Origin of the sequence: Methanolobus sediminis (genome assembly GCF_031312595.1) — an archaeon.
GTDB classification, from domain to species: Archaea; Halobacteriota; Methanosarcinia; order Methanosarcinales; family Methanosarcinaceae; genus Methanolobus; species Methanolobus sediminis.
The window spans coordinates 2,652,889-2,768,231 of sequence record NZ_CP133592.1 but is presented as its reverse complement, the minus strand read 5'-3'; the positions used below and the strand labels follow the sequence as shown (position 1 = coordinate 2,768,231).

The following is a 115,343-nucleotide window of genomic DNA, read 5'->3' as shown; positions in this document are numbered from 1 at the left end:
AATTTGGACAGGACAAGTACTGAGAAGCCCAGTGGATTTTCAGGTCTTGTGAATGCTCCATGTGCTGCCCTGTGGAAGTGAATGAAAACGCCCGGGTATCTTCTTCTGAGTGTCTGAACAGCCATCCAGCCTGCTGTAATTCCATCAATGAGGAATGCATAGCTTCCAGGCTCAAAACCTGCATTGACTATCATTTCACACCTTTCGATCATGGTGTCAAAATCAGCAGCTGATACGTTAAATGAATGTACCTTTTTGTGTCCTGTTTCACGAACAGCTTTATCCATTGCTTCCTTCACATGTTTTACCATCTTGTCATATGGACAGAAATCCTGATTGGCCTGTGGTTCATCGTTCTTGACAAAATCACCGCCACCAACCCAGAAATCATAACAGACTTCTGCATACTCAGCAGATGTAAGTCCCATTTTTGGCTTGACTATAGTTCCGAGAATTGGCCTGTCATAGACATCAAGGTACTTCCTCATGTCATCGACCGTATAGCTTGGACCGTCATACTGTTCAAGCATAGATGGAGGGAACCATACATCCAGGAGTTTCAGGGCTGCTACTTCCTTCATTCCGAGGATATTACCTACAATATAGGTGAGAATGTTCTGTACATTTCCTCCCCTGTCAAAAAGTCTCCAGGGATATGCGATCCATATGAGTTCACGTTCCAGATCAAGCTGGTAAACCAGGGCATTCATAACTCTGGAAAATGAAGTCTCTGTATTTACCTTAAAATTAGTACCTGTTGATGATTCAGCTGCAACTTCAGCAGCTGCCTGCAGAATATTGAATTTTCCACCGGGTCTCAGATGGAAAACACCAAGGAGATATTCACCGTTTGTCGGATCAGGCAATTCCAGATTAACATATGCTTCCTGTTTGGAGTTGAGCGATTTGACCAGATCTTCGTGAATTGAACTCATATAATGAAAAGAGCATGCAATGTATTTTAGTTTTTGGCAGGTAACAACACCAGAATACCTGATAATGTTATTCTAAAGAAAAACGAATGGGACAAGGTTATATTAGGATTAATAAAGAATAATAAAGTGAAATTAAAGGGAGTGTGTAATTTGTCACAGGAAAACAATAAACAATTTTATTTAATTCTGGTTCTTGCAATAGCTCTGGCACTGATGGCAGCAGCATTATACGCAGAATCACAGAGAACAGCACAACAAAATACAGAGAATACAATTTTTATGAGTGGATATGCGGAGCAGAAAGTCGTGCCTGATACTGCATCAATTAGTATTGGGGTTGTGACCCAGGCCAAAACGGCAAACGGATCAAGCAACGAAAATGCTGCAATAATGAATGCGGTAGTTAATGAATTAAAGGCTATAGGCTTAGAAGATAAGGAAATGCAAACTTCTTATGTTTCAGTATCACCGATATATAATTACACTGGCGGAAGAACCATAACCGGCTATTCAGCTTATAATAGTGTGGAAATAACCACTCAAAAACTGGACATGATCAACGAGATCATTGACAGGTCTGCTGCAGCCGGAGCTAATCAGATCGGCAGTCTGTCATTCTCCGTATCAGGTGCAATGCAGAAACAACTTCGTGATGAGCTTATTTCAGAAGCTGTAAACGATTCACGCTCAAAAGCAGATACGCTTGCAAGTACTCTGAATGTAAAGATCACAGGCGTGAAAACTTCATCTGTAAATGATAATAGTGGTGTCTCAGCAATTTATAGCATAGCACAAGAAATGCCGGTAGCTGAGGGAACTTCAACACCAATCAGTCCGGGTGAATCAACTGTTTCAATGACTGTACAGGTCACTTATATCATTAAGTAACAGGGAGTTCTTGGGAAAATCCAGGAACAATAAGAAGAAGAACAATTTCAAAAGAATGAATTGAGGCGATGAAGCTTTGATCGTTTCTTCTTCTTCTGTTTTTATATTTCACTTCTATTTATTTCAATTATATGTATACTTATTTACATAACATTTAATAGAATATAAGTTATTTATTAATCATTCATATTTTTTGAAAGAATAGAAGAAAAGTGATCAGATGGAATATGGTAATCTCTTAGGTAATTCATTTAAAGCAGTTTTGAATAATTTTGTCGCCTATGCAATCGCAACAGTAATTATGAGTTTTGGGTCCATACTTTTTGTCACAGCTCCCCCACTGCTCTATGGGTTTGTTATGATGATTGCAAAAGGTGCAAGAAATGAAATGGTTAACGGAATGGATGTTCTGGATGGATTTAGAGACGGAAATTTTGTTCGTAGCTGGAAATACATGCTTTTTGTGATGATAATCGCTGTTTTGCTCTCAATTGTGGCAATGATATTGTTATTTTTTGTCGGAATACTTTCATTTGGCATTATATTTACTCTAGGTTCTTCCAGTTCCTCTATACCTGAATCAGTAACTCTGGCAATAGCAGGCATTCTTTATCTTGCAGTTTTTTTGTATAATTCTGATTCCTGTGTTTTTCATGTTCTATATGCTTCCTCTTTATGTTATCAAAGGATATGATGTGACAGATGCTTTGTCTGAAAGCGCAGGAATTGTAAAGGGAAATATCATAACAAGTGTGATAATAAGTCTGATAGTAGGTTTTGTGGCTCTGGTAGGTGTGCTTCCATATTATGCAGGTTTATTTTTGGGATGGCCCATTGCTTTCAATTTATTGATCTATATAATAGGCGTTTTAATAACAATGCCATTAAGCCAGCAGATTCTTGTAAATACAACCTTTGAATTGGCTTCATTTCCTTACAGTGAAGAGAATGCCAGCGATTAATTGATTTTAAATAGATTTTTTGGCCCATTTTACCAGATAGATGTTCTTCAACACGCAAGTACAAGGGTAACATCGGGCCAAAAGCATAATAAGAGTAATTAGTAAGTTTTTTCCACCATCCTTTTAAATAAGGTATGAATTTCAATTTTCATTGAAATAATCAGTATAATTCTCATATTGTATGGGTATCAACTGTTGTTTTTCTTAAATACTGAACCAACCTGGTATATATCTATTTTTTCAGAATACATTTCATTTAAAACAATGAAGAATCAGTTTTAAATACTTAAAATGATAATAGGGGAGATTTATCAAGTATTTATTTGAAATATTAATTTAAAACTGTTTGTTAGTCTTAATATTCATAAATAATGCTTATTTAGAAACCTAAAAGGAGTAGATATGAGAAAAGTGCAATATGACTTTCCTCTGAGTGATTTCACATCAGAGGCTGACTTTAAGAAGATTAAAGAGTTTTCTAAAGATAAAGAGACTCCGTTTCTTATAGTAGACCTGTCCAAAGTGGAGAAAATGTATGATAAACTTGTCAAAAATATGCCTTATGTAAAAATATACTATGCAGTAAAGGCAAATCCCCTTGATGAAGTCATTTCCTCCCTTCGAGATAAAGGGTCCAATTTCGATGCAGCAACTGTATATGAGATTGACCAGCTTCTGAGACTTGGTGTCCAGCCAGAGAGGATCAGCTATGGTAACACCATTAAGAAGGAAAAAGATATTGCATATGCATATCAAAAAGGCGTCAGGATGTTTGCAACAGATTCAGAGAGTGACCTGCATAAGATCGCAAGAAATGCTCCTGGATCACGCGTCTTCTTCCGTCTGCTCACTGAAAGTGATGGTGCAGACTGGCCGTTATCAAGAAAATTCGGAGCCCACCCTGATGTTATTTATGAATTGATAATTGAAGCACATAATATGGGACTTGAACCATATGGTCTTTCTTTCCATGTCGGTTCGCAGCAGCGTGATATAGGACAATGGGATAATGCCCTTTCAAAATGCAAATACCTCTTTGAGGCAGTAGCCCTCGAGGGTATTAAGCTTAAAATGATAAATCTTGGTGGAGGGTTCCCTGCTAAATATATGTCACCTGCTAATGAACTCGAAACATATGCACACGAGATTCTTCGTTTCATACAGGAAGACTTTGGTGAGGACCATCCGGAGATTATAATAGAGCCTGGCAGGTCATTGGTTGCTGATGCAGGTGTCATTGTGACAGAGGTCATAATGATATCGAAGAAAGCAAAGCTGAACCAGTATCACTGGGTATATCTTGATATAGGAAAGTTCGGTGGACTCATTGAAACACTTGACGAATGCATTAAGTATCCTATCTATTCAGAAAGTGAAGGATACGAAGAAGAAGTGATTCTTGCAGGCCCCACATGTGATAGCATGGATATTCTTTACGAAGATCACAAATATGTGTTCCCTGAAAGCCTGCATGAAAATGAAAGACTTTACATATTCACTACCGGAGCTTATACACAGAGTTACAGTTCCATTGCTTTTAACGGCTTACCGCCTTTGAAAGCATATATTATGAGATAAAAGAAGGAAAAATCCTTCTTTACTTTACTTTTCGTTTTTAACCTACAATTTCAGGCTGTTGCCCAATCACTATAAACGTATTCGGTCTCAGAGTTTGAGCTCCAAGCCCTTATTCCCACACGATAGACTTCTCCATAAGGAACCTTTAGATTGGATATTGTGTAGGTCACGGTTTCATCAACATCCAAATTCTCATGAGTATCAGTTCTGAGATTATCCCATACCATATTTGGGGTTGTGCTTTCAAGGGCTGAATAAATAACTAGATCTTCAGCAACATCTGAACCTACATTAGTCACTTCGACCTCAAGGTCTGCATAGGTTACATAATTATTTCCTCGTGCACTGCCACTGAATCCTATCTGGAGTTGTGGATATGAGCTTAGAACAGGTTGAACTGAAGCTTCAAGACTGGCATATTCATCAGGTATCACACCTACTTCCCATCCAGAATTCGTTGTTTCAAGATAATAGTAGCGGATTCCTGAATAATCAAAATAGCTGCCTTCCAGGCCATCTGCACCTTTAACACCTACACCCATATGTCCTGGGAACTCAACCAGTGCCACACCATATCCCATATCATAAAGCAGAGCTGCAAGTAAAATGGATGAGTCCTCACAGTCCCCTCCTCCATGATAAAGGGTTTCAAAGGGAAAACGTGGATATTCATCGTAACCTGCAGAAGCACTGTCACTTACATAGGGAAGTGACTGCACAAAAGCCATTACAATATAAGGAACCTCATCCCTGTTATAACCATTAGACTCTGCAAGCTCAGCCATCTGTTCTGTTATCATGGATATAAGTTCGTCATCATAAGGGTCATTTACAAAATGACTGAAATCTCGGTTTCGACTCCTTTGTGAATATGCGTCATATGCATCCGTATCATATTCATATTCAACTGAAAAATCCGTATTATCGTATTCCCAGCGATACGACCTTATTATGGTGTTGCTGTTAATTTTCACATCTGTGTGTGTAATTTCACCTTCATATATTTCGGTTTCAAGGAATATTGCAGGATTGATAGTATAGCTCAGTTCAACAGAGAAACTGTTGTCAGATATCCTGACTATCTGGATGTTGTATATGGTATTTTCCCCATTTGTGTCTTTTATACTGTATGTTTTATTCTCAGACAATGTACCAGTAGTATATTCATTCCCATCTTTTCTGAAAGAGATGCGAACATCTCTGCTTTGCTTGCTTATCTCCAGAACTTTCAGAGAGTATCCATTATCTATTTCCAACACTGCTGCTTTTTTGAGTGTCAGGGTGAAACTAACCGGTTCAGAATCAATGGTCTGGTTCATACTGGCATTTTGCTCCATATCTTTATCTTCAGATACTTCCTGTGTTTGTGTATCAGTACAGCCAGAAGAAGTTACAACTAGAAGAGTGATAATTAGAAATACTGCCAAAAACCTGATGTCCCTCTGGATAAAAATCACCTGCTGTTATTGCTGAAGATATTTGAGTTTTCTATGGAATGCCAGAGACTTGAATATTGCAAATAGTATTTGAAATTAAATCGGATGATATCTTTCATGTTTTATTAAATAAAAGCTTTCCTGAACAATAAAAAATAAAATTCAGGTTCAGCAGTTAGATAATTCAATTTCTCAGAACCTGAACTATGTATTCATTCAGATGAGTTTGAAGAGACCTGATCTCTTCATTATCTGGTAGTGTTGCTATCAGTTTATCAATAAATCCACGTTCTTTAACAAGACGAAACGTTTCCCTGAAGTTCAGATCAAAAAGCCATGCCAGTCGGGTGAGGTTCATATCATTGCAGGTTTTTACAAGGTCAACACTTGCTATTTTGTTCTCCATGATTTCCTTCACGATTATCGGAGAGTACTCGGTTTTATCAGGCAATCCCAATTCCAGAGCAGGATTGGGGATTTCATCTTTTTGATAATGGTGTTCAAGCAGCACATTATAGATGTCGAGTTTGTCTGCATCTCTTATGAGTTTTGCATGAAAAAGAGTTCTTTCATCCAGATTGCCTTTTATTTGAAACCTATTATGATTAACAATGGCAAGCAGGATTAAACGCTGTTCGTCTATTGGGAGCTTTGAAAGTACATTCCCGGCTTTCATGACCTTTACACCCAAAACTGCATGGTTCTCGGATTCACTGTCTTTAAAAGTCCTGTATTTGCTTATCTGCTTAAAGCGTCCCACGTCATGGAGAAGTGCAATTGTCTTTGCAAGAAAATAATTGTCATTATCAAGTTTTTCAGAAATAGCTATCAGGGATGCATTTTCACAAACCCTGATACTATGTTCTTCTTTTAGTTTTACATTCTGCTGAATGAAACAATCGTCCGTGTAAAATGAGCTGACATAGTCATAGAACCATGTTTTCAGTTCATTGAATTTCTCTTCATCCATTTGATACTAGAATGGTAATTAACAGCATTATATTTTATGCATTAATTTCAGATTTTCAATACTGCAGTGAAAAGAGCATTCTGTCATCACTGTCTTTCAGGTATAGTTTTAATTGCTCTCCCTCAAGTACCACAGAATCCACATTTCCAAGATATGCAAGATACTTGTTGGTAACAGAACCTTCCCCACATGCCATAAGTGTCATTGGTCCGGGATTTAACGTCATATTGCCGTTATCAAGTACATAGGTTCCACTTCCAGTATTGCAGTCCGCAACAATGTAATATGTGCCATCTTCCATGAATTTGATAGTGTACTTCTTTGAATCAGGAACAACTAACGGTGTTTTTGCATCTACTTCAATTGTACCGGTCCACTCCCACGTTACATTAGAAATGTTTCCTGTATTAGTTACCAACTTATCTGCATCATTTTCCCTGCTCAGATCTTTTTCCATACAGGCAGAAACTAAAATTGCCATTGTGATCATGGCCAGAATCAGTAATGTTTTTGTCACTTTGTCTGTCAGCCTCAACTTTTAACCTCCTGAATTTCACCATAAATGGAAGAAGATTATATATTATCCGGTTAATATCTTTTATGAGCACTAACTCAGGGGATGAAACGTATTCCAGACGGAAAAACACACGATGCTATAAATGCAGCAGTGCTGACAGTAGTACTGGCTGGTTTTTACTATGCGTTCAGGGAAGGAATTGGTCCTGTCATTACTTATCTGGATGGTTATACAATAGTAGCCTTTTCAGTAGCCTATATATTTGCCACATTCTTCCTTAGTCCTGATCTTGACATAAACAGTAAACCCTACAAAAGATGGGGATTTCTCAGGATAATCTGGTGGCCCTACAAAGAATTATTCAAACACCGAGGCCTGTCGCATCATCCTGTTATCGGGCCTTTGTCCATTGTATCAAACCTGCTGGTGATAGTTGCTGCAGTTTTTCTCATAATGGGAATCAATTATGAGGTAATACCTTCTAATCTGATGATATCAACTATTGCAGGAATGGTACTTTCAATAGAGGTGCACATTATTTCTGATAATGTGGTCTCAAAATTCAAGGGTGCTTTCTGATTTCAAAGGAAATTTCCAGACAAAAAGCAGGATTCAGTTGATCCTGTCTTTAAACTCTGTTCAATATTTGTCCCGTCGCAAAAAGGTTTATTTTTAGATTTACCACATCTGCAAAGTGCCATGCAATGACTGGGACCGTCCTTTGATACATTTATACCGTTTTTCTCTCTACACTCATGTTTTTACCTTTTTGCATAGAAAGCTGTTATTATTCCAAAAACCGCAAGCATTGCTCCAAAGCCCGGAGATTGCACTTCTGTTGCTGTTGTTTTTATATTTGATTCGCTGCCAACTTCTGTTGAAATTCCACTATTAACAATTGTGTCTGTTTTATTTGTAATATTAACAGATGCGTTGTCAGGATTGATAGTTCCTGTTTCATAAAGTTCTGCTATTACTGGATAGTCGTCTGAATCGCCTGGAAATGTCAGTGCACTTATTTCTTCAATATTTGTGAACCCATCCCCATCTGAATCAAGCTCTTCTATTGCACTAAAGTTTTTTCCGTTTCCAGCATAAGCCAGGCCATAGCTATCCCGGGGACCTCCGCCATTAGGATTTATATGACACATGTCACATGTTGCAAGTCTTGTGCCAGTTACATCATATTGCTTCATGAATGCCGCCATGTAATCAGGTCTTGCAGTAACAGTTATCACAGAAAAAACCAGTAGGCTTGTTAGTAAAACTAATCCCAGAATGAATTTGTATTTCATACATAAACTCCACTATTGTCTTTATTTTAGTATTTCAGTTACTCATTTTATAATTTTCTGAGATGCAGCACTTTGAAAGTTGGTTTTCTACAGAGCATTATTTCCATAATAAACTTAAATGGAATCTATAGGCATGGTAAAAGTGAAGGTACTTCCCTTCCCAACTTCACTTTCAACCTGCATTTCTCCGGAATGCATCCCTACATAATGTTTAACGATCGCAAGTCCCAATCCAGTGCCTTCATAAGAACGATTATAAAATGAATCTACTTGCTTAAAAGGCTTAAATATGAGTTCTTGTTCCTTTGGAGAAATACCAATGCCAGTATCAGATATGGATACTGAGATATTGTTATTCACAATTTTTGTAGTGACCCATACTTTTCCATTATTGGGTGTGAATTTAACTGCGTTACTGAGAAGATTGAATATAATTTGTTTAAATTTTGTCTTGTCAGCATATACTTCAAGATTTTCCGATTCCATATCGAATTTAAAATCAATAAATTTCGATTTTATCATAGGCTCCATTGTCAAGACAACTTCATTAATCACTTGTTGTAGGTTTATATATTCAGGTTCATAGTTCATGTTACCTGATTCAATTTTAGAAATGTCGAGTATATCATTGATTACTTCCAGCAGATGGGTTCCACTCTTTAGAATGTGATCAACATATTTCATCTGTTTATCATTCAAGTCACCAAAAGTCTTATCCATCAAAATATGAGAAAACCCAAGGACTGAATTAAGCGGTGTGCGTAACTCATGGCTCATATTTGCTAAAAATTCCGATTTAGTACGGTTTGATTCTTCAGCAAGGATTTTGGCTTTAACCAGAGCTATTTCAGTCTCCTTGTGTTCAGTGATATCAACAGCGAAACCATCGATTGTGAATTTGTCTCCTTTTATATCACCGCTAGTTCTCGCATGAATTAACAACCATATATGCTTGCCATCTGCACGTAAAAGCTCACATTCAAAATTATTAACATACCCCTGTTTTTTAAGGATGGTTATTAGTTCTTTACGACGATTGGGACTAATATATCGTTCATCCATATTCCTGAAGTAATTAATTGCTTCCTTTGGGCTATTCATACCTAAAATATGAGCCATTTCAGGATTTGTCTGAAGCATTTTTCCTTCATAATTTGTGCGGTAAATTCCCACCGGGACATTATCTATGAAGTTTTGAAGCTGTGCCTCATTCTCTTTAAGAGCATCTTGAATTCTTTTACGGGATATTTGGTTTTTTAGAAGGTTTCCAAGTAACACGGTTCCAATAGGATAAATCAACATTACTGGAAAACTGATACGACTTAGAACTTCGAAGGCGAAGGGCCAAGGCAGCAGAAGCATACACATAAGCATGACAATATGAACCAGTATTCCCAAAACGTATAGATCAAACATACCGAAGAGATTTTGGAGCCTTTCATGGTATTTTCTCCACAGCAGACCCAATATAACAGAACTTACCGTTGTAGCAACACCAGCAACCATTCCAACACCACCTACATAAAGGCGGTAAGAAATGATGATGAGTGCTCCAACGACTGCAGGAATAAATCCAAAGAAGAGGGCGACTGTGCTTAAAAGAATAGTACGGGTATCGAAGAATATTCCTGGTGAAAGTTCCCATGGATTCAACATCAAGGCAATGCCTATTAGACCAATGATAATCCCTACAGTTACACTTTTCGAGCATGCTTTCATAGTTATATTGTAGAAAAAAACTTCGTATAGGACACCTATAGCAAGAAGCAAAGCTGCATTATTTATGAGGGATATTATCAATTCAGTATTCATACACCACCTTTTTCTCAAAAAAGACCTATGCATTCAAATGATTTTATAGTACATTGGTATTACAGATATTAATAGGTGTTCAAAAAAATTAGGAGGACTGTATATTATTGTTTAATATGTAAAACCTGACTCCCATGAATTGAACTGTATTTCTTATTGGATTAGCAATAACTGTTGCTATCTGGTTTTAATTAATACTTTGATTTCTTTCTAATTGTCATTTAGAAAATTCTTTATAACTTATTATCTCCTCTAATGATCCATGGAATACAATAATGAAGAATTTGAAGAACAAACTTTCAAAGATATTGATCTTGCAGATGAATCATTCAAGAACACTAGATTTATTGATTGCGTTTTTGATAACTGTAAATTATCAAATGTTGATTTGAATAATAGCAGATTACAGGATGTGAAATTTACTAACTGTAAAATTGTAGGTCTGGATTTTTCAAAATGCAATGGCTTCATATTCAGCATCGGTTTTGATAATTGTTACCTTTCCTATTGCATCTTTTCAGACATGGACCTTGAAAATACAGACTTTACAAACTGTCAGGTCTTTGATTGTGATTTTGTAAATACGAGTCTTAAAAATACAAATTTTGAAGGTTCTGATCTTACAAATAGTCTTTTCAGGAATACGAATATGAGCCATACATCATTCAGGAATGCAAGAAATTATTCTATAGACCCTAACAACAATTTCCTCAAAAAAACAAAGTTCTCTGTTCCTGAGGTTATTTCTCTTCTAAACGTGTATGATATTGAGATAGAATAAGCGACATAACAAATGGGCGAAGAACCTTTGCGACTTTTACGAAAAGGATGATACACTGATAACTGAGATTTAAATCGGAATTATTCAATAATTCCGCTCACCAAAAATAGCTGAACCAATGCGAACCGTGGTAGCACCTTCTTCAATGGCAACCCTGTAATCACCAGACATTCCCATGGAAAGTTCTTTTAGATCAATATTGCTATATTTTCCATGTGTTTCTGCTTTTAATTCATCAAAAAGTGCCTTCATTTTCCTGAAATACGGACGTGCCTGCTCTGGAGAAACATAAGGTGGAATACACATCATTCCTGTAACCCTGACATTCTTGAATAATGCGATTTTATCAATTTCCTGCCTGATATCATCAAGGTCAAAACCAGACTTTTGTGGCTCACTGCCAATGTTAATCTGAAGATAGATTTCCTGGATCTTGTTGAAATCCTCTGCTCTATTATCTATTTCCTGAGCCACTTTCAGAGAATCTACTGACTGAATCACATCAAAATACTCAACAGCCTTTTTTACTTTATTAGACTGCAAATGTCCTATCATGTGTTTTTCACATGAAAGAAGTCTGTCAGCTTTTTCCTCGAACTCCTGAACCCTGTTCTCTCCGATTATAGTTGCACCTGCTTTAATTGCTTCATTTATTCTATCAGGGTCAACGGTTTTTGTAACACAGATGAGTTTTGTGTTTCCAAGCTCATTCAGGATCAAAGTTATGTTTTCAGTGACTGACATTTGATTTTTTCCAGATATTTGATTTGATAAGGCAGAATATAGTATAAGACAATCTTTAGTTATTATTGTATTGATAATTCTTCAGGAACCTTAATTTTTCAATGACTTCTTTATAAAGAAACACCTCATAATATACTATCTTCATCTAACATATCTTTAGCAAAATATATCTTTGGTACCATGATATTAATTTGGCAGTCATGAGGAACTTAAAATGAATAGTATTGTTTTTCTACTTTTCAGTTTAGCTAAATTTATCTTTTTATTCCAATCTAGAAAACTGGAACTTTAACTAAATCTATGATTTAATGTGAGTATAAATTTGGTGGTCTTTCTATTCCTTGTTGATAAATTAATAGACATTTGTGAATACTAACCATATTCAGTATTATGCATATTATTATATACTTTAACATCCAAATAAAATTGGACTTATAATATATATCCAGTATATTTTAATTTAAGGAGCGAGCAATGGGGCGATGACAACTCCTTTTGGTTAGCGGAGTCTTTATTTTATTATCAAGGTGATTAAATGATTTTATGTGAATGTGGAGAATTAGTAAAAAATTCAACATTTAAAGACTATGTACCTTCTTCACTAAGTCCTTCTACTAGAGCAATCGGCCACGAAAAATGTGGTATGATATTCAACTTTTTTGATGATAATATCGCTAAAAAATTTTCTTCAAAAAAAGAATTGAAAGTTCTGGCTGGACGCTTTGCAAAACAAAATAATATGACTCAGGAAATGACTGGAAGATTTTTGCTGGAAGTTGATAGGCTAAAGTCTTGTGGAAACATGCCTGATTATAAAGTTATTCTCACAGCATATGAAAACCTATCGAATTAAAATTAAAATTACACATTTAAGAGGATTAATTGATGGGCGATTATACATCAATAGCAGAAGTGGGAGAAACACTAATCGATCTTTTAAGAGACAATTTAGATTCACGTGTTCGTGACTCAATAGTTCTGATATCTCCTGGAGAGATCGAAACAGGTGACAACATACGATTATCTCTTTTCCTCTATCAGATTACTGAAAATACATATTTGAAAAATCAGGAGATGCAAGCAAATGATCCATTTGATCCCACTAGACTTAGGTTGCCACCCCTGAACCTTGATCTGTATTATGTGCTAACATCCTACCCGTCAAATACCATTCAGGACAAGACTGAAAGAGCAAAAGAAGAACACAGCTTGCTGGGCAGAGCCATACAAATCTTAAACGATAATTCCATCCTGAAAGGTTCGGCTTTGAGGGGAAGTCTGGCCGAATGTAATGAGGAGTTGCATTTAAATATAGCTCCTATTAGCCTGGATGATATTACCAGGATATGGAGCACGTTTCAGAATAAACCTTACAGGCCTTCAGTTTGTTATCTGGTGACTCCGGTGAAGGTAGAATCTACTCGGCAGAAAGAAGATAAACGGGTCACTGAAAGAAAACTGGAAAAATCTCTAATCAGGTAAAAAGATGAGCCAAATAATAGAATTATCTTCTGTAGGCTTTACTGAAAAATTTTCGCTGGTTGTTAATCTTATCGATGATTATACCACTGACAAAATTATCGGTAATGTGGAAGTGTCTTTAAAAGGCAAGAGAATTGAACCGGTTAGAAATCCCAGTGGGTATTACATATTCCTGGATATACCGAAAGGTAGCTATACAGTCCAGATACAAGGTGGAGAATACTATTTTGATGAAGAAGAGGATGTAAAACTGACAGATCAGGATAAAAATCCGATTATAAATATTATCCTCAAACCTGCTCCTTCTTATCCATTCTCAACGTCTGCCACTTTAATAAGAGGATGCCTGCAAAGTTCCAAAGGTATGGGAATATTTGAAGCATCGCTGAAGGTTAAAGAAAGGGACATAGAGACAAAAACAACGGAAAAAGGAGAATTTGTCATCTATTTCAAGAATTTGAAAAAAGATGATGTTACAACAATAGACGGTAAGAAGCTTGTGAAAATAAAAGAAAAAAATCCCGTCATTGAGATCCAGTTTCCAGATCACAAGAAAAAAACGAAATCTCTGGAAACAGAGGAAGGAAAAACCACATCATTCACACTCATTTATTCCTGAAATTTCAGGAATGATATTCATCATATAATCAAAGGAGGTTTTAGTGAATGCCGGAATATTTGGCACCAGGAGTATACATTGAAGAAATAGAGATAGGTGCAAAACCAATTGAAGGTGTAAGCACCAGTACAGCAGGATTCCTTGGAAAAACCGAAAGAGGACCAACAGGTCCAAGGCTTGTTACAAACTTCGATGATTTCAAGAACAAATATGGAGGATTCATCGAAAATTCGTATCTTGCCTATGGGGTTGACGGCTTTTTCAGAAACGGAGGACAGCGTTGTATTATAGGTCGTATAACAGGTACAGGTTCAGGTACAGCTAAAGCTACATTGACCAGTAGCGAAGGCGAAAAAGATGTAAGTGTAATAGAAGTAACTGCAGTTGGTCCTGGAGTATGGGGCGGAAATGTAGCAGTTATTGTAGAAAAAGCCACACTTCATCAGGATACAAATCCACTTTTTAAACTGACCGTAAAATACTGGAGAAATATGCTAGAGTCAGAAGGGAAGAATCCAGATGGCGCTGATAAGGTAAATGAACAAAAGAAAAAGAACAATGATCCTGAAATGGTTGAGATCTACGATAATCTCTCCCCTCAGGAAGCAAGCAGCGACTTCTACGAAAAGAAGATCAACGGCATATCAAATCTTATAAATGTTGAGAAAAAAGGAGAAGGAATACCTGATTCTGTAATAGATCTGCTTGTAGGGGGAAATGACAAAGCTCCCAAACTCTCAGACTATCAGGGTATTGCCACAACAGGACAAAGAACCGGTCTGGCTGCCTTTGAAGAGATAGATGAGATCAGTATCATCTGTGTTCCGGATGAGAATTCTGTTGGTATGACAGGCATTATAGTAGATCACTGCGAAAAGATGAAAGATAGATTTGCAGTATTGCAGGCAGATCAGAGTGCTGGCGATGTTTCTGCACTCAGACCTCCGCTGGATTCCAAGTATGCAGCATTTTACTATCCATGGATCAATGTAGTAAATCCCGTAACGAACAATAAAAAACTGGTTCCACCTGGTGGGCACATTGCCGGAATATACGCCCGAAGCGACGTTGAGAGAGGAGTACACAAAGCACCGGCAAATGAAGTTGTCCGGGGAGTTCAGGAAGTACAATTTGCTCTTACCAAAGGAGAGCAGGATATACTGAATCCCAGAGGAGTTAATTGCATTCGCGTATTCCCGGGAAGAGGTATCAGACTATGGGGTGCAAGGACAACATCCAGCGACCCAATGTGGAAATATGTCAATGTACGCCGCCTGTTCTTATACATTGAAGAATCCATTGAAGAGGGAACCCAGTGGGCTGTTTTTGAGCCTAATAACGAAAGGCTCTGGGCAAGGGTAAAACAAACGATCACCCAGTTTTTAACAACAGTATGGAGAGATGGTGCTCTCATGGGTACGACTCCGAATGAGGCGTTTTTTGTCAAGTGTGACAGAACTACCATGACCCAGGACGATATAGATAACGGAAGACTCATTGTCAAGATAGGTATTGCTCCGGTTAAACCGGCTGAATTTGTTATTTTCAGAATTGCACAATGGGCAGGCGGATCCTCAGCGACGGAGTAATTGGAAGTGAATAAATATGCCAGAAAGAAAAGACCCTTATAGAAATTCCAGGTTCCTGCTGGAAATAGATGGAATTATTCAGGCAGGTTTCAGTGAAGTTACGATCCCGGATATCGCCACCGATTCTATCGAATACAGGGAAGGAAATGAAGATACAACTGTCAGAAAGCTTCCGGGGCTAACTAAATACGGAAATCTGACCCTTAAATGGGGAATTACAGATTCTACCGAGCTATTTGAATGGCGAAAGCAGGTAATTCAGGGAAAGACTGCCGAGGCGAGAAAAAATATTGCTGTTCTTCTTCTGGATGAAGGAGGAAATCCGGCAGCTCGCTGGGAGTTCAGGGAAGCATGGCCTGTTAAGTATAATGCTCCTGACCTAAACGCCATGGGAAATGATGTAGCTATTGAAACGATCGAGATCGCTCATGAGGGAATGGACAGGGTACAATGACGTTTCAGACAGAATTTGAGTTCACACTTCCACAAGGGTATGTTGATGAAGATGGCAACCTGCACAAGGATGGGATCATGCGTCTTGCAACTGCAGCAGATGAGATCTTACCTTTAAAGGATCCAAGAGTACAGTCAAATCCGGCTTACTTGAGTGTAATCTTGCTATCCCGTGTAATCACAAAGCTGGGCACTCTGCATTCTATCAATACACGGAATATTGAAAATTTGTTCATAGCCGATATGGCCTATCTGCAGGAACTTTACCAGCGGATCAACGAAAACGGATCAGACGTGATAAAAACAGTTTGTCCCAAATGTGAACACATGTTTGACGTCGAGGTGAATGATCAGGGGAAATGCTAAGCTACCCCCTCAATCAATTGCTTGAGGAGGTAGCATTCCTGGCTTACTATTTCCACTGGGACCATGAAACCATCATGAACATGGAACATAGGGACAGGCAACTCTGGTGTAAAGAGGTCAGTAAGATAAACAAGAATCTCAATTCGAATTCTAATGAAAAGAGTATTCTGGATATGTAAGGACAAAATTAGACCTGGAGGAAACTTTGCCCAAATCAAATTTATTATCTGGAAAAAAGCGAGTCGATCCTTATAGTGCCTATAATTTTATTGTAGAGATCGAAGGACTTACTGCAGCTGGATTTACTGAGGTCTCCGGTCTGGATATCGAAACGGAAGTTGAAACTATAAGAGAAGGGGGAGCTAATGGCATTGAATATAAGCTCCCTAAAGGTACAAAATATTCCAACATAACTCTAAAGCGCGGGATCACTGATCATGATCTGATCTGGAGATGGTATGATGATGCCATAAATGGAAAGGTCAAAAGGAAAGACGGTTTGATCTTTCTTTGTGATCAGGATGGTTCTCCTCTGGTAACATGGAGCTTTGTTGATGCTTATCCGATAAAACTGAATGGCCCATCACTCAATGCTATAACCGGTACCATTGCAACTGAGACTCTGACCCTGGCTCATCACGGACTCAAAAGAATTCCATAACTAATTTTCCACTTAATTGATGTGGTAGCATGAATGAACAATTACATACAGATTGCAGTATATTGCAAAAGAAGCTACCAACAGTGTTGCCTGTAAGTACAATTTCGTCAATGAAAGTTAATGAACCTGATCTTTTTAACCAGATTATCCAGCGATATTCTATTGGCACAAAACAAGGTAATTTTCCGTCGTTAATATTTTTAAGGTTACTGGAAACAGTCGATGGTACAATCAAATTAACAAACATTAATCAAGATATTATTAAAAAAATATTAAGTACCAGCATAATTCAATATCTGAATTTGCATTTAACAAGTTGGCCAGCACAAAATGTAGTTACCCATGAGTCTGAGTTTAAAAATCAATTATCATCTGGAAAAAATGTGTTAGAACAGCAGATGAATATACAAACAGGTTCAGGGGAAGATAAAAAGCACCCTGTAACTCCACGCTTGATGAGATACTTGAAGCTAGTTGACCGGCAAACTCCGAATCTTATTTTTGAGCCTGTATCAGTAAAGACCCAGGAAACAATGGAACTCGTGAGAACACTATCTGAAAAGACACTATCTCAAAGAGAAAAAATGAAAAATCCATTAATTCTTTCAAACAACCTGAGCAAGAAAAGTATCTTTCTCAAAACACAATCAGACAAAATACAGCTCGAAAATACTGGTGATTTGTTAAAATTACAGCATCTAAAGACACCTGATATTTCTTCCTTTGATGAATACACCAAGCAGGTGCTTGCAGGAGTGAAAGTGGATGAAAATACAAAAGCCAAAGACATCATTTTGCATTCCTCCACTCATGCGGATGAGGCTGTTTTAAAAATTGATACCTTAGTGGCACGTGTTCAAAAACGAAATGAACTTGTGTATGAAAAATATGAGAATTTTAGCAGGCGAACAGAAGAACGGTATTTGATGACTGAAAAAAAGAATATTGCAAACAGGTCTGTTTCTAATAAACATATTGCAAGATTGAGGATAGCGGATATGGAGGCTGAGGATGGTGAAGTTCCAACTAGTCCCAACCTGTTATCCAATCAGGGTGATCTCTCTTTACATCATGCAAGGAATGCGCAAACAGATATTAATGTGCCATTTGATCTTTCATCAAGTAACATTTCCAGAATACCTTCTGATCTGGTTCTAAGAAAATCTGCTGTTCAAAATTCAGACGAAGAGCCTGACAATAAGGTAAAATCTGATGCCATCACAACCGGAATAGACAAAACAGATTCAGAAAAGGCAGCTGTTGTTGAGAAAAATGTCAAGTCACTAAACAGTGTTGAGAATATTGATAATATCACTATCATTGCCGATAGGGTCTACAAACTTCTTGAATCTAAACTTTCAATTGAAAAAGAACGGAGAGGTCTCAGGTAATGGAAAAAGCCAAAATATACATCCTGGATGATCAGGGTAAGGGTGTTGTTAAGGACAAGACCATAGAGGTAATGTTCAACCCGACTGATTATACAAGCACCATAAATGCAACATGGGTGGGTGACAGGGGTATGATGCCTGAGTTCACAAAAACAACTTTTGGCACTTTGACACTCAATTTATTTTTTGATACATATGAGATCCGTGCTGATGTAAGAGAAGATAATGAAGTTTCAATTTCCGGTAGGGTCAGAAAAGTTGCCGGAACAAAAAGAATCATGGAACTTGCTGTTCCAACTGCTGAGGGAAAAGAAACAAAAAAGCCGCCTGTATGCTTGTTCAGCTGGGGTAAATTTAATTTTAAAGGAGTTGTGGAATCAGTTTCTCAAAATTTCACAATGTTCATGTCAACTGGAATTCCTGTTCGTGCGAAGTTGACCGTTGTAATGAGGTCGGTTGTGAATGCACAGGATGCGTTAAAGCTCAAAGGTGTTGAAGCATGCAGAAAGGTCAGACAGGTCAAACAGGGAGAAAGGCTTGACATCATAGCAGCAGAAGAACTTAAGGATCCACTATTGTGGCGTAAGATCGCTGAGTTGAATGATATTGACGATCCACTGAATTTCCCGGGTCCTGATGATATTGGCAAAATAATAATAATTCCAGACTAAACCTTATCAGGAGCTTAAATTGCCAGAAAATATAGTTTCCACAGTACCGATATTTAAGATCAAAGTAGATGGCAACGAGCTTTCAGCAAAATCTATGGCATCTGTTGAAAGTGTGATATTCGAAGAAGAACTCAACACAGCATCTATGTTTATTCTTAAGCTGGCAACATCCGATTTCGAAAAAGGGGGCTGGCAACATGTTGACCTTAAAGATTTTCATCTGGGAAGTGAGATCAAATTATACATGGGTATGGATGATCTGGTCCTGATGATTGCAGGTGAGGTCACCTCTCTTAAGCCAACCTTTAGTGAAAGTTTCTCAACAATTGAGATCAGAGGTTATGACAGGTTGCACAGGCTTCGTTTTGGAACAAAAAGGCGCACATTTGTTGATGTAAAGGATAGTGACATTGCATCTTCGATTGCCGGTGAATGGGGGCTTAGCGCAAAGGTGGAAGATACAGGAACTGTTCATCCGCATATTTATCAAAATAACCAAAACGACCTTGAGTTCATATTGCAACGAGCAAAACGCATCAGGTACGAGCTTTTTGTTGATGACAGGACATTACATTTCCGATCACCAAAAGAGAGTGATCCGGCATCCCTGGTCCTTGAATACAGAGTTGACCTGGAAGAGTTTTCTGCAGACTTGAGTGCAAGATATGAAGGTGATGAAATTGTGGTGCAGGGATGGGATTACATTAAGAAAAAACAGGTATCTGCAACATCAAAAAGTGAAAGGTCCATGTCAACGATGAATGTCAAAAATAACGGAACAAACATGACTGAGTCTGCATTTGGTAAATTCTCATCATATATTGTAGATGAGCATCCTGTTGATAATTTTGATGCAGAAAAACTTGCAGTTGCAAGATACAATAAACATCTTGTAGGGTCCGTAACAGGTGATGGAAAATGTACAGGTATTCCAAAATTGAGAGCTGGTAATACCATTGAGATCAAAGGAATTGGCAGGTTCAGCGGAACTTACTATGTCACTTCAACATCTCATGTAATTGATTATAGTGGATACAAAACATCGTTTAAGGTCAGGAGGGGCGGGATATGAGTTTACTGGATCTGGTTGATGATCAGAGCACAGATTCAAGGATTTATGGTGTTGTCATAGGTATTGTGACAAACAACAAGGATCCTGAAGGACTTGGACGGATCAGGGTAAAATTTCCGTGGCTTAGCGATGATGATGAGTCTAACTGGGCGAGAGTCGCATCACTTATGGCTGGAAAAGAGAGAGGAATTTTTATCCTGCCGGAAATCGATGATGAAGTTCTTGTTGTTTTTGAGCAGGGAAATATAAATGTGCCATATATCATCGGATCGCTGTGGAATGGGAAGGATATCCCTCCTGAAACGAATAGTAATGGTAAGAACAATATCAGGATGATGAAGTCCCGTAGTGGTCATGTGATAAAAATAGATGACACAGAGGGCAACGAAAAAATAGAGATCGTAGATAAAACTGAAAAAAATATGATCACGATCGATACAAAAGATAATAAAATATCCATAGTGTCAAACAAGGATATTGAGATGTCTGCACCGAATGGGAAAATTGCTATCGATGCACTAAATATTGAGATTAAAGCATCAGCAGCCACAAAGATCGAAGCATCATCGGATATGAACCTGAAAGCGTCAGGTAAAGTGACTGTTAAAGGAGCTACAATAGATCTCAATTGATCAGATCATTGATCGGGAGTTTAATTATGGGAATGACGGCGGCTAAACAGGGAGATCAGGTCATTGCAACAGATATCCATATCGTTTTGATACAGGCACCTCCTGGTCCTCCAATTCCTGTTCCAGTTCCTCATGCGTTTACAGGCATAATAGATGGCAATCTCAGCGGGAATGTAAAGATTGATGGAATGCCTGCTGCAACAGTTGATTCGACGGCTACGAACACTCCTTATCACGTTCCACAGGGAGGGCCTTTTCAGAAATCTCCCTCAAATAAAGCGACAATAAACATGGGAAGTGCAACTGTGAGAATAAATGGGAAACCGGCAGCAAGGAATGGGGATACGGCAATAACATGTAACGATCCTTCCGACATGCCGATAGGAACAGTGGTTGCAACAGGTAACGTGTTTATAGGGTGAAGAAAATGGATGCGGATTTTCTTGGTGTTGGCGTGAGTTTTCCATTGAAAACTGAAAACGGAAAAATTACCTGGTCTAAGTATGAGGATTCTATCAGGGAATCGATACTATTGATCCTTGGTACATCAATAGGTGAAAGAGTCATGAGACCTGATTTTGGATGCAGGATACATGACCTGGCATTCTCTGTAAATGATACATCCACTGCTTCCTTTGCAATATTTCACGTTGAAGAAGCTTTGAAAAAATGGGAACCCAGAATAGAACTCATCAAGGTTGATGCAAATAATGATGAGCAGGAACTTAACAGGTTGAATATCAGCATTGAGTACAGGATTATTTCATCGAACACAAGGTACAATCTTGTGTATCCATTTTATGTTGGGAGTGAATAAATGGCTGCTAAAACTCCTGTTCTTGACACCAGGACTTCGGAGGATATTTATGAGCAGTCATTAAGGCTTGCAAGACATTACTGTCCGGAATTAGCTATTCCACAAAAAAGAGGTTATTTTGATCCGGATGACCCCGGTCTGGTAATACTCAGGCTTTTTTCAGATATGGCTGAAAATCTCATAACCCAGTTTAACAAAATACCAGACAAGCATCGTCTTGCATTTTTTGATTTTATGGGAGTGAACCTCCTGTCTGCAAAGCCTTCAAAAGTTCCGTTAACATTCTACCTTGCAGAGGGCTCTTCAGGTAGTTTTGTTCCCCGTGGTACTCAGGTAGTATCATCGGAAGACAGTGAAGTGGTATTTGAAACAACACAGGGATTGAGCGTGGTTCCTGCAAAATTGAATGCTGTTTTTTCTTTGAATAGCTGGGAGGATAAATACACTGATCACTCAAAAGTTGTATCAGGTGAAAAAGAAAAGATCTGTATATTTGGAGGAGATGCTGATGAAAAACCTCTTGATCATGTTTTCTATATGGGTGATGACATCCTGCTGCACATGCAAAACCTGCCATCTGAATTGAAGTTCCACTTAGAAGGGAAGAATCTTTTTAAAGAGTATTTTGACCTGTGGTATGATGGCAACAATAATCTGATTGAAAATCCTGAAATCACATCTAGTCAGGATGCAAAAAAACTTGATATCATTTTTAATGATAAAACTCGTGACATTCAAAGTATTCAAAAATTTGAAAGCTCATCAATAGATGGAATAGAAAGCTTCTGGTTACATGTCAAACCGCATGATACTAAAATAGTTGATGGAACAGATCTGCCTGCGATATCGAATATATCCATGGATCTGACAGTTGAAAATATAACACCTGATGCAGCATTTTTCAATGTGGTCCCGCTTGATATGAAAAAAGGATTTTATCCTTTTGGAGAAGTACCTAAAAAAAGGGATACATTGTACATTGGATCAGAAGAGGTATTTTCAAAAAAAGGAGCTACAATAACATTCGATGTTGAACTTGAATATGATGAAGCAAAGAATGAAAATAAAAATTTGGTACTCCAATGGGAATACTGGAATGGAAATGGCTGGGAGCCATTAACTGTTATTGACAATACTGAAGCTTTTACAAGATCCGGTCAGGTATTCATTGAAACCTGTCCTTCCATACCACCTATCGAAATTAACGGGCAGTTGAACAAGTGGATCAGGATGAGGGTCATATCTGAAAAGTTATATGAGACTGATGGAAGAGTCAAATCTGAAGAAGATCATGGTTTTGGATCACTATACACTACATTGAAAAGATCAACACACAAAATAAGGGATAGTCTTGATGAAACTGATCTATTCTCTCAGGATAAGTCAACTGTTTTTAATCCTCCGTTCATACAGTCTATTAATATTTCATATAGCTACGAGGGGGTAGGGATTGGAAAGCTCAGGTCATTCAATAATTTTCAATACAGAGACCTGGCTCCTGAAGAGCCGGGGAAGATATATGAAACATGTCAGGAAAAATTACCAGTTTTTTACCTTGGTTTTGAAGAGGATATTGCAGGACTGCCAGTAACTCTTTTTTGCGCAGTTAAGGATAAGCTCTACGGTGAAGAGCCAGTAAGAATCAAACAATCCGATTATCAGGATAATTTTAACGATAATGACGAAGCGACCGGTCTTGTATGGAAATATTACAATGGCATCTCATGGAAAGAATTCAGTGTGGAAGATGGATCTGATTCTTTCAGAACAGCCGGAATCGTATCTTTTTCCGCTCCTTCAGACATTAAACCCACATCACAGTTCGGAAAGGAACTGTACTGGATCAGGGTGGAGAGCAAAGATGGAAAGTGGCTTTCCTGCTCTGTATTAAATGGTATTTTCCCAAATACGGTTTGGGCTTTGAACAATACAACTTCAAGAAATGAAATACTTGGTTCTGGAAATGGTGAACCTGATCTGACATTTAATTTTTCTAACAGGCCAGTGCTTGAAGGTCAGCTTGTTGAGGTAAAAGAATCAAATATTCCTTCTAAAGGTGAATTAAAGGTCATAGAGTCTGAAGTAGGTTTAGATGGTTTGAGGGTGGTAGAGGAATATGGGGAAATAAAAGAAGTATGGGTCTCATGGGTGGAAGTAAACAACTTCACATTATCCGGTCCCTTAAGCAGGCATTATGTTCTGGATCGGGCAAACGGTAAGATAATTTTTGGTGATGGGAACAGGGGCATGGTACCCCATACAGGTAAGAACAATATTATTGCAAGGCACTATGTTTCCGGAGGCGGTTCAAGAGGCAATGTGTCCTCAGAGACTATTACTTCGCTAAAGAAAACCATTCCGAAAATTGATACGGTAACCAATCATGTTCCATCATCAGGCGGCATGGATATGGAGGATATTGAAAGTGTAATTGACAGATTCCCTCATATCATTAAGAACAGGGACCGTGCGGTCACCAATGAAGATTTTGAATGGCTTGCACATGAGGCTTCACAGTATGTAGCAAGATCAAAGTGTGTATTAAAAAACGATACAATAACCGTCATTATCGTTCCAAAATATGAAGGGCATACACCTCTTCCGGATTCTGGACTTTTAAGATCTGTTGAAATGTATCTAAAGGATCGGGCTTTTTTCCCCATTCTTCACAAAATAAAAACCATAGGTCCTGATTATACACAAATAAATGCATATGTGAAGGTCAGACCAATATCCCTTACGGAAAGTGTTGATGTTTTGAAAAGGGTTGAAAAAACGCTTAAAATATTTTTCCATCCCTTGAAAGGTGGTCCTACGGGGAAGGGGTGGAATTTTGGACAGAACATATCCACCTCACAGGTGGCTGCCGTAATTGAGGATATTGAAGGCGTGGATTATGTCAGTGAAATTAAGTTAACTGAAGGATTGTCGGGTCTAGAAAAAGAAGAGATAGCCGGTGTGGAACATTTGTTGATAGAACCTGATTCCTTGCCCTGTGCCGGACTTATCAGTGTGGAAATTGAGGAATAAAATATGGTAATCCAGCTACCCAATCTTGATACGAAGACTTATGAGGAGATCTCTGAGGAGATGGTTGCATCCATCCCGAAATATACTGATAGATGGACAAACCATAATCCATCAGATCCTGGTATAACGATACTTGAAATGCTTTCCTGGATAGCAGAAGCAACACTTTACAGGATGAATAGAGTACCTAATGAATCCTATGTCAATTTTTTACGACTTGTAGCAGGTGCTTCAGGCATTGATGAAATAGAAAAGTTGCTAAAAGATCCTCACTCAGACAAGTGCCACAGAAATGTCCTTGAATTTTTAAAGGAAATTGAAGAAGGAAATGAAAAACCCATTCCGGATATAAAAAGGGAAGCTTTACTATTTCTCAATTCACGCTACAGGGCAATTACAGAAGATGATTTTTGTCAGCTTGCCGCTGAAGCTACTGATATGTTCGGGGTAGAGGTCAGAAGAGTTATTGTTGAAAAAGCTTTGGATGAAAGTAAAGTTGAGATAATTCTGATACCAGGTGAATGGAAGCAATATGAGGAACTTGCTGAATCTGAAAAGCAGAGCAGGTATAAAGAACTTACCGGGTATGTGATGGATTACCTGAATCCAAGGACACTTATTGGAACAAAGATCAAGGTCAAACAACCTGTTTATTCTGATGTTAGTATAGACCTGGAAATTGTATGTCATCAATATGCAATAGCAGAAAAAATAGAAGCTGATACTAAGAACAGGATCTTACAGCATCTTGATCCTTTTGTTGGAGGGGATGAAAGAACAGGATGGCCATACAGAAGATCCCTTTCCATATATGAGATTGCTCAGGTTGTTGAAGAAACGGAAGGGGTCAAACAAGTTGAATCAATAGTGTTTGATGGTAACAAGAAATTAAAAATCAAACCGATAAACGGACTCATAAAAGTTGATTCATTGAATGTGGAAGTTGGGAAGGAGGAGAAATGAATCAGGTGAGACCAGAAACCAGCTACTTACGTTTTCTCCCGGCAATATTTAGCGAAGGGTCGCAGGATGGGGGAAGTTTATCATTAGAGCGTTATCTCAAGATATTCGAAACTATAATAAGCGGAATTGAAAATGAGGAAATAAATGAAAAAAAAGGGATTTCAGAAACACTTGATATTATTCCTGATATTTTTCATCCCAGATTTTCCTTCCTGTTCGATGATGCAGAAATGTCGTTCTTGCCTCCTTTAAAAGATAATGAAAAAATAACTTTTAAAAAGCATTTCCTACAGGATGATGGTATAGATGAGTTTCTACGCTGGCTGGCTGGCTGGGTAGCTCTTGTTCTGAAAGATGACTGGGAACTTGAGAAAAAGCGGGAAATTATCGCCAGGATCATTCCTATCTACAGGATGCGTGGAACAAAAAGAGGTCTTGAGGAATACCTGAGTATATACGTGGGTAAACGCGTGAACATCATTGGAGAAGCGGAACAGTTCCAGGTAGGAATAACTTCCCGCATAGGGAAAAACTCCAGGGTGGGTGGATTTCCTTCACATTTTTTTATTGTCGAAGTAGATGTGATGTATATGTTCAGATGGGACAATGTCCCTGGGGTTGAAAGTGAGGGACTGTTAAGTTATCTCAAAGATGATTTTGGTATTGACTGGGCAGAAGGTGCAGATCTCCAAAAATCTGATGATGGTAAAACCATCAGCATAAGCAGAGATGATAATTCAGCACAAATAAAGCTTGATGCAGAAAAGGGAAAAGCCGAATTAGTGTTAAGTGGTGGCAAAAGCTGTGAACTGAATGTTAAAATGGAGAATGAGGGAGTCATAATATACAACGGAAAAAATGTTCTTGCTTCTGATATTAAAAAATGGAAGGACAAAAAGAAGGCAATTGAAAGAATTATAGACTCAGAAAAACCGATACACACTGATTACTGGTTGAATATTAAGCAGCCCAGAATAACTTTAGGTGTCAATTCGAATATTGGGGAAAATACATTGCTATAATAATGGAGGAGGAATTCCATGACCGATAAAACATCTCATAAAAGGTTGAATTATTATACAGGGCAGTTATTAAATGCCGATGATTTCAAGGATGAACAGCAGTATCATGTCGATGCGCTCAGGTCCCATAACAGGAATTTACATACATGGGGTATTGCACGGGGTCTTAATGTTGAAAAGATTGGTACAAAAAATGTAACGATCAGTATGGGTATGGCCATTGATGGTCTGGGAAGACAGATCGTACTTGACAAATTAAGAGAGATCGACCTATCCCAATCGACAGCCACGTCCCTTTATCTCACAGTATCGTATAAAGAAGAACAGACCGATTTTAGAGAAGGGGAAGGAGAAAAAGCGTATACCCGTACTAGCGAAGATTGTGTCATCGAATATGATACAAATGAACCTGATGAATTGTCAATGAAGCTTATTCTGGCAAAATTGATATTTGACCGGGAAAAAGATACTCTAAGCTATATCGATCTTGAAGAACGCAGGAATGTAAAAAGTATCAGTGGGGATATAGAGGTTAATAGTATTGATTTTGCTTTATCAACAAAAGATGACCCTGATAAATTCCTCCGAATAAAAAGTGTGGACGGTGTGAGCCCGGGATTGGAGATAATCTCTGAGAACACCATACTGACAGGAAACCTGAATATTTCAGGAACATTAACCGGAAAACTTAGCAAGAACATGGTCGGTACTGACCAGATAGAGCAAGGCTGTGTACCGATTTCCAGGATGAGTACCATACAATCTTCCGGCACTGCCGAAATTGGACCGAAATCCGAAGCAAAAGTGGATTTTACTGAACCCGGTACAAAACACCGTTTTTTTGTGACAAGTGTAATTCCTATCACTCCGAATTCAATTATTGAATGGAGATGGCAGGTGGAAAAAGGTGATGTCAGTTCGGTTCACTTTGATAAAAATATCGATTTTTTAAAGAAAATATCAACCGGATTTGCACAGCAAATAACCAGCTTAAAACAAAAAACAGTCAAACTGATCTCAAAAAAAGGCCGTTCAGGAACAGTTCCTTCTCAGGAAAGTATCAACCAACCAGACACCGAAATGATATCTTCATCTGCTCAAAATCCTCCTCAACAGAAGTTTGTACAGATTCAGGGAGGCGACAAAAACAAATTTTCTTATGTACTGGTTGTTAAAAACGCTTCAAATAAAAAAGTGGAAGTGGAGTTCAGGTATTATGAAGTTCTGGAGTGATGGATGTGAAAATATCTGGGACAATTCTTAATTCAAAGAATAATGAGCCTATAGCGCTTGCAAAGATAAGGCTTAAGGTTGGGGACAAAGAAATAGGAGCTCTTTTTTTCACTGACGAACATGGAAATTATGAATTTCAGTCTGATGAGGATTATATCGGACAGACTCTCAAGTATATCATTGAAAAGGATGGATTTGAAGAGAAAACATTCAGTACCTTTATTGATAAAGATCAAATTGAGAAAAAGTTTTTGTTGAGAGAAAATGAAGCTTTGAAGGAAAAGTTTGCAACATTAAAGGGATTTGTTTATGGAATTATAATTATCAGTGCAATAATTACAATTTTAGCTGCAATTTTAATTGGTAGTGCTCCGGTAGCAAAGTATGACACAAATATTACTACTGTAGGATTAAATGATAAGGTCACTATAGATGTTACTATCGATAAAAAATGGGATTGGATGCCATTTGTAAATCCGAATTGGGAACTCCAGTCTGAAGATCAATGGATACTCTTTGATAAATCAGATGGAAACGAACCTAGCACAAAATTAGATGGGAACAAATCTGAAACTGTTCAAATTACATTACTCACTCCGGATTTCCAGTTTAGCCCTGGAAAAAGAGAAGTAAATTTTTACCTGGTCAATACAAAGTTAGATTTTTTTGATTTTATTGATCTGAAATTCTTTGCAGATGCTATGCCAATAAACCTTGATGTCACAGATGAAAAGAAAAAACCGGATCTGGACATAACAGTTGAGCCTACATCTGAAGATCCACAGAAATTCATAATATCTATTAAAAATGTAGGTGATGGAGCTCCATGGTGGACTTTGAGGTCTGATAAGACTTGGATCGAGATGTGGAGTGACAGTGATGGCACTGAGAAATATGATTCCAACGAACGTCGATCTGATGATGGAGAGGTATATTTCGTAATAAATATGTCCAATATCAAAGAAAAAGACGAGCTTGTGGAAGGAAGGATCACATTGGGATATAACAATGAAGGTAAAGATATGATCCATGTTTTTGTCTGTAAAAAAGAGTCATCGTTTAAGATAAATACAACGATTGAAAGCTGGTACTTGCCAGACTACTATAATAAGACAGTGACAGAACCACAACAACCGGATATCTGTGCAGTTTAAGAATAAAATGTTTCTACTCAACATTTAGTGGGCAAGTGTTCTATATCCACGATGTTAACGAGAAATAGATAATCAGAAAAACCATGCCTCCAACTAAATCACTCAGATCACTATTATTCTTGTGTATATTCCTGATTCTAATTACAAATCCTGATGTGTGGCATATTGTTGGTTTTACACCGGCATTTAGTGATTATGAGTATTTAGTTGATGATGTGAATGTCGACCTGAGTATTGACTTAGGATTTGTGTTTAGATTACTTTGTTTTATTTTGCATATAGGGATATATAGGACAATATTTGGAGGATTTGTAGCTTCAATTGTATTTTTTGCTTATAGAAGTGTAATTTACAAAAATACCTCGGTTGAAAAAATGTGTAGAAATCCCGAGGCTCCTCTTGCATTGAAGAAATGGAAAAATGTTCCAAAAAAAGTAATTCCTCAATATCTTATTATTTTGATCCAATGTATTTTATGGGCTGTTGTTTTTGTTCTTGGGCTGCTGTTTGATGTTTTTCCTTCAGGATATTATATGAAGGGATTTATGCTTGGTTCTGTTATGGCTATAGTAAACATAGTGCCCATTTATTTTAAAATGTGGATAGAGGCAACGTATCCAAACAAATTACTTGCAATCGAAGCTGCCAAAGGAATAATTGGTAACTATATTACAGGATTTACACTTGTCTACATTATCTGGTATTTACCATTTGGTCTTGAAATGACTTTTTGCAACTGTGCCGGAGATATATTTCCTTTTAGTTTGATTTGCTGAACAGTACACAACCATTCCTATGCAAACCATGAGCCATAGCAGTGTTGAATGAATAGTAAAATTAAAGGAAGCAATTAAAGATGCAACCCGAAAAATTCCAGAAGTTAATATTTAGAGTCCTCTTAGTGCTCTGTGTAGTGAGTTTTGTGTTGCTGGTACATCTGATCAGCGAGCAAGAAACCTCTGAGGAACTCGGACTACATGCCACGATCAAAGCAGAAAATCAAGCTGTGGAAGCAGCAGATGATATTGATCAAAGCCTCTCTATCATGATGGAGGTCACCACATCAATTGCAGAAGATTTGAGTTCTGGTGAGATAAAAGAAGATCAGGTTGTGCAAAAGATAAATGAAACATTGGAGGAGCATCCGGAATTTTATGGCATTACTGTTGCATATAATCCCTCTGTTAAACATTTGATGAATGATTCAGGCCTTTATGCTCCCTATGTCATAAGGGAACCGAATGGCCTCCAATTGAAACAGATCGAGGAGAATTACGATTACACACAGCCAGATAATAAAACTGGTATCAGAACCATATGGTATCACCAACCGATGGATAAAGGCCCTGGGTGGGTTGAACCTCATTTCGGAACAACAAGTAAGCAAATATTGGTTGTATATGCCCTTCCTTTTTACAATGCATCTGTACCTGAAACTCCTGCCGGAATTATTACAGGTGACTATTCTCTGGATTGTGTGAGAAATATCGTCGGGTCACTTGACCTATGGAATACCGGATACGGTTTTATCATCACAGAGGATGGAACCATTGTTTCATACCCAATTGAGGAATACCTTGGTCAGAATATATCCGATCTAACAGAGACAGACAAAACTCTAGAGGCTATACATAAAAATATGCTTATTGGAGTGGATAATTTCACTTATTCCAATGATTTTACAGGCCAGGAATTCCATGTATTCTTCAATAATATTCCCTCAACAAACTGGACAATGGGAGTTGCCTTTGTCGAAGAGGAGATCTTGCAAGAGGAAAAGATATTCCAGCAACACACATCGATCAAAATTTCCATGGCTTTTATAGCCTTTGTGTTTTTCCTTTCCGCTCTCATCTTTCATGTAGAAACAGGTAGTTCCAGAAGCCTTTGGGCTGTTGCAATTATTCTGTCTATTCTGTGCTTAGCCGGTATAGGAAACATATGGTATCTCAATATGAGTGATAAGCTCACTGAGGAAAATTACGATGCGAAAGTTTTCGACAGGGCCGGTTTAGAAGTAACTTTGAATAAAGTATCCAATAATACGGCAGCATCCGAAGATACAATAAAAGTTCCTACCGGGATCTTTCTTCAGTCCATAGAATTTTCAAGTTCTAATAACGTGGCTGTAACAGGCTACATCTGGCAAAAAAATAATACTGAGGGAATAATCCCCGGAGTTATTTTCCCGGAATCTGAATCCACAACTATTAGAACAAGCATTGAAAAAGCATATGAAACGGAGGGAGTTATAGGTTGGTATTTCGAGACCACACTGCGCCAGCAATTTGATAATTCCAAATATCCTTTTGATAAAGAAAATATCTGGATCCGGTTATGGGATAAAGGATTTGATGATAACGTTGTTCTTGTACCCGACCTGGATTCCTATGACACACTCTCTCCAGAATTAAAACCGGGCCTTGAGAAGGATTTTGTACTCGGGGGATGGGATATCCAGAAGAGCTATTTCAGTTATAGGGACAACAGCTACAACACTAATTTTGGACTGGAAGATTACAATCATCAAAACAGGCCGGAGCTCTATTTTAATGTGGTTGTGAAAAGGGATTTCATAAATCCATTCGTCTCGTACATGAGCCCATTGATAGTAGTGGCACTTCTTATATTTGCCGATCTGTTGTTAATCTCAAAAAAAGAGGGAGCTGCGAGTTACTACGGTTTCAGTTCTTCAGGTGTATTAGGGCACTGCGCTGCATTGTTATTCGTTCTTATCGTAGCACAGGTATCACTTAGAGATAGTCTTTCAACAGGTGGCATAATCTATCTGGAATATTTCTACTTCGCAATGTATCTGGCAATCCTGGCTGTTGCAGCGGATTCTATCCTGTTTGCATCAAAAAGAAAGATAAAGATAATTGACTATGAGAACAACCTCATAATAAAAGTGCTATACTGGCCCGTATTAACGATTTTGCTGCTAATATTTACACTATATGCCTTTTACTAATGTTCTCTGAAGATCTCTGCCAGATCGATTCTGAACGAGTGAGCTGCCACCGGTTTTAATCGGTGGTTTCTTGCTTATTATTGATTTAAGTATTTTCACCTGCAAATCAGCCAAAAACTATATATTTAGGTAAAGCCTAACTAAATAATCAGATTGAGATATGACAGGGAATAAAGAACATTTATTTTTGATCTTTGAGAATCTTTTCAAAATAAAAAATGAGTGTTCATCTGATATCCTATGTGGATGCGGATTACCGGACATTACCCTGAAACAGATCGGATACCTGAAAATAATAGACAGGTATGGAGAAATAACATTCAGCAAACTGGCTGAAGTTACCAGTAACTCCAAGCCCACAATTTCAGAGATGATCAATAAGTTCATTCAAATGGAATGTGTTTATAAAAAAAGATCTTCTGAAGATGGTAGGGTGTTCCATATTTGTCTGACTGAAAAAGGACAGACAATATGTCGCTGCGAACAGAAAGCTTTGTTCCAGTTAACTGAAAAAATGGCATACTCATTAACCGAAGAGGAGTTAAAAGTGCTTGTAAATATTCTGGAAAAAATAAAATGATTTTTTTTGTAAATCTTTTATTAGGTAAAGACTAACTAACTACAAAGCAGCCAAAAAAGCTGGAAATAGAGACTATTATAATGACAACGCAAAAAAACAACATAGAAAATGAGAGTATAATAATCAGGCTCTCTGAGATAGTAGTCTATCCTGAAAGCCACACAAAATTCCTGGCTGATAAAAATGCCGGAGAGATATTGCTCTCAAAGATGGAGAATGAACAGGAAACAACATACGCAGTAGGCCTGACCCTAAAAGAGGATGCAAAGCTTACTGAAATGAGAGAAGATGATCTCTATAGGGTAGGAAACCTGCTTGAAATCGAATCCGTAACTCCTGCCCGTGAAGGTTACCTGATATCTGCAAAATCTGCCGGAAGAATTAAAGTCGTTTCTTTGTATCAGAAAGATGAAATGTTCTATGCAACATATGAAGAACTTCCTGATATAGAAGATCTCGATGAGGGTATGCATGCATTTGTCCTTCATGATATTAAGCGTACTATAAGCAATATAGGAGAAAATTTCCAGCGCTCAGAACATTTCCTCAAACCCATTAATGATATGGAGTCGATTGACCAGATAATGGGATATGTCACACCTTATATGCCTATAGACCTTGAAGAAAAACAGGCACTGCTGGAAACACTTTCCATTCGTGAACGCTATTTGAAGTTCTTCTACATACTGGTAAAGCAAAAAGAGAACATCCAACTTCAGATGGAACTTGCAAAGAAGGTCGGCGAAAAGATGAACAAGACGCATCGTGAAGCCATGCTGCGTGAACAGATCAAGGTGATCAAGGAAGAACTCAATGAAACCGATGACCCGATATCAGGTGAAGGCGGCTATCAGGAAAGAATAGACAATTCTGGCATGCCTGAAGAGATCCACAAGAAAGCCACTTCAGAACTGAGAAAACTGGAATCAGCAGGTTCCCAGAGTCCTGAAGCCAACATAATCAGAAATTACCTTGACCTTCTGCTTGATCTCCCATGGACAACCGGGGAGAAAAAGGACATTGACATCAACGAAGCACGCAAATTCCTTGAAAACAATCACAATGGCCTTGAGAAAGTAAAGGAGAGAATTATCCAGCACCTTGCTGTAATGAAACTAAAGCATGAGAAGCAGGGTTCAATAATTCTCTTTACGGGTCCTCCCGGTACAGGAAAGACCAGTCTTGGTAAGAGTATCGCAGATGCTCTTGGCAGGGAATATGTACGTGTAAGTCTTGGAGGTGTCAAGGATGAAGCTGAGATCCGCGGACATCGCAGGACGTACATCGGAGCTATGCCTGGAAGGATAATTCAGGGTATCAAGAAGGCAGGAACCAGAAACCCTGTGTTCATACTGGATGAAATTGACAAGCTTTCATCTTCATACTCCGGAGATCCTGCAAGTGCATTGCTTGAAGTCCTTGACCCGGAGCAGAACAATGCTTTCTCTGATCATTACCTGGAAGTCCCATACGACCTGTCCGAGGTATTGTTCATAGCAACTGCCAACTCTCTCTCAACCATTCCAGGTCCATTGCTTGACAGAATGGAGATAATTGAGATATCAGGCTATACAAAGAATGAGAAACTTGCAATTGCAAAGGACCATTTGCTTCCGGATATACTGGAAGATCACGGGCTTGATGAAAATATGCTTCAGATTGATGAGGAAGCATTGGATGGTATCATTGACCATTATACAAGGGAAGCAGGTGTTCGAGGTCTGAAAAAGCAGCTTGCAAGAACTGCAAGATTCGTGTCGGAAAAGATAGTATCAGGAAATGCAGAACTTCCATATGTTGTACATGCTGACATGCTAAAAGAGATACTTGGCAAAGAACTGATACGTCAGGATGAGGCACGTAAGGAGAATGTACCTGGTGTTGTAACCGGACTTGCATGGACCCCTGTTGGAGGAGATATCCTGTTCATAGAGGGTACTTTCATGCCGGGTAAGGGTAAACTAACACTTACAGGCCAGCTTGGTGATGTGATGAAGGAATCAGCACAGATCTCACTGAGTCTTGTAAAGTCAAGGCTTGCAAACACTGCAAACAGCTTTGATTTTACAGAAAGTGATATCCATATCCATGTGCCTTCAGGAGCTACACCAAAGGACGGTCCGTCTGCAGGTGTAACGCTGCTTACTGCACTGACATCCCTGATTACCGGAAAGGCAGTTGATTCAAAACTTGCCATGACAGGTGAAGTTACCCTTAGTGGTGCGGTCTTGCCTGTCGGAGGTATCAAAGAGAAGGTGCTTGCAGCACACAGAGCTGGTATAAAGAAGATCATTCTTCCGCATGAGAATGAAAGGGATCTTGAAGATGTACCTGAGGAAGTAAGAAATGAGCTGAAATTCGTGCCGGTAGATACAATTGAAGATGTCCTCAAGGAAGCTCTGGATATTGACCTGCACAGACCTGTAGTATGCTATTCAGGACGCCATCTGCATCATCATGGAATAAGCGAGATTTAATTTTAAATGGAGGCTTTTTGCTTCCATTTTCATATTTCAGGATCAAATAGATCTTTGGAAAAAGTAAGTTTAATAAAAAAAAGATTAAGCCTTATTCTTCAAGGCTTGCTATGTCTTCTTCTTCAGAGAAAAGGTAATCTTTTAGCTCATGTGCGAAGGCGTCATCATGCTGTCTGATCCACTCAAGTAGCATTGCTGCGTGTTCTTTTTCCTCATCTGCGTTATGGATAAGGATTTTCTTAAGGTTCTCATCAGTGCAAGCATCTACTCTCTGATTGTACCAGTCAATTGCTTCCAGTTCTTCTCTTAAAGAATCAATAGCTCTTTTCAGGTTCAAAGTCTTTTCTGACATTTTGCTTCGGTCTTCGTGCATCATATAAATCATCTGATAATGGGTAATTAACTAGTATATATTTTTTGGAAGGCTGTTTCAAAAAAAATCAAACTGGATTATTTATCATAATAAGCTTTGAGTCGGGGAATAATCCTATGGACGTGTTTCTGGTAATCACGGTATTCATCTCCAAACTGAGCTACTAATCTGCTTTCCCAATGAATTGAACCCATAATTAGGTAAATCGTAGTCAGTATGTAGATAATGAGCAGGTTAGTTGTCATAAAAGGAGTTAACCACATAATGACAAGTCCTGAGAGAAGGAATGGATCTCTTATCCACCTGTAAACACCATGTATGTTAAGATGGATCGAATCCGGTGAATTTGGTGCCGATAACTGGGCCTTTAACTGGAACCTGTGTGGTGCATCCCTCAGTGCTCTTGGGCCAACTATTAAAGCTATCACCTGACCACCAACCATTAACCAACGCCACGGAGATGGTACTATGTACAGGAACTCTCCGGGGTTCTTGTAAAGCAGGTATACCAGTGGAATAATGGTTATCACCGCAATGAGATTGTAGACAGGCATGTACAGTTCATCGGCCCGGGAACCCAGAGAGCGTCTGATGAAACGCTTGAACGGAAGACTGGCCAGTAAACTGTGAATAGCTGCAAATCCCACCAGACAAATAATAAGTATCACTATGGATGAAACCATATCCTGTAACCTCCGTTACTATATTTAATGAATGTTGTATTTAGGGATTATGGGTGTTCACAAATATTATTTGGTGAAATATTTTCCCAGGAGTATTTGTTCTTTGTTTTACTTAGTCCTGGAACTTTGTATATAGTCCCAATGATCAGGTTCTGTGGTCAATCATCTCTTCCGCTCTTTTCCTTTCAGCCTTTATTAGTCTGAAGGATAGCAGGAATACCAGATATATCACTCCACCGGCTATCAGGAATGATACTGCTTTCAGTTGTGTGTATAATAAACCCCCAACAAGCAATCCTATTATACTTGCAAGGCTGCCACCACTCATGGCAAAACCCTGTACGGATCCCTGATAGACATTTCCCGCAAATTTCGATAGCAATGACATAATGGATGGCCACATTATCCCGTTCCCAAAAGCAAAGAACACTCCTGCAAGATAGATCAGGAACAAGTTACCTGTGGCTATCAGTATGAATTGGAGTCCAAGAACAAAACAACCTGTGATCGATAGAATGGACTCTGAATATATTTTTGATAGTCTGCTCAATACCGGACCCTGAATAAATGCCATCATTGCACTGATAATGGAAAAATAGATACCCAGTTGTGCAGGGTTCCATTCAAGGATATCAACGGCAAAAGCCGGAAAGGCTGTATAATAGATATTAAAGCCCAGAAATATCAGGAAATATAATGAAAGGATGAATGGGATGTGATCCAAACGGAATATCTCCCTGAAAGAGATATTCCTGACACCTTCAACCTGATAACACTCCTTAGCTTCCTGTCCAAGTATCTTCTTGATTCCTACCGGTCTTATATATTCTTTCAAGGTGCACATATGTGTTTCCGGTAGCATGTACATAACGATAATAGTGCCTGCAACTGATATGACAAATGCTGCTGATACAGGAATCAGTTCTCTGTATATGGTAATTCCCAGAATACCTGCAAGAGCAGGGCCAGCCACATATCCAAGGTTCGAGGCAACAGACATCCTGCCAAAGTTCTTGTTCCTTTCTTCTTCAGGTGTTACGTCTGCAAGATAAGCATTTGCTACGGAGACATTCCCTCCGGTGATACCATCCAGGGCCCTTGCAAAGAAGAGAACAAGTAAGGGTAAAGTTATGATAAATGTTCCAAGCAGACCGGAATTTACAGATACCAGCGAGGTAACCGGTAGGAAAAGGGCAATAAGGAAGATGAACCAGGCTATCATTGTTCCTATCTGACTGAGCAGTAGTATCTTTTTCCTGCCATAGATATCTGACCACTTCCCGAGTATAGGAGCACCTATCAGCTGAAATGCAGGATATGTTGACACAAGCAATCCGTATACTATTGCATTCCCGCCAAAATCAGCGACAAGAAATATGAGAAATGTAAGAATTATTCCAAAACCCAGAGTACCTATGAAAGTGATCATATACAAAGGAAACAGTACCTTTCCTTCTGTAACTCCTGAAACCGCCGGACTAGGAGTCATCAAGATATTATTCTCTTTTGCATAGTATAAAAAGCTCCCTAAAAGTAAAAGCTCCCTAAAAGTAATGGATTTGCGCTAAATTGTCCTATGACGGACCAGAGCCGAACATTGGAATAAGAAAAGAAAAAAGGAGAGAGTGATCAGCCCTGTTCAGGGAAAACATCTGCAAGGTAGCTTGCAATCACCATATTGACGTTTGTGTCTCTTGAAGGCATTTTGCCACATTCCATGGATTCCATGATATATTTGGGGAACACATAGATCCATCCGCCGGTCTCATCCATAATGGCACGGAGTTTGCTTCCACCTGCCATGAGTGCAAATCTTAGTTGTGCAAGGCTTGTCATCTCTTCAGGGACCATGAGTACAATGTTTCCGCTAAAGAAGTTGTATATCAGGGATTCCTTTATTGTAGAATCATATTCTACTGTAAACTTCTTATTTGCCTTTGTGCTTTCCTGCATGTACTCAAGAAGCTTGTTGTAAGAATCACATTCTCTTGTAAATGGGGGAATGAACTGTACTGATTCTGAATCATCAGTTAATGAGAGAGAATCCGGGTTTGCTGATATTGTCTCTTTGATATCAGATTCTGTGATTCCGAAAACTTCCGCATCCTCAAGGATTTTGCCTACAGCAACCTGGAATGTAAGAGGTTCCTGGTTTATTTTACATGAAGGAAAATCTTCAGTGTATTGTGATATCATTGCTTCTATCAAAGCATGCTTGATTTGTGTAGGCATTTTCATAATAATTACTCCGAACAGATTTTACTTGCTAGTTATTGAATTGATAGTATTCTGATTGTAAACGGAAGTCATTTACTTAGCTAATACTACTTAAAATTAACTGTCACTTGTTTTATGAGATCTATAAAAAAACAGATAAAAAAGAAAAATAGATCTCACTTAAAGAATCGTAGTATTCAGATCCCAAAAAGAGATTTTGCAAAATTAATGATTTTCGCTGTAAAACTTTCAGATTTAATAGTGTCTGCATTATCTGGAGTATCATTGTTTGATCCTATTGAAACTTTGCTTGTATTCTCAATAATAGAAATGTTATTTCCTGTTTGATTTCCAGTACTATTTTCACACATCACGATTACAGAACTTTGATTCAGTTCTTCCATTGTCGACTCTATTTCCATTGTTTGAGATATATTAGAGCTGCTTATGTTTTCATAATCAAAAAACTCGTTACGATTATCCTGCAAAGAATAATAGGTTCTTAGAACTCCTGACTCGTTGGGAATAAAATAGAAATAAGTTGGTCGTGTCCACTGGCTAGAGAATGAATTTGGAAAATCGTCGTATAAAGGAACATTCATAGAACCGTTTACAATTTCAAGCTCATATGTAAGATTAGCCTGTGGTTCATGGATATACAGCATATTTCCTTCTATTTTGTAATTAACCATATGAGGTTGAAATCTAAAAGCTGGTGACGGTGAAAGAATAACCATACCCCATCCGGGATGATTTCTTGCATAATCTATTGAATAATCAAAACACAACCAATTGCTTTTGTCTTCATAAAGCAAATCCCACTTATCTTTGTAAGCATCATAATCTACACCAGTTTCAGCATAGACAATATTAACTGGCGATATCAGCAAAAATAGCAATATTATTAATATTCCTTTTATCACATTCACTTCCATATAATTTTGCAGGCAAATAAACTTTTTTGAATAAAAGGCTTGTGAGACTAGAAATATTGTAATTAAAAAATAAGACCCAAAAGTCATATTCTTGAAAAATATGGAAAATACAGTTATTGAAGGGTGATTACAACATTTCCTTTTTTATGCCCGGTTTCAACATACCTGTAAGCTTCCACAATATCATCCAGTGGATAAGAACGGTCTATTACAGCTTTTAGATGACCTTCTTCAATAAGCTTCTTAAAAAACAGGACATCTTCTTTTTTGTATTTCGGAAGAGGGAACATCACTCTTTTGTTACCAATTTTCGATGTCAGAATATCAAGGAATGGATTTTGGGCCATGAATCCCAGTTCGGTAGAGAAATAGATCCCACCGGATTTTATGATGTTCTTGCAACGTGAAAATGAACTTTTTCCTACCGCATCAAAAACAACCTCGTATTTCCGGGCATCTTTTGTGAAATCATCTTTTGTATAATCTATCACCCGGTCTGCTCCAAGAGCTTTAACCATTTCCACATTGGCGGTACTGCATACTCCGGTTACTTCTGCTCCACAGTATTTTGCAAGCTGGACTGCAGCTGAACCAATGGAACCTGATGCCCCGTTGACGAGGACTTTGTATCCTTTCTGAATATCAGCCCTGCTAAGGTATGTCCATGCCAGCGTTGCACCGTCGCAGACTGAAGCTGCTTCCTCGTAGGTCATATTCTGAGGCTTAAGTACTACAGGGTCATTTTCTGTTAAACATGTATATTCTGCATGTGTCCCAAACTTATCGCCACTGTGACCAAAGACATTATCACCTGTTTGGAATCTATTTATGTCCCTGCCTATTGCTTCAATGACTCCGGAGAACTCTGATCCAAGTACTTTATTCTTCGGACGGATCAAACCAGTGAAGAATCTTGCAATGAAAGGTTCAGCTTTACGAAGTCCACAATCAGTCCTGTTTATAGTGGTCGCATGTATCTTTACAAGAATCTCATTGTCCTTTGGAACAGGTTTGTCTATATCCCTAAATTCAAGGACATCAGGTGAACCATATTTTTCATATACAACAGCTTTCATAATCCCAACCTGATAAGCAATTGAACTTCTTTTTATTTCATAGATTCGTTTTTGCCTTGTTTTCTCTAACTCTGAAAACCACAATTTTTTTGACAATATCAAAAGGTATAGGTTTATCCAGCGGAAACTGGATAGAACCTTTAGAATGTTTATACCCAGAAAGTTCCTCCTCAAATGCAGTAATTCCTGAAGGAGTTGGATAAAATCCAATATGATTTTTGTAGGCAGCAAAATGAACAAGAATACCGTTCAACCTGAATGTCGGCATTTTGTAACTGATAACTTCTTCGGCCTCCGGTGCAGCTTCCAAAATCACTATTCTCAACTCTTCCAGCTTATCCCGTACGTCCTTTGGGAAGAGTGCAATGTATTCATCAATATTATGGAATTCTGTCTTAGAAGTACTTTTTTCCATAATAAGTGGAAGATTCCCGGATATTTAAAGCTTAACTGGAAATCATAATGTCATAAGAAGACGGAAACCCACAGAATATGAACCATAATCCGAATCAAAACTACTTCTATATGATGAACGGCACTTTTCAGAATAACTGACCCATCCTCCACCACGTAGAACTATTCCTATGCTACCTACAAAATCCCATGCACTGCCTTCGGCAAGAGCTTCTTCATAATTTCTGTGGTATCTGTCCTGACACCATTCCCAAACGTTTCCATACATGTCATGCAAACCCCATGGATTTGCTTTTTTTAGTCCAACCGGATGGGTCATGTGTTCTGAATTCTGATAATACCAGGCATATTTGTCAAGTTCCCTGTCAGAATCTCCGAAAAAGTATTTGGTATCAGTTCCGGCCCTGCATGCATACTCCCATTCAAGTTCAGAAGGAAGACGGTATTTATCAGTCTTTTCCAGTTCATTCAGTTTTGCAATGAATTCCCTGACCTCATTCCAGGTAATACATTCTACTGGTCTGTTGTGGCTTTCAAAGCAAGATGGGCATTTTTCCATTACAGCATTCCACTGTTTCTGTGTTACCTGAAATTTTCCAAGATAAAATGGTTCAGGAATTGAAATATCTGATATTACATCATACTTGAACTCAGATGAGTCCAGAGAGAATTCTCCTGAAGGTATGAGTACAAAATCCATACCAATAGAATTTGTAATAGAACCTGGCATTACTATTTCGTCATTCTGCTCAGGATTGTTATTGTTCCTTACATTGTTCCCGGAATTTATATCAATATCATCCATTGTTTGGCAGCCATTCGTTTGATTTTTGATGAATTATTATTCAACAATAAAGATATCTTTAACTTCTGATTTATGATTTATGATTTATGATTTATGATTTATGCAGCAAATAGCTTACCTGGGTGATTTTATGACAACTACACTGCAAAAGTATAATGGTCAGTACAGACCTACCATACCAAAAAATCTGATCGAGTATGAAGGTTTCAAGAAAGGTCAGAAGTTCAATATCATAAAAGTACAAGGTTATTTAGCTCTAGAACCTGTACAGTAGAGTTTTGTTTGACATACTGATGTTTTGTACGTCTGATAGTTTTGATCCTCTGTGAACGGTTGTAGAGAGAACTCGTTTAAGATGCTTACTGAACAAATTGGTTCTAATTTTACCTTTCGCACATTAAAATAGGGATATATACAAGGCGAAAAAAGTGTACGCTATTTTTTAGTGTCAATTTTTAGTGTTTTTTAAAAAGTGTACGGTGTTTTTGCAGGAAACAAAAATATTACTTTTCCAGAGAATCCACAAATATGCAGATTTTAAATAACTCTGGTAAATCTCAATTACATTTAATCAAAGAAAGAACTGATAAATAATAGAATTATTATTGAATATAGAATAAATTGCTCTATCTACAATACTAATTTTATTTCTTCACATACTTCCCAGGTTTATACTCTGCTAAATCCAAAAGCTCAAAAATCCCACCAATGGTTGTGAAGTTACATCCTCCTTCGTTTGCACATTCAGACAAATTTTCATTAAACCAAGTTCTACTGAACTCGCCATTATTAGTTATTTGTTGATATGCAGTCTCAAACTCTGACGCAGTGATACCTTTTTGATAAGGCTTATCTGGATTTTTGTGATTTGGAATGTAATAAATAAGAGCCTTTTCCTCTCTTCTTTTTCCTAACCCTTTAATTTTGAATGCTTCTTTTGCTTCTGGTTTAGGAATAGTAGTACCTTCTTTTAACCGGAGCGTTATTTCATCAAAAATCATAAGAATACCTCATCACTATCTTTAACTTATTTACAAATATAGTTGAATAAACATTTTTTGGTTGCTATACTATTTATCACTAATATTCTTAAATGGTGATATTTATTTTTTTCTCTGCATTATGTAAAGTGTATTTAACTTATATATTTGCAGCATTCTCATTCCACTGAATGAGTGATACCATACTCTTTATGGGTAAAATTAAAAATCCAAAATCAGAACATATACATAACATTATAATGTAAGGAATCTTTTTAGTATGAAATATGTAGAAAATATTTAATAGGTTAATTGATGTCACTTTTTACAAATTTATTAAAGCTGAATCCAAATCAAATTCCTTTAGAAGACTTTTTTACTGAAATTTTTACATATTTGCTAAAATCAGATAGTGATTTGCTTTCAAAATGGATTCAGGATTTCAACATATCTAACATTTGTTTCAATGATTTTTTTGTAAGTACACAAGAATCATTTGGAGCATTAGATACTCATTTTTCAGGAAGTAGACCTGATATTTTTATTGAATTATCAAATGATGTTGAAAATGAACTTATCTTCATAGAATGTAAAATAGGGTCTGAAGAAGGTCAGAATCAATTGCAGAGATATGCAGAACATTTAGATTCTATAAAAAACATTAATAAAAAATCTCTAATTTACATAACAAGAGATTTTGATGTAAAAGACCAAGATCATATTTTCAAGAATTGTAAAGATTGTACTAGCCTAACGTTTAAGCAATTTAGATGGAATCAAATTTATCAGTTTTTATCAGTATTTAATGAAAATATATCTAATATATTAATTACTGAAACATTGGAATTCATGGAGGAGAATGGTTTGTCAGGAAGCAACCGATTTACAAGCATTGATATTTTAACAATAGCAAACTTCCCACGTGTGAGAAGAATGATGGAAGAAACAATGAGTGGAGCAGTTATTGATAAGTTTATAAGCATTGTCGGTGGGAACAAACCACAACATTCTACAGCTTTAAACCAACTGAAAGAACAAGACAGGTATGTTTATTTTCAGATACAAAAAGATAAATTTGACATTGTAATGGGATATTCAATGAATAACTCAAAGATTGACTCCTATCCAGAAGTTAGTTTATCAATAAACGTTTCGCCTAATGCTTTAGAAAGAAACGAAATAATGAAAGTAATGAAACAAATAGTTTCCAATTCTGACAAATGGAGTAGTTTCAACCTTAACGAAACAAGAAACTGGGCGGGGATTTATCAATCAAAAAGTATTGATTATTTCCTCAATCAAGAAGATCACATTGAAGCTATTCAGAATTATTTCTTATACTTATTAGAGGAATTGGAAGAGATTAAAGCCACTTATCCACATTTGAAATGGCTTGTTTAATTTATCAAGCTAAACTTTCCAATACTTTTCTCATCTCCTTCGTATTCAAGTTAAAATCCTCTTCTTGCACCCTTTCCTTCAATTTTTTAAGAGTACTCCTATATTTAATTCCTATTTTCCTAGCTTCAGCAGGAGTAATGTTGAGTACATACTCTCTTATTTTTTCAATATCAGGATAGGTCTCAATAGTATTGCTCTCAAGTTCCTGCATTTCAACCTTATTGGCTTCCTTACCAATATACATGCATCCAGTAGGAGTAAGATGTCTCCTTTGCAGTACTCCTATATCTCCTTCAAACTTAGCTTCAGGATGATCTATGTAATCTAGAAATACATCACTTAGTGGCTTCCAATATTGCCTTCCTTTAAGAATATCGCCTGTACTGTAATCTATGAACTCCTGCTCAATAGCAACCTGTGGATTCTTGTTGTAAGGAACAACAGTTTTGATCATCTCTTCTGAACAAACAATATCTCTTAGAACTGATTAGACATACACTGTAGATTTTATTGAACATTAAACAAAATAAATTATTTTTTAAATCGTCAATCAAATATATATTCACTTCTTAGTGGGATTTAGACTATGTTTTCAGATGTAGAGATCAAATTAAAGAAGAAAAATAAAATATTGTTTTCTCGCGACAGTCAATGCTTACAAGATTTGATTAAATTAATTCAACTACAAAATCACCGAACCATTGTAATGTGGGCATTGGATTGTGCAAAAGCACCTTTGGAGCAGTTTGAAGCAAAGTATCCTGATGAACACAGACCAAGAATCTGTTTAGAACTTTGTGAGGATTGGGCAAGGGGCAAAGTTAAAATGCCTATTGCAAAAAAGGCAATTTTAGATTCACATGCTGTAGCAAAAGAGATCAATGACAGCGAATATGGTGCTTTGTGTCATGCAATTGGTCATGCCGGAGCCACCGTGCATGTAGAAACACATGCTTTGGGTTTGTCCTTTTATGAATTGACAGCAATAGTCTTAAAATACGGAAAAGATGACTTCCCAAAACCTGTCACGGAAAAGATAGATTATTATTATGACCGTTTGTTATATTGGGAAGAAAACACCGATAAACTTGGACTTAATTGGGCAGATTTTTTATTAGATGACACCCGACCCAACAAAGAAAAATTACTCGGTGAAAAGCGAAAGTTAAAATGACACTAAGAGCGTAAATATCATTTCATTTACTCGATATATCGGGATTTTGCTTCCTGAAGTGTATGGACTGCTTCCTCCAGACCTTTCCAGCCAATTATCTTCACATGCTTGTCCTCCAGATTCTTATAAGTCCCGAAAAAATGAGTGATCTCTTTTAACAAATGAGGAGGAACCTGTTCGATCGTTTCAATATAGTTCCACAAAGGATCAGTCTCAGGAACACAGAGTATCTTTTCATCCCTTCCTTTATCGTCCTCCATATCAAACAATGCAACAGGATGAACATCTATCATGCATCCGGGAAACGTGGGTTCCCATGTCATGACCATGGCATCCAGAGGATCACCGTCAAGTGCCAGGGTATCGGGGAAAAAACCATATTCGCAGGGATATACCATTGAAGAATAAAGCATCCTGTCGAATTTTATCATTTTCTTTTCTTTATCATACTCGTATTTGTTACGGCTTCCTTGAGGAATTTCGATTATCACACTTTCAACCTGACGTTCGGTCATATCAATCCTTCCTGATTTTCACTGACGAAATGTATAGCTTAATTTGCTCCCTAACCCTATAAGTGTACCTATTCATGGTTTTCATCCTTCAATATGACTGATTAATTCAAGCTCATTGACATCAAACAATCCCATATCAGTCAAACAGAACCTTTCATTAGTTATGAGACAAGAGAGATTAACAAGGTTCACATTATTTCAAACAACTTAGCAGGACAATTATAGAATATGTCAATCATCCTGAATCAAAGCTTGATGGGGAAACAGGAATACTTGAAAGAAAGCATGTAAGGCTGATTCTGTTGCTTACATTGGCAAAGAAGCCAACAATATTGATGAGCAGGCAGCAGGGTGTAGAAGTGAAAAACTGATATGGAATAAAACTACAAACATCTCATCATTATCATGCGCATTATATAGTAAAGTGCAGATATATTTATATAGTTAAAAAATATAGTATTGTTTGTGGTAAAAACTGCCACGCAGTAAACATCACAAAGAACCATTCTGTGATACGATATAGAACTCATTTGAAATTCCTCCGTAGAAAAACGTAAAGAATTGGGTTGCACGGAAATGCTGCAAGATATCTTCCCTCTGTATCTTAAAAGCAGCATTTTCGGCCTCCGTAAAAAGTAAAAGAGTATGAGTGGAAAGGGAGTGGGGGGTAAAACTCTCTATACGGGTGATGGAGTATGAGATGAGTGGGAGTTATTGTCAATTTTTCGGCTCTGTAGAAACCCATTAAAATCAACATCAGTATGATAAAACAGGGACTTTTCATAACTATAATGTAATATATTCCAAATTATTGTATGTTTAAATCTTCGACCAAATATCGAGGATTTTTACAGAGCAGCTCTTAATAAACAAAATGAAAATATCTACATATTCAAAAAACAGAAAAATAAAATATTTAAAAGAAGATGGCTTATTCAACAGAATATTTCATCTTCAGGAAGTCTGCTTTTTGGAACTGGACTATCTGCAGCATAACCCAGAGTAACTATCAATGTGGGCGTAAGATTTGCTGGCAGATCAAGAACCTTGCTGAGAGCATCTACATCAAATCCTTGTATTATGCATGAGTCAACACCCAGTGACTTAGCTCCAAATATGGCTGCTGCTGCTGCTATATACACATTTTTCTGTGATTCCACAAGTCTCTCTTCATCGGATATACGACCAAACATACCATCAACTGCCATCTGGTAATATTTGATATTCTGTTCCGGAACCTGTGCCTTTCTCATGCCTTCTATATTTGCCTGAATATGGCTGTCCCATTCAATATTTGCACATAAGATTAAAATGTGTGAACAGCTTGGAACCTGAGTCTGTCCTCCAAATACATGCGGTGCAAGTTTTTCTTTTGTTTCGGCATCATCTATTATCTTGATCATCCATGGCTGAACATTAACAGCTGAAGGACTGTTCCTGATCATTTCCTTGATCTGCCCGATTGTCTCTTCATCTATCTTCCTGTCAGTGTATTTTCTGCTGGCATATCTTGCTATAGTCAATTCATTAAAATCCATTTTCAGACCTCTTTAATAAACCCACATTTATTGTAGAATAATTGTAGAATAATTACTTAGTATAAGTAGTATATTTTACACTATAAATAACAACTTAAAATTAAAAGTAGACATGATGGACTCACAAAGAGACTTAACATCTAATTGTGAATCCAGTCATTAATTTATTCAATATTTTGTTAAGATCATCCAATAAACTGGAAGTTCTCAAATTGCCATGGATCAGAATCATGCTCCACTGCTGGATTCTCCTTAAAGAATACCTTACGGTTCTTAAGTGGAGTCCAGTCTGATGGAGTGGATATGAAATTACCAAGATATGGCAGGGCAATATTCAGGACAAAATCATGTGGAAGATCTTCTGGTGTCCTGATTCCTTCTTTTGGATTCTCAAGCATCCAGAGTACGGCAGCTACTACACCAGCAGCCACCTGAAGAGTTGTAGCATTCTGACCTGGTGCAAGAGACCTTGTGTCATCGATACTCAATGCACTTCCGGTCCACCATGAATTATAAGAATGACCCATCAGAAGCGCACCCAATATATCTTCACCGGAAACGATCTCATTTGTCATTATTCTGAGCTTTGACTGGAGCTCATAGTTGCGGCCACGCAACTCAAAGAGAGATGAAAGCGTATCATGACATGGCATGTAAGCGTAATGAATAGTTGGTCTGAATGCAGCTTTATCTTCATCCCATACCGTCAGTAGTTTAGAAAGACCGTATGATTCTCCATGACGGATAACCATACCAACAATCTCTTCACCGGGTATCCATGATCTTACCCAGGTGTTCATACCCATCTGTGGCATGAAAATAACATTTTGTGGGCCAAAGTCCGGAACCTGAGCCAATGGAGGCATCTTATTCTCGTGTGTACCCCAGGCAATTTCTACAGGAGCTGTTCCTTCTTCTCTAAGTCCTTCTATGCTCCATGTACCTACAAACTCATCGACTTCCTTTGCGCGGTTAGCAACCTGAGTGTCGCGTTCACTGCAGTGAATAACCCTGACACCAAGTTTGTGGGCAAGGTGAGCAAAATCTCTTTTCTCAGCAAGTTGTCTGATCTCTTCTTCATCTTCAGGAGATACTTTTTTATCAGCACAGGTGCGTTCTGCAATATCCAGCAGACCCTGCTTAACAAAGTGAGTAATAAGACCTGGATTTGCACCGTGGTCTACAACAGCAGTAGGTGCGTCCTTCCAGTCACGGGAAAGCTCACGTAATTTCATCTGGCGTAAATAAAGGGATTTTTCCAGCAGGCTTCTATTAAGGAAATCCTCAGTAGGGTCCCATACTTCTACAGATGTGTTTACGTATAACACGTTATGTTCATGACACCACGTAATGATGTCTATGGCATCAATATTCCATGAAAGGTCTATTATCAGGCCATCATTATCCATGTGTCTGGATAAGACCTGAGTCAGGTTTTCCGGTGTGATCTTTTCACGGACAAATGTTAATCCCTGATTGGTATATTTCTTCAGGGCTTTTGATTTGTCTTCAAAATCTATTAACGTAATGTTTTCTAACGGAACATCGAGTTTGTCCAGTAAAAGCGGCAGGGTACACTGTGAAACTGAACCATAACCGATGATGAGAACCTTCTTTGAGAATTTGGGTTTCATACCTTTGGTACAGGCATCCCTGACATATAACTTTTTGTCTTTTAGGCCAGTTAAACCAGAGTAAATCAAAAGTTATGAGTAAAAAATGAGACAAACGTCAAAATATATATTCAGACTGCTCAGTTTTGAGTGTTAATTGATTAAAAGATGTTTATTAGGAATCTATATGGTAATAAGCAGGGATTATACAGTTAACTGAGAACACGAAGCTTCCATATCTAATTTAGATCTAAAATGCTTAAATCAAGAAACGGAAAGAAAAAGTATGAATAAGATAAATAAAAACGACTTATTCAGTTTTAATGAATAAATCGCCTTACGTTTTGTGTTTAGTTTTAATCAATGAGCAGTCGGTCTACGACTCCACCTTCTTCTACTGCATCAAGGATCTCCTCGATGTCACCTTCTGTAACCTCGCCATACCAGATCTGCTGTGGGTAGATCATGACTATTGGTCCCTTCTCGCAAAGACCTACACATCCGGTTGCAGTAACCATCACTTCACCTTCAAGGTCTCTGTCCATTACTTCTTCAGCAAACATTCCTACAAGGTTGTGTGACTTTTTGTTCTCACAAGCGCCCTTTACCATTCCATTTAGTCTTGTGCTTGCGCAAACGAATATATGAGTTTCTGGTTTTTGCATGATAATCCTCCTTAATCAAGTTTAGTCTGTGTTTTGAGTTGTATCGTTGACTGATGAGTACTCGGAATGCAGTTACTGATGTTATTCTATATAAAACTTTGTGTTGATGGTTTTTACTTTTTTTATTTAGCAAGTCATGGTTATGTAGAGAAAGAACAACATTAAAAAAGCCATGAGCCTATATAGAGAGTCTAAATCTGCGTATAGTTAGAAATACAGGAGCAAATAAAATGGGTGATTACGAATTAAGCGATATTGAAATTAAAACCATTGACAATTGGATAAAGGAAAACATACTCCCACAAAAAGGCTCAAAAAATACTTACGCAAGTTTTGCTCTCAAAACATTGTTTGAAGAATCATCAGTTGGCTTTTTTGTCACCAATAAGCAATTCAAGGAAGCAATGGTCAGATGTAATTTCTCACCGGTGAACAAAAATAAATTAAACTGGGATTTCCGGGTTTCCCTTAAATCCGAGTCCTGATTCCAGATATTCTTTAAACGCTACAAGTTTGTTGATTTTGAGGATAAGCATTGGAATATATAGCCCTTCATTTAATTTTGTTCTGAAAGAACAATGTGACTGTGCAAAAGACTCAATTGTTGATGCTGAGATTGGTTGCTTAAGGATTATATTAGAATATATCACATAATCTTCGAATATACTTGCCCCCATGTCACATGGGAACAATAGCAATGCGTCTGGAAGATCACAGATGTTGAATGGAAACAATCGGCATATAGCTGGCCTTTTATCATATACACTGCATCGGTCTAATATTAGAAAAGGACATGGAGGACATATCTTATGCTGTTTTCCATCTTCATTACAAGACTTGACCATATAGGCTTTATATTCAGATGCCTGTTTTAACCGTTCCAGATCATTTTCATCCAGATTAATATCTGCTATTTTACAGCAAAAAGCATTACAGCTGGACGGACAAGAATAATGCGAGAGGATTACCTCAACAATCTCATAAGTTTCAGAAATAGGCAAACCAACCACCTTTTATTTTCTAAGATAATAATCCGAAAAACCGGTTTCTATATGAATAGATCTAGATAAACTTTCGAGGAAAGTCTAGAATTAAAATAAGTAAAAAATAAATGTAGGCTAAAAAATGCATTTATAAAGTAATTTATAAAATATTAGCTATTCTTAGCTTTTTTTGAAGACAGGAACATTGAAAGCATTTCAAGTTCATCAAAAGGTATCTGCATCTCTTTAAGAACCGGTTTAAAGTGGAAGTCTACAAGTTCTGCTTCATATGAATCTACATTTTTTTGCCATTCTTCTTTTATCCTGGTTTTTTCTTCATCAGAGACTCCTGATTTTGAAAAGGTGTCAATTATCCATTCTGCAAAATCCCGGATTATCAAAAATCCAATCGGACAGGGCTGCAGACCAAGGGTAGTGCCGGATGTGTTGACCTTGAATGGATACATACCACAAACGGTAGGTCTACTGTTGTATGCATCACATCTGCCGCTTGTATTGAGAAAAGAACAGGGTGCATTCATCTGGTAAAGTCCTGCGGACAGACCATCGTTTGTGATATTCTTAGCCTTTTCCTGATCCAAAACTGTCAGGACTTTGACTTCATCCTCGAAAAAGTGAATTTGCCCCTTGCTGCAACAATGTGCTCCGCATGTATCAGGGCATTGATAATGCTTCAGAATATTCTGAACTACGCTATAGCGAATTGCTTTTTTTACAGCTGTGCTTATTTCCATAAACCTTTTTTCACCAGCTTTTAGCCCATTAGGGCAATTTAAAACCATTCTCGTAAAGAAATATCATGAATATAATGGTTTTGCTTAAAATAAACGTATTAAATCTAAATAATAGATTAATAACATATCAAACCCGTTTTTATAGAGAATATAGAAACCCTCAGCTCTTTTTTATGAAAATAATGCATTATGCAAGCTATTTTGCCTGAATAATGCCAATAGCATAATATTTTGAGCTTAGAAAGAACATAGTTATCAAAATGTAACTAAAATATTGAATATTAGCTGATATTTTAGCTAAGCACATCTCAATGAGTTTTGATGAATGACCTTGATATCAAAATAAGCCTGCTGGCACCTAAAATTTTAATTGTAACAGATGAAATGCAAAATAATTATCTTCCATTCCCAAAATGCATGCTAACATGATACACTGCATCAAATAGTGAAACATCTTTGAATTTCAATTCATGATTCATGTAAATATTGTACATCGGATGTTTGTATATATCTACAACACGACTTGTTTCGATTTTCACATTTTCTACAACTACATCTTGTCCATTAATAACAGAAGACTTGCCACACAGCTCATTAATGTTAACTGACATTTCATTTAACAATTCGTTCTTTATTAAAAGAGCATAATTTAATACTGTCATGATTACTTCCCAAAAATGGGTAATGTAATTGATGATAATTATAGTTTTCCAAAAAAGATTTTTTTGCGTAAAATAATGTAATACTCCTATTTTGCTCAATAATTGAACCGGTTATTGGATATGAAACACAGCATTGACTGTTAAACTTGAAGCCCATGCTAAAGGCAGTTCTTTTGAAATGCCAACTGCTGAAATAGAAAAACATAATGACATTAAAGTTGCCATTCAGGTAACAAAGACCAATGCGGTTCTAGCTCTTTTCTGTTTGTAGTCAACTTCATTTGTATTTCAGCAATCTGAAGAGCCCTTTAGATGGCTTGTAAACCCTGTCAGGATATTTTTCGAGCAGTTTCCAGATACATCCATTAACAGTCTTCGGATGAAAAGTGGGATCTGAATTCCTGATCATTGAAGTTAGTTCTGACCAGCGCAGACCTTCTGGATGTTTTTCGAGTAATTCAAGCGCTGTAGCATTTATACGTTCAGTGACTTTGAGCGATTGCTTATCTGGTTCTGGAGATTTTGGCATAAAAATAATTGATTTTGCGCCAATAAATATTTGTTGAAAACATGGAAATTATCTCTACCTTAAGTTTGCTGATCCCCATAAGAACTGAATTGTCATATCTCTGTCAAATAAAATATATGCAGTAAAAAGCAATTATTACTGTAAATGTTTACCTGATCTTTGTGTGGATATGGGCTGCAATGATTGCTACAGCCTTCTGGGAAGCATATGTAGAAGGCAGGAGCAGGCAATCACGGCAAGATTGGCTGGACTATCCGGTTTGGTAAACATGTCAGCCTCACAGCCTATCATTTCTATCTTTTCTTTGTCATGTGGCCCCTGCTGCTGACCCTGCCGCTGGTTATCGGTGGCTGGAATACCCGCCTTTTCGGAATACTTGTAGTGCCTACTTCTCATGTATAGTTATAGAGGACTTTACCTGGTTTCTCGTGAATCCGGTTGTCAATTTCTCAGAATGGAATCCGGAGTTTGTTGATTATTACCCATGGGTGAAAATAGGTAAGACCAACCTTCCTGTGATGTATATTACGTATTTCATCATCGCCTTGCTGGCATGGTGGTTTTTGTGGGCATGATTTCGGCAAGCCTGTTTTTCTAAAAGTGCTCTGCGTGACATGAAAAAGAATGCTAAAGCTAATTAACCGTTTACCTTGAATTCTCATGTTAAAGAGAGATTAGAAATGTGGAACTAGAGATAAAGCCATATCCTCAGGCTTTCTCTATTGAGACCATTTCTATTGTGAACGTCAAGGTCTTACCTGCCAACTGGGCATTACAGTCAATAGTAACATTTTTGTCGGTGATGTTAACTATAAAGCCTACCTGATTCTGAGTGGTCACTTTCTGACCAATGACCGGAGTGATATTCGCTGAGTGAAAATCTTCTACAGGTACAGATATCAGAAGCGCCGGACAATAGACACCATATACATTTTCTGGAGGGATGACCACTGTTTTAACATCACCGACCTCCATACCGATTACTGCATCATCAAAACCTTTGATCGCTTGTTCCTCCCCGGCTACAAAAGACAAAGGTTCATAGTGCCTGCCAGAATTGTAAATTCCTTCTTTTCTTGCAACTTCCTCCATGGAAGTGTCAAATACAGTACCGTCATCCAGAGTTCCCGTATAATTAACAGAAACAAAGTCCCCTTTTTCTACTTTTTTAATATCGTCAGACTCAGTGCACCCACTGATAAGCAATGAACAAATCAATATTATGAATAAGATATTCTTCATATGACACCCCCATTTTACAATGATAACATCTTCCTGAAGGAAAATTAATGAACATTAATAAGAATGTTGAGTAATATTTTAACTATTTAAGTTGAAACTTCAAGGTATATAAAAATACTGAATTCTGTCATTTTATCTCATACTGATGAACATCAGTTTCTCATGATTCCAGCAACTTAGCAAGTCAATGATAGACATGGAATACCAATCATGCTTAAACTAAGTTTAAAAGGGACGTTGAAATATCAGAAAGAAGCAAAATATTATATTTCTTTTTGTTCCATTAATATGTGGGGTTTAGAAATGGAAAAAATAGAAAAGTACTTTTTTGCATTAATAGGGCTGATTATTATTATCCTACTGGTAGTAGTAATCAGTATGATGAATAATCAGCAATCAAATTATGCTTATATGCCAGGCTATAATCAGCCAGGAGGTATGATGGGACAGGGATATTATGGTGAAGGCGGAATGATGGGGGCCGGTTATTATTCAGAGAATGGCACGATGGGGTCTGGTTATATCTATCCTTATGGTGTGGACCTGAAAACAAATTTCACTTCAAATGGTGAAATGATCTACTACACGGGTTACAATGAAAGCGGACAGAAAATCGCTTTTACCTATGGACCTAACTGGCTTTACGTACATGGTGGAAGTTGTGTCAACTGTCATGGAGTTGATGGTAAAGGTGGTGTACCGGTCATGATGGCCTATACGATACCAGCTGACATTACTTATAGTACCCTGACCACCGGAGATGAAGTCTTTACCGATGAGGATATCAAGGCGGCAATAAGGGATGGTGTCGACCCTGAAGGAGAACAAATTGATCTGGTAATGCCAAGATGGCAGATGTCTGATGCTGATCTTAATGATATTCTCGAGTATCTGAAAGTAATATAAGTTTTTTAAATCCAGATATTAACTGGATTCTTCCGTATTTTTTGATCATTGCTACATAAAAAACAATCATGTAGCTTGCTCATTTGATTCTAAGTATTTCATATTCAAAGTGAATAGTCCTGCAAGCATTCAAACTTTGTTAATACTCAAAAGTTATAGTACGTGTAGCCTATGCAAAAAAAGATATAAATATAAACATATTTATAAATATTACATAATAAGTAAAGAATATATATTAAGAATAATATTTATAATAATTAATGGAATCTAAACTCAGGTACTATTTCGGGTCAATGGTATTCCTGTCTGGCCTCATACTATCCATAAGTGCAATTGGATTTGCTATAATGGTCCATCTCAGGAGAACGTCTGATCCTTCGGAAATAATAACCACTTATGGCCTATTGGGCGTTGGGCTTTCTTTCATCTTATTAGGCATTAACCTGATGATCAGTCAGCGCCGACCTTACGGAGTCCATAGTAACTGGGTAATGATAATCGGTTTTCTATCTTCTGTTTTTGGTATAATCTACTTTGCAATGATCTTTTCGGACAAATGGGTATATCCATATGTTAGCTATGTTTCGTTTGCATATGCTTCTGGTATTTGCCTGCTTTCAGGTAATGCCTTTGGAAATGCAGTACTGAAACTTATCGAAGAACATTCAAGACAACTGCTCGAAGAGAATCCACTTAGCGCATATACCGAGGAGGATATCGAAAGAGAAGTTGAACAGACCCTGAATGAATCCTTTTCTAAAACGAGTTTCTCATCATTTAACTTGGGAATAAAAGAGGAAACATCAGACTTTGTTCCGGGAAAAGCATTGAAGGAAGTGGCACAGGCCAGAATAGAAGTTGAAGATAGTATCAAGGAAGTCGAATATCTACAAAGCACTATGAGTGGAAAGGTCAAAGTGAATGATTATGGTATTGACTTGACAAGCAAAATGCTAAGTGCAACTATGAAACAGAGTGAAGAAATGAAGAATCGAAACTTGTCTAATAAGATAAGAAACAAAATCGACTCTATTAGGAGGTAAAACATGGCAAAAGGACTTGATGTTGGGACTATGAATATAATCTGTGCAGAAAAAGGAAAAGGAGATTCTATCGCATTTGCACAGCAGAGAAACGCTTTTTTAGAAATGGAGGCAGGAGATCTTGCACAGAACATGCTGGACAGTGCCAAGATATTATACACTCAGAAAGGCGATACAATTAGCGTATTAGGAGAAGATGCATTCAAATTCTCAAATGTTTTTAACAAACCTATCAGAAGACCAATGCATCAGGGAATCATCAGCCCGGATGAAAAAGAATCAATTCCAATGATAAAACTGATCATTGAAAGAGTTCTTGGTGCACCACAGAGAGCAGGAGAAATTGCATATATTTCAGTCCCTGCAGCCCCTGTAGACAGTAAAGTGAATGTTCTTTACCACAGTAAAACCGTTGAAGCTCTGTCAAGAAGACTGGGATATGAGACAAAACTTATAGATGAAGGTCTGGCAGTGGTCTTTTCTGAGTTGGGAGACTTCAATTTCACAGGAATTGGTATAAGTGTAGGTGCAGGAATGACAAACATAACCGTTGCATATCTTGCTACCCCTATTGTATCATTCAGTATTGCAAGAGGTGGAGACTGGATAGATGAACAGGTAGCCAGTGCCACAGGCGTTGCAATCGAAAGAATTACTTCTATAAAGGAAACTGATTTCTCATTCAGTTCAGATTATGAAATTGGAAGTGTACAGGGTGCAATCGCACTTTACTATGATGCATTGATAACATACATCATTGGAAACCTTAAAAAGAAGCTATCAGAGGTCGCACCTCCTGACGCAGAATTCCCAATCGCAATTGCAGGTGGAAGCAGCCGTGCAAAGGGCTTCATGGAAATGTTTGAAAGCAGGATATCTGAAGCTAACCTTCCGATCAACATCTCAAAGGTAAAGAAGAACAAGTACACATTGTCTGATTCTAAGGACCCTATTTACTCTATTGCAAGAGGATGCCTTATAGCAGCTTTGACAAGAGAAGATGCTGAAGCTGTGGAAGAAGAAATGGAAGGAAACGCAGCAAAAACAGAGAAAAAGGCAGCTGTAGTTTAAGCTCCTTTTCTTTTTTATTTTTCCGTTCTTATTATAGTTATATTCTTTATTAAAGACTTTACTAGGATAAATAAGGGTAAAGATCGTTTCTCAGGATATTTCCGTAATATCCAAATGTTAGCAGGTGTTCTTTTTCATTAAAATAAGATATCGCTCAAAAAAGCCTGCAAGATACTCAATACATATTTGGTTTTATACTTACTGAATCAAGCAAGATTGGAATTAAGCAGATGAGTACATTAAAATAATTGGAAGATATGACAGGGGAAGGAGACTTGAAAACGGAGTTTTATCTTTCCACTCAAACACTGCACCAACAAATATTTACTGAAGATACTGCAAAAATGAGTGAAATCATTCGCAACTCCTAGAATTCCTGAAGCATTATTGAGCAAAATTAAATGTTTACTCCACTCTATAAGCTTAAAAATGAAATCTGAATGAAAAGGTGATAATCAGATGGACGATAACCAGGTTAGTAATACTTCACTATGGACAGCTTACATGCGTGCCCATCACTGCATACATGCTACCGACAAAATATTTGATGATTTTTTAGCCAATGATCTGGTACCCAAAGACGTGCAAGAACAGATCAAGCAGCAGATTATCCCGGAGGTTTTTGTACCGGCAACAAATAATATTGTCACCCGTTCACGATACACCGAAGATATCCTGGAGGAAGCTATCAGACAGGGAGTTACTCAATATGTAATTCTTGGCGCAGGGATGGACACATTTGCACTTCGACGACAGGATTTAATGGAAAAATTAAACGTTTTCGAAATTGACCATCCTGCAACACAGGAATTTAAACTTCAAAGATATGCAGAGTTGGGGTGGAAAAATCCAGAAAATCTACATTTAGTTCCAATTGATTTCACCAAGCAAAATTTGGAAACTGAACTTACGAACTTGTCATCTTACGATCCTGAAGCTAAAACCTTCTTTAGCTGGCTTGGCGTCATTAATTACTTAACCCAGGATGAAGTGGAAACAACACTGCGCTTTATTGCTAACATTAGTTCTTCTGGTAGCACCCTTGTTTTCGATTATATGGATCTTAATGAGATTAACCTTGAGAAGAAGTCTCAACAACTACAAAAATCAACGGAATATCTGGAAAAGATAGATGAGCCAAGAAAAACAGGAGGCTTCAACCCTTTGGTATTAGAGGAAAATCTCGCATGTTTAGGATTTGACCTTGTGGAAAACTTAAGCCCATCAGATATCGAAAGCCGTTACTTAAAAGAATGCACAGACCAACATGTGCTTAAGCATATAAACTTTGCACATTCAGTAACAAAATGATTCTTAACTCATTTTGTTCTTTTTTGAAAGGACATACATTCACTTTTAGAAATACTTTTTTGTTTTCAGTTGAAAACATATTGTTAATTTAAAAGGAGTTCTGTTTCTTCCTGAATAGAGGTGCAGGCAAGTTCCAGACAGATGAACAAGGTTATGGAAATGCTACCTGAACTGGAAAAGAATTACGAACTCCTTGTGCAGGAATTAGAGAAAATATTGAGCTGATAAATGCTGGCATTTATTGGCATTATCCAGTTTTTGTTCCCCAAAAATACCACAATTATATACTGCTCTATAGTACACTTACGTCTATGGAAAATATATAACATAAGTATAAGTTCGATCTGAAACTCTAATCAAATATGGAGATATGTAATAACGGAAAGGAGTTTATGCACTGTAATAGTGAAAATTACACCCGTATAAGCTCTTATTCTGACAGATGGTTACGTATCAGGAAATACAACCGTCATACTGGTGAGGATGTCTTCATGTATTTCTCACTTGACGAAATAGTATTCATTCAGAAAACTGTTTCATCTTTCCTGAATAAGAAAGAACAGACAAACAATGAAAACTAGGATTTGAAAAGTAGTTCAAGAGATAATCGTGGTGCTTATACTCTCGTTATTTTCTTTGCATACTTTTCTTACATTATTTTATTGATGGTGACTTTCAATCTCATCGATCTAATTTGTGGGATTTCAGATCCTTGAAGAAAATGGAAAGGCAGTGAAACCATTAGCTCCTTTTTCTAATGCTCACAGAGTATTGTTTATGATTCTTTCCTTGATTATGAAACAGAAGGGATTAAACAAGGTCCGCACTATTTCAAGAAGCTTAGCAATACAACTCGGAATCAAGCATAGGAGTGCGTTGGCTTATTTGAAGAAAAAAGCAAAGGGAGAGGATTTGAATTTTAAGAGCAGGAATGTGAAATGGATAATTAGCACTTTAACTTAATTTAATGTAAGTGATGTGAATAAAAAGCTCTTTTGGACGGCTGTGTTTCTCAAACTAAGAGTTTAAAGCTATAGTTATAGATATCCTAAAAAGAAATGCATTAAGTGACTATGAATTGAGTTTTAAAATAATTCCAATCATTCACCATTTGAGCTTGTATCTACGAACCGAATACGCAAAATGTACTGCTATCACAAATATCTCAAGGCCGATGACGCTGAGAACAAAACTTAACAGTAGGTTTGCAACCCCGTAGAACGTTATCAAGTTTATAAGAAGTAGTATTAAGGAAATCCGTATCAACATCTGTTTCGGAAAACTGATCATGAGGTAATCCGTCCTTTACTAAAATATCCCCCAGCAGTACAAGGTGTTTGACCTTCCTTTCATTCAAATAATCTACGAATTCTGTAAATTCATCTTCTTTTGCTCCCTTCATACCAAGATGCACATCAGAGACAGCTACTATAGACATAGATTCCTCCTCTTTTGATCCTGCAGCATGAACTGAGTTCAACAGGATCCTGTTATAACACGCGGTCAGAAATTTTTATTCATAATGCGGTCGAAACCATTGTGACAATGTCCGTTGCACATCATCCTTATTAATATATTGCCAAAGCTTGCACATTTATTTTTCTTGGAATACCCCGTGCTGCTCCAATGCTTTCACAGGCGGTCAGGACAAGGCTGAATGGAAGTATTCATATTTATTTATCTGTTAAATGTCATTATCTGGTTTAAAATTATAGTTTAATCAAGCACCTAATAACATCAAGAGTCAGGTTACTTTTCTAACCTGGGATGATAAGTTACTAACTACTATTCTCCTTCCTAGGAGTATCAATGTTAAGACTTAATTTGCTCAATATCAAGCTTATGAGAATCAAGAGCCATGGAAAGGTAAAATAAAAACTTCTTCCGTAAAATGACCAGAAGTTTGTTGAAGGAATAAAAGTAAAGATTATAGATGAATTATTAATAGGAGATTAAAACGAATATGAAGCCTGCAAAAAATCCGGGAAAGTTCCTTCACATTCCTCTTTTACAAGGAGCATTACCATCCAGTCCTAAACAAATACCTATGGAAATCACTGCAGGAATCGCATTCGCAGCATTTGCCATTCCTGAAGTTATGGGGTACACCAGGATTGCAGGTATGCCTTTAGTTACCGGAATTTACACAATTCTGCTTCCTATGTTAGCTTTTGCTATTTTCGGTTCATCCCGCCATCTTGTAGTCGGAGCCGATTCTGCAACTGCGGCGATAATAGCGAGCGGACTGATAACAATGGCAGTGCCGGAATCTCCTCAATACGTTGCATATGCCGGGATGATCGCTCTGATTGCAGCAATCTTGATCCTTATTGCAGGCATGCTGAAACTGGGTTTTCTGGCTGATTTCCTTTCTCATACAGTCCTGATAGGATTTCTATCCGGCGTAGGTATCCGTATCTCGATCTCACAGCTTGGTGGGATGTTAGGGATAGCCACTGGATTAGATGGAACGTTAATTCATCTTTTATCTTTACCCTCATCTTTATTAAAAACCCTGGCTCTTATAAACGTTCCCACGCTTTTAGTCTCATTATCTGTAATCGTGGTTATAGTTCTTAGCGAAAGGATTGGGAGTAAATTCCCCGGTGCACTAATAGCAATCGTCGGGGCAATTACTGCAAGCTGGATGTTCGATCTTTCCTCTTACGGGATCATTATTCTTAATACGATACCCGGGGGTTTGCCTCATCTTGCTTTGCCTCAGGTTACACTTTCAGATATTCCAAAGCTTCTTAACATTTCAGCGGCCTGTTTTATTATCATCCTCGCCCAGAGTGCTGCAACGTCCCGGGCTTATGCTATGAAGTTTTCCGACACTTTCAACGAAAACTCAGATCTCATCGGACTTGGCCTTGCCAATGCAGCAGCAGGAATATCAGGTACTTTTGTTGTCAATGGCAGTCCGACAAAAACCGAAATGGTCAGAAGTGCCGGAGGGCGTACCCAGCTTACCCAGCTCACAACTGTCTTTATTGTTGTGATAGTTCTGATGTTCTTTACCAGGCCATTCGCCTATTTGCCCACTGCCGTACTTTCATCGGTGGTATTTCTCATTGGTCTGCGACTTATTGATACAAAAGGAATGGCTGCTCTTTACAGACAGCGTCCTGTCGAATTCAACGTTGCCCTGATAACATCTATGACAGTTGTAGTTATAGGTGTTGAGCAGGGAATTGTGATATCTATAGTACTCTCGGTTATTGCTCACCTGCGCCACAGTTACCGACCACTTAACCTGCTGCTTGTTCCAAAACAGGGAGGAGCCATGAGGACAGTTCCACTCGAAAAAGGGCAGCAAGCTGTTAAGGGCCTGTTGATATACCGTTTTGGCTCAAACCTTTACTTTGCTAACGAAACCCGTTTCAGAGAAGAAATAATTGCACTTGCCAACAAAGATGGGGGACTTAAATGGTTTTGTATTTCTGCAACGAACATCGAAGATATCGATTTCACTTCTATAGAGGCGCTTAAAAATGTATGCACCCAGTTGCAACAAATGAATATCACTCTTGTATTAAGTGATGTGGTGCAGCCTGTTATGAATGAGCTTGACAGGGACGGTATAACTGAAATGATCGGCAGGGACCATATCTTCGAGTCAGTCCAGGATGTCCTGGAAGCTTACAGGAACTTGCAAGAAGAATGATTCTTTGAATGGATGAAGATGGGTCACCATTTAAGCTTGTATATATGAACCAAATATGCAAATGACACTGCTATCACAAATATCTCAAGGATGATGACGCTGAGAACAAAACCTAAAGGTACCTTTGCAACCCCGTAGAACGTTATCAGGTTTATAAGAAGCAGTATTAAGGAAATCCGTATCAACATATGTTTCGGGAAACTGATCATGAGATTACCCTTCATTATACTAGCCTATTTTTTAGTTTTTATTAAAATTGCAGCTACAATTATAAAAATTATAGAAATCCCAAACATAATCTCAGAATATAAAATTGGATTACGGTTTTGGCTAATTTTCCAAACATTTATTATGCTCATTAAACCAATTCCAATCCAAAAACTAATACCCCACTCCAAATATCTTTTATTTTGAGTCATCTTCTCACTCTTTTTATTAAAAGAGAGATGACTATATACATTATTCTGTAAAAAATCTAATCAACTTATCAAATTAACGTTATCAACAAATATGTATCGACAACCGTCTTTTTTATCTTGATGCCAGCTTTGGGTCGATCACGCGTATCTCGTATTCATCTGATTCAAAGGCTTTCATTGTAGGTTGGACAAGCTCGGCAGTCGTGATGCCGAAATATGTCTGTCCTCTGGCTTTCCTTGCACCTTTATCGAGGTTTGTGTCTACCATTGGCGGGATCAACTCAAATACTTTGACTGAAGTGCCTTCCAGTTGTTGTCTGAGCAAGATGCTGAGCGTGTGGACCGCTGCTTTGGTTGCACAATAAATAGGAACTGCAGGCATGGGATAAAATACAAGTCCCGAAGAAACGTTCATAATCGCGGCTTCTTTTTGCTTCATCAGATGAGGGGTAAAAAGTGCAGTCATATACACAAGAGACTTGAGGTTAGCATCTATCTCGTCCTCTCCGTCTTCCATACGATGCCTGATAAGATCTTCAGTCCCTTTCCTGAAGTCGATCATACGCTGGATACCTGCATTATTTATCAAGACGTTCATATCCTTAAAATTAGCAGTTACCCAGGCATATAATGCCTCACAATCTTCTTCTTTCGAAACATCGCACTTTCTTATATGCAGCTGAGGGAGCTTTTCTTTAGCCTGCTTCAGGTTCTCTTCGGTCCTTGCGCAGATGATGACCTTATTACCTGCCTGTACGAAAGCTTCGGCCAGGGCTAATCCAATACCGGTAGCTCCACCAGTGATCAATATTGTATTGCCATTCATTTTCATATATTCTCATCCACTATTTATGTTTCTATAAAGTCTTCTGTTGAAAAACTTATTCTTAGATTTCACCAGAGCAGAAAACTATTCTCTCAAATTAAGACCTTCAGAGCAAGGAAACTCACTGCTGAGTTCAATTCTATGATGAATGGCAAAGTTGAGTACATGAAAAAGAATTCTAAAGCTGATAAACCGTTTAGTCTGAGTGCTCATGTGAAGGAAAGGTTGGAGATGTGGGAAAGGAGGCAGTGAATTTGTTAATAGATAAGTTTCTTGAAAATTAATCAAAGAAGGGAAAATATTACCCTTCTTTATGAAGTAAAAAATCTATTTATTTCTGCTTTTTACCTCCGCCTATTTCATCTGCTAATGCCCGGATTAAAGTAAGGAATTGTTTCACAAAAGCTCCGACCAGAAAAGATATGCCTGCTTTCATCATGATAATCTTTTCAGAATCACCGGCATTTTGTATCTCAGTTACTATTTCCAATATGCTTGAATTCTCGGTGATATTTGCTGGTTCGGTTGTTGTACTAAAGCCAACAAATATCAGATCAAATAGCAGGTATATTCCAATTGCCAGTAGAGGAGCTGCCAGTACACGCAAAGCTTTTCTTTGAATGCCGAAATCATTTAATTTCTCGTAAAAATTTTGATTATTGAATTTATTTAATTTATTTGGATCATCTTTTAGTTTTTCTTTAGCTGTTTCCCATTCGCCTGCAGTAGAAGCAAAAAGATACATTAGTCCACCAATTATGCTAAAGACAACTACATAATAAGGTATTCCCAAGTCTAGCCACCCAGATACTGCTAAATAAATAAAACAAATACTGGCAAGGACAGCTGCCCAAAAAATTCTCATAGCTACACGCCGCTTGCAATTACTACTTGCAGGTGTAGCATCAGCGGAATCACCATTTACATTTTCGGGCTCCATACCCCATGGTTTAATAGCCTCTGATGTCATGTTTACCCCCATATTCTTAATATCTGACTTGTTTTCAGTTTTACATTACACTATTACAAATCCTATATTATCTGACATTCCACTCCTCCTAAAAATATCCATATTATGGATTATTTTTCCACAATATGTTATTGATTTAAAAGTATTATAAAATATCTATGAAAATTTAATATAAAAGTAAACAGTGTTATCTCTTTTAATTAAGTTAAATCTAGAACTAAAAATATGAATTCAAAAAAGGTTGTGTATTCTACTTACAAAAACGTTGCCAAAATTAGAGTTGTATATATCCCAGCAATTGAAAAAGAGTTCATAGATTACAATACAGGAGATGAATTTCAGGGAAGAAAATATTGGAAGCCATTAAGCGATATGTTCCTAGATTACATAGATCATCCTGAAGCCAAATTTAAAGGGAATGTTGGAGTTCTACAAAGGCGATACTTGAAACCTAAAGGCTGTGTGTATATTGGCAAGGAGGCAAACAAGGTTGAAATTGAAGAACTGGAAGGTAATAAGATTGAGACATATCTTAACATTAAAGAGTTTCATGAATGGGTGCTTCCTCTAGAACCTAAAGATGTACTTCCAATGGGGATTAATCATGGGAGTACACTGAAGAGGATTAAGGACAAAATTAGGCAAGGGAAGAAGCTGAATTATGGACATGGAGCGGTGAAGGTGTTGGAGGGGAATTTTAAATAATGTTTAGAATCGCTTTTTATTATGTGAGAGAATATAACTGAATAAATCTTTTATCCGTAATCAAGAAAAAGAAGTCAAGTTAAAGATATTAATGCACAACCTTGACAGGTATATCACGGTTGCGCTTATTATTCAAATGATGATTTCTACAGAGCCAAGATTATGAGGTGAATATAACACCCTCATATCGCCAAAATTAATTATTTTTAAGAACTTGTGCCACCATCCGATGTTTAATCCTCCTTGTTCTTAACTTTAAATGCAGCTTTAAAGCAATCCTCTACTTGTTCATCATTAACAACAACCACATTATACTTATCTATAGGAGCGTCTGTGGGTATTTTCAATGTGAATATAACCTTTGTAGGATTTAACATGATACTTTCAGCTCCGAACTTCATAGAATAATCTTTTTCAATGTGATCGAGTCTTACCTCCTTTATCGCTTCTAGATTCTTTCCAGTAATCGTGAAGTTTGGTATCGATTCATCTTGTTTGCCTTCTTTGGGGCCTATATCACGAATAAGAGGATCAGGACCTGTTTCGATTTCCTTACCCGTTGCAGCTTCACTGGCTATTGAGACAGATTTCGTACCAAAGTAAAAACCAGCAACTGCAACGACCAACGTGCTTATGGTTGTAATGATCTGTTTTGCAATATCTACACTGTCCTTATTTGGTTCCTTTTTTAACATAACGTTATATCGCGTTTCGTTCGTTGCATTAACATAATGTGGATAGGAGTAAAAAATCGATTCTTTCGAGAGATTATCATATTCCGCTTGTGAAAAGTCTATCTCATTAGTAAGTCTCGGATAAGAGAGCTGCGTAAAGAAAAACACAGAACTTATCATAAATATGAGTATGAGACTCAATGCAATTATGGCCCGTACACTACCTTTGGGTAAACCAAGAGCTTCCTTAGGACTATTCATTCCAAGACACTTAAAGATAGAAGCCGCAAAGGTGAGAGCTAATAGAAGTGCAATCACGCTAATGCTAAGCAGAATACAGAGTAAAATTTCAGAAGCTCTAGAGTTTGTACTAAAATAATAAAGTGTACCTCCTGCGAGCATTAACAAAATTGTCATCAGTACAATACAATACCGACATTGTAATTTATTAGTGTCATTCCCTTTTTTATTGTTGTCAGTCACATCTCCGTCAGTCATATTTTCCCCCACATTTTTTGTCAATTTTATTAGAAGATCTTCCTCACAAGATCTCAAGCTCCTCTGAAGTGCAAACCCTGCCAAATTTCGGAAATACAAATTCCATGGCAAAATTCTGTGCCTCGTCACTAATTGAAGCAACGCAATCGCTCAGGACAATATTATTATATCCTCTGTCAAAAGCTCCCCTTACAGTCCCTTCAACACAGAGGTTTGTAATGGCACCTCCAAAGAGCAGGGTATCATAGTGTAGAGACCTGAGTATCCTGTCAAGGTCTGTTCCGTGAAAACCACTCATCGTATGGTGTTTTGCGACTATGAGATCTTCAGGATGAGGTGTGAATTGTTCGATGACCTTTCCCTGAAATTCTCCTTCTTCGCGGGTTATTTTTGTAAAATCCAGTCCCTTTATCGGTTTCCAAAAATCTATATCAGGCAGGTTCGCATTTAGCGCCTGTGATATCTGAGGTCGCAGCTCCATATTTACGAAGATTATAGGTATCTTTTCTGCCCTGAATCTTTCAATGGCTTTGACCGTGTTCTCCACAATACCTTTTTCACGGGCAATTTTCCATACTCCCCATTTTGCAGCAATTCCTTTCTCATGAAGAACGAAGTTCTGCGCATCCACGATAATGAATGCAGTGCTATCTCTCCTTACATTTGTCATTTGTATACCCCATTAAGCCTTATAGTTGATATTCATTTTACTATAACAGTTTAACACAGTAAAAATGCATAATTAAACCTTGTTCACTATTGTGAACAAGGGAGAGCTTGTGTTATTGGCAAAAGCTTGACTTTGTCTTCGGGAACAAATGTCAGTACGTCTCCAATCACAGCTTTCATTTCAGAAGAATTCATCAAAGCATCAAAGTCTGTACCAGGTTTGAATTCTACTATGCTGAATTGGTAAAATATTTCATCATCTAACTTTAAAATTCTCGTATTTTCTACGATGTCCCCAAAAGTCTTATTAAACAAACCCAAATGTTCCTGATATCGCGTATCAAATTTTTTAGTATCGTCTGGTTTATTGTACACTACTACAAAACCTACGGCATCTGACATTCCCACTCCTCCTTAAAATGTTCATATAGTAGATTATTAGTCCACAATATGTTATTGATTTTAAACTATAATATATTATCTAAAATAATTATATGTAAAAGTAAACAGTGTTATCTCTTTTAATTAATTGATGTGTAAAAATTACAAGGTGGAATAAAAACGAGGTTATGTGCATTTTATGCAAAAGCGTTGCCATAATTAGAGTTATATATCCCAAAAACCAGGTGCTGGGATATATACAAGGCGAAAAAAGTGTACGCTTCTATAGAGTTAACGTACAAATATAAAATTTAAAATAAGTTTATTTAAAATAATCAGTTATTAGTCTTAGCAAATCTTTTTTGTTAGTAAATTCTCTACCAAAATTATCAAAATCAATAATTTTCTTTTCAATTGGTTTTTCTTGGAAAATAAGTACTTTTTTCCCGAGAGCTAAAGAAAGACCTGGCATTCAAAATCAAAAAACACGCAGTGATAAGGAGCAAGGAACTGAATTTCTTCTTTTTCCACGGATACCAGTTAGAGGTGCTGTCTAATCCTTTTTACCGATCCATGAAGGTGTATGAGACTTTCTGCGAGCAAATATGCCTTGCCAGCCATATCACAGGCAATGCAGCCGACAAACTATGGGATAATATACTGTCCAAACGCTCTTTATGGGACGACCTGAAGAAATTTCCAAGTGAACCCAGGTCAGCATTCATGTCCATGCGACAGCCACCTGAAAGAAGGATCAGGAACTACCTGAAGAACAATATTTTTAAAGAAATGAGGGATCTTGCCGGATCAGATACGAGACATTTCCAGTTACACATGCGTCCTGAACAGTATCTGATATACGGACATACTCATGATGCATATGTGGATGACGGCAGAAGGGTTGCAAATACCGGAAGCTTGGGATTTGGTGACGAACATAAGCTGGAATATATCGAGATCATCGACGATAAAGTAGAGTTAAAGGGTTTCAATCCACACGGTTGAATCCCCTGTTTTGAAACCAATAATATCATATTCTTTTTCATGTAGATCTGTGCTGATTTTTTCAATCTAACTTGTTGCATATCAAAGGTTAATGGAAGATATCTGATGGTTTAATTTGTTCCGATAATTCGAGTACTGTATTAATATTCGAATACTGTACCAGAATGAGTATATTTTCAATTATTAATCTAGAGTCTGTTGATTTGTTAAATGCTGGTGTATTTAATAAACAACTAAAATTAAAAGTGAGATGATTCGAAAATGAACCCGTATAAGGATGAGAATAACTCATCTGCTCCTTATGAAGTCGCTTCTTCTTCGTCACTAAGCCGACAGATTTTGAGCAAGGTTCCAGAAATTACAATCTTTTTCTGGATCATAAAAATCATGGCAACAACCGTTGGTGAAACAGCTGCAGACTTCCTTACATTTAATCTAAACCTAGGCTTAACTCAAACTACCATAATCATGAGCAGTTTCCTGCTTATCGCACTGTTCATCCAGTTTCGATCAAAAAGGTATGTGCCAGCAATCTACTGGCTATCTGTTGTGATGATCAGCGTTGTCGGTACATTGATCACCGATAATTTAGTGGACAACTACGGCGTCCCCCTGGAGACAACTACTATTATTTTCACCTTTGCACTAATAGTAACATTTGCACTATGGTATAAAAGTGAGAAGACATTGTCCATTCACTCCATCTACACAGCCAAGAGGGAAGCATTCTACTGGTTTGCTATTCTATTCACATTTGCTTTGGGTACTGCTGCCGGTGATTTAGTATCAGAGGGATTTGATGTGGGTTACTGGAAGTCAGCCCTTATGTTTGCTACAATGATAGGAATAGTAACCGTGGCATACTATCGCATTAATTTGAATTCAGTTACAGCCTTCTGGATAGCTTATATCCTGACACGTCCTCTCGGTGCTTCTATTGGTGACTATCTGTCGCAGCCTCTTAGTGCAGGTGGCCTTGCCCTAAGTACAATGGAGATAAGCACAGTTTTTCTCGTGACCATCCTGGGATTAGTTGTATATCTTACTAAGACGAGAAAGGATGAGTACGTTATTGTGAAAGAAGAATAGTTTGTAGGGTTTCCTTACATTCTTTTTTAAATAATATAATAGCTCATAAATTTGAGCACGTACTTACATATACCAGGATGGATGGGTAAAGCAATGAAAACAAATATGCAAGTTGGTGATAGCTATCACAAAGAGCACAATATAAGTCTGGCTGAAAATATGGTTGAATTTGTCAGCATTAATTAATGACTTGTAGTATACAATTAAATAATAGTGGATAGGTAGTGCCTAGTTGCCTGATTCTCAATATTTGTGCAAGACTCTTTATACTTGACTTCATCTATCAAATGCCGTAAGTCCTATCAATCAATAATGTTTTGTTCTGAATATCCATTATAATTTCAAAAATTTACCTTTAATACCGATTAAATAGCTGGAGGAAATTTGAGCCTATGATTTCTGAACCTGATCAACTAATTACGATTGTTTCAAGTTTGCTAGCATTAGTTCTTTTTTCAATCTCTTTTCTAGCATATGTACGAGAAAGAAGGAAGAAACTGCTTCTCTTATCTGCAGCGTTTTTTTTCTATGCAGTAATGAACTTCTTAGATGCAGGAGATATTTATTATCCCAGAGTAGGAGACTACCTTGAAGTATGGGGAAGTTTACTTAATTTTGTCGTCCTTGCATTATTTTTCCTTGCCTTGTTTACTAAAGAGAAGATTGACGATGGAAGTTGAACTAGAAACTAGGAAAAGAATCTACGAACTTATCAGGGATTCACCTGGTGTTCATCTCAGGGAGCTTACAAGGCGACTGGATATAGTAATAGGTAGCTTGCAGTATAATCTTTATTATATGGAGAAGAAGAACATGATATACTCCATTAAGGATGAAGATTATGTGCGTTATTTTGTAAAAGACAGGAAGTTCGGGAAGAATGAGAGAAATATCCTCTTTTTTTTGAGGAGAACACCCTGTAGGCATATTCTGATCAATCTTCTCCAGAATGGCACCATGAACAATAAGGAATTATCAGATGCAGTTGATCTGTCCCCGTCTACGGTTTCCTGGCACCTTAACAAGCTTGCAGGTTCAGGAATAATCACAAAAGAGAAAGTAGGAAGGGTAAGTAATTTTACCGTTGCTGATCCTGAGCTTGTTGCCGAATTGCTTATTCTCTATAAAGAGAGTTTTCTTGATAGTCTTCTTGACAGTTTCATCGATATGTGGGAACTGGATAAAAAGAAGAGGTAATGAGCCGATTAAAAGACTCATTGAAATGCATTAAGTGACTATGAATTGATTTTAAAAATAATTCCAATCATTCACCATTTGAGCTTGTAGCTATGAACCGAATATGCAAAATGTACTGCTATCACAAATATCTCAAGGCTGATGACACTGAACAATATGTATTCTCTCCAAAGAGAATGGATATTGATAGTGTTATTATCTATGGTCAGAACGGAAATCTCACACTTGATGCTATCCGATGGTTGATAAAACACAATGTCCAGATATCAATTCTCAACTGGGATGGTAAGCTATTAACTACAATGCTCCCACCTGAAAGCACTAATGTCAAGACAAGGTTTGCTCAGTACCATGCTTTTGAGGAAGAGAAAGCAAGAGTCAAAATAGCAAAGAACTTCATTGAGGCTAAGTTTGACAAATCTCAAGTAGTGCTTGATTATCTCAAACAAAGATATCTTTCAGTTGACTACGATTTTACAGAGGACTTTGAGAAACTAAAGAAAGCAAAATCCATCAAGGAAATAATGGGTGTTGAAGGTGGAGTAGCCTACAAATATTGGAACGAGTTCTCAAAAGCCATTCCTGATAAATATGATTATGAATCAAGAATTGATTCGAGCCGTAGGCCCAACGGGGCAGGGGACATGGTAAACACTATGCCTAACTATGGCTACGCTCTGCTAGAGGCAGAGGCCCTCCGGGCCATCAACGCTGTGGGGTTAGATCTCCACGTGGGTTTTTTGCATGAAATGAATACTGGCAAGAATAGTCTAGCTTACGACTTACAAGAACCTTTCAGGTTCCTTGTGGATCTCGCAGTTTTAAGTCTAATAGAAAGAGATTGCATGGAGAAGAAAGATTTCATTAGAACTGAAAGTTATTCCTTGCGCTTGAGGCCCACAGGGGCTAAGAAACTGACTGAAGAGATCAATCTATGGTTCAATAAGAGAGTTAGTTACAAAGGGAATATGACAATGTGGAGTTATGTCATGTTCCTGAAGACTAGAGAATTAGCTCAATATTTAACTGACAAAAGAAAGGACATTGATTTCATTGTCCCTCAGTATGAGACAACACGACAGGACACAAACGACATACGAAAGAAAATACTCAGTATTTCGTATTCAGACTGGAAAAAGCTAGGATTCTCTAAAGGTACTTTGCATTACATGAAGAAAAACGCGAAGGCTGATAAGCCTTTTACGCTTAATGCTCATAACAAAGAACGCTTGGATAAGTGGGAGAAACTTGTTGCAAACGGTTGATTTTGATGGAGACATGTAGTCTCCTTTGTCTCCTCATGCCAAATTTAGGAGACAATTCCAAGAGACACCGGAGACAAATGCAGACGACAGACAGGAGACACAAGAGACTATATAAAAGACAACTAAAATGGCAGGTAAACTAAGTTTACCCACACAATGTTAAAGAGATTCAAGTTTAATTAGTTTTCCTCCTTTTCAGAACAGATATAATAATTAATATTATTGCGGCTGCACCAATCACACCAAATCCAGAAATGTCTTGTGAATCTTGTTTTGCTTCTTCAGTAGACTTTTCGAGTATTTCATTATCATCAATGGGTGAATATACAATCTCTTCTCCCGTAATTGCAAACGATGAGAATGTTGGTGTATTTGCTTCAAAGAACAGATAGCTCCCATCTTCGTCTGCTTTAATACTGTTTAGTTGAGTCCATTTACCATTATTGTACAAATTCAATCTGATGGTTGTTTCATTTATTGAGTTATCAGCAATCCATGATTTATCAACTTTGAATTTAATAATTACATTATCAATAAATTCTGATGTTGAAAAATTGTCATTGCCAACACAGATATTCATATTCAGGTAAGTTTCTCCATCAGGTGAACTTGAAACCAAAAAGGATCTGCCTTTAAGAATATCCACAGTTGTTATTACATATCCAACAGTCTTCTTAGAATCAAACTCTACAGAAATCAAGCAGTCGTTCTCATCGCTGAAATCATAGATAAGATGTTTTCCTTCTGACACATATTGTTTTGAAAGCATTGTCATTTCAATATTGCTTTCCGGTTCTTCAGAATATTCAAAAATGATATTTATGCTTTCATCTTCATTATTGTCTTGTATGGTTTCATCTTTGATGTAAGTAAGCGGGAAGTAATCTGTGTTATTTTCAGTAATTTGATATTCTATATCACAAATACCATCACCATTTTCGTCTTTTGAAATCTGACTGAAACCTGTATTGTTTGGAGTTGCCCAGAAATTACCACCCAGGTACGGTCCACCGATTATATTTTCGCCTTTGACCATGGTGGTATTCCAGAAGTTATCCCCATTGATTTCGATATTCTCTATGTTATTGAAGAAGTTGTTATAGATGAGGTTACTTCCACTATTGTGAAGGACAATGCCCTCCTGGGAATTATCAGTAATTGCATTGTTGTGCATGGTATTGTTGCTAGACAAAGTAAAATAGACACCTTCTTCGTTCTCATAAAGAACACTGTTTGTCAAATGATTTTCATTTGAGTTTTCAATCAGGATGCCCTTTTCATTATTGTACACAATACAGTCATTTACCTTGTTCTTGTCAGAATATGTTAAATCTAGTCCATATCTGTTATCTGTAAAAATATTTGAATCGATGATATTACCATTTGATCCGGATATTTGCAAACCTATATCACTATTATCTGCTATTCTGTTCTCAGCAAGATTATTATCTATGGAATTGTTCAGGATGATTCCGTTTCCATTTGATTCTATGTTATTGCAGCTTATAGTACATTCCTGCACATTATCAAGATATATGCCTGCATTATTTGAGTTCGTGATGCCAAAACCTGTTATTGTTACATCATTTTTCACTAGATGGAATACAGGGTTCATGGGTTCAGCTGCTTTAACAACTGTATTTGTTGGATCAATTGACGCCGATAGTATTGTTACTGACTTATCGACGTATATATTCTCATTATATTCTCCGGGATAGACTACAATAGTACATCCATCAATCGAGGCTTCCAATGCCTCGTTTATTGAAGTATAATCTCCTCCGCCACTACTATCAACCGTTATTACCGTTTTAATATCGAATAATTCAGTATAATAATTATTCTCGAGATTTAGTTCATAAGGCGAAGGTGAAACTACAACTGTTAAATTATGTTCTCCGGTTGTAGTCGGCATGAAACTGAAATACTCAACACATGTTTCATTGACTTTTATTTCATTTAATGTGGTTTCTGATGTCTCATTGTAATCAAGGAAGAGCTTCACTGGAACAAATGCAACAGTGTTTTGACCGGAATTTTTGATTGATACTGAAACGTTGTATGTGTGATATGCCTCTAATTCTTCAGGGAAATCCACATCAATTATTTCCAGGTCAGTCATGTTCTCAGGAATTGCGATTACAGGTATTGAATACAATTTGCTGGTTGTATCGTTACCATCAAAATACTCCAGTGTTACATTCATGTAGAAAGTTTCTTTTGTGCTAACCTCAGGTATGGTTATGTTAACAGGTATTTCTCTGTAATAATCATCAGAAGATGTTCCCAGTTCCAGAGATAGCGGCAATGAAGCATTTATTCCATCAATGGTCATATCTGATGATGAATTGAAAACGACCTTGACCGTAGCATTATCTGTTGAGTAAAGATCATTGTAGAATCTTAATATTGCACTGCTAGTATTACCACTCCTTACCCCTATAATGTTCGGATATGAATCAAGATGCACATCAATATCAGGCAATGTGACGTTCTTTACATTCAGGGTGACATCTATATCCTCATAATATACTAATGTTTTATTTGGATAATATATTGTAGGGAATATTCTCAAAACTGTATGGCTGATATTTCCAAGATCTTCAGTTCCCATCATCATTCTATAGGATGGATATCCAGTAAGATTGTCCATGAGTCCGGGGACTGTACTATTTTCGATCGTTACAGCTCCGACTGGCAATGTGATGTTTTCCATTACTGTTTCATTTGAAAGTGAATAGTTAATCCCATCTATTACCTGGTTCGATGGATGGAATATGGAGATTGTCATTACCTGGGTTTTAGGTAAGCCTGAAGATGGCAACCAATCCTCTAAAATGACCTTTGAAGTGACGTTTGTCATTTCAAATGATGTAACATTCGGAAATATGAATGTCGTACCCATGAAATCAGCACTATTCGGCTTTGATGAAAAATCGATTTTGATCGTATCTGGAAGAGGATCTACGGTTATATTTGATACTGGATCATCATAACCTGTAAGATAAGGATCTCCTATGTAAAAGAGTTGATTTGCATTGAAAGTTGCTGCTTCCTGAGCTTCTTCATAACTACTTATTGCAGATCCAGCTTTACAAGCTAGCCTAGCCAGTCTAGCAGCTTTATCTCTTTTTTTAGAGAGCTCTTTGTATTTTTTATCAGTTGTACCACTATCTTTTTCATACAAACCCAACCCTTTGCCTATTAAATCAAGAGCATCCTTATAATCAAAAGCACCATTTTCTACCTTTGATTCAAAAATTGTACTTTCTGTAACAATATCATCCATCAATAGAATATAATTGATGTTGTCCGAGGCTCCTACATAGTCATATACATGTGATTCTGCTTCCAAAGTAGGAGTTACACTATAAGGAGATTTATCGGATGATGCCAAGTCAATCTCGCTGAAAACTTCAGATATAACCGAAATTGCACCATTTATAAGTGCTACCTTGCCTGGATACTTCTCATTTTGATATATTACTATTTCCGAGACGGTTTTATCTTCTGTGCTTAATTTATTAAGCGTATCTGAAAGTAAAGTATGGGCACTACTTGGTTCAAGCACATACTGCAATACTTCATTTTCTGAAATGAGGGCATGGGGTGCACATATTAGAGTTAGCGCATCAAAGTATCCTGTTACCATTTCTTTGATTAGCATTTTGCAGCTATTTGGAATTAAGGGAATTGAGTTTACTCTTTTAAGAGCTTTATCTTCTACTCCACTTATTTTTTGATAACCCAAATTTTCATTTATTGTTATAGTTTGTTTTAGCAAATAATATTTGAATGAAGTCCACGAATACTTTCCATTTCGGCCACAATATATTTCGTTCTTGACTTCTTCTTCATTCCGGGAAATTCCTGCTTTAAAGTAGAAATTTTCAGGAAAAGAGGCTTCAGCATTAAATTTGTCCAGACCTATGTGTACAGTAAGAGTACAGATTTCATATTCACGTTCGATATCAAGTCCAGGATAATAAGTATATCCTAAAGGCATCAGTGTTCCCATTTTGTAAAGAGTTTTGCTGTAATCAATTTCACTAATGTCTCCACGAATATCGGTTCCAAGTGTAGGAGATACCTGCAAAAGAGGATGATTTTCTTTAGCAATGAGTATTGCAGGATAATCTGTATCATCAGAGCCAAATTCAGATGAAGTATCATATTTGATAAGCCTATATATATGGGGAATTTCCATCAAATTTATGACAATGGGATTTAAGGCATTAAAATATTGCATAGCTCTGTAATGCTTAGCAACATATACTATGTCGTTTTCATGCCATAGGTTCTGATTATTTATCTCAGCTGCCATAGTATAACTAAGATAGGAAGCAGGGTATGCTTTGGAAGCTTTTAGATTACCAAATGAGGTTTCTGCATGCGGAAGTGCCCCCACAATTACAACTTGTTTTTTATTTGATCTAAAATTATCTATGTCACGTTCAACAGTAGCCTGTGCAACATCTTTATCGTAAATCTGTATGGTGGAATCCGGCCATTTTTTGACAATCTCATTAAGAGCTACAGTTTGCAAACATGCTAAATTGAAGAGTTTTTTATCTATTTCTACTGAAGACAGGCCTTCATCTGTCCAGTATTCGGTAACAAATTCCTGTTCAAACTCAGGACTTGCAATCACTACTGTACTTCCTGTTCCGTTTTTATCAGGAAATATCTCATAGAGACCGTCATCGTTCTCTTTAAATTCAAAAAATGTAAAGATGATAGGAGCAATTTTTTTGTATTCTTCCACTACTGTGCCACTTACATTAATATTTTGAAGTATAATTTCTATGTCACCCGATGAACCGACTTCCTGCTCAGTCTCATTTACAGAAAAATTAAGAATGTAATCATTATCAGAGCGGTTTACTTCAAAACTTGTAGTTAGTTTTGTTCCGTTTGAATCATAAACTTTTAATGAAATATTGTCAATCTCGGTACTCTTTATTGTAGAGATAGTAATTTTATAGCTTTCACCAATTTTAATAGGAAAAGTTTTCGAATCTGTGGTAGTCAAAGAAGTAGGATTAATATGTTCTCCTTCAATAGTTATTGACTGTATTGGATTTGAGGTTAATTGATAGTTTTCTGATAAATCAATTAATGCATACGGTGCGGTATCATTAACTCCATCGTTATTTTTATCAGCAGCTTTATAATTTGAATAATAATTTCCAATGTATCCTATGTATAATGAATCATTGTACAGATATCCAACTTCTTCGAGGTAATTGTATGTGTAATCTGTATCATTATTGTTGAGGAAATCATTTACACATATGATGTTATTTACACTAGCAGAAATTCTGATTCCCAGATCATTATGTGCTATGTTGTTGTAGTTTAGTGTGTTTTTGCTTGAATAAATCATCCAGATGCCGTAGTTATTGTCTGCTACGTTGTTGCCTGTCAGCGTGTTGTTACTGGAAGACTGTAGATAGATGCCATGTCCATCATTGTCTACTGCGTTGTTGCCTGTCAGCATGTTGTTACTGGAATAAACCAGATGTATGCCGTAGTTATTGTTGTGCTCCGCCGTATTGCCGTTAAGAGTGTTGTTGCCGGAAGAAACCAGATGTATGCCGTATATATCATTGTATTCTGCAGTGTTGTTTGTCAGCATGTTGTTGCCGGAAGAACTCAAATGTATGCCGTAGTCATTATTTGTTGCAGTGTTGTCTGCCAGCGTGTTGTTGCTGCAAGAAACCAGATAGATACCTATGGAATTGTTTGACAATACATTGTAACTGATATTGTTATTCTCTACATTATCGAGATATATACCTGCTTTGCCAGATCCTGTAGCTACACTCACATTAAAACCACTGACTGTAACATTGTCTGCAGTTACATGGAACACATGGCCATCCGGGTTTAGAGCCTGAACGATTGTATCATCTGGATCACCGGAAGCTGAAACGATTCTAAGTTCCTTGTTCACATCTATATTCTCAGAGTATGTTCCCGGGAATACAACGATAGTATCTTTATCACTTGCGTTATTCACAGCATCCTGAATTGAATTATAATCAGCATTATTATCATCATCGTCGTCTACAGTGATAAAATCTGTTTTTCGAAGAGGCAAATAGTCAATATTGAAACTATTGTCATAGTTATAATTTTCACCAAGATCGTATGTACAATCACAGAATCCATCATGGTTCTCATCTGTGCATGTTTGACTGATACCTTCATTTTGTGAATCTGTCCAGTAATTTCCACCTAATAAGAACCCACCTACAATATTTTCTCCATTTGTAACACTGATGTTCCAGTTATTGCTCATTTCACCAATGAGTTCAATACCAGTGGAGTTGATTATATTGTTGTAGATTAGATTATGATTACTTTCTGTAAAAATTATGTTCTTTTGATTATAGTCTATTTCATTACCTGAAAAAGTATTGAAACGGGAATTACTGAGGTCAATTCCTTTTTTATTTTTGAGAACAGTATTCTTTTCAATGTTATTTTCGTTGGACATCATAATGTAAATGCCACATTCATTCTCTGTTTCATCATTGTTTTTTATTTTATTGTTATTGGAATCGAACAAATCTAATCCATTTTTAGTATTGTTTCCAATTGTGTTGTCCGTAATTATATTGTAGTCAGAATATAACATTTCAATGCCTTGATAATTACCTTGTAAGTCATTATCTTCTATAGTACAATTAGTATCATTCAATAGGTAAATACCACTACACTCATTTTCAAAAATATAATTACCAATTATTGAAGTATTATTTGAATCCTCAACAAAAATTCCGTTCCAATTTGATCTCAATGTGGTGCCTGTTATTGTACATCCATCAACACTTTCGATATCGATCCCACATTCCTCTGAAGAATTTATTATTTCAAAACCGCTTATTCTTACGTTATCTGCTGTTATGTGGAGTACAGGTTCATTAACGTCTGCAGCCTGAATGCATGCCTCTGTACTTGCAGAGTCTGTTCGAATTATCAAAGATTTATCAATATCTATATTCTCTTTATAGGTAGCAGCATAAACAATAATTGTATCTCCATCTGATGCTTCAGCTACAGCTTCTAATATGCTTGTATGATCATAACTCGTATTTTTACCTACAGTAATTTCTGTAGCTGAAACTGTAGTGATGGAAATTGTCGAGAATATAATCACCATCATCAAAATTCTAACTATTGTTTGCTTACCAACCATTATAGACACCAAATTCAGTTCTTAATTTGACTTTGTGATGTGTTTTTATCATGATTCGTTTTCATCAAATGAGATTTAGAGGTAAGTTGTACATAGAATGGTCTCAATAAATCTCAAATCCGGATATTAGTTTGATAGCAAAATTAGATATGTACAACTATGTACATTTGTTGCAATACTAAAAATCCACCCAGCGCATTACTTCTGGAATTAAAGGATTATTTTATCCGAATTTTAAGATCTTATTTTTAAGTTATTTTAGACCATTGATAGATTATGATTTACCCTCTCCCACAAATTTATTTCATTTATGCATCAAGCAAAATATCTAAAAGTACCCACAAAAATATATACGATGTATCTACATATAAATTGTTTGTTTTTTAAAATATATGTATATTTATTATGTATAGATATTAATTAATAAAGTACCGAGATTTAAGTAAGACACAAACTTTCTAAAATTCTGAGTATCTAATATTCAGGATACCTATTACCCAAAAACCAGATGCGAGGGGAGGGATTTGAACCCTCGAAATCCTTCGATACCGGATCTTAAGTCCGGCGCCTTTGACCAGCTGGGCAACCCTCGCAGTTAGAATAGTAGTGGAATGCCGGTCATGTTGGTTTTGAACACCAGATAATAACAATTAAGTTACTTAAGTCTTATTATAGCTGGTATGGAAATAACGTTTCTTGGCACAGGTACCGGAATACCCCAGGACGGGAGAGTACAGTCAGGAGTACTTCTGGATACAGAGAAAAATCTCCTGCTTTTTGATTGCGGCTGCGGGGTTCTTGGAAGGATTTACGAGAGCAGGCACAACCATAAGGATATTGATGCCATAATACTCACACATCTGCACCTGGACCACGTAGGAGATGTATTGGCACTTATCAAGGCCAACTGGCTTGTAGGAAGGACAGACATGAGGTTATACGGGCCGCAGGGCACACGGGAATGGTTTGAGAAGACACTTAACGTCTACGACTATCTCAGGGACAAATTCACAGTAGAGATAACAGAACTCTCGCCAGGAGATGAATTCGTACCACAGGGCACAGAAGGAGATTGTAACTGCACCGTCAGGTGTGCAAAGACCGTACACACCGAAAACTCCCTTGCCTATCGTGTCGAGAGCAATGGCAAAACCATGGTATACACAGGCGACACCGAGCCCTGTGAGGAAGTCATGGAACTGGCAGAGGATGCAGACGTACTCATACATGAATGCTCCTTCCCGCTCGGGTTCCCAATGACCAACCACACCACACCTGACATGCTCACCCTCATGATGGAAGAATATCCGTTAACCGCAAAAAAGCTCTATCTCACGCATCTATATCCACACATGCAGGGACGTTACAGGGAAGCAACAGACCACATAAAAAAGTACTACAAAGGCGAGGTCATAGTCGCAAAAGACCTCATGGTGGTCGAACTTTGAATTAGCATGAAAGTCACAAGTCAGACTTGTTTACAAATGAACAGATATAAGAGATAAGCCGGGTATCCGGCTTATAGTCTTTAAATAACGTAAAACTTGTAAATCTTAGAAATTTTGCAAAGCCTCAAGGACAGCCTCACCAAACTCTTCAGCACTGGCCGGGTCCCTTCCGGTGACAACATTATCTACAACAATCACGCCCTCATCCTCATAGATAGCTCCACCCTTTTCCAGTTCCTTTATTGACTCGGGGTCCTTAAACACAGTAGCCCTTTTACCCTCAAGGATACCTGCCCTCGCAAGAACAACCGGAGAAACACAAATAGCAGCAACAACCTTCTCCTGCTCAAATGCATCTGCAACCAGTTCCCTGAGATTCTTATCAGGCCACAGATACTTCCTGGAACCTGGACCACCGGATATGACTATGGCATCATAATCTGCAATGTTAACTTTATCAATTGCAACATCAGGCTTGACAGACCTGCCCAGGACACCGGATGCCTCATTGGTGGTTTTACTTGCAATGGTAATAGTTATACCTGCATCCTCAAAAACTTCTCTTGGCTCAAAGAATTCCTCATCCCTGAATCCTTCCTGTGCAACAACCATTAATATTTTTTTACTATCTAGATCTGATCCTGGCATATTATCACTTTACTATCAACTTCTCCATATTATTTTTCAATATCCGGCTCAATAATTCAGATCCAACAGGATCTTTTATTTTTATACTGACAAATAGATATTTTTCATTTCAAATACTTATATCTGACGCATTTCATACGCAGTTACGAAAAGACAGAACCATGATATAAAATAATTGCCAACCGACTTTTAAACAGGAATGTTAAATAACAACGCAATTAGAGCAGGCAATAAATACCAGTCAACATTGGTCTGAAAAAAACAAAAAAGAATTTAAAAAAGAGAGTGGGAGTGAAAGCTCACTCCTTATTCAGTCTGATATTTTGCAACAAATTGCTGCATCTCAGCAGCCATCTGTGCAAGTTCCTGTGAGCTCTTTGCAAGTTCATGCATAGATGCATTCTGCTGCTCAACTGCTGCGGAGGTTTCCTCCGTACCTGCTGCTGCCTGCTGTGAAATAGATGCTACCTCATCAACAGTTGCTGTAACTTCTTCAATGGAAGCAGACTGCTCTTCTGCTGCAGCCGCAATATTCTCTGCCATCTGAGCAACCCTGTTACTCTCCTCTACGATCTTCTGGACAGACTCAACAGTGTGAGAAAGTGAACTGACACCTTCAGTAACAGTCTTCGTACCGGATTCCATTGAAGCAACTGCTGCATGTGTTCCGTTCTGGATCTCTGCGATCAGTCCGGATATTTGTGATGCTGCTTTACCTGAATCTTCAGCAAGTTTCCTTACCTCATCTGCCACAACAGCAAAACCACGTCCGTGTTCTCCTGCCCTTGCAGCTTCAATAGCAGCGTTAAGAGCAAGCAGGTTGGTCTGGTCAGCTATACTGGTAATAAGCTGTACGATCTCACCGATCTGATTTGATTTAGCCTCAAGTTCCCTGATGACATTTGCAGAACCATTTGTAGCGTTCTGAATAGCGTCCATCTGCACAAGCATATCTCTTGACTGGTTGCCGACTTCTGTAATGAAGTCCCTTGAAGCATTTGCTGCTTCTGCTGCCAGCTGTGCATTGCTTGCAATGTCCTGTACACCAATAGTCATATCATTCATTGTTCTCGCAACATCTTCTGATCTTGCAGACTGCTCCTGTGAACCTCTTGCGATCTCATTCACAGTATCAGCGACCTGAGTGGTTGCAGCTGTTGTTTCCTCTATTGCTGCAGACATTTCTTGTGCGGTTGCAGCAACACCATTTGCGCTCTTAGTCACTACACCAATTACATTTGTCAATGTTGCCAGAATGTCATTAAGACCCAGCGGAATTGCTGTGAAGTCGATATCTACATCAGTTTCTGCTCTGGAATTGATCCTACCTTCCATTGCATCATCAGATATCTTCTTGAAGTCTGCAACGATACCTTCAACTCCTTTAGAGATTGACCTACTAATAAGATAGCCTGCTCCTGAACCCAGTATTATGAATACAATTATAGCAGCAATAAGACCATCCCTAATTGCCCTGACAGGTGCTTCGAACTCGTCAACATATGTACCTGATGCAATTATCCAGTCATTATCAGGGTAATATGCAAAACTAATTGCCTTTTCACGACCCTGCCACATATAATTGAGCCTTCCTTCCTTTTCTGCAACCATTGTCTTTACAAAATCGTTTGAAAGAAGGTTGTCACCCTCAATACTTGGATGGATTATGACATTACCTTTGGAGTCCATTACATACATGTAACCGGTTTCACCAAAAGTAATGGTTTCCATCTGATTTTTGATAATCTGCCGGTAGTGTTCTTCAGGAGTTGCTATAGAAATGATGCCTACTGTATTTCCTGTACTATCCTTGATAGGGTCATATATAGTAAGGTATTTAGCACCAAGCACAGTTGCTTCTCCCATGTAAGTCTGTCCTCTCTGTACTACGGTTTGATAGACCTCCTGAGAAACAGCAGTTCCAACAGCACGGTTTCCGCTCTCATCTAATATGGTTGTGGAAATACGGACTGCCGAATTACCAGTTACCTGGAAGACTGTTGAGTCTGAACCTGTCTCTTCTTTGACAAGGTCAACAACTTCATTATTTCCGTTAACAACAGTGTCACCAAATACAAGCTGATTGTTTACTATCGAAGGAGTACCATAATTGTATAGTTGAAGACTTGCAACACCAATATTTGATCTGAGACTTTCCTGAGCTACGGAAAATACAGCTTCTACATATTGTTCTTCCATGGAGACCTGCTCATCAAGCCTTTCATGGAGTTGTTCTCTGATTGCAGTTGAAGTCTGCTCGTAAGCAAAGACTCCGACTGCTGTCACTGGCAAAATTGTAAGGATCAAAGCAAGCGCTATGATCTTTTTACTTATTGTAATGTTTTTCAAATTTATTTTCAAATGTACACTTCCTCAATAATATGTATATACACTATGAAATTTATATTAACAATCGTGAATAGAATTATGCACCATGTGTGCAGTTGTTGCATATATAAGATGGAGTTGTATAGTGAACATAAATATATAAATGTGTTGTGCCCGTTGCCAACCATACCAACAAAACAACATCTAATGAACTAATATATATTTTATACCTTAAAGATAAAAATATATATCCACATTAATTAAAATAAAAAATAAAAAGTATAAAAATTATGGAATAGTATATTGCCCATATTCATAACTTTCTTTTTGTACATACACAAAGTATTTTGTATACCACATATTGCAGGAGATTTGGTTTCCTTAATTAATCTTCATGTATTCCTAACCTGATTTTTATGAAACTATAGATCTCATCTGCAATATCGATATCACAACAACTTTCAATACCCTTAAAACCCGGAGATGAATTTGCCTCACAAACCCTGAAATGTTTTCCATCAAAAAGGAGATCAATACCTGCTATATCAAGACCGAAAAGTCTTGCTGTCTCTGTTGCAAGCCATTTTACTTCAGAGGTCATTGCAAATCTGGAAACCTGTCCTCCCCTGGAAAAATTGGCCTTGAAATTATTGTCACTTGAAGTCCTTTCAATACATGCAATAGGTCTTCCACCTACGACAAAGACCCTGAGATCCTTTCCATGACTGCTTTTGATAAATTCCTGAAGGATTATGTTCAATTTGGGATTGGTCACATGTATAAGTCCCATCAGGTCATTGAACTGTGATTTATTATCACAAAGAAAAATTCCTTTTCCCATAGAACCGGAAAGTGTCTTAACCACAAGAGGAAAACTGAGGTATTTTTCCACAAGCGCATCATCAATAGGATATTTTCCAAGCATTGTTCGTGGTACGGGGATATTATGACCTGCAAGTATCTGCTGGGAATAAAGTTTATCTTTTACAGTATCAATGGACTGTGCAGAGTTTACTATATACACACCAAGTTTTTCCAGGTGGCGTATAACTGCCATTCCAAAATAAGAAGTACCTGCACCCATACGCGGTAAGAGAAAATCCGGCAGAGGTACGACTTCACCATTGAGCAATATGCTTTTGCGGTCTTCCCGTGTTACCAGAAGATCGAATTGATCAGGTGCCACAACCTCAATATCAATACCTTTTTTCCCGGCAGTCTCTATAAGACGATGAATTTCATAAGCATCCGGACTCAGAGAATTCTGAGCAGTTTTGTAAAGTATCCATCCTTTCAATCAATAAAACCTCTCTAAAGGTTGCTTATACTTAGGCGTTTATAAAATAAAAACAGTATGTAAATCAGATACAAAATGGAATAGAAAAACGAAAAATAGAATGTAGGGGAGGGAATGAATAAAAGTCATTCATTCTTGCTTTGAAGCTTTCTCCTCATAATATTCATCCCTGGCAGCCACAAAAGCCTGGATGTTCCCAACAGGTGTGCGTGGAGCTATACCACAACCGGGAGCAAGTATTCCTGCCCCATCCCTGATACATTGCTTTGCTTCCTTTTTAATCTGGTCAGTTGATTTAGACAAGAGAGTAGCTGCCGGTGATACATTACCAATTAAACAGGCTCGTTCCCCAACAATACTCTTTGCGTATGCAATATCAGTTCTTTCCTCAACACTCAGACCTTCAAATCCCGATTCTGCCATGCCTTCAAGAATATCTGTGGCGTCACCACAAATATGCAAAATGCTGTGACCTTTCATTCCTGCGGTCAGTAAACGATATTCAGGAAGCACAAGTTCAGTGAAAAGTGGTGGCGGCAAAATATCAGGTCCTGCTTCGGAATCTATTATTACCACTGCATCCACTCCTTTTTCAAATAGCAGATTGGCATACTCGATACATAGTTCAGTTCCCAGTTTCATTAGACGTTGTAAAAGTTCCGGCTCTGTGATACACCAACGCAAGTAATTATTTGCACCTGACAGATAAAATGCAATTGCAGCTGGCCCTATCATTCCGGCTATAACTGGGATGTCATCTGAAACCTTACTCCTGATTAACTCTGCAGCCTGCAACATGATCTTTATTCTTCTACATTCAGACAAATTGGAAGGAAGAGAAAAGTTTGCTGCATCTTCTTTGGTCTTGCAGGGGAAATCGAGTTGATAGGGTTGTGTATCAATTGAACCTTCATCAAAAATGCAACCAAGGGTTTCAGCTATTACCGTCGTACAAAAAGGAAACCTTACAGCTTCAAGTCCGGCGATTTCATGACCGGCTATCACAAGTGTTGCCATCATCTCCGGGTCATAGTGAGCCTGCGGCCACTTTGAACCTGTAAGTTCCATAAGCTCTACGACTCCTGTTTGTGTGACTGAGCAAACAGGAACCTTATCCACTTCTTTCCCTTCTAGTGAGCGAATAAACCGTTCTTTTGCAGTAAAATCATACATATAAAAGAGACCTCTGATCGTTGCTTATCATCCGTATATGAGTGCAGAGCATAAGAAAGTAATTCCAGGATGAAAACTGGAAAAAACTGGTCAGGCTATTATTAAATAAAAAAAATCATATCAACAAAAAAAAATAACAAAGGATATTTAAACTTTTGAGTACTTTCAAATGTGAGGTAGTTATTATATGACAGAACTAGTCCGAAAGATGATCATAGCGATGTCCGTACTGGCAATGCTGCTGGTATCCGGATGTACAGACACAGTACAACCGGCCGATCCGGTCAGCCCTGACAATGTCTTTGTCAGCACCAGTCCTGTAATTATTAAAGAATTCCAGGAACAGGACATATCGCTCACAGTAACGAACAATGATACCCAGGCTATTGAATCAGTGACTGTTTCAGGTTTCATGCCATTTACAGTTACAGGAACAGGATCAGTGAACATAGCAGGTAAAGAAACAACTGCACAATCATCAGCCCTTAATGCAAAGATCACTGCACCTGCATTTGACACAGATGTTAATGACTCTGCCGTAACGATCAGTTATCTTTCAGGTATGGATGAAGAAGGTAAGCAGATCACAAAGACAAAGTCATTACCTGTTGATGTGATAATAACGCCTGATGCACAGCTCCAGTTCCTTGGATTTGTTGAGAACATGAGTTCATTACGTACAACATCATCCGAAACATGGGAACTTAAGAAAGGGGAAAATGCAACTATATCATTCTCCGTGAAGAACCATGGACAGAGCACAATACCTGCAGGTCTCCTCAGAGTTGAATTTGACGTAGACAATGAACTCATTGCTGATGATACTTCAATGGATATTAATGAAGCCATGGCCAGAAGTGGAACATCATATACCAAAGGTATCCAGATACCAGTGAAAAGCGATGCTCCAAACGGGGAAACCGATGTCTATGTTAAACTTATGTACGGCGATAATGTCGTAGATGAGCAGACACTTATACTGACAGTTAAACTGTAGGCGGTAACATGAAAGTTATGAACCTTCTGCTTTTCTTTTTCATTTTTGCTTTTTGCGTCTCAAGCGGATGCATTAATCAGAATCTGATCGAAGAGACACCACACCCGGTTATCACAAATGTAGATGTAATGTCGACACCGGACGGCGAAGAGTTCGAACTTAAAGTAACAGCTTATATGATGAACCCATTGGACACAGATACCGGTTCACTTTCCATTAAAGTGAAATCAAAGGATCCTTCTACAAATCTGATTACTGCAGAACACGAGGAAAGTGTCGGCTACCTGAAGGCCCAGGAGCAATCATACAAGACAATTTCCTTAAATGTTCCTAAAAGCGGAGAACAGCTTGTTGTCATCGAGCTTTTTGAGGATGGCAGTCTTGTAGATGATTCTTCAACCTATGTCCATCTGGTAAGTGAAGTAACCGAAAAAGTTCCAAATGTAATACTTACTGACCTTATGATCGAAACCATCCAGGCAACGAACTATGGTGAGGACATTATATTTGAAGCTTCACCGGGCCTTTACAATCAGGGAGAAAAGGCGGATAAGATTACTGTGGTTGTCACGGCAATTGTTGATGATTACACAAGATACCCGGGCAGTGCAGTTGCCTATAATCTTGGACAGAACCAGAAAACAAGAGCTACCGTGAGGATGACAGTTCCGGCAGATGAATCTTATAGTTTCTACGTGGATGTTATCGTGGACGGGGAAGTTACTTCCAGTGCAGCAACCACATCATCAATAAAACTGCATGACCTTAAACTGGAAACACCCACTACATATACCCTGGTAGCAGCGTCCTCTCCTGTGGAAGAAATGCCTACTGAGGAAGAAGAAGCAGTGGAAGAAACAACTACAAAAGATGAAGAAGAAAGTCCAGGATTTGAAACACCAGTATTCATTGTTGCGATGCTTTGTGCAATGGGAATTCTGAAGCGCTGGAAAAAAGATTGCTGATCGGAGAGATTAGCTTTCTTTACTTTTTTATTTGACAATTCAATACTCACACTATTCTGCTATTTTGTTTCGTTTCTCGTAACTTCATCCAGAACATCAATTCCAAACTTTTCAAGCATCTGCGATAACCTATAAAGCGGAAGTCCTACCACATTGAAAAAATCGCCTTCGATCCTCTCAACTAGTATTGCACCTTTTCCCTGAATTGCAAATGCACCCGCTTTCCCTTCGGTTTCTCCGGTATTGATATATTCCACGATGAAAGCATCTGACATTTTACGCATCCGGATATATGTTAGCTCATATTCTGTGACTTCTGAGCCGGTAGTCACATCCATCACAGTGATCCCTGAGATTGCCTGTATCTTTTTGCCACTCAGCTTCCGAAGTATTCTTTTGGCATTATCGTCATCGCCTGGTTTACCCAGGATTTCTCCGTCGCATACAACAACAGTGTCAGCAGAAATTATGATGCCTTCGTTCACTTTTCCTGCAACATCAATTGCTTTTTCCCTTGAATGATGCATTACCTGATCTACCGGAGCCAGATCTTCAACTGCTTTCTCGTCATAGGAACTGACAATAATTTCAAAATCGTGACCAATAAGAGTGGAAAGCAGTTCTTTTCTTCTTGGAGACGCGGAGGCAAGTATCACCTTTTTCATAGCAAAGGAAAAGCTGGCAGAGAATATCAGTTATCCGGTAAAAAAGAAAGGAAAAAAGATGGTAAGCAAAGTTAGCATCTTTGTTATTTATTCATCTGGAATCATAGCTTCTTCGATCCATTGGTCTGAACCGCTGCCTGGAACACGGTAATGTTCATCGAACATTGGCATCTTGAGAGGATACCATAATTCCAGGAAACCGAGCATGTGATACTTCATGAATACAGAAAATGGCATCCTGATCATAGCCGATGCAAAGCTTAGAAGCAGTAACTCCACGACAACCACTGATATTAGCAGCGACCATAGTATAGTCCCGGGCAGTAACATATTGAGAATAAAGTATAATCCAAGGTCAATTGCTCCTAAGATCAGTAGCAGAATGACGAGTATTATCAGGCCTAAAATACCAGCTATAATGGCAACGGCAATTCCCAGAACACCTCGCCCTATCCAGTAAATGACTATTTGTTTCCAGTCAGCTCTGAATTGCCTGAAAACATTTCCGATTGCAGAGAAAAAACCTGAGCCCTGATACATGGAAACAGGAATTGCCATGTTTACGAATGAACCTATAATTCCTAAAATAATGGCAAGTACCAGAACAGCAATAATTATCACAAAGATCATACCAACTATTCCTAATGCTCCTGAAGACCCGGAGTCACCTGCGGATATCATGAATATGAAAGGTAACGACACTAAAACTAATATTAGAATAAACATCAACAACAATATCAGGCGCAGAATATAAAGTGCAAGACCTTTACCCATGTACTTTTTAAAATACTCACGTACCCTGACATCATTGCTTACAAGTGAATCCACCAGCACGAATTCCATTGTACTGCCTATATATCCTAAAATAATGGCTAACAAAAATAGCAGCATTAAAAGTAAAGCAATTACAAGAAACAATGTCGTATCTGAATATGATGAGAGATGATGAGACAAATTGCTCATAGAATCTGTAAAACTATCAGGAATCCAGGATAGATCAGGTTCTCCTCCTGAGGTATTATATCTCCCGTTTCCACCACTATTGAAACCACCTGATCCACCTATGAAAAAGACTATAATTGCAAGTTTCAACCACTTCATGATGTCAAAAGGCTCGAAAAGACAGGCTTTTGTCCTTTCTATTGCCTTGTCTATCACATCTATTACATACCAGCTCATATAAATAAATAGAAAGTGTCTGAATAAATAATTAATGATTTGAATCAGTTTAGATAAGAATCCATTACATTCCTTTTCATAGCTCCCAGTATAGTAGCTTTGAGCATAAGGAAACCATCATCATCCGGATAGTAGCTTATCGCTCTGTCAAGTATCTCCAGAGACTTTTCCGGCATCGAAGAATGTAGACATGCATCTGCAAAAATGATAAGGACCTTTTTTGAAAATGGATCTATTGAAAGGGCCTCTTCCAGTATATCAAGTCCCCTGTCAGTTTCGCCTTTAAGACAGAAAGCCAGTCCTTTCATGGAAAGGGCTTCTTCATCATCCGGTTTTTCCATAAGGATCATATCCAGGTAGAATATAGCTTCCTCATAGTTTCCATCAGCGATAAGTGTGTCTGATCTTCGTATCAGGATTTTTTCATCTATGGAAGAACTTCCCATAATAAAAAGATGGGAACTTATCAGTAATAAATATTACAGTAGGTAAAAAGAACATAAGGCAGGGTCGGAGTCTGCCTTATGCATTCATGGCAATGTTACCGAACATTTTCAGTTCAAGCTTATTCTCATTTGCACAAGATTTGAGAAGAGAAACACCTCTTTCCATAATTCTGGAGGCAGCGAATATATGTAAAAGAGGAACATCTCCTTTCTCATATCTATCTCCCATTTCTTTCATTCCCTCGATGAATCCAAGTTCTATAAGGTCGACAGGGTCCATGCCGGCATCTACTGCTTCCCTTACAGCAGATTCCGCTTCGTTGCTGTCAAAATTAAGAATGGATTCCCGTGCTTTTTGAAGTATTTTCCGAAACAATGGTTTTTCTGATTCCATATAGACAGTCCTTTTTAAATGATTTAATCCCTCGTCCAAAGGAGATTTATATGCATTTAATTGACATCTGTTGCCATGATATTTGGATGATATCCAATTTACTTGTTTTAAGACAACTAAATTTGACTACAACCACATTATATATAAATGTCACGCCATGGCCTAATGTTTGATAGCATACACGATAACATATGAGATGGTTCATCACTTAATCTCACTTTTCCATCAGCATATTTATCATAGGTAACTGGCTATGATTCCATAATGTCAGACAGGGAGATTTTATCCACATTCAAATATGTTTCACGTATGAAACATGAATTCATGCTATCCGAATTAAGAGATTATCTGAAAGAAGAGACATCTCTTAAACAAATACACCAGACACTTATACCAGTTCTTTTCGATCTCGGCGTTGATATAATTCCAGAAAATGAAGATTATCATATTGTTCGTGCATCTCCCGCCACGCAGATGATACTCAGTGAGGACGAAATTAAAAAGAACGAACAGTTCTTTAAATCTGCTTCAGTTTCCCGAAAACTTGAACGTCTTATCGAGCAGTACATTGAGAAAAAAACAAGTAAAAGCTGGGACGATCTACAGACACTGGAAAATATCAGAAAAGCCATACGCATGCAGAAAGCAAGCTACTGGAACGAAAGCAGTTCCAGGAACATAAGTTATGAAAAAGGCTACAGCGTACTTGGCTATCTGGCATACCAGTTTCCAGTCTATTTTATACAATTCCAGTACCTGCTCTATGAAATGGCAAAGGACGGACTACTAAAGACCCGTATGAAAATACTTGATGTCGGAAGTGGCCCCGGTACAATCCCGTTGGCGCTTATCGATATGTACAATCGTCTGGATGACCATAAGGCCGAGATATATTCCGTTGAACTTTTCGATGAGAATGTAGAGGCTTATAATTTCCTGGTACCACAATATGCAGCTGTCAAATCTAATGTCACAGTAAAAGAGCCCATCAGGAGAGATGTATCAAAACTTGACATCGAAAAGCTGCCGGATAATATTGACCTCATGGTCTTTTCCAATGTACTGAATGAAATGAAAGACATGAGCCTTGAAGAGAAAGCCAGTCTTGTAAAAAGCATGGCTGAAAAACTCTCGCAGGATGGAAATATCATTATTATAGAACCTGCGGACAAGACAAATTCAACCGAGCTTCGCAGACTTACTATTATGCTGAAGAAAATGGGTGTAAGGATATACAGTCCCTGTACATTCCTGTGGTCAGGAGAATGCAGCCTTGAAAATTGCTGGAGTTTTGAGCAGAAAAAGGACATAAAAACTACAAGACTCATGGAAAAGCTTGCCGAGTGTGATGAACCATACCGCTACATCAATACCGACATCAAATACTCTTATGCAATACTTAGAAAGGACAAACTTGCAAAGCACTTTATTGATCTGTCTGCAAAATCAAGGTTTGCCCGCCTGTCACAAATTGAAAAACACAGCAAAAAGCGCATCAATGTTGTCTGTTCTGTTATGTCAGGTGACCTTGGGGATGAGAAGTATAAACTTTTCCGCGTATGTGACGGTACTTCAAAAAAGGCGGTCTATGCTGTTATCCCTACCCACAATCTTTCAGAGGATAACGAAGTTCTCACAAAAGTGCCATATGGCAGTATCATCAAGATATTCAATGTCCTTGTCAAATACAATGAACCAAACGATTCATATAACCTGCTTGTAGGAAAAGGTACTATTATAGAATCACAATATGATGATGGTAACGAACCAGACGATTACAACTGATCTAACTGATTTGCATGCATACTAATTATAATTCAATGAATTCAGTCTGCACGCCTCCTGAGGTACTGGCACCTGCCGGTGACCCTGAAGCTTTAAGAGCTGCCATTAAAGGAGGAGCAGATGCCGTTTACCTGGGAGTCGGAGAGTTCAATGCACGCCAGGGTGCAAAGAACTTTGCAATTGAAGAATTAAGAGAGAATATCGAACTTGCACACTCCTATGGAGTAAAAGTATTCCTGGCCCTCAATATCCCGCTTAAACAACACGAGATGCAGGAAGCCATTAATGTTGTGCACAAGGCATATTCCTACAAGATCGATGCCATTATTTTAGAGGATCTCGGTCTTTTCTTCCTGCTGAAAGAACATTTCCCTGATCTTCCGTTACATGCAAGCACCCAGATGACTATCCACAACCCGCAGGGTGTTGACTTCATTGCTAATGCAGGGGCTTCCAGGGTCATCCTTTCAAGGGAACTGACAACTGAGCAGGTTAAAAGCATAATTGACAAGACAAACATTGAAATCGAACTCTTTGTCCATGGTGCACTTTGTTATTCATTTTCAGGAAGATGTCTTTTCAGTACTGCTATAACTGACAGAAGTGCAAACCGTGGAGCATGTTTCCAGCCGTGCAGAAGACAATACAAGATGTCCGCAGACGGAAAGATAATTGACAGCAATATTGTGGGCGATTATCCGATAAGCTGTGCTGAACTCTGCACTTTCCCGGGTCTTTCAGACATAATTAAGACCGGTGTGAAAAGTCTTAAGATCGAAGGCAGGATGAAGAAGCCTGAATACGTGACCGCCAGTGCAAGAACATACAAGGCAGTTGCAGAGAAAGTTTGCAAAAGCGGGGAGAACTTCACAGGTGAAGAGCTTGAGGAAATGGAAACCGAGCTTGCAAAATTATTCTACCGAGGTTTTACAAGGGGATTTGTGCTTGGTGAGGAAGACGTGACACAGCGCAAATACAGTGCAAACTACGGTGCTTATCTTGGAAAAGTTGCAAACATCGTCAAATCCGAGGAAGAGGGAAGACTGACCATTGTACCTGAACAGGACATCAAGGTCAATGACGGTATAAGCATAAACACTAAAATAAGGATAATCGGCTGTCGTATTGATGGCATTCTTGTTGACGATAAGCCTGTTGAGATTGCACACAAAGGTGAAACTGCAACCCTGTTGATAAGTCCTAAAACAAGCAAGTCTGTCAGAAAGCATGATGAAGTATATGTTTCCATGGACCCGCAGATGCTTGAAAGACTGCATAATATGGACCTGATGACAACTCCTCTTACCATAACTATTCATGCACACAAAGGAGAAAAACTGAAGATCAACATCAAAAGCCGCAATCTTGAAACTGAAGCTGTTGGGGATTATGTTGTAGAAGAAGCAAAGAAAGCTCCCACAAGCAGAGAACAAATGATTACGGCACTTGGAAAACTTGGGGATACCACTTTCCATGCGGAAGATATAGTTCTGGATGTCGATGACAACATATTCATCCCTCTTGGAGCACTTTCAGGCACTAGAAGAGAAGCAGTTGACAAGCTTTTTGAATCACGTTTTGATATGCATGGACGTAACCGTCCTTGTCCTGATGTTTCCACAGGGTTTGACCGGAAAAAGAATGGCAAAAAAAGAACTGAACCGCTGCTGAGTGTTGAGGTTTCTGATATAGATTCTGTAATAGTCGCATCAAAATCAGGAGCAGATATTATCTATGCACCCATCTCTCTTTTCAGTGAAATGGTGAACGAGGACAATATTCTCAGGACAATGGGACTGAAAGAAAAGAATATTGAACTGGTTATCATGACACCTGCAATCTCTTTTGAAGAAGAAATGCCTGAATTAAAACAACTCATGCAGCAGGTCACTGATTTTGGATTCAAACTTGCGTGTTCCAATTATGGAACAGTGCAGCTTGCAAAAGAACTTGGAACCGGATTTGTAGCGCAGAAAGAGTTCAATCCCTTTAATGCCTGGACAGCAAATGCATTTGGAATATCCGGAGCTTATCGTGTTACCCTTTCAACCGAACTGAACCTTGAAGAAACCAAGGCTGTCTGCAGGAACACAAATCCTGACACTCAGATAGAAGTTTTGGCCTATGGACGTGAGCTTTTACTTGTTACAAAGAACGACCTTCTAAAACCTCTTATTCAGGACGGTACAATAGAAGAGAATAGTGAGATCCTATTGATAGATAGTATCAAGGGTTCATTCCCTGTCAAAAGGAAGGATGAACGTACGCTTATCTATAATTCCACTGTCCTTAATATGCTGGAAAAACTGGAAGAATTATCAGGAACGGGTGCCGATGTTTTAAGACTTGACCTCTCGCTTTATGAAAGGGATGATGTGAAGGATATCACCCGTAATTTCAGGAAAGCGTTTGATGGAAAACAAATTAAGCTTAAGAACACAAGAGAAGAGGAATATGATGAAGGACATTACTTCAAAGGTGTTCTTTAAATAATGATAGTTTAACATAAAAACCATGAGCACAATAAAGCTCATTAATTATAATATAGGATGTACCTAAAAAATACATACTGGACTAATTAAAAAACGATAGGTAATTACCATGGCAAGAGAACTTTCCCCCAGAGACATAGCAGTATTGAAGAAGGTAGCTCCTGAATGTGAAGGACTTGAATGTGCAGGTTCAAAGGCACCATACAAATCAATACTTCCTCCCCTTTCAAACCACTATGCAAAAAATGAAGAGGATTTTAAGACTAGAATCTCAGCTCTTGATGCAGATGATCTTGAGTATCTCCTTTCACTTATTAAAACAGGTGAAGAGAGCCTTGGATGTGTGCAGCCTCATTATATGACCATATTCCTTGAGATGATAGCCGAAAAGATGGGAAAAGAAAAAGCTCAGGAAATTATGGATATTTATACAATGTGGAACGAGTGTTGATTAAAATTTCATAATACCATACTTGTTTAATTAAATCGAATGATCAGATTTTGCTGAGCTTTTCAAAAAGCTCGGCCATTCCTTTTAATGTCATGTGGCCTTTTCTTGTGATCATATAGTCACCACGCTCACTTCTCTGGGTTATCATATCAGTATCTAAAAGCTTCTGTAGGTGGAACAGGAGATTACCACCTCTAAGACCTGTGCCTTTGGATATATCAGAAAAACTTCTGATGGATGAGTTCAGCAGGCGAAGAATGCAGAGTCTTTGCTTGTTGGCAAGCGGTTCACATATCTGGCTTACTATGTCATCAGAGATATTTTCGATATCCACAGAAACCAGAGAATATTGTTCCTCCACAGAAGATATACTAAATGACCTTATGAGATCCACCTGTTTTTCAAATATCCGGGTTGCATTTTCCAGGCAGTTGTCACAATTCTCAAAAACCGCCATTTCTTTAAGATCTTCAAATCTCTGTCTGAATTCTGCCAGAGATACCTCATTTATCCGGTCTTCCAGTAAAAGCAATGCCATTTCCTGAAGCAAACCTGAAAAAGCAGATTTACAGGAATCTCCATTCCCACAACTTGAATCGAGGCCAATTCCAAGATTCTCTTTTGTGTCAGCCAGCATGTACTGGATAACAGGTCTTGAAAATCCTCCCTTCATCTCCATGAAAAGAGCATCCGAATGTCTGTGACCGGATATCTCCAGTGCCCTGTTGACATCTTTTTTCAGGGATTTTATTTCAGACCTGAGGTTCCTGAACTCTTCCAGATAGATTTTTTCCATAACGCTATCCACGGCATTATCATCAGTGATTGCATTGCTACTCAAAAATATCCTTCCCTTTTGTAGCTTTGTACAATATGATAGTATGAAACTATATTAATCTATACTAACTTGATTGCCGGAAAGATAAAATTTGAGCTTTAAAAGTTCGTTGAGATGCACAACGGAAAAATCCGGGTTGAAAGTGAAGTTGGATAAGGAAGTACATTCATATTTTAATACGGATTGCTTTGAGAAATAATTGATTACTGATCATAGAACCTCTGATTTCAACCCTCGCCCCATTCAGGCGTATTCAATTTAGACGAGAAAACGGCGTTCAATAATATATAACTCCAATTCAGATAAGTTCTTGTTATCACTTTCTTTACTTTCGTGTTTGTTTATCAGTGATATAACATGACTTCTTCCCAAAATATTTCTTTCAACAAGGTTTGCATCTTCCAATATACGTACATGTTTTGAAACGCATGCGCTTGAAATATTCAACCCCTTTGAGATTTCTGCCAGATGCATGTCTTTTATAGAAAGAACTTCTAAGATTTTAGATTGGATCTCTTCGTTAATTTTCCTTTTGTCTTTAGTTACCACAGCGTTACCACCCACAGATATGAGTCAGAAAATACATAGCAATACATGTTAAATAAAAAAACAGGCACTTATTTCAAAGTGCCCGGAACAAATCTCTTATTATTTTCTCTTCACAAAACCAAAATACATAAATCCTACAGCACCAAGCACCAATACTGAAGCTATTATATCAGAACCAGTGAAACTAGTTGAACCTTCAGATTTGCTTGTAGTGCTTTCCTGAGTCATCTCATAACCTTCCACATAGTTGTCAGGTGTAGATTTTGCAGAATCCTGTACAGGTGTGTCATAATCCGTTCCTGCTCCTCCGGCCTCAGATGTCATGGTCTGGTTTGATGAACCTGCTGCCATGGCTCTCTGGACAGAATTAAGAGAGCTATCTGCTTTCTTTAATGAACTGGTGTCAGTCTGTTCCTGTGTCACAAAATCGTCCCTGAGGGTTGCATCGTACATCTGTTTCTTGTACGCATCTAAGACTTGCTGACTAACCATACCCATGTTACCCTGTACAAAATCGTCCAACAGCGGATTTCCACAGGTATGGTGACAGCATGTTGCACCATACTCTGCAACTGACTCCATGTATTCATTCACAAGATTGTTGACGGTATCCTCAGGTAGGTCAATATATCCTTTACGTACACCTTCCAGCATCCTGCCAGTAATGGACTGATAGGCTCCGGGGTTGTATTCATTGAAGAATTCCTTCATTTCGGAGTTAATGTAGGTGTTATACACGTTCTCCCACATACTATCGTCAACAAGATTAGGGTCGGAGACTTCCCATCCCCAGAGATTGTCCACAAATTCAGACATCATTCCTGCACCGGCATATTCAGACTCCATCATGCCTTCTATCCACTTATCATTGAGATACCTGGAACGCAGATTCGTGTTCAGATACTTTTGCATGGTGACCATTCCGCTGTTTTCAGAATCCCTTGTATCTGAAACATACATCTCTGGTGTCTTACCGGAAACATATCTGGTTGCAAGGTTAAGGCCACCGAAGTACTGGAAGAAGTCATCATTGTCCAGTGTATCATAGAGGTTGGATGAATCCGAATGTACCGAAGCATCAACGTTCATCAGGTTTTGTTTGAGAAGATCAGAACATTCCTGGCCCCAGAGTTCAGTACCATAGGCAAATCCCATCTTACTCAGGTAAAGCTCTCCTATCTGGGCTTCATCATCCCATGTACCACTTGCTTCTATAGCATTAGAAATACCTATTTCATAAGTACCATCCCTTACAGCGAAGCACCTCATTGTGGAAATAAGCTCAGCAGTTTCATTATCATAGCCAGCTTCAATCAATGCCTCTTTTATTGAAATCGTGCTCTCGTTCACATAGTTGGTATAGTTACCAGCCGGAGCAGTGTTGGCAAGTCTTACTGCCTCATCTATCATCTGGATCTTATCAGGGAATGCGTCTCTCATACCTGCAGTTGCATAGACCACATCGATACGAGGTCTGCCAGGGTAGTCACCGTAGCTTGGCATAAGCTCGGACTCGTTCATAAGTACAAGGCCGATGACTTGTTTTGAAGTGTCATCCCAAACTGGTTTGACTCCCAGCATGTAGAGCATCTCGGCTTCAAGTGTACCATGATCCCTTATGAATTCCACGCCGAACCTTGAGAAAGATACTTTCCTTGGATATTCTCCATATTTGTCATAGTAGTCCACAAGCAGATCCTGTGCCAGTTTTGATCCAAGCTCCCATGTGGTTGGAGATGGGTATAATCTTGAATCCACTCCATAGAAATTGCGGCCTGTGGGTACTGAATCGGTATTCTGTATCGGGTCCCTTCCGGGTCCAGGTGGTATGAAACCAGCATTCAGAGCATCCATAACCCGATCAAGTTCAGTTGCAGATGCGATAAGGTTGTCCCTGTGTATGATTCCATTTTCAAGTAAAGAAGTTACTGAAGAATCATTGAATCCATATACCATATCCTGTGCTATTGAAGGGGCTGTATTGTTGGTAACAACTTCCCATACAAGCCAGTCTATCTTTGTATCATTATATGGTATTCCCAGTGGATACTCAGTCGTGTCTGAATAGAAGGTGCTGAATATCAGATTTTCAAAGCTGCTTCCAAGCATTGATCTTACCATCACAGACATCTGATCATCAACTGGTCCGCTTTCATTCATAGGCGGAACTTCTCCGAGTACATGGAAACCATAGGGTATGTTCTCCTCGGAGATCTCTTCCAGATATTCATGAAGCACATTTTTAACAAAAAACTGGAACTGTGAATCATTTGTCCTGTAGAAATCTATCATGGATTCATTCACATCGAGGTCATTATCCAGATTGAGTTCCACCATCTGGTCAAGTATCGTTTCTCTGTAACCATTCCTCACTTCATCTGTAATTGCAGGGTCATAGTACACCTGGATGTTCGATGCAAGATCAGCCATCTCAGCATGCAGACCTCCGCGTTCAAGGGTTGGTGTGAGGTGGTCAATGATCAAAGCATTTCCACGATATTCTGCTGTAAGTCCTTCTCCTACGTTTGCTACGATATATGGATAGATGTTAGGCAGATCCTGTAGAAGTAATGGTGCCCAGTCAGATGTTCTGTTCATTCCATATGCAAGTCCTGGAAGCCATTCGTGTGTACCATGGGTACCAAGATGGATAATTGCATCCGGATTCCAGTCTTTGTTAAGCCAGAGGTAGAATGCAATGTACTGGTGTGTAGGAGGAACAACGGAGCTGTGGTACAGCACGTTATCATTCTGAGTAGAACCACGTGCAGGCTGTGGCATGAGCCATACGTTACCACATTGGACAGTTGGGATTACAATATATTTTCCAGTTTCATTTTCCCACATCATGAGTTTTTTGTCTTCAGGGAAATCATCTGCCCAGGGCTCTCCCCACTCATTTATTACATCGTCTTGAAGATTCTGAGGCAGCTCGTTCTCAAACCATTGCTGATATTCATCCATTGGAACAAGCTGCAGTCCCCATTCAGTTCGGTAGTTCACCATTTCTTCAAGGACACCAGATGCCCAGGAACCTACGTTTATTCCCTGCTCCATTATCATTTCCTGAAGAATTGTTTTGTTCTCAGGAACATTGTCAAGAGTGTATTCACTTTCATTCATCTTATTGAGCAGGTTCATCATACTGGCCATAGTATCCAGGTAACTTGCTCCTACGTTGTCTTTACCGGATGGATAGTTGTAATAGATAATACCTACCTTTTTGTCTGGATTATCCATGCGTTTAAGTTCCGCCCATTTGATGGCACGGTTAGCCATCCAATCGATCTGTGCATCATTTGGTTCGTACTCATAGACACCGTATTTGATCATCTTGCTCTGTCCAAGTACGATATATTCGAAGATACCGTCTATATTCGGACTGACTGTCTTTCTTACAGCTTCTTCGTTGGAGATGCCCCTGTTAGCATCTGCAGGGTCCCCGGAATCAGGGTCTGCAACCATGCCCTTCAGTACAGGAACATCAAGATTTGTGAGCTCTGTCAGGCCATATCCTTCATATGTGCTTACGTCCATTCCAAAGCTCTTGAGGGAGATCATGCATTGAACCAATGATTCTCCGCTTTCATCACAATAATATCCGCTCACATTTAGGAATGTATCAAAACCAGCTATAACATTACAGCCCTTGCTTTCAAGATCATATATAAGAGCGTCGACAACCTCTGTGTTACCATCTTTGTAATCTGATTTATGGAACCATATGCCGATCGTAGGTTTGGAAGGATCATATATGTGGTGTTCACCGTTAGATTCATTCTGGTACCATTCCAGATATTCTTCTGTGGTGTCAAACCAGTAAACATCATCATCCGGATGATAAAGGCCCTGTGGAAGCAGTACGGGAGGCTCACATTCCCAGCTATCTGTAAGTGCTGATTTGTTTCCATAGGTCTTTGCAAGGTATATTATGAAATTTTCAGCATTAACCCTCAGGAACTCTTCCTTCATCCCCATATTGAAGAAGTATTTCTCATCATCACTTCCGTAGGGTTCGCCTCCACTAAAATCGTAATCATATAGGGATGTGTCAATGTAACTTGCAATGTTCACAAGAGTAGTTCCTTCAGCCTTTGCCTTCTCCATCTCGTCGGAGAATTGTTCGTATTTAGAACCCCAAAGCATGTAGGTAAATATTATGTCCTGGTTACTGAGATCAATATCAGTTAGATTATCCTTTGTTGTAAAATACTGAACATTTATGCTTTCATTGTAGATGTTTGCATTTTTAGCATAATCAATCACTTCTGCATCATCATAGGTGATGATGGTGACGTTCACATCGTTTTCGTCTGCCGATACGATCGTTGTTGCTGATGCCAGCAACAATACACTTAATAGTATTACCAATATACTTCTTTCTTGCATGTTATCCCCCGATAACGTGTGTTGACACTCCCAATTCTTGCTTGGCGGCTTTTTGGGAGTGTCTTAATTGTTTCTCGTTCCTATACCCTGTTTAATTTTACAATTGTAAAAGCAGGCGCATAAATGCGCCTAAAAAGTTTTCATATCTTTCTCCTCTTCCAGAATCCAATGTAAATTGAACCTACTAATGTAACTACAAATCCCATTGCAAGAACATCAGAACCTGAGATCGGTGGACTGTTAGGTGAGGTGGCATCAGAAACACTCGACCGAGTCATTTCATAACCTTCTACATAGTCATCCGGAGTGGACTTTGAGCCTTCCTCCAGAGGTTGTACTGTGTTTACTCCGGCACCACCTGACTCAGATGTTGAGCTCTGGTTGGCTGCTGCTTGAGAAGCCATTGCCCTTTGGACAGAGTTGAGTGAATCAGAAGAAGTAGAAGTAGGAGTACTTACAGAAGTATCCTTTAACACAATACTGGAAGTAGTGGCTTCTTTCATAATTTCCAGATACTTGTCAAGTTCAGCCTGAGTCAATTCTCCTGCATCTACGAGTGCCTGTGCAATTCCTGTAATAAATTCCTGATTCAAAATGTTTCCACAAGTGTGATGACAGCATGTGGCTCCATTCTCAATGACTGATTTTATCTGCTGGGATACCAGATCATTAAGAGTATCATCTGAAGCGTCCCAACTTTCTTTTCTAATAGTTTCAGTCATCCTTGCAAGCATGGACTGGTATGCATATGGGTTATTTTCCTGCATCCAGCTGCTGAGCTCTGCATTACTCATGTAGGTATCATACACACTGTTCCAGACATCATCACTGATAAGATCCGGACTGAGCGCTTCCCATCCCCAGAGATTATCAATGAAGTCAGACATTGCAAGTGCACCTTCATAACCACTAAGCTGCATTCCTTCAATCCATGATGGATTCAGGTATCTAGCATACAGCTCGTTTGTGAGGTATGTTTGAAGTGTCTGAATCTCCGCATCATTGAGATCCTGCAGGTTCACCACATAAGTATCAGGTCCTGTACCCGTGATGTATTTGATAGCATTGTACAAGCCACCCATATACTGGTAGAAGTCATCAGTATCAAGGCAACCATATGTACTGGAACTTCTGCTATGGAATATTGCTGCAGTTCCGTTAAGATTGCTCTCAAAGACCACTGAATTATCGATATCAACTACACGACCGGTCTGCTGCTCGATGTATTCGGATATCGTCTGTCCCCATACATTTTCTCCGTAGACATAGCTCATCTTGCTGACATAGAGTTCTGCAAGTACACTGGTGTCATTCCAGGTGTCACTGGAATCAACTGCATTTGCCATTCCGGTACCATAAGCACCGTCAGCAGGACCGAAGACTCTGAACTGTGCTATGTCAAGTGAAAGGTTGCCATCTTCCAGTGTTTCATTCAGAACAAGCTGAATTGCATCCGTATTTTGAGTGACATAGTTATCATACTCGTCAGTTTCTCCCTGTTCATATGCAAGTCTAACCGCTTTATCGATCAGCTTAACCTTCATCGGGAATGTGTCCCTGTAAAGACCGGATATCTGTACAAGTACATCGATACGTGGTCTTCCAAGTTCTGATGAATTGATTACCACAACATCCTCAACTTCACTGTTATCAGCATTCCAGACAGGCTTGATTCCCATCATGTAGAGAAGTTGGGATTCCATCACTCCCTGATGACGTGTGGATTCTCCTGCCCAGAGTATGTATCCCACTTTAGTTGGATACTCACCGTTCTCAGCATAATATTCTGCAAGCCACTCGTCAACAAGTGCTTTACCCTGATTCCATGCCTCTTCGGTAGGTATGAGCTGCTCATCAAATGCATAGAAATTGCTACCTGACGGAAGCGTCTCGGAACGAAGTACCGGGTCACCGCCAAGGTTTGCACTGATGTATTCTCCATCCATTGCATTCAGTACCTGCTGTACTTCATTATCAGCCTCACCAAGTAATTCAGCGTAGTTTATGGAGGTATTAAGCTGTGAATCTATATCCGCATCTGCCTCAGAAATTCCAAGTATCTGTATCTGGGCTGCAGTTGTGGACATATTGTCCAGCAGTACCAGTGAAAGCAAGTCAGTGGATGCATTATCAGAACTATTGTAAACTGCAACAAGATCTGTGAACTCATCTCCAAGCATAGAATTGACCATTCCTACAAGAGCTTCTCCTTCAGGTGCTTCACCAAGGACGTGAAGACCGTATGGCATGGACTGACTCTTCAGTTCAGTGAGTATGTCATCCAGCTCTTCGAGGAATTCATCAATAGTAGTTTCATCCTCTGCAAGACTCATGTTGACCTGTGAATCCAGTCCAAGATCGAGTGTCAAATTTACTATACTCTGCAGATATGACTGTTTCAACTCGTCATTTTCAGTGCTCAGTGTCTGATAAGAAGTTATGTCATTGCTAAGGCTGCTGTAATTTCCGTAAAGACCGGCAGACACAACAGGTGGTATCAGGTGATCGATAATAATTGCATTGCCCCTGCGTTTTGCCTGCATACCTTCACCCATTCCATCCATTACATATGGATAGATGACAGGTATGTCACCGACCATAAGGGCAGGCCATTCATCACTCAACAGACAGAAGTCCTTTCCTGGTAGCCATTCAACTGTTCCGTGTCTCCCCATATTTACCATAACGTCAGCATCAAACTCGTGCTGTAACCAGAAATAGAATGCGATATACTGGTGATGTGGTGGGAGTTCTGTATCGTGATAGAGCACTTCATTATCCTGCAACCATCCCCTTGTTGGCTGTGGAGCAAGAATCACATTGTCACTGATATTGATCTTAGGGATAACGATAAACTTGTCACCATTTTCATCTGTGTACACCATTATCTCGCCAGGAGCTTCTCCCCACATATCAACTACTTCTTCCCTTCTCTCTTCTGGAAGTTCATTGAACCATGAAAGATAGGTGCTCTCAGGAATAAGCTCAACTTCACCGGTTTCAACAAGTGCTTCAAGTTCTCCCGGTGCCCAGGTACCGACATTTCTTCCCTGATAGACAATAAGATCTACAAGTTCAGTCTTGTTTGGTATCAGACTGCTGTTTATGTCATAGCCTTCGTCTGCCATTCCTTCGAGCAGGTTCACAATACTTGGCATGACCTCCAGATATGATGCTCCTATGTTGTCCTTTCCACCACCGTGGTTGTAGTAAAGAATGACAACTTTTTTGTCAGACTCATCCTCAGTTCCAAGTTCAGCCTGTGCAATTGTACGGTCAATTAGCCAGTCTATCTGATCATCGTGACCGATGTATTTCTCAACGGTAGTGTTGCCTTCTACAAAAGTCTCCAGTGCACCAATCATAATTGAATCTATGAGACCATCTGTTTCAGGACCATATATCCGGAGCATATTTGTTTCAGGTAAAGGTGTACTGGATTCAATCCATTCACTGGTATTCATGTAACCGTTGAGAACAGCGTTCATGACAGGAACACCAAGCGATTCGATGTCAAAGTAGTTACCACGGTAATTGAACGATACAACTGTATCAACCTTTGTTTCAGTACTGTGGTTAAAGTAATCATCAATAGTATTGGCAGAGTTTCCATAGCATGCAACTACATTTATTCCCCTGTTCTCAAACCCTTCTATGAGTTTGTCTATAGGATCCATGTCGTCAGGATAGTAAGAACCATAAAATGTAATACCTACTGTAGGTGCAATTACGTCAAAAACATGCCCATCTGACCTATTAGTGTACCAGCTAAAGTATTCATCGGCATCGTTTGTAAAATAATCAACTAGAGTTCCATTCATTGATGGATGATAAATAGCCCTCAGTAAACCAGTGGGATCTTCTACAGTTAAATCCGTACGGCCATAGTATTCCTGAGCCAAGTAAAATATTAAATTGTCTAAATTAGTGTTATCAAAGGAAGTTCCTGACCAGTAATCAGACAGAAGTTCTTTAAAGCTGGATTCGTCTTCATCTGCAGGAATTGTATAATTACTTTCAGGCAAATATGTATTTGAGCCAATTACCAATGCACCATTATCAATAGCTTCCTGAACAGCAGTTTCAAATTCAGATGCACTCTGAGTAACCATCACAATATAGATGATATCCATATTACTCAGACTAATATTATCTGGTAAGTTAGTGGTGATATACGAACTTACGGTTATGTTCAACTCAGAATTAGAATTGATCCTCTCTGTAAAATTTGCAAGTTCTTCCTCATATGAAGAATACCCTGTTATTATGGATACGTTCAGATGTGGAGCATTTGAGACCTCTTCAACTGAATCTCTTTTTGTAAGAAGGACTGAACATATTTTAGAATATTCCTTACCCATTCCTGACGAATAGTAATAAGTTCTTCCAGATATTGATGAAATCTTTGATTTAGAGATTAAGAGTGACTCCACTTCATCATGATCGACAGCTCCGCCACTATCAAGTGATACATTGAAATTTGAAATATCAGTTTCATTTACGCTTATGTCAAGTTCCTTATTGTAATAGGTGGTGCTTCCACTCTTGATTGTTTCATTAATAGCTACTATTGTGTAATTTCCTTCAGGAATATCATCAAGTGTGAAGTTTCCGTTTGCGTCACTTGTTGTACTTGCAACTACATATTCATTGGCATAAAGCAGTGCTATTGTACATATTTTTGAATATTCCTTACCCATTCCTGACGAATAGTAAAAAGTTCTTCCTGATATTGATGAAGTCTTTGATTTTGAAGCTAAAAGAGACTCCACTTCATCATGATCGACATCACCACCACTGTCGAGTGACACATTAAAATTCAAAATATCAGTTTCATTTACGCTTATGCCAAGTTCCTTATTGTAGTAAATAATGTTTCCTTTTTTGAGTGTCTCATTAATAGCAATTATTGTATAATTTCCCTGAGGAATAGCCTCAAATACAAAATTCCCATCTGCATCACTGGTCGTATTAGCGACCAGATAATATTCATTTTCTTCTGCCGATGCTGTTGTTGTTAGTGAAAGTAACAACAATAGACTTATGAATAATATTATTATTCTCTTTTCCTGCATGTTATCCCTCGATAACGTGCAGCATTTCGGCTACTTTGCTTGCAGGCTGTGCCGAAATGCTCCACCATGTTTTCATGTTCCTATCCACCAACCACTTATGTAAATTGCAGTTGATTTAAAACAAATCAACTTGCTCAAATATTAGAAAAAAAATTAATCGGAAGTAGCAGTTTCTACCTCCTCTTCACCACCTTCCTCATCTTCAGGTACATAAACAACCCTGCCATCGGCAAGTTTGTATGCCGTACCCAATGCCTCCCCGGTACCGCCACCGATCTGATCGGTCATGTTCAGCACCTCAAGGGGTTTGCCTTCTTCCTTAATGATGATCTGCATATCCTTCTGGCCAGGGTTTTTCACAAGAGTGATATCCTCTGTAGGATTTAGAAGCTCAGGCATCTGGTAAGACATAACAAGTGCTACGAGTAATGCAACTGAGAAAACCATGGCAATATCAAAGAGGTTGGCAACCCCTGTTAAGGGGTTTTGCTCATCCTCGTTGTTTATGAGTCCGGTTCGCCTGTACCTTCTCCTCCCTTTCACTCTTCAACCTCCAACGTGTCAAGGATATAATCGATATCTGCCATGTCCTGCCAATACCATCTTTTTCTGACCTGGGTGAGAACGTAACCAATTGTTCCTGCAAAAAGTCCGATAACAGTTGTTGCAAAAGCGATCATAAGATTGTTTGCAAGCTGCACGATATCTCCCTGTGAAAGACCGATAAGTGCAGGACCAAGAGGGATAAGTGTTCCCATAAGACCAAGCATTGGTGAGATCGTCGCAACAATCCTGGTCTGCTCCAGCCTCTTTGCCATTCTTATCTCATATTCCTGAGAAAGCCATTCTATGGCTGGTAACATGTTCTTTTCCAGATGGCCGGCTGCAGATTCTGCAAAGCTCATTACCATGAAATTCTGTTTAATGTTGCGAAGAGACTTTGCTGCCTTATTATATTCCTGGGAACCCACATGTTCCCTGACAGCATTACAGCAAAGTTCAAGGTTTTCGATATCTCTGTGCCTTTTTGAATACTCCGAAAGGAATTCCCCTATGAGCATCAAAGAAAATACCACAAGCAATATGAGAATGATAATTACCGGGTACAGCAATGATGCTGAAAATGTGTATAATATACCAAATAACGATGAAGTAGCATCCATTTTTATTGACCTCTTATGCTATTGAGCGCATAGCCTCCAATTATGAATATTGATAATACCAACAGAGGAACTATATCGAAATCTCCGCCTGTACTGAATTCCATGCTGAGTTTTTTTGCTTTGATGTAAGCGGGAACTATCATTGCTCCGAGAAGATAGAAAAGCCCGAGAAACATCATTGTGGTTCCAAGATCTTCGGGTGTACGTTTCATTTTCCTGAAGATGAATGTTGATGATATTACTGAAATGAAGAATACAAGTCCTACAATGATTCCGACCTTCCAGCCGCTCATTTCAAGGGTTGAGGCCAGTATCATGCATGATACGAAAAGAGCTGTGAGACATACCGGACAGGGGACGGATATTACAAGGAAGGTCTTTTTTGAGACATCGTGTCCGCAGTTCCATTTTTTCTGTGTGTAAACACCTGCAGCAATGAGAAACAATGCAATGAAAACGTGTAATGTCATTCCAAGATCTGCAACCCCTTCCAGGTATGACTGATCAACCATTTCCACAAGGCTTCCAAGTATGATGGGGATAAGAAAATAACCACTTGCAAGTATCAATACATCTTTTTTCTTTACCGTTGAAAAGCCACATCCAACTCCGGTCTTTAGCCCGAAGATAAAGATGCCTATCAGTATGCCGATTACGGCTGCATATACATAGCTCATTGTACCACCCTGTAGATTGAGTATATGTTTCAACAACCAACGATTATGAGTTAATAAAAATTAACTCATAAATAATAACATATACATATTGCTTAATTTACTACAATCCTTTCATTATAAGATAATACATGTGAACTTAGTATTGTTATATAAATATGTCGATTTCCAGAGGCGGCACTTATCTTTTATATTCTTGCTGATTATTTTTATGTATGCATATGAGTAAAATAGGAGAGATTGGCTCTGTATAAATCTTCGATATTTGACCAGTTACATGATAAAAAATAATTGTAGATGTATTGTTATCATGTCAATTTCTGAACCTGTTGAAATGCCAACTCAATACAAATCTTGTCAAGCTTGTTCATTACCTGATTTACTTTAGGCTCACGGGTAAATTCCGGTAATTCACAGGTAAAAATAGTGAACACAATCAAACATGATATATAGATGAAGAGTGTAGGCATGTAAGAAGCTTTACAGCAAGTATTTATTACTGACTTATGGGGATGAATCAACTTGATTTGCTCAGTACTGGATAACGACCTATATAAATTGACCATGCAGATGGCAGTTCTTGAGCTGTTCCCGCAGGCATCTGCAGAATACAGGTTCACCAACAGGGGAGAACAGCGCTTCACACCGGAATTTGTGGAAGAGCTTAAAAGGCTGATCAGGGAAGAATTTCCTTTATTCCACCTGGCAGATGACGAATACACATGGCTGAAAGCTGAATGCCCTTATTTTAAACCCAGTTATATAGAATACCTAAGGAATTATCGTTTTGACCCTTCAGAAGTATCTGTGTCCCTGACTGAAGATTCAAACCTTGACCTTATAATAAAAGGACCTTGGCATAGCAGCATTCTCTGGGAGATTGTCCTTATGGCAACAATTTCCGAGCTTTATTTTGACATGGTAGAAAGTGACTGGAAAAATACAGACCCTGATACCAGCAGAGATTATGATGAACTATTACAGGATTACGCAAAACTCATGGGAAACATAGGTGTGGAGCTTGAACAGAACAATTGTGGTTTTTCAGAGTTCGGAACCCGCAGAAGACGCAGTTTTGAAATACACGACATTGCTGTCAGAATGTTGCACAAATGTAAGACCTTCTCAGGTACAAGTAATGTTTATCTTGCAAAGAAATACGGCGTCAGACCCATTGGTACAATAGGTCATGAATGGATAATGGGAATTTCCGCGTTGATAGGAATGAGAAATGCTAATCTTTTTGCACTGGAGAACTGGGTTAATGTTTACAAGGGAAACCTTGGTATCGCTCTTTCTGATACCTTTGGCTCGGGACCTTTCTTCAGGAATTTCAACCTGAAATTATCCAAACTATACGATGGTGTACGCCATGATAGCGGTGATCCGCTCGTCTTTGCAGATAGAGTCATAGAGCACTATAAGAAAATGGGAATCGATCCTCTTACAAAGGTCGTGGTGTTCAGTGATTCACTTTCCGCAGATGTTGCCATTGAAATTAAAAGAAAATGCGAGGGACGCATAAACTGCAGTTTCGGGATAGGTACCAGCCTTACAAACAATTATGATTTCTTCCGCTCAAGTCCGCCTTTGAATATGGTCATCAAACTGCACAGTGTCAATGATATACCTGTTGTAAAACTAAGTGATGATGAAGGAAAAGAGACAGGAGACAAGGATGCTTTGCGAGTTGCGAATTACATCTTTGGTCGCAAAGGGCTTGATGATTAAAGAAAAATTCTATTGGGAAAATATTAGTGCTAAATAAATCCAGTCACTTGTGACATGATTCCCAGTGATAACATTAGGAAAACATAGACCAGAAATATCAGAAGACCTTTCTTAATTTCAATATATGTACTTGTTTTCATACGGGACTCACCATTTTAACATTGGCGTCCGTACTATATAAACATTCTGAAATATTGAGGATTATTATAAGAATTATTTGTGATTTACGATATATTTTCATGATACAATGTATAAAATAGATACAGACAACTCATTCGTGTCAATTACAGAATGCAAGAAAAGTTGTAGGGGAATTAATTTCCCCATTATGACAATAACCCCATCAACAAACACAACCCCACCGCTCATACTCCACTTCTGGTGTTAAATGAAAGATACTGATTTAGAATCCTTAGAGGACATGGTCTGAGGGGAGAGCTATGAAACCAGGATAACCGCATCTTTCACAATTTTTGTTTTTTCGTTTTTAATGTGTTTGTTGACTAAAACATGGTAGTTTTTAATACTTAATAAATATACCTACTAACTGATATATCATAATGATGGTGAAAAACAATATAATCAGAGAGAATACCAGAAGATAGCAACGTAGTATCAAAAAGCAACCATAATGCCGGAAAATTACTTCTTAGATGATAATACTTATATGTTTGTATGACTATTGGGATACCTGAATATCAAAAACAGACTATTAATACAGGCTGTAAGAATAAGGATCAAAAATACTGGAAAAGTATCAGGGGAATAAATATGGAAAAAATAGATGAAACAATGAGCGTATACCAGATATTAAGCGAATATCCCTTTTTACTGAAAATATTCAAGCAGCATGGAATGGGAAAATTCGAGATTAAGGATGTTCTTGAACAACTCGGACCATTACTCAAACTAAAAACTGCCCTTTCAATGGTATCCGTAAACAAGGAATCCTTCATTGAGCTTCTGAATCAGGCAGTGGCAGACAATGAAGCTCGGGGAGATTTCACACTTGCTGACGCTCCGCAAAGACAAAAGGAGCTCACACTTCTTGCCCTTTTACCATGTGGTATGAAGATGCCATTTAACAGGGCTTTAAATGAATTCTCAGCCGAGTACAGCAAACAGACAGGAAATGTGCTCCATTCACTCATAGAAGGTAATGTCAACCACGAACTTTCCTACTACGCATATATGGATTCGGTCACATCGGTAGAAGAATTACCGGACATAATCATCAGTTCCGATATTAACAGCTTCTACCATAAACCATTCCAGGAGAACTTCCTGAGTTATGAATACTTCACTGACCTTGGTGCATCACCAATGAACAGTGATTTTGAAGAAATTGGTTTTGCTGACCCTCGGGGACAGTTTACCATGCTCTCAGGAAACCTTCTTGTGCTGGTTACAATTAATGAACTTATGGATGGAAAACCAGCACCGCAGTCTTGGGAAGATATCCTGAAAGACGAGTTCAGGAACAAGGTTGCCATGCGTGGACAGAATGGATTCTTCTGTAACGGTGTATTGCTTCCATTCTATCAGATGTATGGCACTGAAGGAATCAAGAAACTGGCATCCTCTGTTTATATGGGTCTTCATCCATCACAGATGGTGAAGATGGTAGACAGCAAGAAAGACGATGTACCACCAATGTATATCATGCCACACTTCTTTGCCATGAAGATACAGGATAAATCTAGGGTTTCAATTACTGTACCAAAGGAAGGAGCAATTGTAAGTCCGGTTCAGATGCTGGTAAAGAAGGAAGCAACTGAAAGGGTTAAGGAAATAACGGATTTCCTTTGCGGAAAGAAGTTTGGAGAGATTTCTGCCAGGGCTTACTTCCCGACAACAAACCCTGAAGTCAAGAATAAGATGGATGATGTCGGCTCACTCTACTGGCTTGGATGGGATTTCCTGCTGAACAATGACATCGGTGCACTCAAAAAGGAGATTGCTGAAGTATTCAACAAACAGTTCATGACAACCGGAGGCGTTGTTTGAGGCTTGTTACGGTAGCAGGTCCTCCATCTTCAGGAAAAACCAGCATAATTGTCAGGACAGTTGAAGAACTCAGGAATAAGGGTTACACAGTTGGCGTAGTTAAATTCGATTGTCTCTCGGCACAGGACGAAGAGCTTTATTCAGCTTACAGCATCCCTGTCAGGACCGGACTTTCCGGAGGACTATGTCCCGACCATTTTTTTGTGAGCAATATTGAAGAAGCAATCAAATGGGCTGAAGACAGGGAATTTGACTTCCTGATAACAGAGAGTGCAGGTCTTTGCAACCGATGTTCTCCTCACATAAAAGATGTTCTGGCAATCTGTGTAATTGATAACCTCAGTGGTGTCAATACACCTAAAAAGATAGGTCCGATGCTTAAAATGGCAGACATCGTTGTCATAACCAAAGGCGATATTGTCTCCCAGGCTGAGCGTGAGGTCTTTGCATACAGGGTGAGACAGGTCAACCCCAGAGGAATGATAATTCACATCAACGGTGTTACAGGACAGGGTAGTTTCTACCTTGCAAAGCAAGTTGAGAAAACCAGCTCAGTTGATACACTTCAGGGTGCAACGCTCAGGTTTACCATGCCAGGAGCTTTATGCTCTTATTGCCTTGGTGAGAGAAAGATAGGTGATGACAGGCAAATTGGTGTTTCAAAACTGGTCAATTTCAGGGGAGATGACTAAAATGAGAACAACTCTTCTTCAAATGACAATAGATGAGCTCATGGAGATGATGCCCTGGATAGAGGATTATTTCTCTTCGTTTGCAATCGACCCTGCTGAGATCGGGAACCTGAAGCTGGGAGAATTGGGTTCAACACTCGGCGAGGATTATTTTACAGAAAAAGGAACCACCTATCATGACTTTATCGACGGCTTCTTCATGTTTATTGAGCAGGTCAAAGCTCTGCAGCAGGATAGTGGATTCTCGATTAATTCCCTGACTGTTCTCCCCGGACTAAACAAAAATGGTGATAAAGAGGGATTTTCAGTTGAGCTGAAAAAGGGAAAAGTGACAGCAATTGTCGGTCCAACCGGGTCTGGCAAATCCCGCCTGCTTGCTGATATTGAATCCCTTGCACAGGAAGACACACCTACTGGACGAAGCATACTGGTAGATGGCCGCTCCCCAACAGATGAGGAACGTTTCTCAACTGAAGGACGCTTTATCGCACAACTTTCCCAGAACATGAATTTTGTTATGGATCTGAGTGTGGAAGATTTCCTGACACTACATGCTGAAAGTCGTATGGTTGATGAAATTCACCACATCGTCCAGAAGATATACGATACTGCAAACGTCCTTGCAGGTGAACCATTCAGCCGTGAAACTCCTGTTACACAACTCTCAGGAGGACAATCAAGGGCATTAATGATAGCAGACACAGCGCTCCTAAGCCCTGCATCAGTAGTCCTGATAGACGAAATTGAGAATGCAGGAGTTGACAAAGTAAAATCCCTTGAACTTCTGGTAAGCAATAACAAGATCGTCCTTATCAGCACTCACGACCCGCTTTTGGCCCTGTCGGCAGACCAGCGTATTGTCATCAAAAACGGTGGCATCTCAAAACTCCTGAAGACCACAGATGATGAGAAAAAGCATCTGGAAAGCCTTGAAAAGATAGACAGGAAGATCACACTTATGAGAGACCAGTTAAGAGCTGGGGAAGAGATCGATTTGAGTGATTTATTGGTTTAGTTTTGTTTGATGGGTTTTCCATTATCGCTAAGTAAAGGAAATATGGATCAATACTAATGCAGATTATTTTATATTCATACTATGTGCTTCACAGTTGTTAAATACAGCCATTGAGATAGTATAAATTGGGAGGTCATAAAATATGACATATAAATTAGCTTGTAAAGATATGGGAGTTATGTGTCCTTTTGTTGCTGAGGGGGAAACCATGGATGAAATGATGGAAATTGCTGTAAAGCACGCCAAAGAAGAACATGGTTATACTGATGAGCAATTAAATGATCCTGAAACTCAAAAGGCAATTAAAGCAGCAATAAGGAAAGAGTAATATCAAACATCGTAAAGCAGGATGCAAGAAAAACATTCGAATGCTATTATTTTTTCTTTCTTCTTTATTTTTGTATATTTTTCCTCACAAAATAAAGGAAACATCCAATGGTGTTTTAGATACTAAAGATTAATATATATGCATAATTTAATTTTACGATACATTTTTGAAACACCCATATTTCAAGGTGAAAAACATGGACAACACCAGTGATACAGGTTCATGCTGCCCTTCTGACAGCAAAGAGGATACAGGACAGTTTATTCAGATGATAGGTCTGGACAAAAACGTCCCTGCACCGGAAATTCGTGAAATTACAAGTTTAATCACTTTCAATGACAGGCTTGACCATTTCTTAGCACGTTGGGGAGTGAACAGGATGAGACACATAGTAGAACCCGGCATCTACAAACTTGGAAATCCTGATGCAGATTCTCCGGTATTCGTTTCTGCCAACTATACACTCAGTTTTGATGCACTGCGCAGTTCACTGGCTGGTATTGACTGTTACATCCTTGTCATTGACACAAAAGGAATCAATGTCTGGTGTGCTGCCGGAAAAGGAACATTTGGCACCGATGAGATAATATATCGCATTAGGTGGTCAGGACTTGCAAAATTTGTCAATCATCGCAACCTGATATTACCACAGCTTGGGGCACCGGGTGTTTCTGCACATGAAGTCAAACGCAAGTCCGGATTCAAAGTAGAATACGGACCGGTACGCGCTCAGGACTTGCCGGAGTATCTCAAAAACCATATGGCAACGACAGAAATGAGAAAAGTCAGGTTCACTTTCCGGGACAGGCTGGTACTGACACCGATAGAGTTCATCCATGTTATCAAACCGACACTAATAGCTACAATAATCCTCTACCTGCTGTCCGGTCCTTTTGCAGCATTTCTTGCAGTCGTGGCAGCATTTGCAGGAACAGTATTGTTCCCTGTTCTGATGCCTTACCTGCCTGCACATGACCTCAGCATCAAGGGAATTATCTTAGGATGGCTGGTGGCTTTACCATTTGGGATCAGCCTTGCAGCAAATAATACCATGTTCCTCTGGAAAGAAATGCTATCACTGATAGCTATGTTCCTGATAGTACCGGCAGTGACAGGCTACCTTGCTCTTAACTTCACAGGCTGTACAACCTATACATCAAGAACCGGTGTTAAGAAAGAGATATTCAGGTACGTACCTTACATGGCACTGACAGCAGGGACCGGATTGCTTTGCCTGCTTGTCCTGGCAGTTGCACACCTCAAGGAGATGATCTGATGTTCAATTCATACGAAGAGAACACGCTTCAGTACTATCCTGAGAAGTGCATAAACTGTCTTATGTGCACACAGGTCTGCCCACATGGAGTTTTCACTGAAGGAGAGAAACATGTAGAACTCACAAGACCGGAATTATGTATGGAATGTGGTGCATGTGCTGGTAATTGCCCTGTTCAGGCTATTGAAGTACAGAGCGGTGTCGGATGTGCATGGGCAATGATAAATGCAGCCCTTAAAGGAAAGGACATGGATAGCGAAGCAAGTTGCTGTGGTGAGGATGGATGCTGCCAGTGAGATTATTGTATTTCCTTTGATAAAAGAAGACATAATAAAAGTAAAATCACCACCATGCACAACCCTTTTATATAAACAAACCCATGATACAGTGCTTTAAAATAAGACTGTTATTCGCTAAACGTATTGACATTAGATGGCATTTACTTTGACTGTAGATTTCTATTTTGCATTATGTTTTCAGCTTACTCAGGTATTTTAGGCTTTATAAAAAAGGACGTGAATTTAATATGTTCAACAACAGAGAAGAATCAACTGCTCCAGTAGATGCCGGAGAGACATACGAAGTAACAATCGAGGATATCGCAAGAGAAGGAGACGGAATTGCAAGAGTAAGCGGTTTTGTAATCTTCGTACCTGGCACATCCGTAGGCGATGAAGTAAACATCAAGATCACAAAAGTACTCAGAAAGTTCGCTTTCGCAGAAGTTGCTGAATAAGCAACTTACTTTTTTAGTGAAGTATCATTCATACTTCGGGT

At 38.4% G+C, this 115,343-nt stretch carries 109 protein-coding genes and 1 tRNA gene (1 of these 110 running past the window's edge); 60 read left to right on the top strand and 50 right to left on the bottom strand.

Annotated elements, in window-relative coordinates; all coding sequences use genetic code 11:
* Positions 1 to 935, bottom strand: the 5' portion of a protein-coding gene (locus tag RE474_RS13660) for a ribulose-bisphosphate carboxylase (RefSeq protein ID WP_309310918.1). The gene continues 505 nt to the left of window position 1, outside the view; the window shows 935 of its 1,440 coding nt (coding positions 1–935); the start codon lies at positions 933 to 935; its stop codon lies beyond the left edge, outside the window.
* Between the two features lie 150 nt (positions 936 to 1,085).
* Here RE474_RS13660 and RE474_RS13655 point away from each other — a divergent pair, with 150 nt between their 5' ends.
* The 4 genes from RE474_RS13655 (at position 1,086) to RE474_RS13640 (ending at position 4,363) form a co-directional block, all read left to right on the top strand.
* Complete coding sequence (locus RE474_RS13655; RefSeq protein WP_309310917.1) at positions 1,086 to 1,823, top strand: SIMPL domain-containing protein; 738 nt, start codon at positions 1,086 to 1,088, stop codon at positions 1,821 to 1,823.
* Between the two features lie 220 nt (positions 1,824 to 2,043).
* Positions 2,044 to 2,517, top strand: coding sequence for a hypothetical protein (locus tag RE474_RS13650; protein ID WP_309310916.1), 474 nt, complete (start codon positions 2,044 to 2,046; stop codon positions 2,515 to 2,517).
* Positions 2,477 to 2,785, top strand: a complete 309-nt coding sequence (locus RE474_RS13645) for a hypothetical protein (protein WP_309310915.1) — start codon at positions 2,477 to 2,479, stop codon at positions 2,783 to 2,785. Before RE474_RS13650 ends, RE474_RS13645 begins: the two co-directional genes overlap by 41 nt.
* Positions 2,786 to 3,187: 402 nt before the next feature.
* Positions 3,188 to 4,363, top strand: a complete 1,176-nt coding sequence (locus RE474_RS13640; protein WP_309310914.1) for a type III PLP-dependent enzyme — start codon at positions 3,188 to 3,190, stop codon at positions 4,361 to 4,363.
* Between the two features lie 50 nt (positions 4,364 to 4,413).
* Here the strand turns inward: RE474_RS13640 and RE474_RS13635 are convergent, their stop codons facing one another.
* The 3 genes from RE474_RS13635 to RE474_RS13625 all read right to left on the bottom strand — a co-directional run bounded on the left by RE474_RS13635 (position 4,414) and on the right by RE474_RS13625 (position 7,304).
* Positions 4,414 to 5,790: a transglutaminase-like domain-containing protein gene (locus RE474_RS13635; RefSeq protein ID WP_309310913.1), complete on the bottom strand. Its 1,377-nt coding sequence runs from the start codon at positions 5,788 to 5,790 to the stop codon at positions 4,414 to 4,416.
* 193 nt (positions 5,791 to 5,983) lie between these two features.
* Entirely contained in the window at positions 5,984 to 6,769 is a 786-nt protein-coding gene (locus RE474_RS13630; RefSeq protein ID WP_309310912.1) for an HD domain-containing protein, read from the bottom strand.
* Positions 6,770 to 6,824: 55 nt separating this feature from the next.
* Positions 6,825 to 7,304 (bottom strand): META domain-containing protein, encoded by a 480-nt coding sequence (locus RE474_RS13625; protein ID WP_309310911.1) that lies wholly within the window; start codon positions 7,302 to 7,304, stop codon positions 6,825 to 6,827.
* 84 nt (positions 7,305 to 7,388) lie between these two features.
* Between RE474_RS13625 and RE474_RS13620 the strand changes: the two genes are divergently transcribed.
* A complete protein-coding gene (locus RE474_RS13620) occupies positions 7,389 to 7,865 on the top strand; it encodes a metal-binding protein (protein ID WP_309310910.1) in 477 nt (158 codons plus the stop codon).
* 2 nt (positions 7,866 to 7,867) lie between these two features.
* Here the strand turns inward: RE474_RS13620 and RE474_RS13845 are convergent, their stop codons facing one another.
* The 3 genes from RE474_RS13845 to RE474_RS13610 all read right to left on the bottom strand — a co-directional run bounded on the left by RE474_RS13845 (position 7,868) and on the right by RE474_RS13610 (position 10,393).
* Positions 7,868 to 7,987, bottom strand: coding sequence for a CDGSH iron-sulfur domain-containing protein (locus tag RE474_RS13845; RefSeq protein WP_369076080.1), 120 nt, complete (start codon positions 7,985 to 7,987; stop codon positions 7,868 to 7,870).
* Between the two features lie 60 nt (positions 7,988 to 8,047).
* Complete coding sequence (locus RE474_RS13615) at positions 8,048 to 8,581, bottom strand: PGF-CTERM sorting domain-containing protein (RefSeq protein WP_309310909.1); 534 nt, start codon at positions 8,579 to 8,581, stop codon at positions 8,048 to 8,050.
* Between the two features lie 114 nt (positions 8,582 to 8,695).
* The gene (locus RE474_RS13610) at positions 8,696 to 10,393 is read right to left on the bottom strand and encodes an ATP-binding protein (protein WP_309310908.1); all 1,698 of its coding nucleotides are present in this window, start codon (positions 10,391 to 10,393) and stop codon (positions 8,696 to 8,698) included.
* 262 nt (positions 10,394 to 10,655) lie between these two features.
* Between RE474_RS13610 and RE474_RS13605 the strand changes: the two genes are divergently transcribed.
* Complete coding sequence (locus tag RE474_RS13605; protein ID WP_309310907.1) at positions 10,656 to 11,174, top strand: pentapeptide repeat-containing protein; 519 nt, start codon at positions 10,656 to 10,658, stop codon at positions 11,172 to 11,174.
* A gap of 84 nt (positions 11,175 to 11,258) precedes the next feature.
* Here the strand turns inward: RE474_RS13605 and RE474_RS13600 are convergent, their stop codons facing one another.
* Positions 11,259 to 11,918, bottom strand: a complete 660-nt coding sequence (locus RE474_RS13600) for a YggS family pyridoxal phosphate-dependent enzyme (RefSeq protein ID WP_309310906.1) — start codon at positions 11,916 to 11,918, stop codon at positions 11,259 to 11,261.
* A gap of 535 nt (positions 11,919 to 12,453) precedes the next feature.
* Between RE474_RS13600 and RE474_RS13595 the strand changes: the two genes are divergently transcribed.
* From RE474_RS13595 to lon, 23 genes are all read left to right on the top strand, one after another.
* Complete coding sequence (locus RE474_RS13595; RefSeq protein ID WP_309310905.1) at positions 12,454 to 12,771, top strand: hypothetical protein; 318 nt, start codon at positions 12,454 to 12,456, stop codon at positions 12,769 to 12,771.
* Positions 12,772 to 12,803: 32 nt separating this feature from the next.
* On the top strand, positions 12,804 to 13,400 hold the full coding sequence (locus tag RE474_RS13590; protein WP_309310904.1) for a Pvc16 family protein: 597 nt from the start codon (positions 12,804 to 12,806) through the stop codon (positions 13,398 to 13,400).
* A 4-nt stretch (positions 13,401 to 13,404) separates the two neighbouring features.
* Positions 13,405 to 14,019: a peptidase associated/transthyretin-like domain-containing protein gene (locus RE474_RS13585; protein ID WP_309310903.1), complete on the top strand. Its 615-nt coding sequence runs from the start codon at positions 13,405 to 13,407 to the stop codon at positions 14,017 to 14,019.
* Between the two features lie 47 nt (positions 14,020 to 14,066).
* A complete protein-coding gene (locus tag RE474_RS13580; protein WP_309310902.1) occupies positions 14,067 to 15,608 on the top strand; it encodes a phage tail sheath family protein in 1,542 nt (513 codons plus the stop codon).
* A gap of 16 nt (positions 15,609 to 15,624) precedes the next feature.
* Complete coding sequence (locus RE474_RS13575; RefSeq protein WP_309310901.1) at positions 15,625 to 16,062, top strand: phage tail protein; 438 nt, start codon at positions 15,625 to 15,627, stop codon at positions 16,060 to 16,062.
* Positions 16,059 to 16,427 (top strand): phage tail assembly protein, encoded by a 369-nt coding sequence (locus tag RE474_RS13570; protein ID WP_309310900.1) that lies wholly within the window; start codon positions 16,059 to 16,061, stop codon positions 16,425 to 16,427. Before RE474_RS13575 ends, RE474_RS13570 begins: the two co-directional genes overlap by 4 nt.
* The gene (locus RE474_RS13565) at positions 16,421 to 16,606 is read left to right on the top strand and encodes a DUF6760 family protein (protein ID WP_309310899.1); all 186 of its coding nucleotides are present in this window, start codon (positions 16,421 to 16,423) and stop codon (positions 16,604 to 16,606) included. The genes RE474_RS13570 and RE474_RS13565 overlap by 7 nt, the downstream gene beginning before the upstream one ends.
* A gap of 26 nt (positions 16,607 to 16,632) precedes the next feature.
* The gene (locus RE474_RS13560; RefSeq protein ID WP_309310898.1) at positions 16,633 to 17,088 is read left to right on the top strand and encodes a phage tail protein; all 456 of its coding nucleotides are present in this window, start codon (positions 16,633 to 16,635) and stop codon (positions 17,086 to 17,088) included.
* 29 nt (positions 17,089 to 17,117) lie between these two features.
* Entirely contained in the window at positions 17,118 to 18,479 is a 1,362-nt protein-coding gene (locus RE474_RS13555) for a hypothetical protein (RefSeq protein ID WP_309310897.1), read from the top strand.
* Complete coding sequence (locus RE474_RS13550) at positions 18,479 to 19,150, top strand: CIS tube protein (protein ID WP_309310896.1); 672 nt, start codon at positions 18,479 to 18,481, stop codon at positions 19,148 to 19,150. The genes RE474_RS13555 and RE474_RS13550 overlap by 1 nt, the downstream gene beginning before the upstream one ends.
* A gap of 19 nt (positions 19,151 to 19,169) precedes the next feature.
* Positions 19,170 to 20,222: a phage late control D family protein gene (locus RE474_RS13545; protein ID WP_309310895.1), complete on the top strand. Its 1,053-nt coding sequence runs from the start codon at positions 19,170 to 19,172 to the stop codon at positions 20,220 to 20,222.
* Positions 20,219 to 20,854 (top strand): phage baseplate assembly protein V, encoded by a 636-nt coding sequence (locus tag RE474_RS13540; RefSeq protein ID WP_309310894.1) that lies wholly within the window; start codon positions 20,219 to 20,221, stop codon positions 20,852 to 20,854. The genes RE474_RS13545 and RE474_RS13540 overlap by 4 nt, the downstream gene beginning before the upstream one ends.
* Before the next feature lie 26 nt (positions 20,855 to 20,880).
* Positions 20,881 to 21,276 carry a PAAR domain-containing protein gene (locus RE474_RS13535; protein ID WP_309310893.1) on the top strand — a complete coding sequence of 132 codons (396 nt, stop codon included), beginning with the start codon at positions 20,881 to 20,883 and terminating at the stop codon, positions 21,274 to 21,276.
* Between the two features lie 5 nt (positions 21,277 to 21,281).
* Positions 21,282 to 21,671 (top strand): GPW/gp25 family protein, encoded by a 390-nt coding sequence (locus tag RE474_RS13530; protein ID WP_309310892.1) that lies wholly within the window; start codon positions 21,282 to 21,284, stop codon positions 21,669 to 21,671.
* A complete protein-coding gene (locus tag RE474_RS13525) occupies positions 21,672 to 24,701 on the top strand; it encodes a baseplate J/gp47 family protein (RefSeq protein WP_309310891.1) in 3,030 nt (1,009 codons plus the stop codon).
* Positions 24,702 to 24,704: 3 nt separating this feature from the next.
* Entirely contained in the window at positions 24,705 to 25,664 is a 960-nt protein-coding gene (locus RE474_RS13520; protein ID WP_309310890.1) for a baseplate J/gp47 family protein, read from the top strand.
* A complete protein-coding gene (locus RE474_RS13515; RefSeq protein ID WP_309310889.1) occupies positions 25,661 to 26,686 on the top strand; it encodes a phage tail protein in 1,026 nt (341 codons plus the stop codon). The genes RE474_RS13520 and RE474_RS13515 overlap by 4 nt, the downstream gene beginning before the upstream one ends.
* An 18-nt stretch (positions 26,687 to 26,704) precedes the next feature.
* Entirely contained in the window at positions 26,705 to 27,919 is a 1,215-nt protein-coding gene (locus tag RE474_RS13510; RefSeq protein WP_309310888.1) for a hypothetical protein, read from the top strand.
* Positions 27,919 to 29,073: a peptidase associated/transthyretin-like domain-containing protein gene (locus RE474_RS13505; RefSeq protein ID WP_309310887.1), complete on the top strand. Its 1,155-nt coding sequence runs from the start codon at positions 27,919 to 27,921 to the stop codon at positions 29,071 to 29,073. The genes RE474_RS13510 and RE474_RS13505 overlap by 1 nt, the downstream gene beginning before the upstream one ends.
* An 83-nt stretch (positions 29,074 to 29,156) precedes the next feature.
* The gene (locus RE474_RS13500) at positions 29,157 to 29,849 is read left to right on the top strand and encodes a hypothetical protein (RefSeq protein WP_309310886.1); all 693 of its coding nucleotides are present in this window, start codon (positions 29,157 to 29,159) and stop codon (positions 29,847 to 29,849) included.
* Between the two features lie 149 nt (positions 29,850 to 29,998).
* Positions 29,999 to 32,044: a cache domain-containing protein gene (locus tag RE474_RS13495; protein ID WP_309310885.1), complete on the top strand. Its 2,046-nt coding sequence runs from the start codon at positions 29,999 to 30,001 to the stop codon at positions 32,042 to 32,044.
* Between the two features lie 160 nt (positions 32,045 to 32,204).
* Complete coding sequence (locus RE474_RS13490; protein WP_309310884.1) at positions 32,205 to 32,624, top strand: MarR family winged helix-turn-helix transcriptional regulator; 420 nt, start codon at positions 32,205 to 32,207, stop codon at positions 32,622 to 32,624.
* A gap of 80 nt (positions 32,625 to 32,704) precedes the next feature.
* Positions 32,705 to 35,101, top strand: coding sequence for an endopeptidase La (gene lon / locus RE474_RS13485; RefSeq protein WP_309310883.1), 2,397 nt, complete (start codon positions 32,705 to 32,707; stop codon positions 35,099 to 35,101).
* Between the two features lie 91 nt (positions 35,102 to 35,192).
* Here lon and RE474_RS13480 read toward each other — a convergent pair whose 3' ends face one another.
* From RE474_RS13480 to RE474_RS13445, 8 genes are all read right to left on the bottom strand, one after another.
* On the bottom strand, positions 35,193 to 35,453 hold the full coding sequence (locus RE474_RS13480; protein ID WP_309310882.1) for a ferritin family protein: 261 nt from the start codon (positions 35,451 to 35,453) through the stop codon (positions 35,193 to 35,195).
* Between the two features lie 98 nt (positions 35,454 to 35,551).
* On the bottom strand, positions 35,552 to 36,157 hold the full coding sequence (locus tag RE474_RS13475) for a methyltransferase family protein (protein ID WP_309310881.1): 606 nt from the start codon (positions 36,155 to 36,157) through the stop codon (positions 35,552 to 35,554).
* Positions 36,158 to 36,302: 145 nt separating this feature from the next.
* Complete coding sequence (locus RE474_RS13470) at positions 36,303 to 37,646, bottom strand: MFS transporter (RefSeq protein WP_309310880.1); 1,344 nt, start codon at positions 37,644 to 37,646, stop codon at positions 36,303 to 36,305.
* A 140-nt stretch (positions 37,647 to 37,786) separates the two neighbouring features.
* Entirely contained in the window at positions 37,787 to 38,395 is a 609-nt protein-coding gene (locus RE474_RS13465) for a hypothetical protein (RefSeq protein ID WP_309310879.1), read from the bottom strand.
* Between the two features lie 176 nt (positions 38,396 to 38,571).
* On the bottom strand, positions 38,572 to 39,309 hold the full coding sequence (locus RE474_RS13460) for a hypothetical protein (protein ID WP_309310878.1): 738 nt from the start codon (positions 39,307 to 39,309) through the stop codon (positions 38,572 to 38,574).
* A 113-nt stretch (positions 39,310 to 39,422) separates the two neighbouring features.
* On the bottom strand, positions 39,423 to 40,385 hold the full coding sequence (locus RE474_RS13455; protein WP_309310877.1) for an NAD(P)-dependent alcohol dehydrogenase: 963 nt from the start codon (positions 40,383 to 40,385) through the stop codon (positions 39,423 to 39,425).
* Between the two features lie 37 nt (positions 40,386 to 40,422).
* The gene (locus tag RE474_RS13450) at positions 40,423 to 40,800 is read right to left on the bottom strand and encodes an iron chaperone (protein WP_309310876.1); all 378 of its coding nucleotides are present in this window, start codon (positions 40,798 to 40,800) and stop codon (positions 40,423 to 40,425) included.
* A 42-nt stretch (positions 40,801 to 40,842) separates the two neighbouring features.
* On the bottom strand, positions 40,843 to 41,604 hold the full coding sequence (locus RE474_RS13445) for a formylglycine-generating enzyme family protein (RefSeq protein WP_309310875.1): 762 nt from the start codon (positions 41,602 to 41,604) through the stop codon (positions 40,843 to 40,845).
* 130 nt (positions 41,605 to 41,734) lie between these two features.
* Between RE474_RS13445 and RE474_RS13440 the strand changes: the two genes are divergently transcribed.
* Positions 41,735 to 41,878: a hypothetical protein gene (locus RE474_RS13440; RefSeq protein ID WP_309310874.1), complete on the top strand. Its 144-nt coding sequence runs from the start codon at positions 41,735 to 41,737 to the stop codon at positions 41,876 to 41,878.
* Between the two features lie 370 nt (positions 41,879 to 42,248).
* Here the strand turns inward: RE474_RS13440 and RE474_RS13435 are convergent, their stop codons facing one another.
* On the bottom strand, positions 42,249 to 42,605 hold the full coding sequence (locus tag RE474_RS13435; protein ID WP_309310873.1) for a hypothetical protein: 357 nt from the start codon (positions 42,603 to 42,605) through the stop codon (positions 42,249 to 42,251).
* A gap of 294 nt (positions 42,606 to 42,899) precedes the next feature.
* Between RE474_RS13435 and RE474_RS13430 the strand changes: the two genes are divergently transcribed.
* Positions 42,900 to 43,985, top strand: a complete 1,086-nt coding sequence (locus RE474_RS13430; protein WP_309310872.1) for a PD-(D/E)XK nuclease family protein — start codon at positions 42,900 to 42,902, stop codon at positions 43,983 to 43,985.
* Between the two features lie 4 nt (positions 43,986 to 43,989).
* Here RE474_RS13430 and RE474_RS13425 read toward each other — a convergent pair whose 3' ends face one another.
* A complete protein-coding gene (locus tag RE474_RS13425) occupies positions 43,990 to 44,439 on the bottom strand; it encodes a hypothetical protein (protein ID WP_309310871.1) in 450 nt (149 codons plus the stop codon).
* A gap of 132 nt (positions 44,440 to 44,571) precedes the next feature.
* Here RE474_RS13425 and RE474_RS13420 point away from each other — a divergent pair, with 132 nt between their 5' ends.
* A complete protein-coding gene (locus tag RE474_RS13420; protein WP_309310870.1) occupies positions 44,572 to 45,159 on the top strand; it encodes a putative immunity protein in 588 nt (195 codons plus the stop codon).
* A gap of 26 nt (positions 45,160 to 45,185) precedes the next feature.
* Here the strand turns inward: RE474_RS13420 and RE474_RS13415 are convergent, their stop codons facing one another.
* The 4 genes from RE474_RS13415 to RE474_RS13400 form a co-directional block, all read right to left on the bottom strand.
* Positions 45,186 to 45,674, bottom strand: coding sequence for an inorganic diphosphatase (locus RE474_RS13415; protein ID WP_309310869.1), 489 nt, complete (start codon positions 45,672 to 45,674; stop codon positions 45,186 to 45,188).
* Positions 45,675 to 46,609: 935 nt separating this feature from the next.
* Complete coding sequence (locus tag RE474_RS13410) at positions 46,610 to 47,212, bottom strand: nitroreductase family protein (protein WP_309310868.1); 603 nt, start codon at positions 47,210 to 47,212, stop codon at positions 46,610 to 46,612.
* A gap of 185 nt (positions 47,213 to 47,397) precedes the next feature.
* On the bottom strand, positions 47,398 to 48,846 hold the full coding sequence (locus tag RE474_RS13405; protein ID WP_309310867.1) for a saccharopine dehydrogenase NADP-binding domain-containing protein: 1,449 nt from the start codon (positions 48,844 to 48,846) through the stop codon (positions 47,398 to 47,400).
* A 335-nt stretch (positions 48,847 to 49,181) separates the two neighbouring features.
* Positions 49,182 to 49,490 carry an NAD(P)H-dependent oxidoreductase subunit E gene (locus RE474_RS13400; RefSeq protein ID WP_309310866.1) on the bottom strand — a complete coding sequence of 103 codons (309 nt, stop codon included), beginning with the start codon at positions 49,488 to 49,490 and terminating at the stop codon, positions 49,182 to 49,184.
* 230 nt (positions 49,491 to 49,720) lie between these two features.
* Between RE474_RS13400 and RE474_RS13395 the strand changes: the two genes are divergently transcribed.
* Positions 49,721 to 49,975 (top strand): hypothetical protein, encoded by a 255-nt coding sequence (locus RE474_RS13395; RefSeq protein WP_309310865.1) that lies wholly within the window; start codon positions 49,721 to 49,723, stop codon positions 49,973 to 49,975.
* On the opposite strand, the gene RE474_RS13390 is transcribed toward RE474_RS13395, so the two are convergent.
* The 3 genes from RE474_RS13390 to RE474_RS13380 form a co-directional block, all read right to left on the bottom strand.
* Positions 49,934 to 50,491 carry a YkgJ family cysteine cluster protein gene (locus tag RE474_RS13390; RefSeq protein ID WP_309310864.1) on the bottom strand — a complete coding sequence of 186 codons (558 nt, stop codon included), beginning with the start codon at positions 50,489 to 50,491 and terminating at the stop codon, positions 49,934 to 49,936. The two genes, RE474_RS13395 and RE474_RS13390, sit on opposite strands and share 42 nt — an antisense overlap.
* A gap of 152 nt (positions 50,492 to 50,643) precedes the next feature.
* Positions 50,644 to 51,228 carry a YkgJ family cysteine cluster protein gene (locus RE474_RS13385; protein WP_309310863.1) on the bottom strand — a complete coding sequence of 195 codons (585 nt, stop codon included), beginning with the start codon at positions 51,226 to 51,228 and terminating at the stop codon, positions 50,644 to 50,646.
* 395 nt (positions 51,229 to 51,623) lie between these two features.
* Entirely contained in the window at positions 51,624 to 51,890 is a 267-nt protein-coding gene (locus tag RE474_RS13380) for a hypothetical protein (protein WP_309310862.1), read from the bottom strand.
* 133 nt (positions 51,891 to 52,023) lie between these two features.
* Between RE474_RS13380 and RE474_RS13375 the strand changes: the two genes are divergently transcribed.
* Positions 52,024 to 52,161: a hypothetical protein gene (locus RE474_RS13375; RefSeq protein ID WP_309310861.1), complete on the top strand. Its 138-nt coding sequence runs from the start codon at positions 52,024 to 52,026 to the stop codon at positions 52,159 to 52,161.
* A gap of 6 nt (positions 52,162 to 52,167) precedes the next feature.
* On the opposite strand, the gene RE474_RS13370 is transcribed toward RE474_RS13375, so the two are convergent.
* Both RE474_RS13370 and RE474_RS13365 read right to left on the bottom strand, forming a co-directional pair.
* On the bottom strand, positions 52,168 to 52,419 hold the full coding sequence (locus RE474_RS13370; RefSeq protein WP_309310860.1) for a hypothetical protein: 252 nt from the start codon (positions 52,417 to 52,419) through the stop codon (positions 52,168 to 52,170).
* A 708-nt stretch (positions 52,420 to 53,127) separates the two neighbouring features.
* A complete protein-coding gene (locus tag RE474_RS13365; protein ID WP_309310859.1) occupies positions 53,128 to 53,661 on the bottom strand; it encodes an FKBP-type peptidyl-prolyl cis-trans isomerase in 534 nt (177 codons plus the stop codon).
* Between the two features lie 411 nt (positions 53,662 to 54,072).
* Here RE474_RS13365 and RE474_RS13360 point away from each other — a divergent pair, with 411 nt between their 5' ends.
* The 5 genes from RE474_RS13360 (at position 54,073) to RE474_RS13340 (ending at position 58,573) form a co-directional block, all read left to right on the top strand.
* A complete protein-coding gene (locus tag RE474_RS13360) occupies positions 54,073 to 54,567 on the top strand; it encodes a c-type cytochrome (protein ID WP_309310858.1) in 495 nt (164 codons plus the stop codon).
* Between the two features lie 260 nt (positions 54,568 to 54,827).
* Entirely contained in the window at positions 54,828 to 55,610 is a 783-nt protein-coding gene (locus RE474_RS13355; protein ID WP_309310857.1) for a cell division protein CdpA domain-containing protein, read from the top strand.
* A gap of 3 nt (positions 55,611 to 55,613) precedes the next feature.
* Positions 55,614 to 56,681, top strand: coding sequence for a disk-shape morphogenesis protein volactin (locus tag RE474_RS13350; protein WP_309310856.1), 1,068 nt, complete (start codon positions 55,614 to 55,616; stop codon positions 56,679 to 56,681).
* Positions 56,682 to 57,140: 459 nt separating this feature from the next.
* On the top strand, positions 57,141 to 57,992 hold the full coding sequence (locus RE474_RS13345; RefSeq protein ID WP_309310855.1) for a class I SAM-dependent methyltransferase: 852 nt from the start codon (positions 57,141 to 57,143) through the stop codon (positions 57,990 to 57,992).
* A gap of 392 nt (positions 57,993 to 58,384) precedes the next feature.
* The gene (locus RE474_RS13340; RefSeq protein ID WP_309310854.1) at positions 58,385 to 58,573 is read left to right on the top strand and encodes a hypothetical protein; all 189 of its coding nucleotides are present in this window, start codon (positions 58,385 to 58,387) and stop codon (positions 58,571 to 58,573) included.
* Positions 58,574 to 59,157: 584 nt separating this feature from the next.
* Here RE474_RS13340 and RE474_RS13335 read toward each other — a convergent pair.
* On the bottom strand, positions 59,158 to 59,430 hold the full coding sequence (locus tag RE474_RS13335) for a hypothetical protein (RefSeq protein ID WP_309310853.1): 273 nt from the start codon (positions 59,428 to 59,430) through the stop codon (positions 59,158 to 59,160).
* 525 nt (positions 59,431 to 59,955) lie between these two features.
* Here RE474_RS13335 and RE474_RS13330 point away from each other — a divergent pair.
* Positions 59,956 to 61,659 carry a SulP family inorganic anion transporter gene (locus tag RE474_RS13330; protein ID WP_309310852.1) on the top strand — a complete coding sequence of 568 codons (1,704 nt, stop codon included), beginning with the start codon at positions 59,956 to 59,958 and terminating at the stop codon, positions 61,657 to 61,659.
* Between the two features lie 531 nt (positions 61,660 to 62,190).
* Here RE474_RS13330 and RE474_RS13325 read toward each other — a convergent pair.
* Together RE474_RS13325 and RE474_RS13320 are read right to left on the bottom strand one after the other, a co-directional pair.
* Entirely contained in the window at positions 62,191 to 62,910 is a 720-nt protein-coding gene (locus tag RE474_RS13325) for an SDR family oxidoreductase (protein ID WP_309310851.1), read from the bottom strand.
* A gap of 325 nt (positions 62,911 to 63,235) precedes the next feature.
* Positions 63,236 to 63,874, bottom strand: a complete 639-nt coding sequence (locus RE474_RS13320) for a hypothetical protein (RefSeq protein ID WP_309310850.1) — start codon at positions 63,872 to 63,874, stop codon at positions 63,236 to 63,238.
* Between the two features lie 225 nt (positions 63,875 to 64,099).
* On the opposite strand from RE474_RS13320, the gene RE474_RS13315 reads away from it, so the two are divergent.
* Complete coding sequence (locus tag RE474_RS13315) at positions 64,100 to 64,579, top strand: hypothetical protein (protein ID WP_309310849.1); 480 nt, start codon at positions 64,100 to 64,102, stop codon at positions 64,577 to 64,579.
* A gap of 233 nt (positions 64,580 to 64,812) precedes the next feature.
* Here the strand turns inward: RE474_RS13315 and RE474_RS13310 are convergent, their stop codons facing one another.
* The 3 genes from RE474_RS13310 to RE474_RS13300 all read right to left on the bottom strand — a co-directional run bounded on the left by RE474_RS13310 (position 64,813) and on the right by RE474_RS13300 (position 66,822).
* Positions 64,813 to 65,751: a hypothetical protein gene (locus tag RE474_RS13310; protein ID WP_309310848.1), complete on the bottom strand. Its 939-nt coding sequence runs from the start codon at positions 65,749 to 65,751 to the stop codon at positions 64,813 to 64,815.
* A gap of 43 nt (positions 65,752 to 65,794) precedes the next feature.
* On the bottom strand, positions 65,795 to 66,421 hold the full coding sequence (locus tag RE474_RS13305) for a cysteine hydrolase family protein (RefSeq protein ID WP_309310847.1): 627 nt from the start codon (positions 66,419 to 66,421) through the stop codon (positions 65,795 to 65,797).
* 86 nt (positions 66,422 to 66,507) lie between these two features.
* Positions 66,508 to 66,822, bottom strand: a complete 315-nt coding sequence (locus RE474_RS13300) for an EthD domain-containing protein (protein ID WP_309310846.1) — start codon at positions 66,820 to 66,822, stop codon at positions 66,508 to 66,510.
* A gap of 552 nt (positions 66,823 to 67,374) precedes the next feature.
* Here RE474_RS13300 and RE474_RS13295 point away from each other — a divergent pair.
* The 5 genes from RE474_RS13295 to cas1 all read left to right on the top strand — a co-directional run bounded on the left by RE474_RS13295 (position 67,375) and on the right by cas1 (position 71,357).
* Positions 67,375 to 67,806 carry a hypothetical protein gene (locus RE474_RS13295; protein WP_309310845.1) on the top strand — a complete coding sequence of 144 codons (432 nt, stop codon included), beginning with the start codon at positions 67,375 to 67,377 and terminating at the stop codon, positions 67,804 to 67,806.
* Between the two features lie 261 nt (positions 67,807 to 68,067).
* The gene (locus RE474_RS13290) at positions 68,068 to 68,895 is read left to right on the top strand and encodes a COG4705 family protein (protein ID WP_309310844.1); all 828 of its coding nucleotides are present in this window, start codon (positions 68,068 to 68,070) and stop codon (positions 68,893 to 68,895) included.
* A gap of 392 nt (positions 68,896 to 69,287) precedes the next feature.
* Positions 69,288 to 69,575 carry a hypothetical protein gene (locus RE474_RS13285; RefSeq protein ID WP_309310843.1) on the top strand — a complete coding sequence of 96 codons (288 nt, stop codon included), beginning with the start codon at positions 69,288 to 69,290 and terminating at the stop codon, positions 69,573 to 69,575.
* On the top strand, positions 69,565 to 70,092 hold the full coding sequence (locus RE474_RS13280; protein WP_309310842.1) for a winged helix-turn-helix transcriptional regulator: 528 nt from the start codon (positions 69,565 to 69,567) through the stop codon (positions 70,090 to 70,092). Before RE474_RS13285 ends, RE474_RS13280 begins: the two co-directional genes overlap by 11 nt.
* Before the next feature lie 92 nt (positions 70,093 to 70,184).
* On the top strand, positions 70,185 to 71,357 hold the full coding sequence (gene cas1 / locus RE474_RS13275; RefSeq protein WP_309310841.1) for a CRISPR-associated endonuclease Cas1: 1,173 nt from the start codon (positions 70,185 to 70,187) through the stop codon (positions 71,355 to 71,357).
* Between the two features lie 175 nt (positions 71,358 to 71,532).
* Here the strand turns inward: cas1 and RE474_RS13270 are convergent, their stop codons facing one another.
* Complete coding sequence (locus tag RE474_RS13270) at positions 71,533 to 78,561, bottom strand: NosD domain-containing protein (protein WP_309310840.1); 7,029 nt, start codon at positions 78,559 to 78,561, stop codon at positions 71,533 to 71,535.
* Positions 78,562 to 79,070: 509 nt separating this feature from the next.
* A tRNA-Leu gene (locus RE474_RS13265) sits at positions 79,071 to 79,154 on the bottom strand.
* Positions 79,155 to 79,241: 87 nt separating this feature from the next.
* On the opposite strand from RE474_RS13265, the gene RE474_RS13260 reads away from it, so the two are divergent.
* Entirely contained in the window at positions 79,242 to 80,009 is a 768-nt protein-coding gene (locus RE474_RS13260) for an MBL fold metallo-hydrolase (RefSeq protein WP_309310839.1), read from the top strand.
* A gap of 105 nt (positions 80,010 to 80,114) precedes the next feature.
* Here the strand turns inward: RE474_RS13260 and RE474_RS13255 are convergent, their stop codons facing one another.
* From RE474_RS13255 to mtaA, 4 genes are all read right to left on the bottom strand, one after another.
* Complete coding sequence (locus RE474_RS13255; RefSeq protein ID WP_309310838.1) at positions 80,115 to 80,657, bottom strand: DJ-1/PfpI/YhbO family deglycase/protease; 543 nt, start codon at positions 80,655 to 80,657, stop codon at positions 80,115 to 80,117.
* Between the two features lie 306 nt (positions 80,658 to 80,963).
* Positions 80,964 to 83,006 carry a methyl-accepting chemotaxis protein gene (locus RE474_RS13250; RefSeq protein WP_309310837.1) on the bottom strand — a complete coding sequence of 681 codons (2,043 nt, stop codon included), beginning with the start codon at positions 83,004 to 83,006 and terminating at the stop codon, positions 80,964 to 80,966.
* A gap of 364 nt (positions 83,007 to 83,370) precedes the next feature.
* Positions 83,371 to 84,282 (bottom strand): ATP-grasp domain-containing protein, encoded by a 912-nt coding sequence (locus tag RE474_RS13245; RefSeq protein WP_309310836.1) that lies wholly within the window; start codon positions 84,280 to 84,282, stop codon positions 83,371 to 83,373.
* A gap of 129 nt (positions 84,283 to 84,411) precedes the next feature.
* Positions 84,412 to 85,455 carry a methylcobamide:CoM methyltransferase MtaA gene (gene mtaA, locus RE474_RS13240; protein ID WP_309310835.1) on the bottom strand — a complete coding sequence of 348 codons (1,044 nt, stop codon included), beginning with the start codon at positions 85,453 to 85,455 and terminating at the stop codon, positions 84,412 to 84,414.
* Positions 85,456 to 85,642: 187 nt separating this feature from the next.
* On the opposite strand from mtaA, the gene RE474_RS13235 reads away from it, so the two are divergent.
* Entirely contained in the window at positions 85,643 to 86,452 is an 810-nt protein-coding gene (locus tag RE474_RS13235; protein ID WP_309310834.1) for a COG1361 family protein, read from the top strand.
* Positions 86,453 to 86,460: 8 nt separating this feature from the next.
* Entirely contained in the window at positions 86,461 to 87,417 is a 957-nt protein-coding gene (locus RE474_RS13230; protein WP_309310833.1) for a DUF7490 domain-containing protein, read from the top strand.
* Positions 87,418 to 87,476: 59 nt separating this feature from the next.
* On the opposite strand, the gene RE474_RS13225 is transcribed toward RE474_RS13230, so the two are convergent.
* The 4 genes from RE474_RS13225 to RE474_RS13210 all read right to left on the bottom strand — a co-directional run bounded on the left by RE474_RS13225 (position 87,477) and on the right by RE474_RS13210 (position 90,101).
* Positions 87,477 to 88,082: a Maf family nucleotide pyrophosphatase gene (locus tag RE474_RS13225; RefSeq protein ID WP_309310832.1), complete on the bottom strand. Its 606-nt coding sequence runs from the start codon at positions 88,080 to 88,082 to the stop codon at positions 87,477 to 87,479.
* Positions 88,083 to 88,169: 87 nt separating this feature from the next.
* Positions 88,170 to 89,261 (bottom strand): DUF7544 domain-containing protein, encoded by a 1,092-nt coding sequence (locus RE474_RS13220; RefSeq protein WP_309310831.1) that lies wholly within the window; start codon positions 89,259 to 89,261, stop codon positions 88,170 to 88,172.
* Positions 89,262 to 89,305: 44 nt separating this feature from the next.
* The gene (locus tag RE474_RS13215; protein ID WP_309310830.1) at positions 89,306 to 89,707 is read right to left on the bottom strand and encodes a tetratricopeptide repeat protein; all 402 of its coding nucleotides are present in this window, start codon (positions 89,705 to 89,707) and stop codon (positions 89,306 to 89,308) included.
* 76 nt (positions 89,708 to 89,783) lie between these two features.
* Positions 89,784 to 90,101, bottom strand: coding sequence for a cobalamin B12-binding domain-containing protein (locus tag RE474_RS13210; RefSeq protein ID WP_309310829.1), 318 nt, complete (start codon positions 90,099 to 90,101; stop codon positions 89,784 to 89,786).
* 264 nt (positions 90,102 to 90,365) lie between these two features.
* On the opposite strand from RE474_RS13210, the gene RE474_RS13205 reads away from it, so the two are divergent.
* The 3 genes from RE474_RS13205 to RE474_RS13195 all read left to right on the top strand — a co-directional run bounded on the left by RE474_RS13205 (position 90,366) and on the right by RE474_RS13195 (position 94,829).
* The gene (locus RE474_RS13205) at positions 90,366 to 91,886 is read left to right on the top strand and encodes a small ribosomal subunit Rsm22 family protein (RefSeq protein WP_309310828.1); all 1,521 of its coding nucleotides are present in this window, start codon (positions 90,366 to 90,368) and stop codon (positions 91,884 to 91,886) included.
* Between the two features lie 35 nt (positions 91,887 to 91,921).
* Positions 91,922 to 94,375 (top strand): U32 family peptidase, encoded by a 2,454-nt coding sequence (locus RE474_RS13200; RefSeq protein WP_309310827.1) that lies wholly within the window; start codon positions 91,922 to 91,924, stop codon positions 94,373 to 94,375.
* Positions 94,376 to 94,487: 112 nt separating this feature from the next.
* On the top strand, positions 94,488 to 94,829 hold the full coding sequence (locus tag RE474_RS13195; RefSeq protein ID WP_309310826.1) for a hypothetical protein: 342 nt from the start codon (positions 94,488 to 94,490) through the stop codon (positions 94,827 to 94,829).
* Positions 94,830 to 94,872: 43 nt separating this feature from the next.
* On the opposite strand, the gene RE474_RS13190 is transcribed toward RE474_RS13195, so the two are convergent.
* From RE474_RS13190 to RE474_RS13160, 7 genes are all read right to left on the bottom strand, one after another.
* Positions 94,873 to 95,670 (bottom strand): winged helix-turn-helix domain-containing protein, encoded by a 798-nt coding sequence (locus RE474_RS13190; RefSeq protein ID WP_309310825.1) that lies wholly within the window; start codon positions 95,668 to 95,670, stop codon positions 94,873 to 94,875.
* A 255-nt stretch (positions 95,671 to 95,925) separates the two neighbouring features.
* Positions 95,926 to 96,216 (bottom strand): winged helix-turn-helix domain-containing protein, encoded by a 291-nt coding sequence (locus RE474_RS13185; protein WP_309310824.1) that lies wholly within the window; start codon positions 96,214 to 96,216, stop codon positions 95,926 to 95,928.
* 99 nt (positions 96,217 to 96,315) lie between these two features.
* Entirely contained in the window at positions 96,316 to 100,605 is a 4,290-nt protein-coding gene (locus RE474_RS13180; protein WP_309310822.1) for a cobaltochelatase subunit CobN, read from the bottom strand.
* 140 nt (positions 100,606 to 100,745) lie between these two features.
* Positions 100,746 to 105,680: a cobaltochelatase subunit CobN gene (cobN, locus tag RE474_RS13175; RefSeq protein WP_309310821.1), complete on the bottom strand. Its 4,935-nt coding sequence runs from the start codon at positions 105,678 to 105,680 to the stop codon at positions 100,746 to 100,748.
* A 153-nt stretch (positions 105,681 to 105,833) separates the two neighbouring features.
* Positions 105,834 to 106,223, bottom strand: coding sequence for a DUF2149 domain-containing protein (locus tag RE474_RS13170; RefSeq protein ID WP_309310820.1), 390 nt, complete (start codon positions 106,221 to 106,223; stop codon positions 105,834 to 105,836).
* Positions 106,220 to 106,843, bottom strand: a complete 624-nt coding sequence (locus RE474_RS13165) for a MotA/TolQ/ExbB proton channel family protein (RefSeq protein ID WP_309310819.1) — start codon at positions 106,841 to 106,843, stop codon at positions 106,220 to 106,222. The genes RE474_RS13170 and RE474_RS13165 overlap by 4 nt, the downstream gene beginning before the upstream one ends.
* Before the next feature lie 2 nt (positions 106,844 to 106,845).
* Positions 106,846 to 107,520, bottom strand: a complete 675-nt coding sequence (locus RE474_RS13160) for a DUF2162 domain-containing protein (RefSeq protein ID WP_309310818.1) — start codon at positions 107,518 to 107,520, stop codon at positions 106,846 to 106,848.
* 519 nt (positions 107,521 to 108,039) lie between these two features.
* Between RE474_RS13160 and pncB the strand changes: the two genes are divergently transcribed.
* The 8 genes from pncB (at position 108,040) to RE474_RS13120 (ending at position 115,302) form a co-directional block, all read left to right on the top strand.
* Positions 108,040 to 109,248: a nicotinate phosphoribosyltransferase gene (pncB, locus tag RE474_RS13155; protein WP_309310817.1), complete on the top strand. Its 1,209-nt coding sequence runs from the start codon at positions 108,040 to 108,042 to the stop codon at positions 109,246 to 109,248.
* A gap of 771 nt (positions 109,249 to 110,019) precedes the next feature.
* The gene (locus RE474_RS13150; protein ID WP_309310816.1) at positions 110,020 to 111,255 is read left to right on the top strand and encodes an ABC transporter substrate-binding protein; all 1,236 of its coding nucleotides are present in this window, start codon (positions 110,020 to 110,022) and stop codon (positions 111,253 to 111,255) included.
* A complete protein-coding gene (locus RE474_RS13145; RefSeq protein ID WP_309310815.1) occupies positions 111,252 to 111,947 on the top strand; it encodes a GTP-binding protein in 696 nt (231 codons plus the stop codon). Before RE474_RS13150 ends, RE474_RS13145 begins: the two co-directional genes overlap by 4 nt.
* 1 nt (position 111,948) lies before the next feature.
* On the top strand, positions 111,949 to 112,962 hold the full coding sequence (locus RE474_RS13140; RefSeq protein WP_309310814.1) for an ATP-binding cassette domain-containing protein: 1,014 nt from the start codon (positions 111,949 to 111,951) through the stop codon (positions 112,960 to 112,962).
* 142 nt (positions 112,963 to 113,104) lie between these two features.
* A complete protein-coding gene (locus RE474_RS13135; protein WP_309310813.1) occupies positions 113,105 to 113,290 on the top strand; it encodes a DUF1059 domain-containing protein in 186 nt (61 codons plus the stop codon).
* A 196-nt stretch (positions 113,291 to 113,486) separates the two neighbouring features.
* Complete coding sequence (hgcA, locus tag RE474_RS13130) at positions 113,487 to 114,566, top strand: mercury methylation corrinoid protein HgcA (RefSeq protein WP_309310812.1); 1,080 nt, start codon at positions 113,487 to 113,489, stop codon at positions 114,564 to 114,566.
* Complete coding sequence (gene hgcB, locus RE474_RS13125) at positions 114,566 to 114,862, top strand: mercury methylation ferredoxin HgcB (protein ID WP_309310811.1); 297 nt, start codon at positions 114,566 to 114,568, stop codon at positions 114,860 to 114,862. The genes hgcA and hgcB overlap by 1 nt, the downstream gene beginning before the upstream one ends.
* Positions 114,863 to 115,092: 230 nt before the next feature.
* Positions 115,093 to 115,302 (top strand): TRAM domain-containing RNA chaperone, encoded by a 210-nt coding sequence (locus tag RE474_RS13120; RefSeq protein ID WP_309310810.1) that lies wholly within the window; start codon positions 115,093 to 115,095, stop codon positions 115,300 to 115,302.
* The last annotated feature ends 41 nt before the right edge of the window (positions 115,303 to 115,343 follow it).

What these genes read in the sequence shown, in the direction of transcription:
- RE474_RS13120 (WP_309310810.1), top strand. Translation starts at nt 115,093, where the DNA reads ATGTTCAACAACAGAGAAGAATCAACTGCTCCAGTAGATGCCGGAGAG.
- RE474_RS13300 (WP_309310846.1), bottom strand. Translation starts at nt 66,822, where the DNA reads ATGTCAGATGCCGTAGGTTTTGTAGTAGTGTACAATAAACCAGACGAT.
- RE474_RS13210 (WP_309310829.1), bottom strand. Translation starts at nt 90,101, where the DNA reads ATGGAATCAGAAAAACCATTGTTTCGGAAAATACTTCAAAAAGCACGG.
- RE474_RS13320 (WP_309310850.1), bottom strand. Translation starts at nt 63,874, where the DNA reads ATGACATCAGAGGCTATTAAACCATGGGGTATGGAGCCCGAAAATGTA.
- RE474_RS13315 (WP_309310849.1), top strand. Translation starts at nt 64,100, where the DNA reads ATGAATTCAAAAAAGGTTGTGTATTCTACTTACAAAAACGTTGCCAAA.
- RE474_RS13650 (WP_309310916.1), top strand. Translation starts at nt 2,044, where the DNA reads ATGGAATATGGTAATCTCTTAGGTAATTCATTTAAAGCAGTTTTGAAT.
- RE474_RS13510 (WP_309310888.1), top strand. Translation starts at nt 26,705, where the DNA reads ATGACCGATAAAACATCTCATAAAAGGTTGAATTATTATACAGGGCAG.
- RE474_RS13215 (WP_309310830.1), bottom strand. Translation starts at nt 89,707, where the DNA reads ATGGGAAGTTCTTCCATAGATGAAAAAATCCTGATACGAAGATCAGAC.
- RE474_RS13395 (WP_309310865.1), top strand. Translation starts at nt 49,721, where the DNA reads ATGGGTGATTACGAATTAAGCGATATTGAAATTAAAACCATTGACAAT.
- RE474_RS13645 (WP_309310915.1), top strand. Translation starts at nt 2,477, where the DNA reads ATGTTCTATATGCTTCCTCTTTATGTTATCAAAGGATATGATGTGACA.
- RE474_RS13180 (WP_309310822.1), bottom strand. Translation starts at nt 100,605, where the DNA reads ATGCAAGAAAGAAGTATATTGGTAATACTATTAAGTGTATTGTTGCTG.
- mtaA (WP_309310835.1), bottom strand. Translation starts at nt 85,455, where the DNA reads ATGTATGATTTTACTGCAAAAGAACGGTTTATTCGCTCACTAGAAGGG.
- hgcA (WP_309310812.1), top strand. Translation starts at nt 113,487, where the DNA reads ATGGACAACACCAGTGATACAGGTTCATGCTGCCCTTCTGACAGCAAA.
- RE474_RS13590 (WP_309310904.1), top strand. Translation starts at nt 12,804, where the DNA reads ATGGGCGATTATACATCAATAGCAGAAGTGGGAGAAACACTAATCGAT.
- RE474_RS13330 (WP_309310852.1), top strand. Translation starts at nt 59,956, where the DNA reads ATGAAGCCTGCAAAAAATCCGGGAAAGTTCCTTCACATTCCTCTTTTA.
- RE474_RS13360 (WP_309310858.1), top strand. Translation starts at nt 54,073, where the DNA reads ATGCCAGGCTATAATCAGCCAGGAGGTATGATGGGACAGGGATATTAT.
- RE474_RS13160 (WP_309310818.1), bottom strand. Translation starts at nt 107,520, where the DNA reads ATGAGCTATGTATATGCAGCCGTAATCGGCATACTGATAGGCATCTTT.
- RE474_RS13530 (WP_309310892.1), top strand. Translation starts at nt 21,282, where the DNA reads ATGGATGCGGATTTTCTTGGTGTTGGCGTGAGTTTTCCATTGAAAACT.
- RE474_RS13335 (WP_309310853.1), bottom strand. Translation starts at nt 59,430, where the DNA reads ATGTCTATAGTAGCTGTCTCTGATGTGCATCTTGGTATGAAGGGAGCA.
- RE474_RS13270 (WP_309310840.1), bottom strand. Translation starts at nt 78,561, where the DNA reads ATGGTTGGTAAGCAAACAATAGTTAGAATTTTGATGATGGTGATTATA.
- RE474_RS13280 (WP_309310842.1), top strand. Translation starts at nt 69,565, where the DNA reads ATGGAAGTTGAACTAGAAACTAGGAAAAGAATCTACGAACTTATCAGG.
- RE474_RS13525 (WP_309310891.1), top strand. Translation starts at nt 21,672, where the DNA reads ATGGCTGCTAAAACTCCTGTTCTTGACACCAGGACTTCGGAGGATATT.
- RE474_RS13325 (WP_309310851.1), bottom strand. Translation starts at nt 62,910, where the DNA reads ATGAAAATGAATGGCAATACAATATTGATCACTGGTGGAGCTACCGGT.
- RE474_RS13500 (WP_309310886.1), top strand. Translation starts at nt 29,157, where the DNA reads ATGCCTCCAACTAAATCACTCAGATCACTATTATTCTTGTGTATATTC.
- RE474_RS13570 (WP_309310900.1), top strand. Translation starts at nt 16,059, where the DNA reads ATGACGTTTCAGACAGAATTTGAGTTCACACTTCCACAAGGGTATGTT.
- RE474_RS13580 (WP_309310902.1), top strand. Translation starts at nt 14,067, where the DNA reads ATGCCGGAATATTTGGCACCAGGAGTATACATTGAAGAAATAGAGATA.
- RE474_RS13425 (WP_309310871.1), bottom strand. Translation starts at nt 44,439, where the DNA reads ATGATCAAAACTGTTGTTCCTTACAACAAGAATCCACAGGTTGCTATT.
- RE474_RS13465 (WP_309310879.1), bottom strand. Translation starts at nt 38,395, where the DNA reads ATGAAAATGCCTACACAAATCAAGCATGCTTTGATAGAAGCAATGATA.
- RE474_RS13480 (WP_309310882.1), bottom strand. Translation starts at nt 35,453, where the DNA reads ATGTCAGAAAAGACTTTGAACCTGAAAAGAGCTATTGATTCTTTAAGA.
- RE474_RS13370 (WP_309310860.1), bottom strand. Translation starts at nt 52,419, where the DNA reads ATGCCAAAATCTCCAGAACCAGATAAGCAATCGCTCAAAGTCACTGAA.
- RE474_RS13340 (WP_309310854.1), top strand. Translation starts at nt 58,385, where the DNA reads ATGCACTGTAATAGTGAAAATTACACCCGTATAAGCTCTTATTCTGAC.
- RE474_RS13435 (WP_309310873.1), bottom strand. Translation starts at nt 42,605, where the DNA reads ATGATTTTTGATGAAATAACGCTCCGGTTAAAAGAAGGTACTACTATT.
- cobN (WP_309310821.1), bottom strand. Translation starts at nt 105,680, where the DNA reads ATGCAGGAAAAGAGAATAATAATATTATTCATAAGTCTATTGTTGTTA.
- RE474_RS13440 (WP_309310874.1), top strand. Translation starts at nt 41,735, where the DNA reads ATGACAACTACACTGCAAAAGTATAATGGTCAGTACAGACCTACCATA.
- hgcB (WP_309310811.1), top strand. Translation starts at nt 114,566, where the DNA reads ATGTTCAATTCATACGAAGAGAACACGCTTCAGTACTATCCTGAGAAG.
- RE474_RS13430 (WP_309310872.1), top strand. Translation starts at nt 42,900, where the DNA reads ATGTCACTTTTTACAAATTTATTAAAGCTGAATCCAAATCAAATTCCT.
- RE474_RS13355 (WP_309310857.1), top strand. Translation starts at nt 54,828, where the DNA reads ATGGAATCTAAACTCAGGTACTATTTCGGGTCAATGGTATTCCTGTCT.
- RE474_RS13380 (WP_309310862.1), bottom strand. Translation starts at nt 51,890, where the DNA reads ATGACAGTATTAAATTATGCTCTTTTAATAAAGAACGAATTGTTAAAT.
- RE474_RS13350 (WP_309310856.1), top strand. Translation starts at nt 55,614, where the DNA reads ATGGCAAAAGGACTTGATGTTGGGACTATGAATATAATCTGTGCAGAA.
- RE474_RS13445 (WP_309310875.1), bottom strand. Translation starts at nt 41,604, where the DNA reads ATGGATGATATTGATATAAATTCCGGGAACAATGTAAGGAACAATAAC.
- RE474_RS13415 (WP_309310869.1), bottom strand. Translation starts at nt 45,674, where the DNA reads ATGACCGAACGTCAGGTTGAAAGTGTGATAATCGAAATTCCTCAAGGA.
- RE474_RS13295 (WP_309310845.1), top strand. Translation starts at nt 67,375, where the DNA reads ATGAAGGTGTATGAGACTTTCTGCGAGCAAATATGCCTTGCCAGCCAT.
- RE474_RS13305 (WP_309310847.1), bottom strand. Translation starts at nt 66,421, where the DNA reads ATGACAAATGTAAGGAGAGATAGCACTGCATTCATTATCGTGGATGCG.
- RE474_RS13290 (WP_309310844.1), top strand. Translation starts at nt 68,068, where the DNA reads ATGAACCCGTATAAGGATGAGAATAACTCATCTGCTCCTTATGAAGTC.
- RE474_RS13470 (WP_309310880.1), bottom strand. Translation starts at nt 37,646, where the DNA reads ATGACTCCTAGTCCGGCGGTTTCAGGAGTTACAGAAGGAAAGGTACTG.
- RE474_RS13575 (WP_309310901.1), top strand. Translation starts at nt 15,625, where the DNA reads ATGCCAGAAAGAAAAGACCCTTATAGAAATTCCAGGTTCCTGCTGGAA.
- RE474_RS13205 (WP_309310828.1), top strand. Translation starts at nt 90,366, where the DNA reads ATGTCAGACAGGGAGATTTTATCCACATTCAAATATGTTTCACGTATG.
- RE474_RS13365 (WP_309310859.1), bottom strand. Translation starts at nt 53,661, where the DNA reads ATGAAGAATATCTTATTCATAATATTGATTTGTTCATTGCTTATCAGT.
- RE474_RS13220 (WP_309310831.1), bottom strand. Translation starts at nt 89,261, where the DNA reads ATGAGCTGGTATGTAATAGATGTGATAGACAAGGCAATAGAAAGGACA.
- RE474_RS13150 (WP_309310816.1), top strand. Translation starts at nt 110,020, where the DNA reads ATGGAAAAAATAGATGAAACAATGAGCGTATACCAGATATTAAGCGAA.
- RE474_RS13550 (WP_309310896.1), top strand. Translation starts at nt 18,479, where the DNA reads ATGGAAAAAGCCAAAATATACATCCTGGATGATCAGGGTAAGGGTGTT.
- RE474_RS13490 (WP_309310884.1), top strand. Translation starts at nt 32,205, where the DNA reads ATGACAGGGAATAAAGAACATTTATTTTTGATCTTTGAGAATCTTTTC.
- RE474_RS13420 (WP_309310870.1), top strand. Translation starts at nt 44,572, where the DNA reads ATGTTTTCAGATGTAGAGATCAAATTAAAGAAGAAAAATAAAATATTG.
- RE474_RS13405 (WP_309310867.1), bottom strand. Translation starts at nt 48,846, where the DNA reads ATGAAACCCAAATTCTCAAAGAAGGTTCTCATCATCGGTTATGGTTCA.
- cas1 (WP_309310841.1), top strand. Translation starts at nt 70,185, where the DNA reads ATGAACCGAATATGCAAAATGTACTGCTATCACAAATATCTCAAGGCT.
- RE474_RS13615 (WP_309310909.1), bottom strand. Translation starts at nt 8,581, where the DNA reads ATGAAATACAAATTCATTCTGGGATTAGTTTTACTAACAAGCCTACTG.
- RE474_RS13135 (WP_309310813.1), top strand. Translation starts at nt 113,105, where the DNA reads ATGACATATAAATTAGCTTGTAAAGATATGGGAGTTATGTGTCCTTTT.
- RE474_RS13610 (WP_309310908.1), bottom strand. Translation starts at nt 10,393, where the DNA reads ATGAATACTGAATTGATAATATCCCTCATAAATAATGCAGCTTTGCTT.
- RE474_RS13585 (WP_309310903.1), top strand. Translation starts at nt 13,405, where the DNA reads ATGAGCCAAATAATAGAATTATCTTCTGTAGGCTTTACTGAAAAATTT.
- RE474_RS13505 (WP_309310887.1), top strand. Translation starts at nt 27,919, where the DNA reads ATGGATGTGAAAATATCTGGGACAATTCTTAATTCAAAGAATAATGAG.
- RE474_RS13140 (WP_309310814.1), top strand. Translation starts at nt 111,949, where the DNA reads ATGAGAACAACTCTTCTTCAAATGACAATAGATGAGCTCATGGAGATG.
- RE474_RS13260 (WP_309310839.1), top strand. Translation starts at nt 79,242, where the DNA reads ATGGAAATAACGTTTCTTGGCACAGGTACCGGAATACCCCAGGACGGG.
- RE474_RS13455 (WP_309310877.1), bottom strand. Translation starts at nt 40,385, where the DNA reads ATGAAAGCTGTTGTATATGAAAAATATGGTTCACCTGATGTCCTTGAA.
- RE474_RS13520 (WP_309310890.1), top strand. Translation starts at nt 24,705, where the DNA reads ATGGTAATCCAGCTACCCAATCTTGATACGAAGACTTATGAGGAGATC.
- RE474_RS13630 (WP_309310912.1), bottom strand. Translation starts at nt 6,769, where the DNA reads ATGGATGAAGAGAAATTCAATGAACTGAAAACATGGTTCTATGACTAT.
- RE474_RS13400 (WP_309310866.1), bottom strand. Translation starts at nt 49,490, where the DNA reads ATGCAAAAACCAGAAACTCATATATTCGTTTGCGCAAGCACAAGACTA.
- RE474_RS13515 (WP_309310889.1), top strand. Translation starts at nt 25,661, where the DNA reads ATGAATCAGGTGAGACCAGAAACCAGCTACTTACGTTTTCTCCCGGCA.
- RE474_RS13540 (WP_309310894.1), top strand. Translation starts at nt 20,219, where the DNA reads ATGAGTTTACTGGATCTGGTTGATGATCAGAGCACAGATTCAAGGATT.
- RE474_RS13385 (WP_309310863.1), bottom strand. Translation starts at nt 51,228, where the DNA reads ATGGAAATAAGCACAGCTGTAAAAAAAGCAATTCGCTATAGCGTAGTT.
- RE474_RS13600 (WP_309310906.1), bottom strand. Translation starts at nt 11,918, where the DNA reads ATGTCAGTCACTGAAAACATAACTTTGATCCTGAATGAGCTTGGAAAC.
- RE474_RS13230 (WP_309310833.1), top strand. Translation starts at nt 86,461, where the DNA reads ATGAAAGTTATGAACCTTCTGCTTTTCTTTTTCATTTTTGCTTTTTGC.
- RE474_RS13200 (WP_309310827.1), top strand. Translation starts at nt 91,922, where the DNA reads ATGAATTCAGTCTGCACGCCTCCTGAGGTACTGGCACCTGCCGGTGAC.
- RE474_RS13845 (WP_369076080.1), bottom strand. Translation starts at nt 7,987, where the DNA reads ATGGCACTTTGCAGATGTGGTAAATCTAAAAATAAACCTTTTTGCGAC.
- RE474_RS13255 (WP_309310838.1), bottom strand. Translation starts at nt 80,657, where the DNA reads ATGCCAGGATCAGATCTAGATAGTAAAAAAATATTAATGGTTGTTGCA.
- RE474_RS13535 (WP_309310893.1), top strand. Translation starts at nt 20,881, where the DNA reads ATGGGAATGACGGCGGCTAAACAGGGAGATCAGGTCATTGCAACAGAT.
- RE474_RS13195 (WP_309310826.1), top strand. Translation starts at nt 94,488, where the DNA reads ATGGCAAGAGAACTTTCCCCCAGAGACATAGCAGTATTGAAGAAGGTA.
- RE474_RS13620 (WP_309310910.1), top strand. Translation starts at nt 7,389, where the DNA reads ATGAAACGTATTCCAGACGGAAAAACACACGATGCTATAAATGCAGCA.
- RE474_RS13450 (WP_309310876.1), bottom strand. Translation starts at nt 40,800, where the DNA reads ATGGAAAAAAGTACTTCTAAGACAGAATTCCATAATATTGATGAATAC.
- RE474_RS13595 (WP_309310905.1), top strand. Translation starts at nt 12,454, where the DNA reads ATGATTTTATGTGAATGTGGAGAATTAGTAAAAAATTCAACATTTAAA.
- RE474_RS13565 (WP_309310899.1), top strand. Translation starts at nt 16,421, where the DNA reads ATGCTAAGCTACCCCCTCAATCAATTGCTTGAGGAGGTAGCATTCCTG.
- lon (WP_309310883.1), top strand. Translation starts at nt 32,705, where the DNA reads ATGACAACGCAAAAAAACAACATAGAAAATGAGAGTATAATAATCAGG.
- RE474_RS13165 (WP_309310819.1), bottom strand. Translation starts at nt 106,843, where the DNA reads ATGGATGCTACTTCATCGTTATTTGGTATATTATACACATTTTCAGCA.
- RE474_RS13555 (WP_309310897.1), top strand. Translation starts at nt 17,118, where the DNA reads ATGAATGAACAATTACATACAGATTGCAGTATATTGCAAAAGAAGCTA.
- RE474_RS13225 (WP_309310832.1), bottom strand. Translation starts at nt 88,082, where the DNA reads ATGAAAAAGGTGATACTTGCCTCCGCGTCTCCAAGAAGAAAAGAACTG.
- RE474_RS13235 (WP_309310834.1), top strand. Translation starts at nt 85,643, where the DNA reads ATGACAGAACTAGTCCGAAAGATGATCATAGCGATGTCCGTACTGGCA.
- RE474_RS13475 (WP_309310881.1), bottom strand. Translation starts at nt 36,157, where the DNA reads ATGGTTTCATCCATAGTGATACTTATTATTTGTCTGGTGGGATTTGCA.
- RE474_RS13345 (WP_309310855.1), top strand. Translation starts at nt 57,141, where the DNA reads ATGGACGATAACCAGGTTAGTAATACTTCACTATGGACAGCTTACATG.
- RE474_RS13310 (WP_309310848.1), bottom strand. Translation starts at nt 65,751, where the DNA reads ATGACTGACGGAGATGTGACTGACAACAATAAAAAAGGGAATGACACT.
- RE474_RS13460 (WP_309310878.1), bottom strand. Translation starts at nt 39,309, where the DNA reads ATGGAAGTGAATGTGATAAAAGGAATATTAATAATATTGCTATTTTTG.
- RE474_RS13640 (WP_309310914.1), top strand. Translation starts at nt 3,188, where the DNA reads ATGAGAAAAGTGCAATATGACTTTCCTCTGAGTGATTTCACATCAGAG.
- RE474_RS13410 (WP_309310868.1), bottom strand. Translation starts at nt 47,212, where the DNA reads ATGGATTTTAATGAATTGACTATAGCAAGATATGCCAGCAGAAAATAC.
- RE474_RS13285 (WP_309310843.1), top strand. Translation starts at nt 69,288, where the DNA reads ATGATTTCTGAACCTGATCAACTAATTACGATTGTTTCAAGTTTGCTA.
- RE474_RS13605 (WP_309310907.1), top strand. Translation starts at nt 10,656, where the DNA reads ATGGAATACAATAATGAAGAATTTGAAGAACAAACTTTCAAAGATATT.